The following is a 115,343-nucleotide window of genomic DNA, read 5'->3' on the forward strand; positions in this document are numbered from 1 at the left end:
ATCCTGATCGTCACGGCCACGACCAGTTCCGACTCCGTCCTGCCAAGCATCATGACCAAACTCGAGGCGATGGGCATTTCGCGTCAGGTCGTGGGACTGGTCGTGCCTGCGGGCTATTCGCTCAACCTCGATGCGCTCTCGATCTATCTCGGATTTGCCGTCGTCTTTCTTGCTGAAGTAACGCACACGCCACTCACCCTCACACAGATCCTCTCGATGCTGGCCACGGCGCTCATCACTTCGAAAGGGGCGCATGGCGTGCCGGGCATTGCCATCGTCGTACTGGCCGCCACCATGGCCGCTGCTCCCTCCATTCCGCTTTCAAGCCTTGTTCTTTTGATTGCCGTCGACTGGTTCAGCGGTATTGCACGCGCCGTCGGCAATCTGGCGGGGAATTGCGTTGCGCCTGTTGTTCTTGCAGCATGGCAGGGCGCACTCGACCGCGAACGGGCACGGAAGATGCTCGGCTCTCAATAACCGCTGAAAACGGATTTTCCATGAACGACGCTATACGCTATCCGGCCGCTCTGCTTGCCGAAGCCTGCCAGTCCAGGCTCGTTGCCGCAGATGCCTTGCCTGAAGACGCCGCCGAAACCGTGCGGGCCCTGATGCATGCGTCATGCCTCGGGACAGACAGCCACGGCGTGAGGCTGATCGGCTATTATGTCGACATGCTCAACAATGGCGGTGTGAACAAGCGCCCGCTGCGCCGCTTCGAACAGACAGCCCCGGCGACTGGGCGACTCGATGCCGATTATGGCCTTGCCCATGCCTCTTCCTATCGTGCCATGAACGAGGCCGTCGCTCTGGCCCGCCATGCCGGAATCGGTGCCGTGACCGTGCATCATTCCACCCATTACGGCGCAGGGGGCGCCTATGCGCTGGCAGCTGCCGAACAGGGTTTCGTCTCGCTCGTGCTCAGCAATTCAGACCCCGCCGTGTCTCTGGCAGGGGGGCGTGCGCCCTTTCATGGTACCAACCCCATTGCCATGGGCGCACCGGTGCGCAACCGCCAGCCATGGCTGCTCGACATGGCCACGTCATCCATCCCCTTCAACCGCGTAAAGCTGTATCGCAGCCTTGGCCTGCCCCTTCCGCCGGAAGTGGCTCTGAACGAGGAAGGCCACCCGACACTCGACGCCATGCAGGCACGGTTTCTGCAACCGCTTGGCGGCATGGCCTATGGCCATAAAGGGGCAGCGCTTGCGGGTATGGTGACGATTCTTTCTGCCATTCTGGCCGGAGCTGACCCTGACCCCGTCATGATCTCGACTGCCGAGGCGCAAAAAGGCCTGAAGCCACAAAATGTCGGTCACATCATGGTGGCCTTCGACCCGGCCCGCTTCATCGGCCAGGAGGCTTTTGAAGCGGAAATGGAGCGCTATCTCGATGTGCTTCGCAATTCTCCCCCGGCTGAAGCCGATGTGCCTGTCTGTGCACCCGGTGACAAGGAGTGGGAAGAAGCGAGCAGACGCGCGGAACTCGGTATTCCTGTCGATCCGGACACGGCGCAGTTTCTCGGCCTCTAGCCGCACCGCAACCGGCTCGCCCCCTGGCGAGCCGGACAAGGGGCAGAAAGCCATCTGCCTGACTGTGTCCGAAACGGACCTTCAAAGGACCGTAACTTCAGCACCGCCGGCCCAAAAAAGACCCGGATAGAGTTAATTCCTGTGATTCTAAACCACGCAATATTATTTTTTCTGTAAAAACGTTAATTGCTTAATTCGTTTGTATTATCTGTTTGCATAATCCTTTTTCCTTCGCACAATCTCCCGAATATAAATAATCAAAAAGAGAGAACCGGACGATGGCCCAAAAAGGTGTAATCCAGACCGACGATACCATCACCGTCACTGACGCTTACGATACTGTCTATGTGCAGGCGAGCTTTCTGCAGGCAGGTGGCACGCTCAATGTTGAAAATGCTTCTCACGTCCTGATCATCAACGATCTCGGGGCAAGCCCGGCCTATCTCACAGCTGGCCAGATCAACATTCAGGGCAATGCCTATGTCGAAAGCCAGGTCATCATGGCCAGCAACAGCGTCTCGGTGAATTTCTCGGGTGATTACAGCATTCTCCAATATGCGGCGGGTCAGTTCACCTCTGGCCTGACTGCTTACCCGACTGTTTCAGGCTTCAATGAGACATCGAAAATCATGATGTCGGATTTTCCGACTGGCACCTATCGCATCGGGCTTACCGGCGCGTCGGGCGGTAGCGCGGCAACCCGGCTGGAGTTCTATTCAAATGTCTCCCCCGGCGCATCCCTTTCGATTCCTTTTGGCACAACGATCACCTCCAATTATGCTACCGCCCCTCATGGGGAACCAAACGGCACGGCCTCTTTTGCGGTGACACAGTGCTTTCTGGCGGGCAGTCTGATCGAGACGGTTCTGGGCAGCGTCGCTGTCGAAGATCTGCGTATCGGTAGCCAGGTGCGCGTGTTCGGCGATCAGCAGGACACGTCTCGCATGGTGATCTGGACCGGCCGCAGAACCATTCTCTCTGCCGAAGAGGGCTATCCGGTACGGATCAAAAAAGACGCCTTTGCGCCGAATGAACCATCTGCCGATCTTCTGATCACGGGTGAGCATTGCCTGTGCATCGACAACGCCTTCGTGCCTGTACGCATGCTGGTGAACGGACAGTCGATTGTGCTCGATACACAGACACCGTCCTATGAGGTGTTTCATATCGAACTCGCCCGACATTCCATCATCAGGGCCAACAACCTTCTCTGCGAAAGCTATCTGGATACGGGCACTAAAGAGAATTTCACGAGCATTTCCGGATCAGACACCCTCGTGACCCTGCATATTCCGCAGGAGAAAACCTGGGGCAATGACAGCGCCCTCCCCCTGCGCACAGAGAGAGCGTTCGTTGAACCGGTTTATCGTGGTCTCTGCGACCGCGCGCAGGCTCTTGGTATAGCCGCCGAAATGCCTGTTGTCGCAGCGACAGGAGAAGCCGATATCCATCTGGTCACCGACAAGGGCGAAAAAATCTTCTCGGACCGGATCAGCGACACGCATCACATCTTCATTCTGCCGCCCGAAATATTCTTCGTCGATCTCGTCACGCGCACCGGCAAGCCTTCGGAAATGATCGGTCCGTTTGTCGATGATCGCCGCGCACTGGGCGTTCTGGTCGGCAAAGTGACGCATTTCTGCGCTACGGAAACCCACCAGTTGCGGGCGCATCTGACACAGGAGATGGCTTCTGGCTGGCATACGATTGAAAATGACCTGACACGCTGGACGGCCGGATCAGCCCGGATCGCGCTCGACGACGCCGATACCTCGGACAGCTCGACGCTCAGCATCGAGATCGTATCGACCAGTCTTTACCCGGCTGAATCGGACATGACTGCAGCAGACTGCCGCGCAGCAGCCTGACCTGTGCGCCCTGCCGGTAATGTTACCGGCAGGGCAAGCCTGCCCGCGGCTCAGAACCGCAATCCGGTCGGACAATGCTGCGAAAAAGAGGAAATGACCTCCGCTCGCAGCATCTATCAACGCAAACCGGCCTGACGCCGCCATTTCACGCCCGGAAGGGCACAGCGCAATACTCCGCCTTCAGGCCGAAGCGCGCTTTCCAGACCAATAATCGACACCGGTGCAGGACCCGATCTGAAAACAGGGGCTGTCATTCCCCGTGCCCCCCTGCTCATGCGCTTTTTGCCAAGGTTTACCCGCCTCCTGTAAAGCAGGGGCAGCAATCATGGCATCTCTATCGTATCGCATCGTCATAGTAACGCCTCCCGGATCTGATGAGAGAAATTCTCCTATCACCGAGAGGGTACCGTCATTATTTGTATATGAGATATTTTTATACAGCATATTCAATTTATAAATTGTTCTATCCCAAAAAATATATTGAACTTGATCAAATTCCATATCCGACAACCTAGTTACATAATGTTTCTTTTTTGTTTGTTGATCAAAGCACTTGCATATGATCGGATATTACGAAATCGTATCGTGTTGATAGCGTCCTGAAAGTCGAAGAAATGCCAAGAAAGCGGACCGTTTCCAGAAAAACCCTCGCCTTTGCACTCGTTTCATCAACCGCCCTGTTTCAGGGGTTCGGACTTCCGGCTTTCGGCGCAGACACGATTTCAACCTCCACAAAATCGCATAAACACCGCAATCATGCCGTAGCACCCGGTGCCGCACAAAAGCCGACGGCAGCGCAAGCAGCCCCTGCCACCTCGCTCCGGAAAAAGAAGGCGGCGCTGGCTGCAGCCGATGGTGGAAACGAAGCCATCATCGTGACCGGCACGCGCTCGTCCAACCGACGCGTTCGGGACAGCTCGTCTCCCATCACGCTTTACACACAGGCCCAGATGGAGCGCACTGGCGAGCTCAACCTCGCCAGTGTTCTGTCACGTCTCGATCCGTCCATCAGCGTCTCTGCACTGGGCAATGATACGGCGGCCCTGACCTCATCCGTTCGTATGCGCGGACTATCGGCCAATGAGGTTCTGGTGCTGGTTGACGGCAAGCGACGCAATATCACCGGCAACATGGCGGGTGGGACTACACCGGTCGATCTCAACATGATCCCGGCAGGGGCCATCGACCATATGGAAGTGCTGCGCGATGGCGCCGCTGCCATGTATGGGTCTGATGCCATCGCCGGTGTGGTGAACATCATCACCAAGAAAAGCGATCACGGCATCCATACCTATGCCCAGACAGGCGCCAACGCCTATAATGGCGACGGGTGGCAATATCTGATTGGCGCCGATGGCGGCCATAAATGGGGTCAGGACGGCTTCGTTCATATTTCGGGCCAGATTTACCACACCGATCATTTCGTGGCCGATAACAAGAGCACGCGTGATCATCGCTGGACTGCCAGTTCGACCTGGCCTGCCAATTCAAACAAGATCGAAAGTACGCCCGAAGAAACGCGTGAGAACCTCTCGATCGAATGGGGCAAGGATATTGTCGAGGGCCTGCGCACCTACGGGCTGGTCACCTATGCCCATCGTCACGCCGAAGCCTATGAGAATTATCGCCTCCCCGGGGCCTCGGCGCCGACCACGATCTATCCCTATGGTTTCTCACCACTGGAAACGATCGACGAAAACAACTTCCAGGCCAATCTTGGCCTGAAAGGCGATGATCTTTTCGGCTTCAGCTGGGATCTGAGCACGCTTTACGGGCAGGATGACGACGATATCGGCGTCAAGAACACCTATAATTCCAGCTATGCCAATGTGTATGGCTATTCCCCGACGACCACGCGCGCGGCGACCTACAGCATGGCCCAGTGGACGAGCAATTTCGACATGCGCCGCAATTTCAATGTCGGTATGGCCACCCCCATGACGTTTGCGATGGGCGCCGAACATCGTCTGGAAATGTACCATGTGGGCGCAGGCAATGACGCCTCCTATCTCTATGGCGGCACATCCGGCTATGCAGGCATCTCACCCGTCAGCGCGGGCGAATGGCAGCGTAATGTCTGGGCAGGTTATCTCGATGGCGATTTCCACCCGCTGAAGCACTGGGATCTCGATTTTGCAGGTCGCTTCGAACACTATACCGATGCCGGCAACACCGAGACCGGCAAAATCACCACGCGCTATGATTTCACACGTCGCATCGCCATCCGCGGCACGATCAGCACCGGTTTCCGTGCGCCGACACTGGCCGAGGAGCATTACAGCTCGCTCAGCGTTTCTCCGACAGGCGCTTCCGGCCTGCTCGGAGCCAACAGCACTGCGGCGCGCTCCATCGGGGCCTCATCACTCAAGCCCGAGCGGTCAACCAGTGCTGAAGGCGGCATCGTGCTGGAGCCGATCGACCGGTTCCACATCTCTGCCGATGTCTATCAGATCAACATCCGTGACCGTATCCTGGCCGCCTCAAGCATCGCAGGCACATCGGCTCTCGAAGCCATTCAGGCGGCCGGTGTCGATATCGCAACAGGCGGTAGCGTCTCCCTGAGCAATATCAAGGCCTATTACTACGCCAATGCAGCCAGCACCCGCACACAGGGTCTGGATATCCAGAGCGATTACCGCTTCCTGCTGCATCGCTACGGCTCGCTTGATCTCTCCCTGCTGCTCAACCTGAACCGCACGGTGGTGAGCCATCTCAACACCAATATCTTCGGTAATCCTTTTGCCAACGCCCAGACGCAGGCTTCGGCCCAGGGTGTGCCGCGCTCGAAGATCATCCTCAATGCGCATTGGGATTACGGCAAATGGGGGGTCAATATCCGCGAGACGCGCTTTGGCTCCTACAAGACCCTGCTTACCTATGAAGATCTCGCACCGTCTTCCATCCGCTATTCCACCACCACCTTCCTGCCCTTCGAAAACACGCCTGTCTGGACCACCGATCTCGAAGTGGCCTATCGCGTCAACAAGCACTGGCGTCTGGCGATCGGCTCGAACAACATCTTCAACCAGCGTCCCCGCATGGTGCCTGCTGTCGTGAATTATCTTGGGCCGAAGATCTACGATTCAGCCTCTCCGCTTTCCATGACCGGCGCCTATTATTTCGGTCGTGTCGATGCGAATTTCTAAGCCGCTTTGTCGGGCGGCGACAAAGCCCCTTCTCAAGGCCAGTGCTGCAACAGGGCTGGCCACCCTCCTTGTCGCGGCGGCGCCGCCCCCGGCCCAGACAGGGCCAGAGCAGGGGCCAAAACCCGCACATATCTTCGCGCCCATCGATTATCCGACCGCGATCAACCGCTATCGCTCCGCTGATGGAACGCCCGGCCCCGATTACTGGCACAACCGGGCCGATTACCGGATTGATGTCGCGCTTGATGCCCCTGCCCATCGCCTGACCGGGCAGGAGACCATCACCTACCGCAATAACAGCCCCAGCACCCTGAACGTGCTTTGGCTGCAGCTTGAACAGAATATCTATCGTGAGACCTCACGAGGCGCAGCCGCCATGCCAGCGCGCTTCAAGGCGCACGGCCACACCGAGGGAATGCAGATCGACCGTGTCGCGCTGCTTGACGCGCATGGAAAGGAAATTGCTGTCACGCCGCTGATTTCCGACACGCGGATGCAGATCGCCCTCCCCACTCCGCTTGCGCCTGCCAGCACCGTGAAATTCACCGTATCATGGCATTATGAAGTCCCCGGAACATGGGGTGGTCGTACGGCAGTCACCCCGTCGCGGAATGGGGATATTTTCGAAATTGCCCAGTTTTATCCGCGCATGGCCGTCTTTGACGATCTGCGTGGCTGGGACACGGCTCCCTATCTGGGTGGCGAATTCTATCTCGATTACGGCGATATCGATTATCGCGTCACGGTGCCATCGAATTTCCTCGTTGTCGGATCGGGAGCGCTCCTCAACGAGAAAGACGTTTTGACGGCGCAGGAGCGCCAGCATCTGGCGCAGGCACGCATGAGCGAAAAACGCGTCCTGATACGCAATCAGGCCGATATCGAAACTGCCTCCCATCTATCGGCGAAAGGCACCCGTAGCTGGCATTTTTTCATGCCCAATACGCGCGATGTGGCCTTTGTTGCCTCTGCTGCCCTGCTCTGGGATGCGGCGAAACTTGATCTGCCGCCTGTTGCCCCGGCCCCGGGGCTGAAACCCACACCACGACTGGCGATGTCGGTTTACCCCGTGGAGGGCATCGGCCCACAGGCCTGGGACCGATCGACAGAATATGTGAAGCACAGCATCGAGTATTTCTCGTCGAGCTGGTACCCCTATCCCTGGGCCACAGCGATCAATGTCGGCGGTCATGGCGCCGGAATGGAATATCCCGGCATCGTTTTTGACGGCATGCAGGACCGTGATGCCAAGCTCTTCTGGATCACCACCCATGAGCTGGGCCATGGGTGGTTCCCCATGATTGTCGGCAGCAATGAGCGCCGCCATGGCTTCATGGATGAAGGGTTCAACACCTTCATCGACTCCCTCGCCTCCCGACATTTCAACAAGGGAGAATTCGCCCCCAAGCAGGATGGCGAATATGCCCCCGACACGGGCAAGCCAGCAGATGACATCGTCAAAATCTTGAAAGACCCGGTCTATGACCCGCTCATGACCTCATCCACCATTCCGGGTCACGGCAATCGTCATGCCATGGCCTATTTCAAGGCTGCCTACGGTCTAGAATTGCTGCGCAGCCAGATCCTGGGGCCGGAACGCTTCGACCGCGCCTTTCGCCATTACATCGCCGTATGGGCCTACAAGCACCCGACCCCCTCGGATTTCTTCCGTCTGATGGAGAGCGATGCCGGTGAAGACCTCTCCTGGTTCTGGCGCGGCTGGTATTTTGAGAATCGCAGCCCCGATTATGCGCTCGATGCCATCGATTATACCGATAAGGACCCGAAAAGGGGCGTCTCGCTGACGATCAGCAACAAGGGGTGGCTGCCTTTGCCGGTCACACTTGCCGTCACCCGTGAGGATGGCAGCGTCGAACGCCTTATTATTCCGACAGAAGTCTGGAGCGGCGGCAATACCCATGTCGTGACGCTCAAAGGCGGCAGCCCCGTGCGGCGCGCCAGCCTCGACCCGGATCATGCCATTCCCGATATCGATCGCAGCAATGATGCGCTCAGCCCGGCGCCACCCCCCTCTTCACCCGCTTCTTCTCACTGATTTCAGGACCGTCTTATGTTTTTCCCTGCCTCAACGCCGGGCCGCTGGCGTCAGCTTCTGTCTGCCTCCGCCCTGTCCTGTGTCGTCACGCTCTCGGCCTTCGGCTCTGCCCAGGCAGCCCCGGGTGGCGACGCGCTCAATTTTGGTGGCGCCGCGACCAGCCGCCCCCCTATTCCCTCGACGCTGGGCGCGCATGGCATGGTGGTCTCGGCGCAGCATCTGGCGTCTGATGTCGGGGCAAAGATCCTGCATGACGGCGGGAATGCAGTCGATGCCGCTGTTGCCGTGGGCTATGCGCTGGCTGTGGTCTATCCGGCTGCAGGCAATATCGGTGGCGGTGGGTTCATGACCCTGCACACACCGGATGGCAAAGCCTTTTTCATCGATTTTCGCGAACATGCCCCGCTTGCCGCCACCGAGACGATGTATCAGGACAAGGACGGCAAGATCATCAAGGGGCTCTCGACCATCGGATGGAAATCCGTGGGCGTGCCCGGCACGGTGGCCGGGCTTGATCTCGCGCTGAAACGCTGGGGCCATCTGACACGGGCTCAGGTCATGGCACCCGCCATCGCTCTGGCCGGTGAAGGCTACACGCTCGAAGAGAACGATGTTCACCTGCTGAACACTTCAACCAAGGCCTTCATCAACGATCCCTACGCCTCGAAGATCTTTCTGCGCGCCGATCGCCAGCCCTTCACAATTGGCGAACGCTTCAAGCAGACCGACCTCGCCCGCTCGCTTCAGGCCATTGCCGACAAGGGGCCGGACGTTTTTTATCGTGGCTGGATTGCTGAAGAAACGGTGCGGGTCAGCAAGGCGAATGGTGGCCTGCTGACCATGGCCGATTTCGCCGCCTACAAGCCACGAATCATGGCGCCCATACGATGCAGCTATCGTGGCTATCAGATCGATACCGCCCCCCCGCCGAGTGGCGGCGGTGTGGCCTTGTGCGAAATGCTCAATATCCTGTCAGGCTACGACCTCAAATCCGAAGGGATCTACAGCGCGCGCTCGACGCATCAGGAAATCGAGGCGATGCGCCACACCTATTCGGACCGGCGCGATCTGGGCGACCCGGCTTTCGTCAAAAACCCTGTGGCTCATCTGATCGACCCGGCTTATGCCGCGAAAATCCGCGCCGCCATTCCAGCCGAAGATGCGGTGCCTTCTGCCAGCCTTGTGGCTGGCGACCCACAACCCGAAAAGCGCGAAACCACGCAATATTCGATCATGGATCACTCGGGTTATGCCGTCTCGGTCACCTATACGCTCAATGGCTGGTTCGGGGCGAAGGTCATGGCAGGCAGCGCCGGATATTTCCTGAATGACGAAATGGATGATTTCTCGTCCAAACCCGGTGAGCCGAACATGTTCGGCATTGTCGGCAGCAAGGCCAATGCGATTGCCCCCGGCAAGACGCCGCTCTCTTCCATGTCGCCCACCATTCTCTCCAGAAATGGCAAGGCCATCATGGCCATTGGCAGCCCGGGCGGCTCACGCATTCCCACCATTACCCTCGCGGCGATTCTGGGTGTGGTCGATTACGGCATGACCATTCAGGAAGCGGTCGACATGCCCCGCATTCACGAACAATGGCAGCCAGAAGCCGTCGAGATCGAACCCGGCGCCCTGTCGGAACCCGTCATCGCCACCCTGCGCGCTCATGGCTATACGATTGAGACGCATCAGCCATGGGGCTCAGCCGAGGGCGTTCTTGCAGGCGGTGCCAAACTCGGCGCGCATCCCGACGGGCAGTTCTACGGCGGTTATGATCGTCGTCATGCAGGCGGTGGCGCGACAGGAGAATAAACGGGACGCCCCTTCCCCTACCCAATTCAGGGTTTCCAAAGGGCGACCACCCTTTGGCGGGGGATGGGGCAGAGCCCCATGCCTGTCAGCGCGAGAGGCCGCGCCCTTTATCCCACAGGCGCAATCCGCGCAGCGCCAGATCGGCAATACCGGGCAGCAGACGAGGCTGCATGAGACCGGGGTCGAACGCCGTCATGCGGCGGGCGTTTTCGCGGTAGCAATCTTCGACAAAGCCGCGAAACGAAAAGCCGTCGAGAAAAAGATTAGTCTGGGTCACGGCAAAATCACGCCCGTCATTGGGCTCCTGCCCACGACGCACCATGCCCAGAAGGCGGCTGAGCGCACGCAGATAGAAATGCAGCGATTTGAATGACCGCCTCGCGCGGCCAAGCCCGCGACGCTTTTCACGCCAGGCCATGTAATTGATGAAGAAGACGATATGACGTGTCTCTTCGAACATCAGGATGTCGAAGATCTCGAACATCTTCTCGGGTAGGAACTGCGACTGACGCGCGCTCTTGAAGGCACCAAAGCCCAGAAAGGCGTCGAGACATTCGCCAAAGCCGAAATCGATGAAGGCTTTCTCCAGATCGGCCGGGAATTTCTCGATCGGCTGCTTCTGGGCATCAAGACCGTAACGCTCGATCATGACGCGGATCAGATCGGCATGACGCGCCTCTTCATAGCCCTGAAGCCTGACAGCCTCCTTGACTTCAGGGTCGATGATCTGGGGTGTGAAGGCATCGACAATGGCTCCGGCCCGGCGCTCGGTGTGATACACCTCCTGCCAGAACGGGACCGCACGGAGCCGGGACAATTCTTCTTCTGTCAGTTCGGGCCATGGCAGAGTTTCGGGGTCGAAAACCTGATGGGTGTCGATGAACTGCTGACAGAAATAATGCTTATGGGCTTCTGATCCCGGCTCGATCACACTCATGCAGGGGCGTGCTGCGCTTTATGCCCAAAGCGCGAACGCACGGCATCGGACGCCTTGCCCCACAGACGATAGGCAGCCAGCCCGGTCTTGACGAGTGTCGGCGTTGTGGTGGGACGCAGCAGACGGTGGTCGTACCCGGAGAAGCGACGGTCGTTTTCGTCGAGGCAGAGCTGCATCAGCTCGGGCACCTTGATGTCGATATCTGTCATGTCCTTGGCGCCGGTCACGGTGAAATTATTGTCCTGCGTGTGCTCGTTGCCCTCGGAATCGATCGAGCGGGCCAGATCCATGCGCTCATACGCAAGGAAAGCCCACACGCCGAGAACGCGCGCTTCGAAAACCGGGCGCTTCCACCAGGGCATGGTGGCGCGATGCCAGGCCAGCCAGTTGGCGAAGAGCAGGATATGACGGCATTCTTCCTGCATGACCGGCTCGAAGGTCTCGATAAGCTCCATCGGGAAGAGACCGGCGCGCTCGGCCAGAGCAAACAGGCCAAAAGCGAAGAAGCTGTCGACACATTCCGAAAACCCGGTGACCAGATAGGCCCATTCCGTGTCTTTCGGCTCGATATAGGGCGGCTCGGGCGCCATCGGGATGTTGTAGGCCTCGACCAGCTTGGAGAGCACCTCCTTGTGGCGGTTCTCCTCCCAGGCATTGCGACGCAGGGCGTCCTTCATGTCGGGGTCGTCTATCATGTCGGCATAGGCCGCCATGCGCAGACGGGCCTTGCCTTCGGTCTGCACCGCAATGTCCCAGATAGGCAGGGAGGTAATGCGATGCAGGGTCTCGGGGTCGAGCTTTGGCCATTCGATGACCGAAGGCTTGTAGGGGTTGAAGGTCTCCCTGAACATGTCGGCCACGGCACGCTTGTGTTCTTCGGTGCCCGGCTTGAGCGGGCCGGGAATGGCGCTGCTCCAGTGACGGGCTTCGAAATCGGCCTTGGCCAGGGTCTTGTCTGACGGCGCATCGGGAAGATGGCTGTAGAGATCTGCAAGACGAGACATGAGAGAGATTTCCTCTTCTTATTCCTTGATATCACTCATTTTCGAGATGACGCGCGAGACGAGCCCATAGGCAATGGCCTCTTCTGCGGACATCCAGTGATTGCGGTCGGTATCCTTGGCGATCTTCTCGTAGGACTGACCGGTCTCACGGGCGAAAAGACGATTGAGGCGCTCGCGCATCTTGATGATTTCGCGCGCTTCGATGTCGATATCGGTTGCGGGACCACGCACACCGCCCATCGGCTGATGGAGCAGGAAGCGCGTGTTGGGCAGGCACAGGCGGCGCTCGGGTCGGCCAGCAGCGAAGATAAGCGCGCCAGCAGACGCCACCCAGCCCGTGCCGATCATGTTCACGGGGGCAACGGAATCGACAAAGCGGATCATGTCATGAATGGTATCGCCACTCTCGACATGACCACCCGGTGAATTGACGTAGATATCGATCGGCTTGTCGGAAGCGCCAGCCAGGGCCAGCAGGCGGCCGGTGACGTCGCGGGCGACCTTGTCGTTGATGCCGCCGAAAATCAGCACCTTGCGCTGTTCGAAGAGTTTGCCTTCGATCTCGGCACCGGGCGGCTTCTCGGCCGCTTCCTTCTGCTCGGGCGCGTCGGGGGACTGCGGATCGGGCTCTTCATCGTCGAGACGCGGGGTGAGACGGGAAAGATCCTGGGGTGTCATACCACGCATGCTGGGGTTCCTATGTCGGTGGAGCCTGTTCATCCCTTATATGTTGCGCTCGATAGGCGCCCCTCACAAGAGCCCCCCCGATTTTTGCACCAAATCAAGCATCTCGCCAGAGAAGGCGGGAAGGGTTAGGGTGGCGCCAGCGCGGGAAAACCGGACAAGAAACGCAAGGGTCGATCAGAAGACATGCAGAAAACAGGCTGGCTGCGAACAGGCTTTGCCATGACGGGCATCATGACACTGGCCGCCTGTGGGCACAGAGACGCCGTCGATACGGTCGGCAACTGGTACAACCAGTATCAGGGTGGCGAGATTGCCAAGCAACGCCCGCCTGCGCCCGGAGCCCATGGTGACTATCCGCGTGTCGGCCTGACACCCAGAACGTCTGTCGATCTGCCCAGCGCGCAGGCCCGTCAGGCCCTGACTGCCCGCATGACGCTCCAGCGCAATCTGAGCCAGCATGTCGTCGTTGCCGACGGCCCGCTGACGATTGCCGCCCCGCCGCCGCCGCCGAAACCGCGCCCGGCCACGGATGAAAACGGCTCATCGATGAGCGTTACGGCCCCCGGTCAGACGCCACCCGCAACACCGACAACAACGGCCGCCGATACCTCGGCCAAACCCGCCGGTACGGACAAGCCCGCCCAGCCTGCTGCGGCCTCCAAAACCCCCGAGGCAAAGCCTGCCAAAGCTAGGACAGCAGATGAGGCGAAGCCTGCCCCAGAGGCAGCTCTGCCAGAGGTCACCCGCTTCGCGCCGCCGCCCATCAAACCGGGAGAGCTTCCCCAGATCGGCGATCTGCCCCCTGTTGCGCCCAGTTTTCCGGGTTTTGCCATCCCTCGCGATGCAGCACTGCCCGATATCGCCCCGCCCGCCTATGATCTGACAGAGCCTCATGGCACGCTGATCCGCTTCAACCAGGCATCGGACCAGATGGCGAGCGGACAGGATGGCGTGATCGGCAAGGCGTTGGGCGCGCGCGGCCCGCACGACATGATTTTCATCAAGGGCTTTGGTGAGATCACCTCCTTCCAGCCTGCCGAGCAGGTGCTCGGGATCAAGCTGGGCCTGCTGCGCGCGCGTGCTCTGGCACAGACCCTGATCCTGCGTGGTGTACCGGCGTCGGATATCCGCATCAGCGCTGGCGCGCTGGGACGCGGCGCGAGAATTGACCGCTCTCCTTACTGAGGAAGGTTCCTCCGGTTCTGGAATCGGGTTAGTGAAGATTGTCGGAGTCGCCCTGACTCCGGTAATTTTATTTCAACCCTGTGCCCCCGAGCCCAAAAAATGACCGAAGAGTTCCACCGCATCCGCCGCCTGCCGCCCTATGTCTTCGCCGAGGTGAACAAGGCCAAGGCCGCGGCCCGAGCGCATGGTGAGGACATCATCGATCTGGGCATGGGCAATCCCGACAGCCCGACACCGCCCCATATCGTCAAGAAGCTGGTTGAGACCGTGGCCGATCCGCGCAGCCATCGCTATTCGGTCAGCCGCGGCATTCCCGGCCTGCGCCGTGCGCTGGCAGGCTATTACGAGCGCCGCTTCGGTGTGGATCTGAACCCCGAGACCGAAGTCATCGCGACTCTTGGTTCCAAGGAAGGTCTGGCCAATCTGTCTTCGGCCATCACCAGCCCCGGCGATACGATTCTGGTGCCGAACCCGTCCTACCCGATCCACCAGTTCGGCTTCATCATCGCGGGTGCTTCCGTGCGCTCTATTCCGGCCACACCGGATGAAGACATGCTGCGTGCGCTCGAGCGCGCCGTGCGTCACTCCGTGCCCAAGCCGACTGCGCTGATCGTGAACTTCCCCTCCAACCCGACGGCGTTCACGGCCTCTCTCGATTTCTACAAGGAGCTGGTGGCTTTCGCCCGGCGCGAGCAGATCTGGATCCTGTCCGATCTCGCCTATTGCGAGATCTATTTCGGTGATGAGCCGCCGCCGTCGATCCTGCAGGTGCCGGGAGCGAAGGATATTGCTGTCGAGTTTACCTCGCTGTCGAAGACCTATTCGATGGCGGGCTGGCGCATGGGGTTTGCCGCGGGCAACCCGCATCTGATCCAGGCCCTGACGCGCATCAAATCCTATCTCGATTACGGCGCCTTTACCCCGATTCAGGTTGCCGCCGTGGCCGCGCTGAGCGGCCCTCAGGATTGCGTGGCCGAGATCCGCGACATGTACCGCGAGCGGCGCGACGTGCTGATCCGCGGGCTGCATGCCGCCGGATGGGATGTTCCCTCGCCGCAGGGGTCGATGTTCGCCTGGGCGCCCATCCCCGAGCGCTTTGCCGAGATGGGCAGCGTCGATTTCAGCAAGCTACTGCTGAAGGAAGCCGGGGTGGCCGTGGCGCCGGGCCTGGGCTTTGGCGAATATGGCGAAGGCTTCGTTCGTATCGGTCTTGTCGAGAACACGCAGCGCCTGCGTCAGGCAACGCGCGCCATCAAGACCTTTCTCAACAAACATGGTGTCAAACAGGCAGAGGCAGTTTCGTGAACGGTCAAACTCTTCATCTTGGTATCGCTGGTCTCGGCACGGTCGGGGCTGGCGTGGTGCGACTGCTGCGTGAAAATGCCGAGGCCATTACCGCCCGCGCCGGGCGGCGTATCGAAGTGGTCGCCGTTTCGGCGCGTGACCGCAATCGTGACCGCGGCGTCGATCTGTCGGGCCTGACCTGGCATGACAACGCCATCGACCTTGCTGCCGACCCGAAGGTCGATGTGGTGCTGGAACTCATCGGCGGCGCAGAGGGCTCTGCCCGCGCCCTTGTCGAAAAAGCCCTCAGCGCCGGCAAGCCGGTCGTCACGGCCAACAAGGCGCTGCTTGCCATCCATGGCGCGGCCCTTGCAACACTGGCAGGCGAGAACAACACGTCACTCCTGTTCGAAGCATCGGTTGCTGGCGGCATTCCTGCCATCAAACTGGTGCGTGAAGGTCTTGCTGCCGATCATCTGCTGCGTGTCGGCGGTATTCTGAACGGCACCTGCAACTACATCCTGACCGCCATGCGTGAGACAGGGCGCGACTTCGGCGATATCCTCGCCGAGGCACAGGCTCTGGGCTATGCCGAAGCCGACCCCACGACCGATGTCGATGGCTGGGATGCGGCGCACAAGCTGGCCATCCTGGCCGGTCTGGCCTTCGGTCGGCCCGTGCGCTTTGACAGCCTGCATGTCGAGGGCATTCGCAACATCGCCGCCTGCGACCAGGCTTTTGCGCGCGAAATGGGCTATCGCATCAAGCTTCTGGGCAGCGCGCGCAGTGATGACGCAGGCCAGATCGAGGCGTCGATGCGCCCCTGCATGGTGCCGCAATCGGCGCCGATCGCCAATGTCGACGGCGTGTTCAACGCTGTTCTGACAGAAGGCCGCTTCAGTGGCCCCATGCTGATCGAGGGGCGTGGCGCCGGCGCTGGCCCGACGGCCAGTGCGGTTGTGGCCGATGTGATCGACCTTGCCCGTGGCACGGCGCTGCCTGTCTGGGGCATGGCGCCCCAGCCCGAAATCGCCTGCGCACCGCGTGAAAGCCTGCGCGGGCAGTACTATCTGCGCCTGTTTGTGCAGGATCGTCCGGGTGTCGTTGCAGACATCACGGCAGCCCTTCGCGACTATGGGGTTTCGCTGCGCGCCCTGTCGCAGCACGCCGCGGAAGAGGCCAGCCAGCAATCATCCTCACAGACGGTTGTACCGCTTGCACTTGTCACACATGAAACCAGCGAAGCGGCCATGCTTTCCGTTCTGACGGCCCTGAAACCGCTTGAAACCGTCATCGGCACTCCACTGCTCATGAAAATCGAGACTGTGTGATGTGGCAAAGGCGGCACATCCCGGCATAACAGGGCGTGTCGCAATTCCGGCTCAGCTGGATAGAGTACAGATAGGATTTACCGGATGCCTTTCTCTCCTAAGTATAAAGTGACGGATCGCAACCTCGCGCTCGAACTCGTTCGCGTAACCGAGGCAGCAGCCATCTCGTCATCGGCCTGGACAGGCCGTGGGGAAAAGAACGAGGCTGACGGTGCGGCCGTTCAGGCCATGCGGGCAGCGTTCGACACAGTGGCGATCGAGGGGACGGTCGTCATCGGTGAAGGCGAGATGGATGAAGCGCCGATGCTCTATATCGGCGAAAAGGTAGGCGCTGGCGGGCCGAAGATGGATATCGCCGTCGACCCGCTTGAGGGCACCAATCTCTGCGCCAAGGATATGCCGAACGCCATGACCATGGTGGCGTTGGCTGAAAGTGGCAATTTCCTCCATGCTCCTGACATCTACATGCAGAAGCTGGTGGTCGGCCCCAACCTGCCGGACGATCTGATCGATATCGATGCCCCAATCGAGACCACGCTGCGTGACCTCGCCAAAGCCAAGGGCAAGGATATTTCCTCCATCACCATGTGCGCCCTCGATCGCGAGCGCCATGAGGAGCTGATTGCCCGCGCCCGTGAAGCTGGCGCCCGCGTCATGCTTCTGACCGATGGCGACGTTGCCGCCGCCATTGCCGCCTGTATGGATGAGAGCCGCGTAGATATCTATGCAGGTTCAGGCGGCGCGCCGGAAGGCGTTCTGGCCGCTGCTGCCGTGCGTTGCGTCGGTGGTCAGATGCAGGGCCGTCTCATGTTCGAGGACGAAAGCCAGGTCGAGCGCGCACGCTCGATGGACCCGGGCAACGACCCCACCCGCAAGCTTGGCCTGCATGACATGGCGCGTGGTGACGTGCTGTTCTCGGCCACGGGTGTGACCACCGGCACGTTGCTGCGTGGCGTACGTTTCTATGGCCCGACCATTGCCCGCACACATTCCATCGTCATGCGGTCGAAATCGGCCACAGTGCGCTTCATCGAAGGGCGTCATGATTTCTCCACCAAGACGTGGGCAGGTCACTGATCCCGAACTATAAGGGGGCGTATGTCTGACGCCCCCTCCCTCATCGCCTCACCAGAACCGGTTCTTTCGGTCCATTCCAGCGGTAGCGGAAGAGCATGGGTCTGGCGCGATGAGAGCCTCGCCACTGGCGATGGCCGACTGGCTCTGGCCATGGCGCAACGCGCCGCCATTCCCGAAATCCTGGCCCGTATCCTGCACAGCAGGGGCGTTGAAGCCGCCCGCGTTGCCGCATTTCTGGACCCTCGTCTGCGCGACTGGCTGCCAGACCCTTCCTGCCTGCGCGATATGGATGAGGCCTGTAACAGAATTGCCCAGGCCGTCAGAAATGGCGAGACGATCGGTGTTTTCGGTGATTACGACGTCGATGGCGCCTGCGGCACGACCATTCTGACCGAAACCCTGCGCGATCTTGGCTGCGCAGTGCATTTTCATATCCCCGACCGGCAGAAGGAAGGGTACGGCCCGAACGGGCCCGCGCTGGAAGGACTCCGCGAAAAGGGCGCTACGCTCCTGATCTGCGTCGATTGCGGCACGGCAGCAGTGTCTCTGCTCGACCGTCTGCGTGAGGGCGGCGATATTATCGTGCTGGATCACCACAAGCCGGATGGGGCTGTTCTGCCCGGCTGCATCGTGGTGAATCCCAACCGTCTCGACTGCGATTCAGGGCTTGGGCATCTCTGCGCCACGGCTGTCGCCTTTCTGACCCTCATCGCCACCTGCCGCAGTCTCAGACTTTCGGGCTGGTTCGACACGCATGAAGAACCCGCCTTGCTGCGCAAGCTCGATCTGGTTGCGCTGGCGACGATCTGCGACGTCATGCCGTTACGCGATCTGAACCGAGCTTTTGTCGCGCAGGGGCTGCGCGTCATGGGGCGCGGGGAAAGATTGGGTCTCGCCACGCTGGCCTCTGTCGCTGGTGTCAAGGAAACGGCAAGCGCCATGGCCTGCGGCTTCGGCATAGGGCCACGCATCAATGCCGGAGGGCGCATCGCCCAGGCCGAGTTAGGTGTGAAGCTTCTGCTGAGCGATGATGCCTTCGAAGCCCGCGCTCTAGCCGAGAAGCTGGATGAGATCAATCGCCAGCGCCAGACCGTCGAAGCCGATATCCTGACCGAAGCCTACCAGCAGGGCGACGCCCAGCTTGAGGCAGGCCATGCCGCCCTGTTTCTATATGGCGAGAACTGGCACCCGGGCGTTGTCGGCATTGTCGCCAGCCGGGTGCGTGAACGATGCAATCGCCCCGTTCTGGTGGGCGCCTTGCAGGATGGCCTGATCAAGGGATCAGCCCGTTCTGTTCCTGGCATCGATATCGGAGCCGCCATCATCGGCGCCTGTCAGTCAGAGTTGCTTCTGACCGGTGGTGGCCATGCCATGGCGGCAGGGTTCTCTCTTTCCGCAGAGAAGGCGCCGACATTTCATGCCTTTCTGGACGATTTTCTTGCCGAGGCGCGCGAACGGCCCCGTCATGACTCGCTCTGCATCGACGGCATTCTGAGCCTGCGCGGCGCCACAGCCGAGATCGCCACCCAGCTTGCCCGGCTCGGTCCTTTCGGGGCTGGTCATGAAGAGCCAGTCATTGCAATCAGCCGTGTTCGTGCGGTCAAGACAGAGCGCATCGGTCGCGACGGCAACACGCTGCGCGTGATTCTTCAGGGCGAGGACGGTGGCAGACTGCGCGGGCTCGTCTTCAGAGCTGCCGACAAGGCATTTGCTGCCTTGCTGGAAGACCGGTCCATGCCTGTTCTGCACGTGGCTGGGCAGCTGCGCTGCGAGCAATGGCAAGGTCAGGACATGCTGAGCTTTTTTATTTTGGACGCTGCCACGATTTAGGGTTGACCCCTCCCCCCCGCTGGGATAATCAGCCGCTCACGCCTCCAGTCCCGTTCGTCTAGAGGCCTAGGACACCGCCCTTTCACGGCGGTAACACGGGTTCGAATCCCGTACGGGACACCACGGCATTTACCGCAGTTATCTGCGGGATGCAGCCGGCTAGAAGCGAAATCCTGATTCACCAAAATGTTGATTTTGAGCCATTCCTGAGCCTGTCAGGAAATTATGGCTCTTAGGTATCAGGGGCTTCGCATGAGCGAATCAGAAAGATCAGGCATCGACCCGGCCACAGATAAACCGCTCCCAAAAGGGGTTTGATACCGCGGCGCGGGCCAGTATCAGGCCCACAAGATGGTCGATGGCAAACGCCTGAGAAAGACCTTCGCATCCTCAGCACTGTCTCGCCGCTGGCTCACTGGAAAACGTGCCAAGGTCGATCTACGCCACGAGACTACGTCGCGTCTGGCGCGCTATCTTGCGAACCCGCTCGATCTGATGCGGGTCACCGGGTACCGCGATCTTAAATCGCTCGACCGCTACTACCAGCCCGTCATGCAGGAACTTGCAGACAAGATCGAGGTGGCTGAACCAACGTCTGTCAGATAGACATCTTATCGTACCCCCCTCCCCTACTTCCAATAACCTGTTGATCCATCGGAGGCGGGTTGGATGTGAGGGAAACAGCGGTAAACGGGCTAGAAAAACCGCCGCGGACCTAACCCCAAGCGTAAAATCAACACCTTGACGGATATACTAGCTTCCCCACTGCTATGAGTCCTGAAACTTTGTTTCATTCCCCCATGGTTTTAAAAAATAAGCTTCGATATAGTTACAGGAATTTTCCCCAAGGTATTTTTTATAAATAGAATAACAATCTTTTCCAGAGATGGAATTATAAAATACCTCAAGAAGATGTGTAGCCATTATAGTGCTAATATGATCATCTTTGGATGATACACCCTCCTCTACCAAGAGGAATATTTCCTTTAGTTGCGCAATATCAATATTTTCGATGTTATCTCCGATAATTTTTCCAATCTCCATGAATGTCAGGTTCGGTATATACCTATACTTGATAATGTATTTTTCAATTGATTTCCCGAAAACGGGATATTTCTGAAATTCATCAAGATATTTTTTCATTTTTTTCTAGCGCATTTGAGTGGGCGCACAGTCCTTCCTCACGGAGATGCTCTACACTACGTCCCTCCAGCCAGATTACGAAGCTCCCGCCGCTCACATAGGACGCAACGGAAGGAGCGGATGAAGGGGGGCGGTCTTTCCACTTAGCGGCGCTTATGTTCGAAACATGGACGCTCTCACAAGTCCAACCGCGCGTTTCAGTCTTCCCGGGGCGTAGCCCGTCCGCGCTTGATCCCCGCGCGGTGGGATTTACCGTCCATCCGCCGGGCGCGCGCCGCGCGCCCCGGACGCGTGGGTACCCGGAACGCCTGACGATGGGCGGCTTCGCGGATCATTGTAACCAGACGTTCGATTGCGTCTTCGCGATTGCGTATCTGCGTGCGGAAGCGCCGGGCCGTTATGACGACCACGCCATCTCGCGTTGCCCGGCTACCGGCGATCTCCAGCAGCCGCACGCGCACCCGTTCTGGCAAAGACGCGGAACGCGCTGCATCGAATCGCAGCTGCGCTGCGGTTGCTACCTTGTTGACGTTCTGCCCGCCGGGCCCGGACGCCAGAATATAGCTGACCTCAAGCTCGCTGTCGGCAAGGGACAAGCCGGGGAGAATGGAAATTGCCATGACGCACCCCATAGCATATTGCACCACGAAATGCCCGCATCCCTGCTCCTGACGCCCGGTCAGTGAACCATGGGCAACTCTGCGAGGGCCGGTTTGGCGTAGACATAGCCTTGCTGCAGCGAGATGCCGATTTCAGAGAGAACGCTGGCTTCTTCCGGTGTCTCGACCCCTTCGCAGATCGGTGTAATGCCCAGACCATCAAGCATGGCCACCGTATGGCGCATCATGACCTGTTTGACGGGGGTCGTATCGATGTCACGGGAAAGGCCCATGTCGAGCTTCACGTAATCGGGCTGAAACCGGGCAAGAAGGTTGAGGCCAGCATATCCGGCTCCAAAATCATCGATTGCCGTCTTGAATCCCATTGAGTCATAGCTCTGCAGAATATGGAGCAGGTGTTCCGTATCGACAGCCTCGTTTTCGCAAAATTCGAAGAGGATGTTTGAGGTGGGGAAATTGACGCGTTCGGCTGCCTCAAGGGTCGCACCGATACAGGCGCTGGGTTCGTAGACAGCATTGGGCAGGAAATTGATCGACAGATAGGCGCCCTGCTCGGCAAGCCCCAGCTCTGCAGCCAGAGTGATCGCGGTAACACGGCATTTCTGATCGAAGGCATAGCGATTTTTGGGCGTGACCTGCGAGAGCACTTCCTGCGCTCCAGCCCCGTTAACACCACGAACGAGGGCCTCATAGGCGAAGACGCGACGGCTGGAAAGGTCCACGATAGGCTGGAAGGCCATCGTAATCGGCAGATCGAACCCGGCATCGTCGCTGCATCCTTTGCAGAGTTTACGCTTACCTCGAGACCAAAATGGCGCAATCATCGAGCAAAACCCCCCTGCATTCAGATTTGCGAGTTGCCGAACGCGGCAAAGGGTCACGGGTTCGTGAAACTCGCCACTCAAGACAAAAAAAGTGCCTCCCCAATAACTGATGTTTTTCCACAGAAAGCATCCACTATCGTGCGGTATTCATATTTAAAAATATAATTTAAATATATAAATAATATTGAAATTATTAAAATAGTCATTTTATCATCAACAATTTTTTTGATAGCAAAAAAAATAAGTTCCTTACGAATTCATTGTAGTCGTTTCTCTATCTAAATTGTAATATTTCGGTTTTCGAGACCGACCGCTCCACTCTAGACTTTCATGATATGCTCGCTGTGCGGAAATTCCTTAGCATCATGGGTGTTTATATCGCATAAGCGATTTTTACGGGCGTCTATCGTCCACCACATGTCCCGAGGCGGCTACGCCCGCGCCGCCCAGAAATAATCCTGTCTTCGCCGGGTCAGCCTCTGAGGCGTATTTCTCCAGTGCCTGAATCGGCGCTTTGCCCTAGCAGCATCGCCATCACTCTTATGCACCCTCATGCCTCGAAACACCCCAGCGCTGTCCGGAGCGCCTCTCAGTCCAGTACGTAAAAGGCGCAGGCAGCGACTGTGATGGTGACAGGCAGGGTGAAGATCCAGGCCAGGGCAATCTTGGTCAGCATACGCATATTGATGCCCGAACCTGCCGCGACCATCGTGCCCGCCACGCCAGAGGTGATGATATGGGTGGTCGAGACCGGCAGGCCCGTATAGCCCGCAGAGGCAATCAGCCCGGCACCGACCAGTTCAGAGGCCGCGCCCTGAGCCGGAGTAAGGTGGCGCTTGCCAATGCCCTCACCAAGCGTTTTGACGATGCGCCGGTAGCCAATCATGGTGCCAATTCCGAGGCACAACGCACTCAGGACACGGACCCAGTAAGGCGCATATTCGACATTAGGGCGCAGTTCCTTCGCAAGACGGCTGCTCGTCGCCTTCTCACTTCCTGAAGAAGCCGGGTTGGCACTGACATCTCTCAGCCCGGAGAGGATTTCATAAACATCGCCACGGATCTGCGCCGGGGTCGCAGGGCCTTCAACCTTGGAAAGACTGTCGATTGCCGCCAGAGCATCTGGCTTGAAACTGTAGCGGTCATATTGCTCGATCAGCGGGCGGGCCTGCTGGGCTATCTGCGCCAACTGAACGCGATCTACCGGATGATCAGGATTCATGGCGAAGCTGGCAGGCATCAGACCGATAATGGTCAGCATGATCAGACCGATGCTTTTCTGCCCGTCATTGCTGCCATGCGAAAAGCTGACCGACGTGCAGGTCAGAATCAGCAGTGCCCGCACGATGGGGTTGGGGCTCTCATCCGGCTTGGGGGGCGTAAACAACGCGGGCATTTTGATCGCAAAGCGAATGATCAGATAGAGCAGCCCCGCCAGAAAGAAGCCGAGCAATGGCGAGATCGCCAGAGCACGAAGCACTTTCCAGATCTGCCCCCAATCGACACTATGGCCCAGATCACGCGCATGAACGAAAGAATCCCCGATCGCAATCCCGATAAGCGCGCCGATCGTGCAATGCGACGACGAGTTGGGAATACCGAACCACCAGGTGCAGAGGTTCCACGCCAGAGCCGTACCGAACAGCGATACCAGCATCGGCACTGCCGGGTTGCCATTGGGCGGCGTCAGAACATCGGGGGGCAGCAGCTCCACCAGTGTATAGGCCACTGCAATCCCTCCAAGCAGCACGCCCAGCAGGTTCATCAGCCCGGACCAGATAACCGCCACACGTGGCTTCAGCGAATTGGTATAGATGACTGTGGCGACAGCATTGGCCGTATCATGAAAGCCATTGGCAAATTCAAAGACGCAAACCAGGACGAAGCAGATCGCCAGCATGACAAGCGAGCCGGTAGAGGAAGGGGCGAACTGAAGCATGTGTTTGACAGCCTTCGCGTAAAAACTTTCCTAATTTCCGGCATTTGTCCGCTCTCGCAAAGAGAAGCATGTTAAATTTCTTATAAACTTCATCTTTTCTGCAGTCAGAGACTATGACCAGACTCTGCTGCGGCGCAGCCACGCTTTGGGAAAGACGCCAAGGGGAGGCCCCTCGTTCGGAGAACGGGGCAAAAGCCGGCATCGCTCTGTCTTACGGCGATGCCGGGAAAGGTAGGGGCACTGCCCCACACCCGGCCGAAGGGCGATGCCCTTCGAAAATCAGTGTCATGAAAAAGAAGGGAAAAACCCTTCCGGTTGGCGGGGCAAAGCCCCGCGCGATGTCAGCGTCCGAGCTTGCGCAGTTTTTCGCCTGCCATGAGACGCTTCTCGATGACTTCCAGCGACATGCCCTTGGTCTCAGGGACGAAGAGGAAGGTCAGCAGGATGAACGAGGCGTTCAGACCTGCAAAAAGCCAGAACGTGCCTGACGTCCCGAAGGTGTTCATCAACGTCAGGAAGCTGGCACCCACCACCATGTTGGTAATCCAGTTGGTGAGCGTCGAGAGCGAGATACCAAGGTTACGACCCTGCATGGGCTGAATTTCGGAGCAAAGCACCCACATGAGCGGCCCGGCCGACATGGCGAAACCCGTGCAGAACAGCAGCAGCAGGAAGATGGCGATGAATTTCGACGTCTCGCCGGACATGTCTGTGTTGAGCAGCACAGCAAGCGCAGCCATACCCAGCGCCATGACCGAAAAGCCGATATAGAGGATGGGCTTGCGACCCCATTTATCGACAAGGCCAACCGCGATGAACGTCGCGAGCATGTTCACCAGACCGATAATGGCCGTGCACCACATCTGCGACGTGGCATCGAACCCGGCGCTGGAAAGGATCTTCGGCGCATAATACATGATGATGTTGATGCCGGCGAGCTGCTGCATGGCCTGCAGCATGATGCCGAGCGCGATCGAGCGACGGAAATTCGAATTGGTCTTGAGCAGTTCGAAGCCATGCTGCTTGATCTCGAGCTGTTCGCGGATGGCCTTGATTTCCTTGGCGGCTTCGAGCGGGTCTTCACGCAGCGACAGCAGCACTTCACGCGCTTCCTTGTGGCGCCCCTGCATGATCAGCCAGCGGGGGCTGTACGGCAGGAAAAGCACACCGATCAGGAACAGCGCAGCCGGAATGGCAGCCACGCCGAACATCCAGCGCCAGTCGCCTGAATAGGAGAAATAGGTGTTGGACAGAAAGGCGAGGAAGATACCGACCGTCACCATGAGCTGATAGGTCGACACCATGGCGCCGCGTGTCGCCTCACTGGCGATTTCCGACAGATAAAGCGGTGCCGTGAAGGCAGAAATACCGACAGCCAGACCCATGACCACACGGAAGGTGATCATGGAAGGAATGGACCAGCTGAGGGCGCAGCCGATCGAACCGATCACGAAAATCGAGGCACCAGCGATGAGCGACCGCTTGCGACCCAGCGCATGTGACATCCAGCCCGCAGCAAGTGCGCCAACAGCGGCACCGGCCATCATGGAGCTGACCACCCATTCCTGAGCGAAAGTCGAGGCATGATATTGTTTGGCGAAGAAATCGAGCGCGCCAGCAACAACGCCGATATCCAGACCGGACATCAGACCGGCAAGGGCTGCCAGTACGCCGATGACCAGGATCTTGAATTTTGTTGCATCGAAAACCGACGCCAGTACGCCTTCCGTATTTCCGGCATCTGAATCTATCGCCATGGGTTGGTCTTATCCTTTTCCGGCGGCACGCAGGGTGCCGACTTCGCGTCCATTCCAGTTTTTCATCACCTGATGCGACAATCCGGTCAGCACGGCGCGGTCTGAATCAGACCAGCCAGCCTCGTCGAAGCCGAGCAGAAGCGAGGCCAAAGCCACCTCTGCCGCCCGGTTCGCGCCATCATCGGTCTTGATCGCTATGCCCAGCCCGAGTTCGGGCAGAGACGCGACCATCACCCCTTCTGCACCCATCTTGCAGAAGATTCGGTTACCGAAATGCGCCATCAATGTCGTATCGAAACGCCCGCTCCCTGCCACCATGAAGGGCTCGGACGCGACAGCAGAACGCAGACGTGCGGCTGCCGACGCATGACCCGATGAAAAATTTCTTCCAGTACCAAAACGGGCAAAACCCGTGGCCAACGCCGAGAGGGGAATGGCGTAGGTCGGCATGGAGCAACCATCGAGACCGCGATTGGCCTCATTATGTGGGACAGATGTCGCCATCACAAGCGCATCGGTCACCTGACGCTGCGCCTCATGCCCGGGGTCGATATAACCGGCCGGGTCGAGGGACTGATCGATCGCCAGACAGATCAACCCTGCATGCTTGCCCGAGCAGTTGTTATGCAGGGCTGTCGGCGCGGCCCCCGAGGCGGCAAGGGCGTGGGCGGCCTTGTCATAAGTCGGCCAGTGGGCACCGCATTCCAGACAGGTGAGAGTTTTGCCTGCCTTGGCCAGCATGGCCGCAGCGGTTTCGGCATGGCGAGGCTCGCCGCCATGAGAAGCGCAGGCAAGCGCGAGTTCGGCATCGCTCAGACCCAGACGATCGGCAGCACCGGTCTCGACCAGAGGCAGGGCAAGAAGAGCCTTGACCGTCGAACGCGGAAAGACCGCCTTGTCGATGGCACCATGCGCCTGAACGACCCGGCCGGAATCGTCCATGACGGCAATTCGACCAAGATGCAGGGACTCGATGCGTCCGCCACGCGTGACTTCAGCGAGGGCGATATCGTCCATGACGGGATCCTTATGTGACGATCAGGGGTAGAAAGAACCGGCCTTAGCCGATCGGTATCTGTCGCGACAGCAGATAGCAGGCTGCGCCGAGACGTGCACTCATATCGGGGTCATCCTCGAGCCAGGGCGCGATATGGGCCTTACGCACGCGCAGCAGAATCGTCCCGGTCTCGGCAGGTTCTTCAGAGAAGGCGGCAAAAAGCGGCAGAAGCGCTGGCCGCTCGCAGAACATCAGAGGCTGACGCGCATCCAGAATCAGCCCCTCCTCCATCATCCTCAGCGCCTCTGCCTCAGGAAGCAGGCTGTAAAGCCACCCATCCTCCCGCTCCTTCTCCGAAAAAGCGCGTGTTGTGACGATGAGAAGTGGTGCTTCTTCCGGCAGCAGATGCGTGCGTCTGACAGGGGGAACATAATCGAACAGGTCAGGTTGCGCGCAGGGCGCCTCTTCCGGTCGCGCGACACGGGAGGCGCGCTCACGACGGGAATGAAGGGCACCGCCAGCAAGCGGCAAACCGTCAGCGCGGGCCATCGCCTGCCAATCCACCCCGAGAAATCAGCCCTGCTGACAAATGGCACAAAGCCCTTCGATCTCGACCGTCGACTGATGCGGCTTGAAGCCGATCTTCTTTGCCGCACTGGCAATGGCATGCGAAATTTCGCTGTCTTCCACCTCACTGACCGCACCGCAGCCACTGCAGATCAGAAACTGGGCGCGATGACCGCAGCCATGGCCATGATGGCATTCGAGACGATGCGCGCAACCAATGAAGGCGCTCATACGCTCGATGCGATGAATCAGCCCCTGGGCCAGAAGAAAATCAAGCGCGCGATAGACTGTCGGGGGGGCTGCGTTGCGTTGATACTGCCGCAGATGATCGAGAATATCATAGGCCCCGACGGGCTTGCTGCTATCGAGGATCAGGCCGAGCACAAGGCGTCTGGTATCCGTGAGACGACTGGCGCGCGTGGCACAGAACGCGGCGGCACGATCGAGAAGCGCAAGAATCTGGGGAGAGAACGGGTCCTGATCGGTCATGGCCGTGCTGCTGAGCATGAGGGATTTCCTTTTCCGGCTTGTCCTGACCAGAGTTCCGCCTCTATATCGCGTATCTCAGTCGTTATAATATAACTAAAGGCGACTTTTTTGCGCCAGACCCTGTTCCTGCTGATCTGCTTCCTGTCCCTGCTGGGCTCCGCACGCGCCGAGCCGGTAAGGGTTTTCTGTGCCGAGGCGCTGTGGTGCGATCTGGCCAAGGCTCTTGGGGGCGCTGCTGTCAGCACGACCAGCATTCTGACCTCCCCACGCATCGACCCGCATGATTTTCAGGTCACGCCCGATATGGCGCGCAAACTGGCCGATTCCAATATCGTGCTGATGATGGGCGGGCATTATGACGACTGGGTGCCGCCTCTTCTGGCGGCACAGCCCAGCACGTCACGCCATGTAATTTCCGTTGCCTCACTGGCGGGGCTTGGGCCCAATGACAACCCGCATCTCTTCGACGATCCCGAAGCGGTCAGACACATGGTCGAGGCGCTTTCGACTGAGCTGACCCGGCATCTGCCGGATGACGCGCCATCGATCAGGGCCCGTCAGAACGACCTGACAGCCATGATGACGTCTTTTGCCGATCGCCTGAAAAAGCTTCGCCCCCAGACAAAGGGTATGAAGATTGCCGTGGCCGAACCCGTAGGCGGACCATTGCTGCAGGCCCTCGGTATCGAGGTAATCGATCCGGAATTCGCTCTGGCGGCAATGAACCACGACGACCCGGCGCCACGCGATGTCGCCCGTCTGGAAGACGCGCTTCGCAAAAAGCAGGTCCGGATTCTGCTCATCAATCCGACCGTCAGAAGCCCCTCTCTGGCGCGTATAGAAGCGCTGGCGCGCGACTCACATGTGACCATTGTGAGCTTTGACGAATTTCCCGAGGCGGGACAGCCCTGGCAGGACTGGATGAAAGCCCGGCTGGACCGGCTGGTTGCGGCGCTCGGTGTTCATGGCTGATATCCCTTCCGCGATCCTGCTGGATCGGGTGACGCTGAGCCATGGTGCGCGTCTCCTTGTCGAAAAGGCCGATCTCGCCCTGAAACCGGGCAGCTTCACGGTGCTGGCGGGTGCCAACGGCCATGGCAAGACGACGCTGATGCGCGCCCTGCTGGGGCTGCATCCCGCCCGTGAGGGCAGGATTGCGGTTCTGGGCCGCGCGCCGCGCGCCGCGCGCCAGTTGATCGGTTATATGCCCCAGGAACGTCGGCTTCCCGCCCCGCAACTGACCGGGCGCGCCCTGATTGCTGCCTCGTGGCATGGGACGCGTTTCGGTCTGCCGGGCTGGGGGCGTGGCCTTGCGGACGATCTCAAGGCAGCCCTGTCGCTGACTGGTGCCGAAGCTCTGGCCGAACAACCGCTTAGCCAGCTTTCCGGCGGGGAGAGACAAAGGCTGTTTCTTGCCGAGGCACTGCTCGACAAACCCGCCCTGCTCGTACTCGACGAGCCGCTGAGCGGCATGGATCTCCACTGGCAGCAGAAAATCCTGACCATGCTTCAGGCCCGCTGCCGCGAGACAGGCATGGCCGTGCTGATGTCGTGCCATGGGCTCGATATCGTCAGACCCTTTGCCGACCATCTGCTGCAGATCTCTGAGCACAAACTGGAGCTGAGCGATGCTGCATTATGAGTTCATGCAGAATGCCTTTCTGGCCTCCGGTGTCGTCGCCATACTGAGCGGCCTCGTTGGCTGGTTTCTCGTTCTGCGTGGTCAGAGCTTTGCGGGTCATGCCCTTTCTCATATCGGCTTTGCCGGGGCGACGGGCGCCGTGCTGATCGGGTTGTCACCGCTCATGGGCATGGCGCTTTCAGCCGTGATCGCCGGATTGGTTCTGGGGTGGGAAGCCGAAGGCGATCTGCGCGCCAATGCCGCAACGGCCAATCATAGAGACAGCGTGATCGGCCTTGTTCTGGCTGCGAGTCTCGGGCTGGGGCTTCTGTTTCTGCAATGGCAGCACGCACCTGTCAGCAGCACGACAGCACTCCTGTTCGGCAACGTGCTGGGGGTGGATCACGCCACGCTGCGTCTGCTGTTTCTTCTCGCCGGGCTCTGTCTGGCAGGGCTGTGTTTTCTGGCGCGGCCTCTTCTTTTTGCCAGCCTCGACCCCGATCTTGCGGCGGCAAAAGGCGTCAGGCTGCGGTTTGTCGCGTGTGGCTTCATGAGCGTTGTGGCGCTGGCCACGGCCATCTGCTCGGAAACGACCGGCATATTGCTGGTGTTCAGCCTGCTTGTCGGTCCTGCGGCCTGCATGCTGAGGCTGGGTCTGGCCCCATGGGCAGGCCTTACCGGCTCAGCCCTTCTGGCGCTGGCCCTGTCATGGGGCGGGCTCGTTCTGTCATGGTATACGGATGCGCCGGTATCGTTCTGGATCAGCCTTGGCGCCGCACTCAGTTATATCGCCGTGAGATTTCTCGCGCCCGCAACGCGCTAGGCGTTTCTCCCGCAATGACGCCGTCAGGCGTCCTTCAGTCGATATGCCAATCGAGCAGCATGATGCCCACGATAAAGGCTGCCAGCACGATATGCATGATGATCAGTTCACGCAGATTGATCGTGGGCACATCGGGCTTAAGCTTGGACATCTTGGCCATGAACGGCTCCTTCTTCCTTTTTACCCGGCTGGTTTAAACCAATTAGCGGGTATCCGGTTATATCGTCATGAAAAATAATTCAGAGACGGTTCGCCCCGAAGCGACGCATCACGACGATCATCCGATCGAGGTTTCGCCCTATGCGAAATACATCCTGATTCTGGCCGCCGTTGTGGCAGCCATATGCGGCGGCCTTTACGGCTATGATACGGGCATCATCTCGGGCGCCCTGCTGCTGATCTCGGATGATTTCCATCTCAGCAGCACAATGCAGGAGATGGTGGCCTCCGCCATTCTGGCGGGTGCCATCATCGGGGCACTGGCGGCGGGATCGTTTTCTGAGAAATACGGGCGGCGCGCCTGCGTGACCCTGGTAAGCGGCGTATTCGTGCTGGGCGCCCTGGCCTGCGCCTTTGCGCCGGATGTGTGGCTGCTGATCGTCGCGCGCGTGTTCCTCGGGTTTGCGGTTGGCGGATCAACCCAGGTCGTGCCGATGTACATTTCCGAGCTGGCCCCGGCTGAAAAGCGCGGCACGCTGGTGACCATGTTCAACGTGGCCATCGGCCTCGGCATTCTTCTGGCCAATATCATCGGCTTCACCCAGCGCGAGGCCTGGGGCTGGCGCCCGATGGTCGGGCTGGCCGCCCTGCCTGCTGCCGTCGTGTTCGTCTCTATGTTCTTCATGCCCAAGAGCCCGCGCTGGACGGCAGAAAACGAAGGCATGAAACGCGCCATCATCGAACTGGGGCGCATCCGCACTTCCAAGAAGGTCATCCGCAAGGAAGTGCGCGAAATGCGCGAGAACGCGGAAGCAGCCGACCCCAGGAACCGTGGCTGGAAGGGGTTGTTCCGTCCATGGGTGCGCCCTGCTCTGGTGGCGGCGCTCGGCGTGGCCTTCTTCACGCAGTGCGGCGGTCTGGAGATGATGATCTATTACGCGCCGACCTTTCTGCGCGATGCGGGTTTCGGGGCCTCCTCCGCCCTGATGGCCTCGCTGGGTGTGGCCATCACCTACTGCATCATGACATTTATCGGCTGTCTGATCGTCGATCGCGTAGGGCGTCGCCGCCTCATGCTGATCATGGGTCCGGGTTCGATCGTCAGCCTGATCGGGCTTGGCATCGTCTTCGCCATGCATCCGGCACCGAACAGTGTCGGCTCCTATCTGGTGATCGTCTTCCTGCTGCTGTTCATGGCATTCAATTCGGGCGGTATCCAGGTCTGTGGCTGGCTGCTGGGTGCCGAGATGTTCCCGCTCTCCATGCGCGGTCAGGCCACCAGCCTGCACGCCGCAACGCTCTGGGGCTCGGACCTGCTCGTGACCGGCACGGCGCTGACACTGGTGCAGCTCATCACTCTGGGTGGCACCATGTGGTTCTATGCCGCGGTCAATCTGGCCTCGGTGTTGTTCATCTTCTTCTTCGTGCCCGAGACTGCTGGCGCCACGCTTGAAGATATCGAACTGGCCCTGCATGAGAAGCGCTTCCGCCCGACCCGTGGCCAGACACGCATCGTGTCAGAGGACGAACAGGAAGAAGCCGCCGCCTGAGGGTAATGATCTTTGCCTGATCAGGACATGATGAACGGGGTAGCTCCTACAGCAGGAGCCACCCCGTTTGCGGAACTGGCATTACGATCAGAAGATCGCTAAAAGCACCCTCATAGTGACTGGAGCCATCCAGACCGCAGCGTCCCGGCGCATGGGGCTTTCCGCATGCGGGACAGGCGAGAAGTAGGATCAAGATGAGCTGGCTGACCGAATACGTTCGACCGAAAATCCGTGGCCTTTTGCAGCGCGAGGTGCCCGACAACCTCTGGACCAGCTGTGAATCCTGCTCACAGATGATCCTCATCAAGGATCTGGAAAAGGCACAGCGCGTCTGCCCGCATTGCAACCATCACGGCAAGGTTAAGGCCACCGAACGCCTCGACTGGACGTTTGATGACGGCAAATACACCAGGATCGAACTGCCCAAGGTGCCGAGCGATCCGCTCGGCTTCCGCGACCAGAAGAAATATGCCGATCGTCTGAAAGACGCAAAGGCCAAGACCCATCTCGATGAGTCACTGGCTGTGGCGCATGGCAAGATCGGCGGCCACGATGCGGTCGTAGCCGTGATGGCCTATGAGTTCATGGCGGGCACCATGGGCACCGCACTGGGTGAAGCCTTTATCGCCGCCTGCCGTCTGGCTGTGCTGCAGAAGGCCGCTCTTGTGATCTACACGGCCTCTGGTGGCGCCCGTATGCAGGAGGGCGTTCTGTCGCTCATGCAGATGCCACGCACGACCATCGGCGTCGAGATGCTCAAGGATGCGGGCCTGCCCTATATCGTTGTTCTGACCAACCCGACGACTGGCGGTGTTTCTGCATCGTTCGCCATGCTGGGCGATGTCCAGATTGCCGAGCCGGAGGCGCTCATCGCCTTTACCGGCCCCCGCGTGATTCAGGACACGGTGCGCGAGAAGCTGCCCGAAGGCTTTCAGCGTTCGGAATATCTGCGTGACCACGGCATGGTCGACATGGTCGTGTCGCGTCATGACCTGCATGCGAAGCTTGGCAGCCTGATCGGCATGATGATGAACAAGCCTGCTGCTGCGGCGGTCGAAGCCGCCTGACAGAATGACTGCCCCCGCTCTGGCGACAGAGCGGGGTTTTTACTGCCTACCGGATGATTTCCATGACGACCAAAGCGCCCCCGGCCAAGCTCAGCGATGAATATGAGGGCCGGACCGGCGCCGTTCTGGCCCGGGTTCAGGCGCTTTATCCCAAGCTCATAGATCTCTCTCTCGATCGTCTTCATGCCCTGCTGGGCAAGCTGGGTAATCCTGAGCGCTCGCTGCCGCCGGTCATTCATGTGGCGGGCACCAATGGCAAGGGCAGCACCTGTGCCACGCTGCGTGCCATCGCCGAGACTGCCGGATGGTCGGTGCATGTCATGACCAGCCCGCATCTGGTCGATGTTACCGAACGCTTCCGTATCGCCGGAAAACTGGTGAGTGAAGACGCGCTTGTCGCTACACTCGAGGAAATCGAGCGCGTCAATGCGGGCGACCCCATCACCGTTTTTGAGGTCCTGACAGCAGCGGGGCTTCTGCTTTTCGCGCGAAACAGGGCCGATCTGGTCATTCTGGAAGTCGGTCTGGGCGGGCGTCTGGATGCCACCAATGTGGTGGCCCGCCCCGCCGCCTGTGTGATCACACCTGTCGATCTCGATCATCAGGCCTTTCTGGGCGAGACGCTGGCGCTCATCGCCGCCGAGAAGGCGGGCATCATCAAGCCGGGTGTGCCTGTGGTCTGTGCCGCCCAGCAGGAGGCGGCACGGCTTGTCATCGAGGCCAGGGCAACAGCCTGCGCCGCCCCGCTATGGCAGGTCGGACGCGAGATCGGTTTTACGCTCCATGAAGGGGGCGGGCTGTCCTATCACGATCCGCTGGGCGCCCTTTCCCTGCCAGCCCCCGGTCTGAAGGGGGTCCATCAGGCAGGCAATGCTGCCCTTGCCGTGGCGGCTCTGCGCGCCAGTGGTCTGCCTGTCCCTGAAACGGCGTGGGCCGGTATTGCCCAGACGCAATGGCCCGCCCGTTTGCAACGTCTGGAAGGCAGGCTTGCCGCACAACTGCCCGAGGGGTGGGAGCTATGGCTGGATGGCGGTCATAACCCCAATGCAGGTGAAGCTCTGGCTCCGACACTCGCAGCCTGGTCGGACCGCCCCCTGCATGTGATCGTAGGCATGAAGCAGAGCAAGGATGCCTCAGGCTTTCTCCGTCCGGTGCAGCGCCATGCCACGACGCTTCATGCTGTGAGCGAAGAAGGCCAGCACCTTGCCTTGCCCGTCGAGGATATCGTTGCGGCCTCTGGTGGCGTCGCTCTGCCCGGACCGACCATCAGCGCTATTCTCCCGCGTCTGCAGGGACCGCCCGCCCGGGTGCTGATCTGCGGCAGCCTCTATCTCGCAGGTGTGGTGTTGAAGCAGGATGGCTCCATCCCGCAATAGGACCCCCGCGCCTGAGCAGCCGACCGGTAGATCCTACGCTTTTTGCTAGAGAGGTCGCTCGCGACCCAGAGCCGGACGCCGGATATAGCGGCCCTTGCCGCGTTCGGCGCGAAGCGTACCCTCATCCCACACCACAACGCCCTGACTGATGGTTTTCACCGCCAGTCCTGTCAGGGTCATGCCCTCATAGAGCGTATAATCGACATTCTGATGCAGGGCGCCCGCCGTGATTGTACGGCTGGCTGACGGGTCCCAGAGCACAAGATCAGCATCGGCCCCTGGCGCAATACAGCCCTTTCTCGGGTAGAGATTGAAGATGCGCGCCGTATTGGTGGAGGTGATGGCCACGAATTCTTCAGCGCTCAGACGACCGCTGACCACGCCATGATGCCACAGAACGCTCATGCGTTCCTCGATGCCGGGCACGCCATTGGGTATCCTGGTGAAATCGTCGCGCCCGCGCATTTTCTGGTCCTGACAGAAGCAGCAATGATCGGTTGCTGTCGTCTGCAATTGTCCTGAGATCAAGCCGCCCCAAAGGGCCTTCTGATGGGCTTTGGGGCGAAAGGGAGGGCTCATGACATGGCGCGCCGCCTGAAGCCAGTCGCTGTCATGATACACACTCTCGTCAAAGACCAGATGCTGAGGCAGGACCTCACCATAAACCTTAAGCCCTTTAAGCCGTGCCGCCGCAATGGCCTGTGTCGCCTCTTCGGTCGAGACATGCACGATATAAAGCGGCGTGTCGTCGAGCTCGGCCAGGGTAATGGCCCGCTGCGCGGCCTCCCCTTCAATGGCTGCCGGTCGTGAGAGCGGGTGAGATGACGGGCCGGTCTCCCCTTTCGCCAGAAGCTGCGCCTGCAGAAACGCGATGGCATCGCCGTTTTCGGCATGAACAGTGCAGAGGGCGCCCAGCTCTCGTGCGCGTTGCATCGAGCGCAGAAAGACCGTGTCATCGATCATCAGCGCATTTTTATAGGCCATGAAATGCTTGAAGGAGTTCACCCCGCCTTCCCTGACGAGACGCCCCATATCGTCATGAACCTGCTCATCCCAATGCGTCACGGCGACATGAAAGCCATAATCCGAAGCAGCTTTTTCAGCCTTGCCCCGCCAGTCGCGCCAGGCGTCGAAAAGCGATTGCCCCTGATCGGGAATGACAAAATCGATGATGCTTGTCGTCCCACCCGCAAGACCTGCCGCCGTGCTGGTGAAGAAATCATCGCTTGCTGTAGTGCCCATGAAGGGCATTTCCATATGGGTGTGCGGATCGATACCGCCCGGCATGACCAGTAGCCCGCTGGCATCGATGACCGTACAGCCTGTCGGCGCTTCCAGATTGGCGCCTATCCGGGCAATCTGACCCGCATCGTCGCATAATATATCGGCATCGAAGCGCCGTTCTGCCGTAACGATGAGGCCGCCCTTGATCAGTAGCATGCGCTTGTTCCCGTCGCCAAAAAGCCCGAAACAGAATATCGTTGTATTATCGAAATCATAGAGCTAGCCTGACCAGATGGTCAATCTATTGCTCGATTTCTGTCGGGTTTATTGAGGCAGGGGCAAGGAAATGGCGCAGTCAGGGATAGTCTTTCCGTCAGGGCCGCTATCGAATGCCGATCTCGCTCCGGTTCAGGAGCGGCACTGGGCATGGCGCGATTATCTCTTTCTCTGGATGTCCAATGTCCATAGCGTTGCAGGCTATCTGACGCTCGGCAGCTTTTTCACCATGGGGCTGAATGTCGGTGCCGTATTGGCCGGGCTCGTTCTGGCCATTCTGCTGGTGCATCTCCTGTGCAATCTCGTGGCCGTGCCGAGCCAGAAAGGCGGTGTGCCCTTTCCCGTCATGATAAGGGCGGCTTTTGGCGTTTATGGCGCGATCATTCCGGCACTGGTACGTGGTGTGATTGCGGTCGGCTGGTATGGTATTCAGACCTGGCTTGCCTCAAACGCCATCGTTCTGTTCGTTCTGCATTTCTTTCCCTCCACGCTGTCTTATGCCGATCTGCACCGTCATGGGGCACTGGGTCTTTCGATGCTGGGCTGGGCGGCTTTCCTCTCTGTCTGGCTGCTGCAACTGGCAGTGTTCTGGCGCGGCATGGAGGCTATTCGTCACTTCATCGACTGGGCTGGCCCGGCCATTTATGGCGTCATTCTTGTTCTCGATGCGGCGCTTCTGATCCGGACCCATGGGCAGTGGCATTTCTCCGTTCTGCCTCAGGGCGGGTTATCGATATCTGCCACAGCAGGCGGCGCGCTGGCCGTGACCTCTCTTACCCTCGCCTATTTCTCACCCATCATTCTGAATTTCGGCGATTTTGCACGCTATGGCATCAGTATGGGTGACGTGCGTCGGGGTAATTTCTGGGGGCTGCCAATCAATTTCATGGCGTTTGTCCTGCTTGTGCTGACCACGATCATTCTGACGCAGCCTGCACTAGGCCGCCTTGTGCTCGACCCCGCTGAAACCATCGTTCTTTTCGACAGCCAGACCATTCTTCTTGTCGGCACGCTGACGCTTGTGGCCGCAACGATCGGCATCAATATCTCGGCCAATTTCGTCTCGGCTGCGTTCGATTTTTCGAATATCGCCCCGTCAGCCATCTCATGGCGTCAGGGCGGGATCATCGCATCGATCGGCGCCATCGTGCTGACACCGTGGAATTTCTACGCCCATCCCGAACTCATCCATCTGACGCTGGATATTCTGGGACTGTTTATCGCCCCTGTGACAAGCATCCTGCTTGTCGACTACTACATCGTGCAGAAAAGACAGCTTGATCTCGCGGCGCTTTACAGCACCGCTCACGACGACACCTACTGGTACAGCCGCGGCATGAACCCGAGGGCGCTGACAGCCCTTGGTCTGTCTGTCATCCTCGGTCTGCTGGTTGTCTTCCTGCCCGCACTCGCCGCGCTGCAGAACTTCTCATGGGCCATCGGTTTTGTTGCTGGCGGGATTGCTCATGCCCTTTTGTCGCACTTCAGCCCAGCTGCACGAAAAGCGGTCTGATGAGGGTCAGGAAAGTCTCGATTCCGGCTTCATAATCCGTGTCGAGCAGGCTCTCGCGATCAAGCAGGGCCTCGAACTGCACCTGCATATCGGCATAGGCCTGCGTACCTGACCAGAGCAGACACATGAAATGCGTCGGATCGATCACCCGCATCAGCCCTTTTGCCTGCCAGGCCAGAAAGATTTCGGCATGTCTCTCCACATGGGCGCGCAGGGTCTCTTTCAGAAAACCCTGAATCATCTGGCCGCCTGAAAGCAATTCCTGGGCAAAAAGACGCGACCCTTCCGGGCGCGTGCGCGAGAAGGCCATCTTGGCGCGTATATAGCCCTCCATCCCCTCCATCGGGTCGCGCTCTGGCGATAGCCATTCATCGGCATCTGCCAGCCATATATCGAGCAGACGCGCCAGAGTGGCCTGATAAAGGGCCTCCTTGGAGTGGAAATAATAGAGGATATTGGCTTTCGGGATGCCGCAGAGCCCGGCTATCTCCTCAACACGCGTGCCTTTCAGCCCTCGCGTGCCGAATGTCCATTCCGCCGCATTGAGGATCTGCGGCAAGGTGGCGCGTCGCGGCGCGCTGGGTTTTCTGCTTCTTGTCGGCTCGCAGAGATCTGTCACACCGTCGATCCTCTCATCAGAAAGCCCGGTCGGCCCTCAGCAACGCCCCCAGCAGCACATTGGCGCCTGCCTCGGCTTCGGCCTCCGTAATGCTTTCGGATTCGTTATGACTTAGCCCGTCGCGACAGGGAACGAAAATCATGGCCGTCGGGGCAACACGCGCCATATAGGCGGCATCATGGCCCGGACCTGAGACGATCTTCATCGACTCAAATCCGGCCTCGGCGGCAGCGTCACTGACCATGGCAACGCAGCGCGGATCGAAGGGAACGGCTGGCGCGTCCCAGATCGGCCGGATGGCGAGCGTCACCCCCATTGTCTCGGCAATCGCCTTGAACCGGGCCCTCAGCTCCTGCTCCATCAAGGCAACGATGCCGTCATCGGGATGACGCAGATCGACCGTAAAGAAGGTCTCGCTGGGAACGACATTGCTGCTGTTGGGCCTGTTTTCGATCAGTCCGACCGTACCCAGAGCCTGCGGCGCATGAGCGCGGGCGATATCCGAAACGGCACCGATCATGGTGGCGGCTGCCAGAAGGGCATCACTGCGCAGGGTCATGGGGGTAGAGCCGGCATGGGCATCCTTTCCGCCAATCGTCACCTCATACCAGCGCATGCCCTGCACACCCGTCACGGCACCAATGACACGGTTCTCCACCTCGAGAATCGGCCCCTGTTCGATATGCAGCTCGAAATATGCCGCGACCGGTGTGGCACGACAGGGTCTCTCCCCACGATAGCCAATGGCATCGAGAGCATCGCCAAACCGGATGCCAGCGCGGTCATGCTTGTCGAGCACCTCCTGCTCGGTAAAGGCGCCTGCATAGGCACCAGAGCACATCATGGGAGGCGAAAAGCGCGAGCCTTCCTCATTCGTCCAGTTGATCAGCTCGATCGGATGACGGGTGACATGACCCGACTCCTCAAGCGCGCGCAACACGGCGAGACCGCCCAGCACTCCGAGGATACCATCGAATTTTCCACCCGTAGGCTGGGTATCGAGATGGCTGCCCATGGTGAGCGGGGGCAAGGTCTCATCCTGGCCCCGGCGTCTGGCAAACATGTTCCCGAGTGTATCCACCGTCACGACACAGCCAAGCCGGGTGCAGGCAGCGGCAAACCAGTCGCGCACCTGACGGTCTTCTTCTGTCAGGGTCAGCCGCCTTATGCCGCCTTTCTCCGTGCCACCAAAACGGGCGGTTTCCATCAGATCGGCCCAGAGGGCGCTACCGTCGATGCGAATATTGCTCATGCTCTGCCTTTCGCTCTTTACGCTGTGAGACGATGCGTATTGGAGGGATGCTCGAGCCAGGTCATCTCGCTGTCGACGGGCTGGGGCACCATGGTGATGCAGTCATCCACCGGGCAGACATGGGCGCAGAGATTACAGCCGACGCATTCATCCTCGATCACGCTGTAATGGCGGCGATCGGGGCCGGTCTGTCTGGCGATGGCCTGATGAGACGTGTCTTCGCAGGCGATATGACACAACCCGCATCCGACACAGCTTTTCTGGTCGATATGTGCGAGCGTGCGAAAATTCATGTTGAGCTGATTCCACGGCACGAAACGCGACACGGCCCTGCCGCTCAGATCGGGCAAGGTGGCGTAGTCTTTCGTATCCATCCAGTTCGACAGGCCATCGATCATGTCTTCGACAATGCGAAAGCCGTAATGCATGGCTGCGGTGCAGACCTGCAGCGCGTGAGACCCCATGGCCATAAATTCGGCCGCATCGCGCCAGTTGCTGATCCCGCCCATACCTGAGATCGGTATGCCCGCCATTTCCGGGTCGCGCGCAATTTCGCCGATCATGCGCAGTGCAATCGGCTTGACCGCCGGACCGCAATACCCGCCATGCGTGCCCTTGCCGCCTACGACTGGCATGGGCGCCATGGCATCGAGATCGACCCCGATGACCGACTGAATGGTATTGATGAGAGAGACGGCATCGGCCCCGCCCCGGCGCGCAGCACGGGCAGGCATGAGGATATTGGTCACATTGGGTGTCAGCTTGACGATGACGGGCATACGCGTGTTCTGCTTGCACCAGCGCGTGACCATCTCGACATATTCCGGCACCTGACCGACCGCAGAGCCCATGTTGCGCTCGGACATGCCATGCGGGCAGCCGAAATTGAGCTCGATCCCGTCAGCCCCAGTCTCTTCGATCAGGGGCAGGATAGCCTTCCAGCGATGCTCTTCGCAGGGCACCATCAGACTGACGATCAGCGCGCGGTCAGGAAAATCGCGTTTGACGCGCTTGATCTCGGCAATATTGGTCGCCAGAGGCCGGTCCGAAATCAGCTCGATATTATTCAGCCCCATCAGACGGCGGCCTTCGAATGCGAGCGCGCCATAACGCGAACTGAGATTCACCACAGGCGGGTCTTCACCCAGCGTTTTCCAGACCACGCCGCCCCAGCCTGCCTCGAAGGCGCGGCGGACATTATATTCCTTGTCGGTCGGGGGCGCAGAGGCCAGCCAGAACGGGTTGGGAGATGTAATTCCGGCGAAATTCGTGCGCAGATCGGCCATGGTCAGTTTACTCTCATCCCGGCATTGCTGAAATCGGCATGAATGGCTTCGGCCGCCTCACGCCCGTCACGCACAGCGGCAACGGTCAGGTCATCACCTGCAGTGCAATCGCCCCCGGCATAGACATTATTCAGGCTTGTGCGGCCCTGCGCATCGACAACGATACGCCCGTTTTCGATCAGGATCTGATCCTGCGCGATCGGATCTGGCAAAAAGACCTGCCCGATGGCTTTCAGCACCATGTCGGCCTCAAGCGTGAAGGTCTCAGGCGTGCCTGCAGGCAGCCCATCAGGATCGGTCCGCCTGAAGGTCACTCCACGCAGGCCGCCATCTTCGGTCTCCAGCCGCAAGGGAGCCGCCCACAGACGAATGGTGACGCCATTGGTCTGTGCCCATTCGCGCTCGACAGGGGTGGCCGTCATGGTTGCTTCGCCCCGACGATAGACGAGCGTCACCTCCTCTGCCCCCAGTCGCCTGGCCTGCACGGCAGCATCAATGGCGGTATTGCCGCCGCCAATGACCACGACCCGCCGCCCGACAGCACTCTCCGCAAGCGGGTGAGAACGAAGATGCTCGATGAAAGCCACCGCGTCCTGCACACCGGCAATGGTTTCGTGCTCAAGACCCAGAGCCCTCACACCGCCAAGACCGATTGCCAGAAAGACAGCATCGAAATCCTGCCTCAGCGCGGCAAGGGTCAGGGTGTCACCAAGTATGGCGCCGCCCTGAAAGCTGATGCCACCGATTGCGAGCAGAAAATCGATTTCCTTGCGCGCAAAATCATCCGCCAGCTTATAGGCGGCGACACCATATTCATTGAGACCCCCCATTTTGTCGTGACGGTCGAAAATCGTGACATCATGCCCGTGGCGCGCCAGACGGTGGGCGCAGGCCAGACCGGCTGGCCCAGCACCAATAATGGCAACACGACGCCCGCTGGCCGTTGCCCGCGTGAAGGGGTGGGCTTCCTGCGCCATCTGCCAGTCTGTGGCATAGCGCTGCAAGGCACCGATACGGACAGCCTTGTGTGTTTCGATTGCGGTATGAACGCATTTCTGTTCGCACAGGATTTCCGTCGGGCACACCCGGGCGCAGGACCCGCCCAGAATATTGGACTGAAGAATGGTCCTGGCGGCACCGGCGATATTCTTGGAGGCAATGGCCTTGATGAAGCGCGGGATATCGATATCGGTCGGACAGGCTTCGATGCAGGGGGCATCATAACAATAAAAGCAGCGATCGGCTTCAAGCGCCGCCTGCTCTGCGGTCAGGCCGGGATGAGCATCGGCGAAATTCCGGCTTAGCGCGTCATCTGGCAGGCGACCGCAGGCAATATCAGGACACATGGGCAGCTCTCATCCACATCATTCCATATTCCAAACGTTACGGGCGTACTCGTCTTTGATGCAAGATAATTTTGACCAGATATTCAGGTTTGTGTGTGCTGGACCTTTTTCTCAAAAACCGGTCGAAAGAGAGACGGAAATCGCGAAAGTCGGCTGGATTGTATAAAGCGACGATGATCCGGCGATGCTCGTGCCGTAGATCCCCTGCACAGTTTTCGCATTCGGCGTGAACGCATAGACCGCGTTGCGATAAATAGAGCCGATCATGTTCTGCATATTGATCTGAAGCTGAGGGCTATGCAAAAATCCGGTCTGATGCAGGCGGTAGCCGAGCGTCACGTTGTTGTTGATATAAGCGGGCATTTTTTCGTCATTCATCAGCGTTGCATATTGCGCGCCGATATATTTCAGCCCGAGATTGGCAAAAAAGCTCCCATCATCCCAATCCAGCCCAAGAGCCGCCTGATATTTTGGCGCAGAAACGGCGTGTTTGCCGCTTGTCGGCAGGAGATCGCCATTGATCGGAATATTATTGTCGATACGCGCATCGAGAAATTCGAAACTCGCGTAAGGGCGCAGATGCTTCAGGATCGGGCGCGTGCCGATCTGCACATCCACACCGCGTGATGTCTGTCCTCCTGCATTCAGGGTCATGGGGGTCAGGGCACCGTTCACATAGCTGTTGAGCGCCAGCTGACGATTGGTGAAATTGTAATTGAAGAAGGAGATTTCGCCGACGATAAGGTCATCATGATAACGATATCCGAGTTCTTCCTCGATGGAGTATTCGGGTTTAACGCTTGAGGGCGCGCTCTGCAGGGCGCCCCCGGCAGGGCTGTAAAGCTCGAACAGCGTACTGTTATTGGTCGTGCGAAAATTTGTGACCCCAAGCACATAGAGTTCCGAGTGCTTGTCGATCTGGTAGCGTGCGCTGATCTGCGGCAGAGGCTCGAATACATTCTGCCCGCGCCGGGGCGTCGAGACGGGGACGTAGCTGTCGACCCCACGTGACACCATGGCCGCACGAAGCCCTGCTTTTACCTCGAGGCGATCGCGCAGCAGCGAAAGCCTGTCACCAAGATACAGCATATTGATCTGGGTAAAGGTATTATAATCTGAGGCGTACCATTTCTGCCCCGATGTCGTGCGGTAGATGAGCGGGCCATAATCGCCGTAGATATTCTCCGGCCCACCATCGACCGGATTGATGCGCGAGACAGGCGTTGCCTGATTCAGACGGGACCATTCATACCACCAACCGAAAGTCAGAGTATTCCGACCCTCTGTCCAGTCGAGCGATGCGTTGCTGCCACCGCGATGATAGCTGTAATAATTGGGCGTATAGACCAGTTGCGACGTCGTCCTGCTGAGACGGCCATCACCATTCAGATCAACATCGACCGGCGACGACCCTGAATAGGTGGCACCCTCGGTTGCCAGAGCGGCTCCACCGATCGATCCTGATCCCCACCAGAGATAAGGGGTATCGTGAAAACGCAGCCCATGCCCGAAATCAAGCTCGGTCGGGGCTGAAGCAACCAGATTCTGGAACGCATCGAGCGCATAGAGGTGATAGCCGAGCCCCGCCATGTAGGAACGCGACAGGTCATTACCCGCACCATATTGCGCAAACTCTGCGGCAGTAGGCCACCGACTGAACTGCAATGTATTATCGTTATAGCTCATGACGAGCGACGTGCGGCTATGGGCAGCAATATCCTTCACCAGCTTGAAGTCGATATGTTTGCGCATATTGGTGCCCGGCCCCCGCCAGTTATTGGCCCGGGTATAGGAAAAAGAAGCAAAAGCCCGCACGCCACTCTGCCCGATGTCACCTGTATCCGCGCGGATAAGACCACGTGCCAGATTATAGGTGCCGTAGGTCATGTTCACATAACCCTCGCGATGATGAGAGGGATCACGCAAGGTGGCGTAGGCGCTACCGGCAGCAGCAGAGATGGCCGGGGTCGAGAGATCGACCGAGCCAGGCATCAATGAAACCTGCTGCAGATTATCGCCATCAGAGGTCTGATTGGCATAAAAACCACCGGAACCGATATCGCTGACCGGGACGCCTTCATAGATCCAGCCGATCTGATCACCCGGCAGGCCGCGCAGATACATATTGCCGCCGACAATACCGTATGGATCCATCAACGCGACATAAGCCGAAGGCTCGAGCGCCAGCACCTGTACGGGGTTGGAAGTGGGCGATTGCTTGGCGATATAATCGCGTGTCACCGTCTGGATCGTGCCTGCACGGGTCTCGCGGCGTAACAGACCACCCCCCACCTGCTGACCGGTGACACCATTGGCCGTTTTATGACCTGGCGCTGACACCGTTATTTCTTCAGACTTATGTGGTTTACGCGCAGTACTCCGGTCAGGCTGGTGGGAACCACGCTCGTTTATAGCCAACGGAGTCGAATGCGCTGAGCAGATCGATATCGCAACGATTGTGGGCGAGAAAAAGAGGGCTGAGCGGCAAGAACGCATATCATCTCCGCGATATTTCGATTCCGTTACGAATTTAGCCTTTCATATCTTGCCTGAATGGACAAGAAATTTTTGTTACTCGCTTGGCTCCCTGCAAGCCGATCAGTTCAGCTCATGCATGAAGGTCCTATTATACTGCTGATGATGTAGTTTTAAGGCGCACTCCGCCGAGAGCATTCGTCTCTTTATTATCGCCAGATGAAGGACCGGGCGGAAGGGAGCGCGTCAACGGCGCACGGCCCTCAAGAATCCCCTCGGCATGCGCCATGCCCATCATCCTGCCGATTCTGCCTCCAGATAACTGTATCAAATCGATCTCACGCTGCCTCATCAGATTTTGTCCATGAGCACTCGACGCATTCACAATAGGAACGCCTTCAACCGGGATCGTCTTCTCGTCCACTGCGATACAGTCCCGCTCTGGTAGTCGGCGCTGCCTTAACCTTGACGAAGCTGGAAATCTTCAAGCTGAAGTTAGCTTTCGAGAGGATACGAAAGTTCCAGATCATTATTGGCTACATAGTGACTTCTGAAAGAAATTACTGGTTGTCGAGAAACGCGATTGGCGCGAGAAGGACCCAGGTGCATGGTATGCTCTCTATCCCGGCAGAGCGACGATGCGCGCCAAGAGGATGAAGACAGACCGATATGCGTTATCTTGTCACAGGCGGAGCTGGATTCGTCGGAAGCCACACAGTCCTGGCATTGCTCGATGCGGGTCATGAGGTTGTTGTTCTGGACAATCTGAGCACGGGTCACCGCCAGGCAATTCCTCAAGGCGTGGCGTTACATGAAGTCGATCTTCTGGACGCAGCCGCTACATCTGCTGTCGTTGCCCAGGGCCCATGGGATGGGGTCCTGCATTTCGCCGCTCTCTCTCTTGTAGGAGACAGCATGCGTGATCCATTCCACTATCTGCGACAGAACTATCTGACCGCTCTCAACCTCGTTCAGAGCTGTGTCGAACATCACGTCAGGAAAATCGTTTTCTCCTCGACCGCAGCCCTGTTCGGCGGTCCCGAGCGCTCGACCCCCATTCCCGAAACGGCCCCCACCCAGCCCGGGTCGCCCTATGGTGAGAGCAAGCTCATGATCGAGCGAGTGCTTTACTGGGCCGATGCCGTCTATGGTCTGAGAAGTGCCTGCCTGCGCTACTTCAATGCCGCCGGCGCAGACCCTCTCGGCCGGGCCGGAGAAGACCACCGACCCGAAACGCATCTGATTCCTTTGACAATCGATGCTGCCCTCGGCCGCCGTCCTGCACTAAAACTCTTCGGAACAGATTATCCGACACGTGATGGCTCGTGCATCCGGGATTATATCCATGTGACAGACCTTGCCGATGCGCATATACGTGCGCTCGGCCAGATCGACAGCCGGAGCGTCACCTACAATATCGGTAATGGGCAGGGCTATTCCAATCTCGAAGTGATCGAAAGCGTCGAGCGCGTGAGTGGCCGCAAGGTCCCGTGGGAAGCCGCACCGCGACGGGAGGGCGACCCTTCTTTGCTCGTGGCGGACTCCACGACCCTCCGCAACGAAACCGGCTGGGAGCCAAAATTCGAAACGCTTGACCGCATCGTAGAGACAGCCCTGCGTTGGCGAGAAATCCATCCTGACGGATATGGCTCCTGAGCATTCCCTTGCGCTGTTCTGAGACGTAAAGTGGGAGGCGGCTCTCCGATGGGGCGCCGCAAGACGGACAATCGAAAAATATACGTGATTGGAATCCTAGCCTTGGTGCGGCGAAGCCAAGGGGGATTCATGAACGACTATCCCGGTGAAATGCGACGAGCCGCGAGTAGCCTGCCCCCAAACGGTCTATCACCACCGAAAAATGGTCGAAAACCTGTAAGCGCATCTCAAGGCGCAGAAAGCAGTCGTCACACGATACGAAAAAACCGCCACATCCTTCATGACCGTCATCTGTATCGTTGCAACCGCCGCTTATCCCAAAACTTAAAAGGACCTAACATACGCCAAGAAATTTATCAAATTAGAAATCTTTATGCATGAGGTATGTAAAAACAAAATTTTTAAGTGTTTTTATAAATTTTTCTCCAAAATCCCTCACTAGTCATGTATTTTATATTATCTTTATAGTCATTTTTTACACTGCTATATTTCTGCCTGACAATTTTCTCCACCTTTGAGAAAGTTCTTTTTTCCTTTGCGAGTCGAACTGCATCACGACGAGCACAATACCCCTCCTGCGTAGGACCATAGTAATATAATATGTTATTATATCTGAAGGTCGCTCGGATATCGCCCGAAAAATTTTTCGGTAGAAATAGCCATGTGTCTTTCCTGAGGAAATTAGGCAACAGGGTCCCGTTAAGCGTCAAGCTACGCAAAAGACGACGTTTCCTGCTCTCGTGCCAATGTGGCTCTGTTCTCGCGAACGTCGGCGCAATGTCGGTCAAACGGATTTTTTGCATTTTTTCTTCTTGGATAAGAGCGGAAAATTCTTTGCGAATTGCCGAAGTATCCATATTCTCAAGCCAGAATGCATGGCCTTTCATAGCATCGAAGGCAGCCTTAGAGATAGCTTGCGCCGTCGCATAATTATACGAATAGATAGCTGCATTGAAAAATTGCCGTAAGAGCTTGATGCAATCTTCCACATTTGCATCCATATGCGTCATCTTCTGCACAAGATGATTACGCACATCCAGGTAAATTTGTAATGGACCACTCTTATAGCCGAAGTCATCACCATAACAGGCAATGCCATTTTGCGTGATGATGTCGAATTTGTTCATCATGCTGAACATGATATCATCGCCTCTCACGAAAAACGGGAAGGCGTAGTGCTGCACATCACGCAAGCAGAATGCAAAAAACCACCATCCGCCGAAATCCGGCTTCTGATCTACATATTCGCTCAGTAGCAAATGATGCACATGCCGCATGTCCAACCCGTGCTTGAGCGGCTGGCACATCCCGTCAAACCGCGCACCTTTCTCGAAGAGGAAATGGTGCGCGAGATCTCGCAGCAGCGCCCCTGCCACGGCCACCTTTTCCCCGACAACATAGCCGAGAAGCGCATGCGTTCTTAGAATGGATTCAAGTTCGCAGGATGCATCGTCATCCATGAACAAGCAATGGGTAAAAGATTTTTCGTCCTGCAGATGTAGAAGACCCCGCGTAAAACCACCTGATCCCCCAAGATTCTGATTTGGAAGCAACGTAGCACCTTCTACATCCTCCGAAGCGAGAGTTTGAGAGTTATCTACGATGACAAGAGAGATTTGATCTTTATAGGTCGGATTGGTCAGTAGCCCTTCTCGAATACGGCGGGCGGCAGAAATAACATATTTCTCTCGCTTGAAATGAGTGATGACGATGCCAAGGCAGACCTCCCTTTCAGGGGCTTTTGTTGTGCTGAAGCACCCTCCGGTCAGACATCCCTCAGTTATAGCCTCAAGTTCGACATAGATCATGCCATTCACGAGCGACGGCCAAGCTTCGATATTCAGGGTCGTCGTAGAACCTTCAATAAGACTGACCCGTTTTTCAATCAGCGATACTCTATCGCATTCAAGACGATGCAACCCAATTCGGACGACGAACGTTCCGCTGCCTGCAAGGGAAAATAGCAGATCAGGAATCTTGCAGTTATCTTGCCATGACTGGACCGTAAGGCCATTGTAAAAAGTATCAAACGAGCATTTTCCACCCGGGAAAAATACGGTTTTTTCTTCCGAAAGGACAGATATAACACTCTGATTCAGCAGGCGGACGTACATATCGTCATTGCCACCGAATTCAAGGCTAGGCATTATTAGGCGCTGCAATGGATACAGGGGCACAGATGAATATGTCTGTGTCGACGTATAGGTATTATTATTCACTTCCGTACCCTTAGGATGAGGCAAAACGCCGCAAGATGAAAACGACTATCTTTTTTGAAACAAAGTAGCTGCCCACGCAAGCACTGTCACACGCTAGTCGGTTAGTGCCGCAAGGATAAGTGATTTAATTTCAATATACTGTACTAATCTGACTTCCGCGGGAAGCTTGAGCGCCGGACGCATTGGGCCGGTAATGGCCCGCATCACTGTGCGCTCGCTGGAATGCCACCCAACCCTTCATTTCCACGCGGCGCCAGTGACCGAGCATATATCAATTTGATTGGGTCGTGTCGAAAAAAGACCTGATTCGGAGCCTTGGTGCGGCGAAGCCATGAGGCTTCCTTCCACTCTCGTGAAAATACCACACCATCAAACCCCGGGACTAAACACCTAGTGACGTCCTCTTCCTGATGGAATGACCGGCAGGATCCAGTTACCTGCAGATCTTGGCCGAAATTGTCACTATCAAAGTCCCGATCAGCCAGTATGGCTCTGGGGCAGGGAATGAGCACAGACCATGGCGTCGTTGATATTGTGCTGCCAGTCATCGCTCAGACATGTGTCTTCAAGGTTTATAGCATGGCATCCCACACCCCTTGTTTAGCTGGACGACGGGACCGAATAGACACAGAGTTGCACTTTGCTATAGCGCTCATGCCACTCCCGCCAGGGGCAGCCGGTTCGAAGAACAGGCTGCATGCCGTCAGGAACCTAGCAATTGTCTCCAATTAGACGAGCTCAGCCAGCCATTCCATGGTGTCATCATGCTCAGGTAGCGAGGTAAACAAGCAAGAAGTGAGATTGACCGTATTGACTGGTCTGACAGACGTGGGAGCCTGCTTATTGGAGTGGCTACAAACCGGCATTGAGCCCATTTCTCTTATAAGAGGAATGGGCATCTGGATCTGAGTGACCGTCTCTTTAAGCGAGCGGATCAATGCAGAACGTAGGAGCCGACGTGCCCGCGTCTTGCGCGGACAGAAACTGTTCAGCTGCATCCAGCGCTTCTGCAATCGTAATGTGCATATCGAGATAACGATACGTGCCCAAACGACCTACAAAAGTGACGCCCTGCTCTGCTTTGGCCAACTCAACATAACGCTGCAAGCGAGCCTTATCGTGAACAAGGCGGATTGGGTAATAAGGTGTATCGCTCTCTCCACACAAACGACTGTGCTCACGGAACAGAACTGTCTTCTCGTGGTTTTCCCAAGGCGTGAAATGCTTATGCTCGGCAACACGCGTCCAGGGCACGTTCTCATCGCAGTAGTTAATGACCGGATTGCCCTGATAGTCACCCTCAGCACGCACGGTTTCAAAGTCCAGCGTCCGATAGCTCAAGCGACCCTCAGTATGGTCAAACCAGGCATCGATCGGACCGCTATAAAAGACATGGGCGTAGTCAGCGGCCTGAGCCCGGGAAAAGCTAGTGGAAAGATGAACACGAATATTTTCGTGGTCGAGAATACGTTCTACAATATACGTATAGCCGTTCTCGGGAATTCCCTGATATTTGCTTCCATAGTAGTTGTCGTTATAGTCAAAACGTACAGGCAAACGCTTGAGAATACTGGCAGGCAATTCGGACGGCTCAAGCCCCCACTGTTTACGCGTGTAACCGCGGAAGAACGTTTCATAGATCTCACGACCGACAAAACGCAGGGCCTGATCCTCGAACGTACGCGGCTCCGTAATGCTCTGGTCGCCTTGTTCGGCGATGAAGTCACGGGCTTCCGCAGGTGAGAACTGCTTCTTGAAAAGCTGATTGATCGTCATCAGGTTGATCGGCATGGAGAAGACCTCTCCACGCGCATGCGCCTTGACCCGATTAATGAACGGCATGAAGCGATCAAACCGCTGCACATACTCCCAGACACGCTCGTTGCTGGTGTGAAAGATATGAGGACCATATACGTGGAGCATGATCCCACTCTCGACATCGCGCGCCGTGTAGCAGTTGCCTGCAACATGCTCACGAACATCGAAAACATCGACACTATATCCCCGGTCGGCCAATTCTCTTGCGATGACGCTACCCGAGAAACCAGCTCCAACAATCGCTATTTTCTTCATTATTCCTGACTCTTTAGTGCTCGTATGATGAAAAAGGAACGCTCTTTCGGGAGCGTATTCTATGCAATTTCTGGAAAATTCGGCGAGCAGACACGCTTTGTAATTGCCAGAGGCAGACCATCGGCGAAATTTCTCCCACCATTGAACCAGATCAGCTGGTCGTACCATCGCACCAGAAAAGGTCAGGAATGGCTTGCAAGCACTCGAACTGAAGCATGCTGTATCACTCCTCCCTTACCGTTGCAAACCTTCGGATAGTCACTCACGCCTAACTGACTTCGGGTTCTAAAAATCTTCCAGTCTGAATACTCCGATTGAGCAGAAAACCATTCTATGGTGGATCCCTCCTTCAAAATGGCCGACTCGTTTATTGAACATTATGCAATGATCCTAGATGATGGGCTTTAGAGCCCTTTTGGAAATTCAGCGTGAGGGGTTTTCAGGGCGTCTGGCGTGTGATTCACACTCAGGATGTGGACGCCAGAACAACGAGGCCGAATGGCCGACATCACCGGTAGGACGAAACGCTATCCATCTGATCTGACCGATGAAGAATGGGAGCGCATAGCGCCCCTGATGCCGCCTGCGAACCGGCGTGGCCGGAAACGGGTGACCGATTTTCGTGAGATCATCAATGCACTGCGCTATCTTGTCCGCTCGGGCTGCGGCTGGGAGATGCTGCCGGCTCACTTTGGTCCGTGGCAGACCGTCTATTGGTGGTTCCGCAGGCTGATGCGCCGTTTTCTGTTTCAGACGATCCATGATGTCTGCCTGATGCTGGATCGTGAAGCAGCGCGACGCGAAGCCAGCCCATCCGGTGGTGTCATTGACAGCCAGAGCATCAAGGCTCCTCATGCAAAGACCCGTGGCTATGACGCCGGCAAGAAGATCGTTGGTCGTAAGCGCCATATTGCGGTTGATACAGATGGCCGACTGCTTCTGGTCAGGCTGACCCCAGCCAATATTTCGGATAGTGCGGGTGCACAGATGATCCTGGGTGCTATCCGCAAACGCTGGCCGTGGGTGAAGCATCTGTTCGCAGATGGGGCCTATGACCGCTTGCAGTTGATAGACAAAGCCGCCTTTTTTAACTTCACGGTCGAGATCATCCAGCGCTCAGATACGGAAAAAGGATTTGAAATCCTGCCACGTCGATGGGTCGTTGAGCGGACATTCGGCTGGATGATCCGCTGGCGCCGACTGGTGAGGGATTACGAACAGCGTATCGACGTGGCAGAGGCCATGATCCACATCGCCATGGGAAGCCTAATGCTACGCCGAAACGCTCATCCGTGAATTTCCGAAAGGGCTCTTAGGAAAGATCAAATCAAGAAATAACGCAAGCTCATTATTTTTAATAATTTTCGTGATTTTATTTTATATATAAAATTACAACACAAACCTCAAAATAAAAAATAAGATTCCATGTTTTTTATCTACTCATTTCGGATATACCCACTACAAACTCATGCTTTCGTTCCGTATTTTGGAGAAAACCATCCCATACAGCGGTAAGCACCAACCTTCGTACATTGCGTATATTTCTGTTTTTCAGGTACAACCTAAAAATACCGAAAATAAGAAGCACCGAGAATGGAAAAAAAAGAATCCCGCACATTTTTCTATAAAAAATTATTCTGTTTCTAATAATATAGTACATCTTCCAATGACTATGCGAGAAATCTACCGTAGTGCTGCAGTCATGGTAAAATCGAATTCCTGGAACAAACTTTATTTTCCATCCGAGCGATCTTAATTTCCAAGTATACAGCGTATCATCGGCGTAAACGAACAGGTCTCTCTGCGGCAATCCCAAGCTGCCACGTACCAGTTCAGCGCGAACAAAAAAACCAACAAAGGATGCATAATCGACAGACAGCAGTTCATCTTTCTCATAGGCTGCTGAGTCTATTGCAAATGTTCTTTTCCTTTCTCTGATGAGGCGGATGATACTTCCTATTTTCTTGAACGGACTTAATCCAGGGCGGTTCATATCGCACACCGTATCGTCCGGAAAATAAACCGCTGCAGCAACACCCCCGGTCTCCGATGAAAGGACGAGAGACTGAAATTGACCGAGCGCTCCAGGCTGAGGCCAAGCGTCGTCATCGAAACAGACGATCCATTCACAATCTGTCTGACGGGCGGCATAATCCATGCCACGTGCGAACCCACCCGCGCCACCGAGATTGATAGTCTCATTCAGAATGTGGAGGCGTGGGTCTGTCTGGCTCGCCAACCAGCCTCTGGTACCATCGGGACTGGCATTATTGACGACAACCACAGAAGAAAAATTCTGTGCAAGTGTATGCTTTATAACCGTTTTGAGCATCGATAGCCGGTTATAGGTGACAATAACGGCCGTTACCTTGCAAGGGCCCTGTCCGGTTGAGGAGGCAGAATTGAGGGACATGTCGTGCCTCACAGAGCCCGCTTGACGCGCGAGGCGACACCAGACAACGGTCGGCGCAGCAGAGGGGGAAGGCAATGCCATCCGCGCGTCAATACACGACGAACCAGACTGTACTGAATAGGGCGCGGCTCATCCCCTGGGCCGAGGCTGCCATGGAAGATGGTTTCATACCAGAATGTCTTACGCAGGAAGAACCAGTAATAGAAACCTAACGCTGCGTTCTTGTTGTTCCAAGGCTTGGCCTCATATCCGGCATAATGCACGATTTTCGGATTTTGAAGGTCCTCAAGCACCTTGGCCCGCCAATCGGCACTCAAATGAGGGAAGATCTCGCCAATACTATTGACGCAGTTCCACGATGTATCCAGCATCTTGACCTTTCCAATCAGATATTTATTTAAAATATCCTGGTCCAGGAACCAATAGCATCGGCTACTCAGATCTTTAATAGCGACATCGGCAATGTCAGCATTTCTGAAGGCGTTCAAATCGAAGAGAATAATGCCCGCCTGAAAATAGGCGTCTCCTCCGGTTTGCAATCCCAGATAGTCACTAAGATAACGGCCCGCAGGAAGAGCGCCGGTTTCAGCGAGCGAACGAACACCTGCCTTTACGAAGTTCTTCATGATCAGATCAGGCGTGGCAGCGATCACAGCACCATTGAGCGGTGTGTCCCACAACTGGCACAGATCGGCCAGAACAATGGTATCGCAGTCAACATAAAGAGCCCGCGGATGATTGAGCAGTAGCTCTCCAAGCGAGAGTCGATAGAACGTCGCAAGGGAAAAATGCATATGCGTACTGACGTCGCGATACATATGCCGGCAATCCAGAAAGGTGAGACTGCCTTTCTCTTCGGGCAGCCCACTATGAAACTGCTGCCTGAGGAGATTACGCTTGAATGCCGGAATTCCCCCATCCAGCACGATCAACTCGAGAAAACGGTCGGGGCTGAAAGACGACTTTATAGACTCCAATAATGCGCCCAGATGCGGAACAAAATTTTCGTCCGCAGCCGTCACAATTGTCACGGCGGTGTCTGGCGGAGCAGGAAGGCTTCTAGGTAGCACGCTCTTCTGCCCTGTTCCCGTGTTCTCGAAAAAGCAACGCGCACGCTCAATCAAACCTGTGTGTGGACCGTGTGAGGAGGCGATGAAAATGTTGAATAGCCGCTCTCCCAGATAACCATAAATTCTGCGTGCCTGTGCTGAATAGTTGGTTAGATCGGCTCGCCGCTCGACCTCTGAGAGAATAGCGAAAAGCCATGTACAATAGCTGTCAAACAATTCACGACGGAATACGAAGACATTAGTGAAATATCCTTCATCTGACGCCATGACTGTATCGAATGCGGCCAGATCACCGGGATACAAATCGGCTATAACGGAACGTGTCAGATCAAGGTCATGGGCGAAATGATAGTCAGAATCGACGTAATGCTGGTGGAATGACGTGTATCCAACATTTCTTACCGACCATTTTTCCGGAAGGATAGCGCAGGCATCCGGATTGTTTTCTATCGTTTTACGAACTGTCTCTGCATTCAGCCCCATCGCCTGCAAAGACCCGGTCGTCATCTCAGGCAAAGCGATGCAACCGTAGCGGTCAGTTTTCAGACCCGTGCACGCAAAGTCCAGAAAACGCCGATAGTGCATGAAGCCGACCCAGGAGGCGTTGCGGTCATTTTTCCACGCCCAATACAGGGTTGTCAGCTCACAATACTCGCCGTTTTTCCGGGAGATATTGTCACCCGTATCGTCACCTGGCATGGGCAATGCCGTGTCAGCCAGAGCCCTACCCGCCTGAATTGGGCGAAAGACATCATCCTCAAACGTGAAGCCTGCGCTATGATGGCAGACATAAATGTGAACAGGACCAGAGCTGGCCTGACGTGTTGTCATTGGATGTTCTCTATGCAACTCACAGGTTGGGATTCACTCAAAGTTGAAGTACCCGGGGCTGCCGGAGAGTGATTTGTTCATCAATCGGGCTGCGATATCAAGTTTATCCTGATCTGTATAGAAGGTAGATGGAAGGATCGCGGAAGGTTTTTGAGCCTTTTTTCTGTCTTCCCGTGGAGACGGAGGCCTGTTGTGAGCTCTAAGCATCATAGATAATTAATCTCAGGCTGTGTCGCTTTTGTGACGAGACTATCAGGCAATTAATGCGATACTAGGGCCTTGCCCCGGCCTGCCCAGCGAAGAAACGTCGCGCTATCTGATACCGCGCTGAACATTTGATGTATGCCGCTTGAGAAAACATCATTCAGCCGAGACGAACAGGCACTCATCCCCATTCACGTCACCAGCCGGGAAACAATATCCCAGCATCAGACAAAGATTTTTCAGCTGATTCAGTTGCCTGAAAATGGTGCCGGGTGAGGGATTTGAACCCCCGACCTTCGGTTTACAAAACCTGTTCATATAGTCCGTAACGTACTGATGTATCTATATTAATTACCCCTTCCTATGGAAGATTATCCGGCTTTCTATCCGGGTGAGCGCCATGGTTGCATGATTAGCTCGTATGAGCGGATGGCGAAAGATCCCCAGATGTAGAATCTTCCGCATCGCCTTCGTTACTTGATAAAGCCGACCTCAAACTTTGCCTTGCCAGCAAGCGACTGCAGGCTGGTGTTTTCCGGGTAGGACTCCATGAGTGGAAAGAATACTGACCCGCCGATGATGCTGCGGCCGTCAGCGTCTTTGGGACGGAGGCCCCAGACATCTTGATATGTCATTGGCACAATCTGTCCGTTCACGGTCGTGTTGCCGATATACATCATGATATGGCCGGGGATGTGGATAAGTGTCGTGAACGGCTTACCGTTTTTTACGAGATAGTCGAGTCGCGCGTCCAGATCTGCTTTCGTTAGATCGACCATGCGGCTTGTCGCCTGGATCTGGGCCAGCGAGTTGCGCGGCATGAGGATGCCAAAGGGTATGAGCAGGCTACGCAGCTCCGCCGAGCAGTCGTTGTAGAAGTTATAATTGCCCCAACCATAGGGACGGTTGACGAGCGAGCGCACAAGCATGGCGAGATTGGCGCGATTCATCGCTAGCGGCATTGGCGCGAAGGCTTGATCCTGGTCTGCGTACCAGGCGATCTGCGCATGTCCCGTGGCATCGCTCACTGGGATAGCCACCTCGGTCACGCCGGATTTGGCACTCCTGAACGGCAGAATCGTACCGATGCGGGCCGTGAAATGAAAAACGTTATCGTCAAAGATCGAGACAGGCTGGCGGGTTGCTGCACCAAGATGCGCTGACGCCATTTTGACCCAGCTATTCACGAACGGCTCACGTGCCTGAGCGATATCCTCATAATGCACCCAGCCTGTGACATCCGGCGAGACAACATATCTCCAGCGATGATCGCGGCTGACGGTCAGTGTGTAGACCGGCGTGCCAGGCCGCACAGACGACATCTGAAGATTGTCGAACGGATAGCCCTCGCCTGCCTTGCGCGGGTCGTTATAGGCGGGGTCATCTGTCGGGAGCACCCGCACGAGGGTTTCCCGCAGAGCGATACCGCGATTGGCAGCGTGATAGCCGTTATCGATGTCTACCGCAGCGTTATCGCGCACGGCATTTTTCCAGGCGTCATCGTGAATTCTGAAGTTCTGCCCCCAGGACTGACGCGCCGCACCCAGATAAGCATTGATGCCCCAGTCGCGCGTGCTCTCCACGCCGGCTGCGAGCAGCTTGCCCACAAAGACAGGATTCCAAGGGGAATGACCGTCATCACCCATACCGAAATATTGTGATTTCAGCGCCGCGAAATAACGCTGCTGGGTTGCTGCGTCGATAATGGCCGCAGTCGGGTCTGCGCCAGCCAGGATCCATTGATCGACCGACTGCGAGTAGTTTGTGAGAGGGAAAACGGATTTGGTTGGGTCGATATAGTCAGGGTTCGACCTTGCTGCGTCTTGAGGCGCAGGAACCGTTCCGCTCTGACAGGCAGCGAGGACAAGAGGTACGATAAGACAGGACGAACGTAGTATTTTGGTGGGAATTCGATGTCTCAAGGACTTACCTCTTGTTCAAGGAGAATATAGTTCGACTATACACGAAAATAGGATAAGATGTAATTCGCGATATTCTATCCGGTGATGCCGACATTCCTTTCAGTAAGTGCACATCTACGGCGCACGCTCACGCCACGCTATGCAGCCGCTCAGGCATCAGCTTTTCCAGTCTGGCGAGGCCCTTCGCTGTAATACGCACCTGCTCTGTCACCTTTTCCGAGCCGTCGGGGCGGGTAACGGTGGTGATCTTGTGGTCCAGATCGCCATTGGAGGTGTGAGCCTGATAGCCCAGCCAGTGATCGGCGCCGGGGCGGCGGTAGATCCAGCCATTATGCGCCAGCCAGTCGAACAGGGCCTTGGGGCGCATATGCAGGTTCTTGGCGGCGGCGGTGATGCACAGACTGCCCTCGGCATTCACCAGCCGGTCATACACCTCCGCCTTGGGAAGGGTTTCTGCCAGGGCCGCTTTCTGCCGGGCCACTGTGGCCTGCAACACGGCCAGAGCCCGCGCAGCGAGGGCCTCGGGCGTTTCCTCCGGGGTGGCCGTCATGTAGCCGCCGGTCTTGCGTATGGCGGGCAGGACTTCCTCGAACACCCAGCGCTCGAAGCGTTCGGCCTCGGGGCGCTTGCTGCGGACGATCAGCCGCAGCACATCGGGCTCTGACAGAACGCGGACATCCTGTGTCCGTCCGAGCGCGTCGACGATGGGGTAGCGTTTCGCGACCCCACGGCAATGCTTGGCCAGCGCATCTGTCGCATTGGCATAGCCCAGCCGCTCGGCCACATCCCTGCCGACAAAGAACGGCTCGCCACCGATCGTAACCACACGGATTTCCCTGCCCTCGAAGCTGAGGGGGATAAGCATCTCATTCATACGGCATTCCTTTGTGCGAAGAAGGTGGCGTCCTGGATGAAACTGAAGAGGAGACGGATTTCCGGGCTGCGCTCGTCCACCTCAAACGCGTGGAAATAGGAGGGGAGATACAGCTGGATGAGGCATGCTTTGGCCCCAAGCCCCGTGGGCGTGACGGCCCGGATCTCGGCCAGGTCATCCAGCTGACTGTCGAACTCGCCCAGGAGAGCGAGGTATTCCTCATCAGTAGACTTGTGCGTTCGGTCATTCATGACCCGATGCGTTTCGATAGCGCGAGCGATATGCCCCAGTAGCGTGGCATCGGCCTCGCCTAGTGCCTGCGCGGCTGGAATGAAGGCGGCGATTGAGCCGACAAAAGGCAGAACGGCAAGTTGGGAGAGAACAGCACGTCGAGATGTGCTAGGAGAGGCATCAGCCTGTGGCATGGGGTGTCATCCCTGCTGGAGGTTAGGGCGATGGGAGAAGGTAGGACTTCTCCCATCGCCTGAAGGTTATATAACCAATATAACCTTGGCAGCAAGAGATTTACTAGGTTAGATAACCTTTATGGCTATTAACAAAGACAAAACGACTCAGAAGCTGATCTCAATGCCGAAGGAAATGGCAAATGCGATAGCTGAGTACCGTTTTGAAAACAGAATAAAATCAGAAGCGGAGGCCATCCGGAATCTGATATTATTGGGATTAAAATCCTTAGATTATGGAAAGTAATAATCTATATCATATCAACCTTTATTTTTTTCATTCGGTCAACCACTATTGATAAGTGTAATTTTAGCATATCAAGATGAATCACAGCGTTCTTGTTTATAGTTATAATACTAGCTATGGTATCGTTGCCACTATTAATTTCTTCTCTAATTCTGCTAAGATTATAATTCATATTTGTGATCGTCGATATCTCTTCTAAACATTTTTCAGTAAGATTTCCAACATAAATAAGATTACCGGTTATATCGTCTGCAACGCATGGTATTTCGTCCCAGTTATTATAGGAGATGATTTTAGTAAGATTGTTCATAAATGATGTTTGGTTTAGGATATTAAAGTCTATATACGATTTTCTATAATTCGAATCCTTAATTACTTCAATATATCTATCAACGTAATTAGATATCTTTCCAAATTCAACTATTGAATAATTTATTAATTCTTTTAATGTAAATAACTTATTCTTCTGCCTATTGCGTGACTTTCTTCGTTCGTTCCAGATGATGATCCATGTCGCAATTATAGAGAATGCACCACCAAGAAATGCAAGCACACCGGCAATAAGTGTGTAATCTCCAGCATATCGGCTAGCTTTGCCTTGAATTTCAGCTGCTCGGATAGTTGCTCTCGCCGCTGCACATGTGTCCGCACTTGTGGGAATATGCATATGCAACACATTATAACAATCTAAAATTAAGTTATCAGCCATCGATCTTATATGCCTCCCTGACAATGCACTAGGGCAGAATTATACTTATACTTTAACACGTAAATGATCGGATACGGCGCTTTTAGCCATTTAAGATCTGATGGAGGTAAGTCGAGTAGCGTCACAAGACCCTTTTAGGTTAATCGTTGTTCAGATTAACGGCGTGCCGAGAATTCATGCCGATACGATTGACCAAACAATAGATGGTCAGCCACTTAGAACCTTTCGCAGGCCTTGGCCAGAACCGTGCAATCACAGCGCAGAGTGAAATTAGAAACGTCCCTATCAGCGTCAGATCGGCCGCGATCTCGGCCGGAATGAACGGGAGTACGGACGCGTAAAGGCTTTGCCAGTCCAGTGTCATGGCAGTGTGTCCTCATATTCAATTGTGGGAAAGAAAAGAGACGGTCGATCAGACCGTGAACGGCACACCCGAAACAGGGCGGCCCTGATAAACAGAAAGCTCGATACGGCGACGACGCTGAAGGCCGGGCAGGGGCACCAGACGGCCATTCACCGTCGCCTTGTCCCACCGCAGAAGCTGCTGCCCCGCCGCCGCGTAAAGCCGCTCGTTGAGCAGCCGCAGCAATGTCGAACCCCGCACAGCAGCGCTCCCGACATTATACTGCCACGACAGCAAAGCCCCTTCCTGCCAGGGCAGAAGCGGCACGGTCACCATATCAGCCAGAACCCGCTGCAACCCGACCACTGTGCGCTCCAGCAAGGCCACGGCCTCGCCCTCGCTGATCGGCTCCGTCAGCCGCGTAACCGGCGACCCATCGGCCAGCGCACGACTGCCATAGCCGATTGTCCAATACCCCGCAGGGCAAAGATAGGGCGCAAGACGCAGCCCCTCGAAATCGTCCCGACGCAAAAGCGCCGTGGCGATGTTGAGCGCATCACTCATTACCGGAGTCTCCAGAACGAAAAAAGCCGCCCGGATTGGGGCGGCTTGGTGGTCGGATTTGGGCTAAAATCATCGTCGGCTGTCGCGGTCAGCCGAAAATATCTAGATCGATATTAGTGTGCCAGAGCGCGTTTATTCTACTGGTTCAGGCGCGCGCTGCGTTGGTGCGTTTGCGGCGCCCCCTTGAATTCTCGACCGAGCCGACGCGAAAGGCCCCGTTGGGCTTCTCTCAGGGGCGAAATGCTGCAAGCCAACAGGTTGATCCATCCCGACGTATACGGCCTCGATACCGCCACGGGCGTGATAGGTTTCATGCCAAAAACCCGCACCCGCCGTCATCTCTCGTATACGGCGCCACCAGTCGGCATGCGGTTCGCTGCGCGTAAAACGCTCGAGCGCGTCCATATCGCGCCAGTATTGACGAAAGCCGATATGCGTCAAACTGAACCTCAGGCCCTCGTCAGCGAGCAGACCATCTGGGCGATCACGAGCAATTTGCGCCAATCCCTGCCCGATCCGTCGCATCGCAAGCAGGCTGCGCATGCCCCGCATCCTAAAACCGAGCATGATCATCACGAGATCTGGGTAAGCAGAAAGGTCTACGGACTGGCGGTTGATTGCGGCTTGCATGATGCAGCTCCATGGAGTTTACAATGTAAGCGTATTGAGTTTGGTGTACATTGTAAACATGAATGATTCCGTTTCCAGCGATCTGCGGACACGCCTTGTCGCCGCAGCTTTGGCGTCTCTCGAGCGAGGAGAGGCAGTGGGGCTGCGCGCCGTAGCTCGCGAAGCTGGCGTGTCAGCTATGGCGCCCTACCGACATTTTCGAGACAAGGAGGCTCTTCTGGCCGCTGTAGCCCTGCATGGCTTCGAGACGCTTCGCGTAGTATTGCTGGCCGCAGATCAACAGCCGGATGCCCAAAAGGCCCTGCTCGCACAGGGCGAGGCCTATGTCGCTTTCGCCCGGAAACAGCCTCAGCTTTTCCGCCTGATGTTCGCCGGACATGATGGCGGGCCCCCACCTGTCGAAGACAATGCATATGGCGTCATGGTCCGACGGGTCCAGCAGGTCGCACCCGATAACCTGGAGGCCGCGACACTCGCCTGCTGGGCCGCTGTTCACGGCCTCGCCACGTTGGCTCTCGATGGTGGATTATCGCCTGCCGGATCATCCTGCGAGCGTGCGGCCATTATGCTGGTGATCAGAGGGTTGTGTAGGGATGGCGCTTCCGGGTGAGGAGGAACGGGAAGCGTAACGACCGACCGCTCCCGCCTTCAATTCGGATATGCGTTCTACGCAGAAGCTTTCCGTATAGCGGACACGATTTCGATTTATGTATATATGAATTGAACCTATTGAGGGCGATCTACAGCCTCTAACTATGCCCGTCTCTTACCGATAGCATTTCTTACTGATAAAATGGAGTTATCAACTATCCAACGCGGGCTAATAAAATCTGTCCATATACGGCACATCATATGCTCTCCGATTGTAAATCTTGCAGTTGGATCTTCAATAACCAAATCTGGAAAATGCATGTGGCACTCGATTTTATATTCGCTGGCTTCAACATTTAGTGTGACATGCTCAGAAGCTAGTGTTTCTTCAAATTTTTCCAAGTAAAGAATAGTAAAAATATGAATCTCACCTCGGACGAAAGCTTCAAAAGACGCTGGATCTGAAAATGTCAAAGGGTATGGATAATAGCAACCCCATAGCATATTGGTTTTTATTTCGTTCACATAAGTAATTAGAGATTTCGATAATAAATTTTTCTCTCCAAAAAGCTTCGCATAATCTACATTATCTTCTGATATTATAACTACCCTTAGACACTCATCAACCTCAAAACTCACGGAGCCTCGTTTGATTGCCTCTTTAACGGCATCTTGCAGCTCTCTATTATACAATTTGGGAGAAGTAGAACATTCCACCCTAATAGTAGAGCCAGAAACACCACGAAAGTTCTCTGCATGATCCGATTTCAAAAAATCAGATAGCGTTTGCAGTTTAAGCTTTTGTCGTTTATTACGACGATCTTTCGTCTTGGATGATTTGACCTCGATAGGAACGGGGTCACTATCCCCCAGCAGGCAAATATCACCGTAACGGAGAACATTTGTAATATCGCATAGAACTGCAGGAATGTTATGCGAGATTGCGTTTTCCAGGGCCATCATTTCGTTTTTATGACCATCTTTTCCTAAGATGAAGCCACCACTTTGTTTTATATTGTAGGTATTCGTATCGAAGTAGGTTTGCTTCAAAGAAAATCTGTCTACGTAGAGAAATGCTAAGCAATCCCCGAGGCACAAAAAATTATATCGCACATATTGCCAGTCTTTCGGATTATTTCCATGAATTTTCGCATCACGGATTTCATTTTCTGCTTCCTCAATAGAAGATATTATTTGTCTTTGAATTTTTAGGAGACGCGAAAAATTTTCTAAATCTTCGGAGAAATCATGAATTTCACGATGAAGCGCAAATAACTCCGGGTATAGGCGGTTCTCGCTAGGGGGGGAGAGGTTGTCAGACGCTGGAACAGGAGACGATGACATTGAATAAACTCGAGTTGAATCTCTGAATATCTTACTTGGATTTCTTCAGTCGCGTAAATATATGCACTTGGATAAAGGAAGAGAAAATTTGTAAATTCTGCTGCCTGTCCCCAGAAGCCAGCTTGGCTAGGCAAGGACAATATCAACTCTCTTTGCTTCCCACGCGGACAACTGCCGCGCATCTAATGCTCCATGCCACGTGGCCTCGTCATCAACGTAGACGCAACCAATGGCAGTCCTTTCATTCTCACGATTTAAAAGCAGACTTTCTGCTTCCCCTCCATTTCGGCCTAACAGACCGCCGCCGAATTGGCTCGACCAAGGGCCTCTCTCAGCAGTCCATTCTGCTCTCGCAATTCCTCGATCAGCTCGAGATTGACTTTCTCCCGTGCCTCCAGATTGTCAACGCGAGCATTCAGCCGGTCGATCTCTTCCTGCTGCGACGCGATGGTGGCCTTCGCGCTCGATGCGCCGAAGCCGATCAGCCAGCGGATGGTGAAAAGCAACCCGCCGATCACCGCAACCCACCAGGGCTGCGGGGTGAGGTTTTCAGGCATTGCCCACTCTCCCCAACGCTGCCCGGACATTGAGCAGGGCAAGCGCGCCATAGGCCGCAATCGCGGGCACAAGCGCGCTTGGGGTGATCAGTCCGAAAGCGATGAACGCCCAGGCCGTGAAAGCCGCGATCGCCGAGGCGCGACGCAGGGCGGGTTGATTGCAAACCGCCCCCACGATCTGCGCGCCGCCCGTCAGCCAGGCGAGCAGCGCATAGACAAGCGTTGGATCGTCGGCGCGGGGCAGAATGGCGAGAAGCTGCCCTATGCCCGGCCATGTCACATCCGTCTGCGGTAGTGAGAGAAGCAGGCAGGCCCACAGGGCGAGCGCGCTTCCGAGGCAGAATTCCTGCATACGCATGGCGTTGTCCTCCTGTTCGTTCAGACCGAAAGCCATGTCAGGGCGGCGTCGGAGAGAAGCGGGATGAAAGTGAAATTCGGACGGCTTCTGTCGAGCGTCGCGATCGTGATCACCGCCCTGACCGTTTCGCCCTGCGCGAGATTGACGGCCAGAGCGTTGACCGTGATCGGCATGGGGCCATTGCGGTCGACGCGGAGGCGCCTTTGCTCCGCCGTGTAGAGCGAGGACGAACCGTCCGAATTCAGGCGATACAGGCTGCAGATGATTTGCAGAAATCCCCAGTCGGTCTCTTTGACGTCGCCCCAGTTCTTGAGCTGGATTATTCCGGCAAATTCCGCTTTCAGCGTGGGGCCGCTGGCCCGGATATCCTGGCTGAAAAAATCCCGTCGCTGATCGTTCAGTTCAACAGCGGGAACCGATATGCGCCCCTGCGTGACGGGCGGAGTGATGGCCTCCACGGGAATGTCGGAATAGACATAGACCAGCCCCGTGAAATTGAGCCGGTCCTGCCGGTCGAACGTGTTGCCCAGCACCTGATCGCGCGAGATCGTGGCGGGCTGGCCATGCGTCAGGCGACCGATGCCCCATTCGGCCTGGGTGCCGTCATCGGCGAAATAATACACGTCACCATCGGCAAAGGCGCCGCTCCAGCCGCGTCGACCGGGTGGCGCCCCGCTCAGGGCAAAGGGGCCTGTGCCGGGGTTGTTGGACCGCTCGAGCACGAACGGGGCGAATTTCGGCATCAGAGACGCTCCTTGACGGTCATGGTCGTGGCCCGCCGATCGGCAGCGCCTGCCGGGCAGGTAATGTCACCCGGTGTCAGGCGCCCGAAGATCATCGCGCTGTTGCGATCGGGGGCGGAGAGATCGGGCACGAAAAGGATGTTTCGCCCCGTCGCAGCCGTGCTCTCGATGCGGCGGATCTTTGGCAGCTCGGCGATGCCCAGAGACTGGTGATCGATCGCGATTGCGCGCTGTCGATAGCGCAGGGTCGGATATTCCACCCCCGAGAGGCTGGTAGCCTCGTCGATGGTGGCCTGCCGGCTCTCATTGCCCTGCCAGCTCATATTGCGCTCGGGCTGCCAGAGCGGCCCGAGATAGGCGAGCGGGAAAGACAGGAAGCTGTCAGGATTGCCCTGATCGCTGATCGAGATATCGAGCTGCGTGATTGTCTGATCGTTCGGAAACACAACGAGGAACTGGCCCGAGACGGTTTGCGTCTGCTGCCCGCCCGAGGCGTAAACGACACCCGTCCCGTTGCGGGCAACGAGGGAATATCGCGCTCCCGCCGAGAGATTGGTGCGGTGAAATGAAAAGCCCCGGCACAGGATGGGCCGGGGCAGATGCGCGATGAGATAGGCTTCCTTTCCCGGCACGCGCCAGGCGGTCGAAGGCGCCCCCTGATCGTTTTGCAGATTGATCAGGGGCAGTTCAGCCACCTGCGCATTGCCCTCCAGCCGCGCCTCCATGAGCGCGTTCTCTGCGCCGAACGCGCAGGTCCAGGCCTCGGCCATGGCCGTTCCTTTCTGATATATTATCGTGGGATAACGACTATCTTTTCGGATTCACCCGAAATTTTCGAACAAGTATCTGTTCTATATTTTTTTGTGTTATTTTTTTTATTAAAAGTGTTCTCCACTCGTCCGGAGCAAGAGAGCGCTTTTATCTCTCGTACTGCCCGAGCGTCCGAATAGCCCGTCTTCGGTTTCGAATTGAATAATCGTAGCAGCGCGCTTCCTTCGCATAATCGTACGAGGGTTGCGCGCTGCTACGGATTAAACCAGATAACGATCAGCAATGATTTTGAATTTGCAGCCTTACAGAGTTCCCAAAACAAGATTTTCCGATTCAGGAAAAACTGGAATTTTCAGATAAGCACGTATTCTTCTGCTCTTCCTCTGAACTCAAATAGGGACCTCCTGCGATAATTTTTATCGCGAGAAGGCAGGGCTCGTCTGGCAATCGAGAAAGAGGCTCTTGTAAATCGAGAAATGCTCTTCCCATCGTCCATCGAGGTTGAGCATCACCTTCAAACTCACGCCAACCGGTCACCTCCTCGTCCTTCAGATGCTGATCTAGAAAAATAACGCCCGTACTCGTGTAAAGGCTGATCTCGCCTATGAGCACACCAAGCTGACGACGATCATCGACGAACGGTCCCAAAGTGTCGCATGGTCTGGCGACGCGGGATCGTATCCAGAGGCTCGCGATGCTACCGGGTATCATAAAGGTAGCTAGGCCATTACGAACCCGAATGGGAAAAATTTCCTGTCCTAAATCAGTCTCAAGAAAAATACCGGGATCCTTACTCAAGATATGAGTCTTGGGAGTCGGGAAATGATTCAAAGCGATCGCTCGCTCTAGTAAGCGATCATAGATAGGGCGCACGAAACCCTCATCAACCCGGAAGCAATGGGTACTGTCATTTTCGCTTTTTCCTTTTTTACTCCCGCTGAGATCCAGATGGCCGTTTTTTCTAAAGCCGTGTCGATTACCTGTATCTAGATAGCTCTCGGCTTTTGTACCATTTGCCCATATTATCGAATGATCAGCTGTCTCGATATGATAATATTCATATGAGCCTTTTATATTTTCATATGAAATCGTTGCGCCGTTGACGAGCATACGAGCTAAAACGAACGATCCATCTATAAAAAGACAATGATCAGCTGTGACGAGCAAGTCCTGGTAAGGCTCGTTCGGGGCAATGGCGTCTTTGGTTATTCTTATCGGATGATGGGTAATGTCACTCGGTTCACTATCGGCCGGGATAGCCGTTCCCTTACCAATCCAGGTAATAGGCTCAAGTTTTTTCTCCAAGTTGACTGGATCCCAAATTTCGACAAGACAGCCGACTTGCAGGTGTTCGACTGGAATGTCCCCGCTGTCTGTTCGGATTAGCGTACCTGGAAGATAGCATACCAAACCGTTCAAGTTCAGAGATCCCCCTTTGGGAATCGTGACTTGAGTTACAGCATTCGGATTCAGATTGAATGGGTTTCCTGGTATCTCATATGTAAATGTCCCTGCATTCGTTATTCCGAGTTCTACTGTAATTATAGTTTTATTTGCGCCTTGAACGTATATATATTTCACAAGCTTTTCTCTCGCGCTATCATTGTCGAGATAAAAAGTAACATTCGCTCCGGTCGGCGCATCGATTTTAAATCTGTAGCTGTTTCCCTGATACGCATTCTGAGGCAGGTAAGTCCATAGAACAATACTATCGCCAGAAGCCTTCACGCTATAGATGTGACTCGTATACCATGCCCCAACCGGCGCGTTCTTTGCATCTATGTAGAATACATCGTCATCGACATTATAGTTTGCTGATTTTCCATTCCAGTTTACGGTCATAACATTCACCCACGAAGTTTTAATATCGAACCCAAAAGCGTTTTAGATATCGCCCACTTCTGTGGTGGGTAATCACGGAACATATATAAATATATAATCGAACTAAATTCGAGAAATATTTAGATATACCGTAGTATGCAGAGTCTTGCGACTCCTCTATATCCAAGACCTTAGCGCGACATGAGTCGACGCGATCGGACGTTAAATAAGTTGATGATTTTGTTTTTTCCATATACTTGTAATCACGATTTTGTGATAGCTATATATTTGATGATTACTACTTATATATAATCACATTGTAGTTAGCAATCTGCAAACACCACAAACCTCTTAGGTATACAAGAATGCAGACCACGTTAGCCCTAATAAAATTGCACCACTTTAACAGGTTGTTTTTTTTATAAAAACAATATTCGTATCGTTAAGATAACAAAACTGCAGTGGTATTAAATCGGATGTTGCGTCGCTCGCCGCGTTATTCGCTCCCTGACACTGACCCTCATGGTAGAAGAGACCGCGAAAAGAGTGGTCCTTTGTCGTCATCACGGTCTCATGAGTATACTCGTGGATAAACGGCCACACATGGAAACGAGAGAGGCAGGGCGCCCTGATTTCAGCGCCCTAGACCAGAACGGTCAGGGTCACGCTCGCCTCGGCAGAGCGGATCTGCTCGCCAATCACGAGCCCGGTCACGCCCCCGCGCAGACCCGGCGCTGGCAGATCGAGCCGCAGCGCCTGGCCGAGATCGATGCCGCCCGCGACCGAGCGCGGCAGGGTCAGGCTCCACAGACGGCGCTCCGCCCCCCAGAGATCGCCATGGCTGTTGGCGGCGTTCTGGGCATCGCTTTCGTTGATGAGCGCGGTCGGGATCACCGGCAGATCGCCGGGCTGGCGATAGCGCAGCTTGATGGTGGGCAGATACCAGGCCGCCACACGGTCCTCCTGCAGCACATAACTCTGCCGATCGGCCGTGATACGCGGATGCAGCGCATTGCCGCCCTGCTGTACCGTCTGGTTATGCGCATAGCCGATGCGCCACCGGAAAGGCGGTGGCGACAGCCCGCTATCGAGCGCAATCCCCGACAGGGCCGTGACCTGGTCGGCCGTCAGCACCCGCGAGGGCGTGCCGCCGGGCATTTGCAGGCGCAGGGGCGTGAGCGTGCCCTCATGGCTGGGCACGAGCCGGATACCGAGCCCCGAGAGCCAGGTATTGACGATCTGGCGCCCCGTGACCGCCTGGCTACCGTCCCAGTACCAGCCCGCCTGGCGCGTATCCTCCCATGATCCTGCAAGCCATTGCGCGGGCATGGTCAGATCCTCGATCAGCATCTGGCGCAGGAGCGGCAGCAGAGTGCGCGGCGCTGCCCCCGAGGGGAAATCGCCCGTGGCATCGACCGTGATCCCATAGACGGGCTTTGTGCCGAGCCGGATGAACAACCCGCCCGAGCTGCTCTGCATCTGCCAGGTGCCCGGTGAGGGTGGTGACGCATAGAGATCGCTCACGGCTCCGCCATAGGCGATGCCACCGGCAAACCCGCCCTCGTAAAGCGCCGCCACAGAGCCCGGCCCGTCGCTGATCTGGTAAACGAGATTGACGGCATCGATCAGCACCGGCGTCAGATTGAGCGCCGTGCCACGCAGGCGCGGCATCGAGCGGCCCTTGACGTTGGCATCTCCGCCAACGCGCCCCGACCCGGCATAGGAGCCGACCGGCATGATGACCTCATCGAGCCAGCCGGAGACCTCACGCAGTGCAATCTGCACGGTGAGCCGGTCGGGTTGCCACGAACTGCCCAGCCCGGTGAATATGGGCACAAGCGCCGCGCTCGCCGGGTCGAGATCCATCTGACGCGCCGTATCGCGGGATTTGAAACCGGCCCGGATACGCACCGGCATCCGGTCGATCACGCGATCGCGGATGAGCGCATCGAAACGCCCATCGGGATTGGCGAGGGTGATGGCGCCCCAGCTTTCGCGCACCGAGGGCGAGGCTGGCGACAGATCGAGCCTGCGATCGATCGCAAAGGCATCGGCCAGCAAGGGCGGATAGGGCCGACCGGCCTCATCGACATACCCCGCATCGGACAGGCGCAGCGTGTCGATCGCGCTGCTGCGAAACGGCAGGAGCGTGATCGTGCCCGCCGCCGATGTGCCCAGACCACGGACGAATTCGACATCGAGCGGGCGCTCGGCATCGATCTCGACCGCATGGAACAGAACGCCGCTCATGCTGCCTTGCCCTGCGCCTGGTGGCGCTGCTCGGCAAGCTGCTTGTTCGCCGTCTCGAGCAGGCGTTGCAGCAATGTGGCCAGGGTCTGGTTATTGCTGGCAAGCATCGCCTTGAGCGCCGATTCAGTGATCACGTCCGGCTTGAGTGCGCCGACCGTGAGCAGCATCTGCTGGATACGCGTGTAGTCCGCCGCGTAATCCTGCCCTGAGCCGTTATAGCTCATGCTCTGCGTGAGCAGGGCCTCCGCCGCGCTGCGCATGGATTGCAGCGCCTCATAATCGCCTTGCCCGGCCTTGTTCGCGAGCGTGTTGAAATTATCGTTTGCGGCCCGGTACTGCGCTTCGGCCGAGAGAGGCGAATAGCTGGATGTGCTGAGCCCCTTCGCGAAATCGAGCAGGTTACTGACGACGGACGCCGCCGAATTCGAGGCCTGGTCGCGTTCCTGCTTCGCCGTTTCGACCGCCTTGTCGGCATATTGCTTCTGGATGGCCAGACGCTCTGCCGCGAGCGTCCGATCGAGATCCGTCGCCTGCTGCAGATAGGTCTTATTCCCGGCATAGGCGTCGCCCAGAAAGCCCTTCCAGGACTCGGCCAGCTGGCGCCTCTGCTGCGTGGCCGAGAGATCGAAATCCATCAGATCGGCGCCCTGCTGATTGCCCTGCGCCGCCAGGAGCCGGGCTTTCACCGACTGACCGCTTTCGGTCAGGCTGCGCATGTTCTGATCGTAACCCTCCCGATAAAGCGCGCTGAACTTGTTATTGAGCGCGTTGCCATCCAGCCCGTAGGAACCGGCCTGGCTGGCCGCGTCCGCATAGGTCTTTTTCAGCGCCTCCATCTGCTCGACCCAGCTTTGCTGCCCGTCGACCGTGGCCTTCATCAAGTTGGGCATGGTGTTGCTGACAAACTCGGTGATGGTCGCAACCTGCGATTGCAGATCGCTGGTCGCGAGCGTCTTACCGTTGAGCATATGATCGAGCGCCGTGCGCAGATCGCCCGTGGCCTCGGTGAAGCCCGAGACCGTCACCGTGCCATCAGAATTGAATTTCGAGACGGCAACACCCAGCGCATCCACCGTGTCGGCCATGCTTTTCAGCTGCGTCACCGCGCTCTGGAACGAGGCCACGCTATCAAAGCTCGCGGGCATCCCCTGCGAAAGCGCCTGGCTGAATGTCGGATTGTCATCGCTGCGCAACTTCACGCCGCCAAGCAGATCCTTGAGGCTCACGGAGCGCTGATCCGGGTCTTTGTTGTTCGGATCGTCGCGCACCGTGCCGAGATAGGCATTCTCGGCCTTGAGCCCAAGGCTGCTCATCATGGTGTTAAGCCTGGCCAGCTCGGTTTTTAGCTGAGCAGTGATGGTGTCGGTCTGCTTCTGGTTCCAGCTTTGCCCCATCTTGAACTCGTCGCCCTCGAGCAGCACCTGGTCGATCGTGTAGGGGTTTTTCTTGTGACCGAAGAGCCCGCCCAGAAGGCCACCGGCGCCGCCGCCGATCAGCCCGCCGAGCATCGTGCCGATACCGGGGATGAAAGAGCCCAGCCCTGCGCCAAGCGCGGCGCCAACACCCGAGCCGAGCAGCCCATAGGTGCCGCCGCCGATATTGCCGAGCGCCGATCCGAGGCCCATGCCGCCGCCAATGCCGCCGAGCGTATTGCCCACCGTAGCCGTGCCGAAGAGCTTCGTACCCATCGCGCTCGATAGCCAGCTGCTCGAGCTGGCAACGCCGCTTGTCGCCGTGCCAGCACCGGGAATGGACACGCTGCCCGCCTTGCCTGCGGCGCCACCGACCGATCCGCCCGACGCCAAGGCATCGGAGAGGCTCGAAAACGTGCTGCGGCTTCCACCATCCAGAGCGTTCATGGCCGGATTCATGAGGCCGAGCTTTGCGACGAGCCCCACTACCTGCGTCTGTAGCCCAGAGAGGATCGAACCGAAGCTCACAGCCCCTTTGCCACCCTGCACGAATGCCTGAGTCACGCTGCTAGTCATGGCGTTGAAAATCCCCTCCATGCTGCCGGTCAGGTCATCCATTGCCGATTTCTGATGCTGATAGGCATTGGTCGCGGTCTGGATGGCCGCCACGTTGTCGAGATAGGCCCGGTTTGTTTCCGAATTGACGTTGCCCCCCTCTTTCAGAATGCGGTTGCGCTCTTTGAGCACCGCAATCTGCACCGAGGTGGCATCGCTGTTTTGCCCGATCGCCGCCGTCTGGGCCTTGATGACTTCCAGATCCAGCGACTGACTGTAGAGCTTGCCCGCATTGGCCATATCGACCTGCGAGGCGGTTGCCGATTTCATGGCACCCGTCAGGATCTCGATCTGGCGGGCCTGCTCGGCCGTGCCGTCGATTGAGGTGGCGCGCACCTTCTCGGCGGCTTCCATCGCCTGTTGGTACTGCGTCAGCGAGCCTTTCGACGCTTTGTAGCCAGCGAGCAGATCCTGCTCGGCCTGCGTGCGCTCATTGATGGCTGCCACCGACTGGTTGAATTGCCCCGTCAGAATCGCCTGCTGTCTGGCCTCCGCTTCGGCCAGTTGGGCGGCTGTGGCGTGTTCCTGCCCCATGCGCCTGGCAGCTTCCTCGACCTGCTGATGCACTTGGACCATCGAGGCTTCCGCCGCCGAGTAGGTTCTGGCGCTTTCAGCCGCTAGACCCTGCTGATGAGCAAGCGCCTGTAACGGGTCACGCAACTCGCTGATCGCGCCACGCTGCCCGTTGATCTTGTCGGTCAGTACGCCGGTCTGGGCGGCATACTCGGCATCGGACACCTTGCCTGCGGTGTGCAGATCATTGAGCGCCTTCTGCGCCGTGGTCAGGGCCGTGATGGCCTCTTCACGCTCGCGGATCTGGGCGGCGATGCTGCCATCACTGCCGCGCAGCTGGTCATCGACCCTGAGTTGACGCGAGGCGGTCGCCTGGGCGCCAAAGACCTCGCCACCTGTGACCTTTTGCGCATAATCCGCCACGCTATCAGGCGCTTTGGCGATCTTGCCCGACAGATACTGATCGACGTTTCCCTCGCCCCAGTTGTAGGCCATGGCGACCAGCGCCTGATTGCCGTCATATTTCGCGTACAGCCGCGTGAGCAGCTGCACGCCCGCCGTAACATTGCCGGTCGTCGTGCGCAGATCATTGCCGTTGGCATTGCCCGGCATGACCTGCATCGCGCCCAGCGCACCCGCCGATGACTGCACCACGCGGCCCTGCGTGTCATACTGGCCCGTTGCGCTTTCAACCGGCTGGATGCGATGGGCGAGCGCGATCACATCGTTATTCGCGCCCAGGCTTGCACCCACGGTGTCGATGGTCTTGCCCACCCCGGCCACATCGGACGCAGCCACCTCGCGGCGCTGCATGTAGTCATGGACAGCAGGGATCTTGTCGAGTTGCGCAGACTCCCATGCGCGGATCTCTTTGGTCTTGTCCAGGAAGGCCTGCAGAATCTGTGTTGCCTTGAGGGCGGCGCCTGACACGCCTTCGCCAAGCCAGTTCACGAACTGCCCGAGAGGGGCGAAGCCCTCATGAAGCGATACGTTCACTTCATGCAGCGCCCGGTGGAGGGGCGTCACGCCCTGGTCTGCGGCATTGGCCGTGGCCTTGCCGACCTGCCCCATGAGCAGCCCCCAGGCGCCGATACGATCACCGCTGGTCTGCATATCGCGGATCTGCTGCACCAGCCCCTCATGGACGCCGAGCAGCCCTTTCTCGGCGAAATCCTCTGCGGCCTTGGCTGGATCTGCAAACGCCGCCGTCATTTCCTTTGCCGCGTCGGGCACATCCTTGCCCAGGACCGTTGCAAGATTGCGGGCGGTGGTGGCGAGCGCATCGAGATTGCCACCGCTGACCGAGGGCACAGCCGCAAAGGTCGAGGTGACCGAACGGCTGTCATTGAGAGACAGGCCACTCTTGCCCGCGATGCGCCTTGCCGCATCCTCTGCAGCGCCAGCCATGGCCGCATAATCGCTGCGAGTTGCACGCAGGGTCTGACCAAGGGCTGCGAGATGGCCCTCTTCGGTTTCGGCCGCGCTGCCCATTTTGTAGATGGCTACACCGGCCGCGACAGCGAGAGCCGCCAGACCCACCGGCCCCGTCAGTAATCCGCCCACGATTTGCGTGGCCTTGCCAAACCCGCCCATCACCGTGACCATATTGGGCACCTGATAGAATGCGGCTTTCATAGCGCCGCCACCGGCCAGCACCTGATCGGCGAATTTATGGGCCTCTCCAGCCAGAATGCCGATCTGGTAGCTCGACAGCTTTGCTGCCGTTGCACCTTCCGCTAGGGCGGCATTGTGGAGCTTGCTGGCACCCGTGGCCGCGTCGAATTTCTCTTTTTGTGCTGCCGCTGATTTGGCGATGCCGGCCAGCGACCCTGCATATTGCTCCTGTGTGATCTCACCGGCAGCAAGAGCCTTTTGCAAGGCTTCGACGTTGGCCGTGCGCTGCCGGATCTCGCTGCTGAGTTTGGTCTCGGCGCGCGTTGTCTCATCGAATTGCCGGGCCACCGACGCGCCGGAGCGCCCGAGGCGCGTTACTTTCGTGTCAGCCGCTTCCGCCGCATCGCCGAGCTTGAGCAACGAGGCCGCGTCGTCCTGTGCTTTCGCGAGATTGCTCGCAAAAGCGATGTATAGCTCGGAGATGGTGGTGGTCATCGCAAGGCTCCATGCGTGCGGCATCAGACCTTGCGTCTGGAACGCAAATACGCCCGAGTATTGCCGTGATCTGGTAGGAAAGTCCGCGCATGTCCCGAAGAGACAGAACATGCGCAACGAAAGAAGGAGCAGAACCATGTTTCGAAAACTGACGGGAGCAGCGATCGTGCTCACAGCGGTGACCGCTATCATGCCTGCGCAGGCAGCGACTGGTGATTCACTCTCGATCCCGTTGTCAGCTTCGACCGACATCCAGCGTCAGACCGTCGCTTACAGCTGCAAGGCAAAAAAGGGTGCGAGTTCAGCCAAGCTGCGCGCCGTCCTGCCCGAGAAAATCGTCAAGGTAAGCTATATCAATGCGGGCGATATCAGCCTTGCAGTGCTTCCGGTCGATGGGAAAACGCAGGTCTTCACCAACGTGATTGCGGCAAGCGGCGCCAAATATGTAGCGGCCGAATATGTCTGGTGGAGCAAGGGCAACGATGCCATGTTCTCGAGCGAGATGGATGCCAGCGCCATGCTTCAATGCCATGAGATCAAGGGCTGATCATTACCGTTCCGGCTTTCATGACCGAGGACTGATCTCGAGCGCCGGATAAGTCATGGTAGAGCCCGCCCGCGTTCTGCGCTCGCCCGAGGCGCCGCGCAGGATGTAGGGGGCAGATGGGGCGACACCGCCGCCCAGACGGATAAAAATCTTGCTGAAAACGAGCGTCGGAAAGCGCCGCATCAGGCTCTGGCGCACGCGCTCGAGTTGATTGCGCCTGATGCGCGGTTCCAGCGCCCCGGTTTCAATCTTGCGGGCGTAGGGCATCGGATTAACGATCAGGATCGTGGCACCGGCGGCCAGATCCTTGAGCGGCTGTTTCCACAGCTTGTCGTCGCAAAGCAGCAGCCAGGAATCGCGAAAGCGTCCGCTGCGCACGGGCGATGTCGAGCGGCACAAATCGAGGGCGACCTCTGCCGCTTCGCCCGTGAGATTGAAACGATAGAGAATGGCCCCGTCGAGCCGCACGCTGGATTCAGGCGCGTTGGCCTTGCCATCCACATAGCGCCGCCAGCTGGGCGGGGCCTCGCCGCGTGCGATGAGATCTTCACGCGCAGCGATCGCCCTGCGGGCCAATTCGGCGCGCAGGGCTTCAGGCGAGAGGTTCCGATCGACGAAAAGCCGAAGCGACCGGCTGAAGGTTGCAGCACGGGCCATGGTTTACCCCCTCATGAACTGGTCAATATCCTGGGTGATCCTGCGATTGCGATGCGCGATGAAAACGGCATCCATGGCGCGTATCTGGGCCTCGACCCATGGGCGGTCGTTTTCCGAAACGGCGTTGACCTCGCACCAATGCGCCAGGGCCTGCCAGCTGATGCCGCCCGGTCTGGATACACCACGGATCTTGCCCATGGCTGCGCCGAGCGTCTCGCCGATCCAGCAGCGATCGTGCTGCAGATCGTGCCAGCCGCGCCATGGACGATCGAGCCATGGCGGCAGCTCGGGCTTGCTGGCCAGCACGAATTCACGGTGCGCCGGAAGCTCGTCAGGCCCTGTGAACTGGCCGAATTCAAGCTCCCAGGCTAGCGCCTCGGTCAGTTTCCCACCGCGTCCCGATGGGCTTGCGCCTGCTCGTCACCGACACGCGACGCCGCCGAGATGGCGAGCGCGATCAGCATCGGATGCTCACCGCTTGCGAGCAGCTTGCGGAACGCGTCGACCGTGATCGCCGACCCGTCATCGTTCTGCAGGCCGTCCACATCGATCACGCAATGCTCGGCGATCGCCTGACCCTGCAAACGGTCATCCTCGCTCGGCGGCAGGGTTTCGGCTGTGTATCGCGTGGCACCTGGCTGCAGCGAGCGGTTGAGACGGCTGGCCGCTTCAGACTTGAGCGTAAAGAGGGCATCGCGGTAACGCGGTGTGAAGCCGCGTGTCGTGATGAGAAACGTGTTGCCGAGCGGGCCGACCTCGATCATTTCGCCCTCCTGCACACGGGCAGCATCACGGGAAAAGGCAGAGAGTTTTGCCATTGCGGTATCTTTCTTCTGTTTGTGTCGATGTGAAGCCTGCGTCCTCTGCAGAGCGCAGTGTGATGCAATCAGGCGGGGAAGATGCTGAGCGAGAAAGTGCCGCCACCCGGTTTCGGATTGCCCTCGATGTCGAAGGTCGCAACGATCGTGCTGTTCTTGGACGTGCCATTGACCTGCGGATTCTGCAGCGTCGATGAGAAGAACGTCAGGCCGTAGATATTGCCCTTGATATCCTTGAGCATTACCTGCACCGGCCCCTGCCAGTTGTCCTGAAACCGCTGGTATTCCGTGCTGTTGCGGAAAAAGAGCTGGATCTGGCCCGTTGCCGTGAGACTGCCGGGCCGCTGCCCCACGGCCGCCACGCTGCCGAGTGCGAAATCCTGACCGGCTCCGTCACGCGTGAGCGTGGCGGAGAACTGGCGCACCGGGGCGTCGACCTTCTTGCCGTCAATCCAGATCGCGCCCCATCCGTTGACGGGATCGAGCACGAAACTGTCGGTCGGGGCGAGCAGATCCGTCGCAGGCGAAGTAGTCAGTCTCTGCTCATCGCGAAAATCGAAATCGGCCGAGAAGGTGGCGAACTGGCCCTGGGCGATCGAAAGCTGGATCTGCTTGACGAAACCGCCCGTGCGCACGAGGACGTCATCGCCGAGCTGCTCGATGAGCGTGATGCTGTTGAAAATAGCCCCATTAGAAATCACACTTGTCGTAGCATTCGCCCCATCCACGATGGGGTCAGGCAAGATTGCAAATGCATCTAACGGGATCGCAATATAGTCTGCCGCGACCCCTCTCATATAGGGGATGATCTTGTTCAGCTTGCCGGATTCCGAGGCGAGACGGATAAATCCGGCTGAAGGAAGATCGCCCCAGAGGTAACTGCCAGACGTTGAGACTGCAACGCCTCTTTTTTCCCAGTCCGCCAAGCCAAAAGCAAGCGATACTCCTGCAGGAATATGTGCTGCCAGATCGACCGTATTGCCGGAACAGACACATGCGAACAGGGCATCATAGCTGCCAAAGGAGAGCGCGCCCGAAAGCGTGCCCCCCACGGTCTGTTGCGTTGTGACGGCTTGAGAGGCCTCCCAGTGCGGGTCGATTTCCTCGGGGCGCTGCCGATTGTTCTGACGCCGGAAATTCTCGCCGGTCAGGCGCAGGCGCTGATAGGCGATTTTCGGCGCGACGCCATAAGTCGCCTCGCGGGCATAGGCGAGCCTTGTGTCATTGGCCTGCACACCGGCCTGATAACCGGCAGTGGCTCCAGTGAAATTCATATCACGCTCCCTTCGCGGCAGAGCTGGTGCCCGAGCTGGACACCGAGCCCCCCGAGGTGACGGCACCACCCGAACTAACAGATCCGCCCGAACTGACGCTGCCGCCGGATGTCTGCGCCCCGGACGAGGACACGCTGCCGAGGTTTGACGGTGCGGGATTGGCTTCGACCGGCTTAGCGTCGGTCGCAGCCTCAAGCTGGGGCGTGAGCGCGACGCGGCGCCCATAAAAAAGCTGCAGCGCATAGGCCGTCATCGCCGCATCGCTGGTCTCGCTCACCAGGATCTGCTTTTCGGTGGCGAAAAGCCCCGCATCGTCGGCCTGCTCGATGAGCAGCTCATAAGCCTGGCCCTGTTCGGCGCCCACGGGCGCGACCGGGGCGGGCATCCCGCTCATGGCCCGATAAGGGGCGACAGCTACACGAAGCCCGGCCGCAACCGTCTTCGCGGTCCTGATCAGGGCGACTGAGGTGCCGGGCGCGTCGAGGGCAGCACCGGACAGCTCGAAAAGACCGCTGCCAGCAGCGGTCTCCGCAAGAGAGAAGAATTTCATCTTGTGCCTTTCAGGGGGAGGAGATGGCGGCGGTGGTCCGCCCGCGAGTGCGGGTCGTCGCCGCCATGTTGCGCGCATGAAAAAAGCCGCCCGTATGGGGCGGCTTTGCAAAGAACTGGTAGTCGATCCCGGCTGAGATCAGAGACGATGACGTCTCCCTTTTATGCCGGCGATCGATCTGGCCATCACATAGGCGACAGCACATCCCCCGAGGGCAGCCAGAATCGACGTGTAAGTCGTACTCTCAGCGACAAAAGAAAAGCGCGGTGGTGCATGGGCTATCATCAATGAGAATTGAGCAGCAAAGAGTGCAGCAATGAAGATGCGCGGACCAGCGTCCATCGTTTTTTCCTCCATAAGCTCATGTAAGTAGAAAGCTAGAGGGCCGCGTATATCATGACAAACTATTTCAGTCTGATTCGTGAATTATTCTGTCCTGATAGCGGTAGCGGATCATCAGGCTCATGCTGATCCAGTTGCCGGTGGTGTCGGGATCGGGCGGGTAGAGGCTTTGCCCGTCGTAATAGAGGCCCTCGGGCCAGGGCAGCGCGTCGGCCTGCTGCGCTCGAAACATCGCGCTCATGGCCTTGCAGTAGGTCAGGGCATCGGGCGTCGAGATCCTGCCCACGCGCATGGTGAGATGCAGTGCGATCTCGCCTTCCTCTTCCATGGCGTTTTCGCCCATCCCGAGCCGGTCTGATCGGCTGGCTTGGGCTTCCATGCGCCAATGGAGCGGCGGGCGATCCTCTGGCGGCTGCATCAGCACATCGATCAATTGGAGGCCCTGATCCTCCGCCACGAGCGAGGCGCGGGCATAGGCGTCATTCCAGACGGTATCGGACAGCATTTCAGGCGCCTCCCGAGGCGATCAGGGTCCAGCCGCAAAGCGTGCCCCGGTCGTAAACCGGGCTCGCATCGGTCAGGGTGTAGGTTTTCGGCCCGTCACGCAGCGTGTCGCCCTTGCGAGGCATGTAGCCGCTGCGCGTTGTCTCGTCGGCGGTGATCTGGACGATGAGCGGGGCCTTGCCAGCGCCCTCGGCCAGCTGCGCCGCCTGCGGAGGCGGGGCGTAGCCGGTGACGGTCAGACTCTCCGAGAGATTGGCCCGGCTCAGGACCATGGGGCGACCGGTCCGCAGGATCTGCCGCCTGCGTCGGCTTGCGCCCAAACTCATGACAGACCCGCCTGCGCATAGCGGGCAAGGATGGCTGCGGCATCTGGTGGCAGACCGCCCAGGCTTGAATCAGGCGTGGCCCAGCTGCTCGCCCCCACGCCTTGCTCGCTTTCCGAGCGCAGGAGCGGATCGCCGCGCTGCGCCGTGTAGAACAGGGCCCGAGCCGTCGAGAGCGTAGCTGCGCGGATATCGGCGGGCACGGTCGTGGCCAGAGCGTTACCCTGATCGTCTTTCATGCCCGGCACGATCCAGCCGCCCCGATAGGTCACGCGATAGCGCCCCGGCCACCACCAGGCACCCTGCAGGAGCGACGGGCAGAGCAGCCCGGACAATGCGCCGGATTCCCAGCCATCCGGCCCGGGATCGAGGACGAAACCGTCCTGCGTCACGTCGCAGATCGAGATCAGCGGCGTGACGGCCAGGGCGAGAGACAGGCGGCGCTCGCCGTCCCCGACGCGCAGGGTCTGGCGATACAGACCCGCCAGGACCGGGCGACCCAGCGTGGACTGAACGAGCGCCGTGGCCTGGGCCAGATACTCGCTCAGCGCCGGGTCGCTGATCTGAGCGGTAGGCTCGCCCGACAGCTGCTCGCGCAATGCGGCGAGCGAAGCCAGAGCGAGCCCCTGGGCGGGACTTTCGAGGATGGTGAGCGTCATGGCGAAGCCCCCGATCAGGCTTTCTTTGCCGCCGTGGCATCCGGCGGAAGGGTACCGGTGATGAAGGATTGCTGACGATAAACGACGAGGCCGGTACGTTCTTCGATACGAACGGTGACCATATTCTTCTCGAAGTCGTCACCCACCGTGGCAACCTCGACCGCGACGGATTGCCGGTCGAAAATCTGCGCACCGGTGGCAAAGGCACCCACCAGAAAATCGCCCTGTCGGATCGTGTTGCTGACGACAACCGGCAGACCCCACAGGGACCGCGCCGCAACGGATTGCGGGTCACTGAGGACATAGCGGCCGATGCCGTCCTTGACGGAGGTGATACGAAACCAGTCGATCTCGTGCAGGACGATGCCGGTTGCCGGGTAGAGCGACAGCGAAGCCTGCAGCATAGCCATCCGGATCGTATCGAGAGCGGCATCCGGGACCGCAAGACCGGCTGGCGCCGCAAAAGCTGTAGCCTGCTTCATGAGGCCAAGGATATTCGCCCCGGTCCCGTCGCCGTACATGAACTGGTATTCCTCGACCTGTTCGAGCCCTGCGACGCCCTGCGCATTGATGATCGAGACGAGTTCAGGAGCATCGTCGAGAGCCTGCTTCGAGGCCTTGAACAAATGGGCAATGACCGCGACATTCGCCCGGCTGAGCTCGAAACTCATATCCGAATACGGCTTGGCCGCGCCTTCAGCGACCGGCATGGCCTTATTGATGAAGCTTTTCTGCCGGACGAATTCAATAATGGGTGACGAAGTCGCTCCGGAAGGGATGAGACTACGCAAGGTGGGTTGCAGCAGGCGGATCATATCGATACCCGGCAGGCGCATCGCAGGAATGAGGGATGTTCCGGCAGACGTCGTCGCGCCCATGGTGGCAGGCCCTGTCGTCAGCGCCTTTCGCTCCATCTCGGTCCTGACCCGCCCCTGGAATGAAGATTTGAGGTCGCGTGCCGCATCGCTGGCCATGAACTCTTCGCCAAGCGACCGGGTAGCGTCCCTGGACGGTTCGTGGTGACGGGCGGCTTTCTGTTCCAGATCGGTCAGGCGAGACGAAAGCCCGTTCATCTCAGCCAGGGCCTTGTCGGCGCTGGCTCTGGTTTCTTCCGTGACCTTGCCGAGATTGCGTAGCTCGGTTGTCGAGGTCTCGGCAAAACGCCTTACCTCGTCGGTCGCAACCTTGAGATCTCGGGCGGCCTGTTCGTAATCGGACATGGGGGTAATCCTCACAAAAAAAGGCGCCTGAGGCGCCTTGCGTTGTCATTGTCAGTCAGGAATTCATGGCGATATCGGGCTTGAGGCCCGCAGCGGGTAAACAAAAAGTTCACTACACTAAACTAAAAGTATAGTGTGGATATAAATAAGTCATTTAAGGCGAATAAGCGTACACGACAATTTCATTTGTGAACCACAATGCATTGTATATTTGGAAAACCTCATGTAAAAATCATACAGGTCAGACATGTTTCGATATATACCTATTATGGCATTGGCTTCTGTATTTCTTACTGGTGCAGCATGTGCTGCCAGCGAGAATTCCGTTTACGTCTCGGCGCGTCTACTCGGCTCATTCGAGCATATCTCAGCGATGGATACGAGTTTGCGCCCCGGCGTGGGGCGCTACGTGAGCGGGCGAGAGACTGCCTCATATCCCGGCGGATCGTTTGCTGTAGGTGACAGGATCGGACAATTTTGGCGCGTAGAGGCCGAATACGTTCTGCCCAGGAGCACGGAATACACCAGTGGCTCCTCGATTTTTCCGACAAGTCTGAATCATTTCAAGAACAGGAAGCAGCGCGTCACGATCAATCTGTACCGGGATATCGCGGTGGCGAAATCAACCTCGATTTACGTGATGGCCGGCGTTGGCGCCGCGATTTCGAGCACATCCGGATGGCAAGGCAACCCGACGCGGACATTTGCGCCCAATAACAGCACAAGTGTCATGTATAATGTGGGAGCGGGCGTCACCCGCCATTTCGGAGAACATCACGCAATCGACTTGGGCTACAGATTTGTCGATCTCGGCAACGTCCATAGTGGGTTGAACGTATTTTCCAATGTGAGACAACTCCAGGACGAACAGCTCAAGGGGCACCTGTATCTGCACGAGATCATGCTCGGGTACCGGTTCACCCTTTGAAGCAGCCTAGGTTCTGACCCGAACACGTTATCGTGGTTTCAGCCCGTGTCCGGATAACGATACGGGCTGAGCGCCTCAAGCAGAGCGCGGCCTGCGTTACGCAATTCGGCCTCCGGTCCCGGATCGGGACGTGCCACCGGGTAGAACCGCCTGCGCATTTCGGTGACGCGGGCGAGTGCGTTGGACGGATCATCGACAAGGCTGACCTCGTGCAGATCGACGGCCCTGATCTGTCGGCGTGGGCCTTTCGGGTCGGTGCCGCGTATGGCCCCATCTTTTCGCACGGAGAACCCGATTGATAGGCCGCCGAGTGCGCCATCTTTCACCAGGCCGTAAAGCCTGCGCCCATAATCGGTATCCATGCCAGACAGTCGCCCGCGCAGATGCAGGCCGTGCGCGTCCTCGCTGGCGTCTTCCCACACGCCCACCGGCAGGCCGTCACCACCAAGAATGCCGTGCATGACGTGCATCGGGATGCTGCGCCCCTGCGCCTTGCGCTCGGCCAGGGTCTCGGCAAAGGCTCCGGGCAGGACGATATCGCCGTGTGCGTCTTGGTGGCCGAACACGCTGCCATAGCCCTCGAAGCTGCCTTCGGGCGCGTCGGGCGCAAACTTCCACTCGAACGGGGCGGCGAGATACTCACTCATTGTCATCTCCTGTCAGGTCTTTGCGGGGGCCTGGCGCTGGCTCGTTACCGGGCGGACCCTGGCCACCCGAGCCGAGCCCGGTGAGGTTGCGGGGCTTGCCGATATCGGTGAGCGGGATCATCTGCGCCTGCACCATCAGCATATCGCCGCCCGGCATGGGGGCGAGGTTGTCATTGGCGCGGGCCTCGTTGACGGTCATCCAGCCCGAGCGCAGCGCGGTCTGCATGTAGCTGGCACGCGCCGTGCTATCGCCGCGCAGGAGGGCATCAACGTTGAACCGGGCGAAGTATCGGTCGCGCTCGGCGGGCATGAGCAGGCAGCGCGCAACGGCCTGTTCGATGCGCTGCAGCCAGGGCATGAGGCCGTATTGCAGGAACCAGAGATTCATCTGCTCGAGCCCGGTGCCCCAGGCGGTGGATTTCTCCATCGACCCGATCATGACAGGCTGCACCCCGAACCACCGGCAAAGCGTGGCGACGCCCAGCTGACGGGTTTGCAGGAGTTGCAGATCCTCGGCCTTGAGCCCGATACTCTCGACCTTCCACCCGCCCTCGAGCAGGGGCGTCTTGCCCGCGTTCATCGCGCCCGAGTAATCGGCGAGGATTGCCTTCGCCTGTTCCTTTTGCGCTGCGCTCAGATAGGTCGGAGCGGAAATATAGGTCTGCGAGAGCAGGCCGTTGCGGAACATGCGCCCGGCCGTTTCCTCGGCGGCGAGCGCGGCCCCGATGGATTGCCGTCCCGCCGTGATCGGCGAAATGCCCATGAGCCCGTCAAAACAGAAGCCCTTGACGTGGAAGATGTCGCCCTCATCGAGCGCGAGTGTCCTGCCCTGATAGCTGTAGCGATAGACCACCGCCCCGGTGCTGGGATCGCGCTGCACGGTCATGCGGTCGGGGCGCAGCGGATTGAGCGCCAGGATCTGTCCGTCACCGCGCCGCATGATCTGCGCGAAGCCATTGCCCCAGGCGAGGCAGCACGCGGCCATGCACGACCAGAACTCGATGGGCGTCATATCGGCATTCGGCGCGCGGGCCAGCACCCGGTAAAGCGGGTGATCGCGGGCCAGGGACGATTGCCCGTCACCCTGCTGCTCATGCAGCTTGAGCGGCATGGCGCCGATGGTCTCGGACAGGAGCCGGATGCAGGCCCAGACCGTGTCGAGCTGCAGCGCGGTATCGACCGAGACGTTCTGGCCCGAAATGCTCGGCCCTCCCGCCATGAAGGCCCCTAGGCGCAGATCGGTGAGCGACACGCCCGTGACGGACTGGAACGCCGCGCTCGCGGCCTTGTAGGCCATGCCGCGCAGTCTCGTGGCGATGCTCATACGGCAATGATCCCGGTTGAGAGAAAGTCATCCATCCGGCCGCCACCGGGCGGCTCTGGGTTGCGGCTCATCAGCGTCACCGCATTGAGCAGCGCCATCAGCGGGTCGATCTTGAGATAGCCCGCCGCCTGTTTGGTGATGATGATGGCATTGCCCCTGGGCTCGACCTTCGCGTTCGAGACGGCCCAAGCCATGATGGGCCGCGCGCCATGGCAGAGCGTGCCATCCGCCAGCTTGCGCTCGGCGGTCTTGATGGCACCCGAGAGCGTCCAGCCCTGAGAGATGCCCACCACGCGCTCATGGGCGATGCCGATCTGGGCCAGCGCATCGACAATGGCGCCCACGCCCATCGGGTCGAGCCCCACGATCGCGAGCTTGTTGCTCCGGTCGATTGTACCGAGTACCGCCACCAGCTGCTCGATATCGGTGCCGGGCTCGGACGTGATGACCAGATCGCCCTGCGCCTCGAGGTCGCGCAGCTGGCTGGCCTCGCGCTTGCGAAGCGCCAGCACGCCCTCGAACACCCAGCTTTTCTGCCAGTGCAGCCACTGGCCCGTGATAGTGTCGCGGCCGAGAACTGCGAGCGACAGCAGATCGTCGAGCCCGCCACCGTCGATGCCCGCCACGATCACCTCGCAACGTTCGATCAGGGCCTCGAGGGTCAGCGTGTCATCGCCTGCGCCCTGCCAGTAATCGGCACCGACCCAGCGATCGGAGCGCAGGGCGAGGCCGATCTCGACATTGAGATGCTGCGAGGCCCAGCTGGCCAGCTCGCCCACGCCTTTCTCGCGTGCGTCGTCATATTCGCGCTTCAGGCGGTCCAGCGTGATCGACCGGCCCAGATTAGGCAGGACCATCGGCCAGTAGGCGGGATCTTCCCAGGGCGCGGCCTCGCCGGGCAGTTTCGAGGGTTGCTGGATATCGGGCGGCAATTCGTACAGCACCGGCAGAACCGGCTGGAAGCGTTTGCCGTCGCGTATCTCGCGGGCGCGGATCAGATCCTGCGCGAACACACCCCGGGGCGGACCGTCGCTCTGGGTGGTGATGATGGCGAGGAACGCCTCGGGCTGCGAGATCATGCCGCCGCGTATCTGGCGCATGACGCTGCCCGCATCGTTGCGCATGGCGATCACGTGCTGCTCATCCACCAGCACGCCTGCGGGCTTCACGCCAGTCATGACGTCCGGGCTGAACGCCTTGACCTGCAGCGTCGCCCCGGTCGCATGAAATCTTAGGCGTTTGAGATGCTGCTGCACCTGAAAGCACCGCATCAGCGTGCGGTCGTTCTGCACCATGCCGAGCGCCTGGCTGAAGGCGAGATCGGCGATTTCCTTGGTGGGCGCGACGATCAGGAATTCGGCGTTGGGGCGTTCATTCACGATCACGGCCGTCAGCATCAGCCCGGCGCCGTTTGTAGTCTTGCTGTTCTTTTTAGGCACCAGGAGGAACAGTTCCTGGATAGCGCGCGCACCTGTGTCGGGATCGAGCGCGCCGAACAGGGCAGAGAGGATCTCGCGGAACCAGTCGCCACAGGCTTGCGCCATGGCAGGCGTGCCGGGCACGTCAGGAATGCGCAGCCGGTCGAAGCAGCGCACGGCCCGCGCCGCGAGAGCGGGATTGATAGGCTCCAGATCCGGCAGGAGGGACCGGGCAGCACGCAAACGCGCCTCCCAATCCTTCCGACTCAGATCCAGCATGTCAGTTCCTTCTGTTCATCGGGGGCAGATCGTCGCCCCAGCCGCTATCGAGGCCGGGTAGGGCAGGTTGATCGTCGCGCGGGGCGGCGAGCCGGGCATGGGCATAAGGGAGCGCGGCCTTGGCGGCATCGGCGCGGATGGCGGCAGCCAGGCCGCGATTGCGGTAGATATGCGTGAGGAAGACCAGCGGCGAGCAGGATGCCAGATCCTGCGGGCTCATGCCGCTCAGGGCATCGAGGCCGGGCGCAAGCGCGGAGGGATCGACCACGAGCGGGCCGTTCCAGTCCACCTGCTTCTTGTTCCGGCTACCCTTTTTGCGTCCGGCGCCAGGACGCGCGCCACCGTGAGCCATTTCTGCTCCCTTTCCTTGATAACTTGATTTCCTTGATAGACCGGAAAATCTGCCGCTGAGCCTTGCGCGGTTGCGGGGGTAGGATCCGGCCGGACTTTCGACCTGCCCCCTCGGGGTCAGCAGGTCGGGGTTTAGCGGGTGCCAAGGCAAAAGCCTGGTCTTTGAGCGAAACGCTTTATTCAAAATCTACTTCTTCGTTTGCAATCGATTGCGCGTCTCTTCCGTTCTGTTGGTAATGCACCGCAACCAATTGGCACCATGATTAGCTTTGCTCTTTCTCAGCCGATCCAACAATGAACGGAACGAACGAACACATGGCCTCTCGTCTCATTTCTGAACGTCATCCCTGGGTAAAGTATCTCGCACTCATCAGCATGGGGGTTGCGATCTATGCCGGGGCAATCTGGATCTCGTTCTCACTCATCGTCGCTTTGGCATGGGGAGCGGTCATCGCCATTGCTGTGCGACCGATACAGCGCAAACTCGGACAGTTTATCGGTGCGAAGATGGCGGCTATCAGCCTTATCGGGCTGACATGTGTGCTCTTCACGATCATGGCTGGCATAGCGGGTTATGGCGCGGTGACCGAAATCGGATCGCTTTCGGAAAAAGCTCACCATCTCATCGCTCCTCACCAAACATCGGCACCAGCAAACAGTCCTGAAGCTGCTACGCAAGACCATGCCGCGTCGCCACGAAGCGACGAGAGTGCGGAAAAGCCCGAGCCGTCAGATCATAGTGGGGAAGAAGCAGGCTCAGGTGACAGTGCAACGCCAGCCCTGCCGCCTGCCGTCTCCGCTAGAATCGACAAGGTCAAAAGCGTTCTTCCAGCGAGCATCGCGAACAAGATCGATCCGCAGCAGATCATGAAGATGGCCAAGGCCCAAGCCAAGTCGGTCTCCAAGATCGCGGGGCTCGCAGCTTTCAAAATTCTCAAAAGTATCCCGCATCTCCTGGAAGCCTTTTTCATTGCCATGCTGACCGCAGCATGCTGCCTTCTTTCCTACGGGCGGGTCACTTCATCTCTTCGCAGGGTCAGCGTCGAACTCACCCAGCGTGACGATATTCTTCTGCACATCGTTCGCAGCATTCGTGGTGCCGTCAACGGACTGGTTCTCGTCGGTATCGGCGAAGCGCTCGTCTGCTCGCCTTTGATCTTCATTGCCGATGCCAGCCACGCAGTTATCCTGACGATCCTTCTGGCCATTGCTGCGTCGATCCCGTTCTGCGGCTATCCGGCGGCAATTCTCGTAGGCGGTATCGTCGCGGCTTCAGGGTCGATGAACATGGGCATTGCCGTTGCAGGCTGGGGGCTCTTCGTTCTGTTCTGCGGTGAGCATTTCGCCCGTCCGAAGTTCATCTCCGACGAGACCCGCCTGCCGTTCCTGCACACGATGATTGCCATCCTGGGGGGCCTGCACATGCTCGGCCTTATAGGCCTCTTCATCGGTCCAGCCATTGTGGCTGCCGCTCACATGCTGTGGTGCGAGCTCGATGGTTCTCGCCGAGGCCAGAAGAGCTCAAAACAAACTGCCTGACGCTCATCTCAGACCGTTTCGCGGCAACGGATCGCCCGAACGCGGGCGGTCTTGGTGCTGTGGCAGGAGCCGCAGAGCAGCCGGACATTACCCGGATCAAGCGGTGCGCCGCCGTCTTTCAGTTCATGGATATGATCGCCGAAGATACGGCAGCCGGTACGGCCGCAGGCCTCGCAGCTTCGCCCACGCTGGACGAGAAGGCGGGACATCAAGCTGCGCCATTCGGATGAGAGATAGAGGACGTTTGTCTGCTTCGGCAGCGCCTTTGCAATGCCGATTTTGACGCTACGCACCGCTGGCAGGACGCATTGCAATCTGCGGACTGCCATGGATCGTCACTCCAGAAATCAGGCACAAAAAAAGACGCCTGCCCGAATGGGTAAGCGTCTCGCGATCATGGGTCTCAAATATCTGCAAATTGGGGAATCCGGGTAGCACGAAATGCTTCCGGTCTGATTTTTTTTGCGATGCCAGCACAGGCGCGCTGGTGCCAGGCCTGTGCAGTCTTGTGATCGGTCCCGAGTTTCACCCCGATCTTCCGCCATTCCCACCTGTGTTGGCCCGAAATCGGATGCCGGATCATGCGCATATGCACGACCATCTTTTGCTGCCGGTCCTCGATCAGCGGTATCCAGGTCAGCACGACATCCAGTCGGTCGATCTGTTCGGCGGTCGGCCTGGGAAGGAACTCGTCACTCTCACGGTCCCAGCCGAGATCTTCCAGATCACGCAGATAGTCCGGCCATGTGCTTCTCGCACCGGCTGGGCGCAAACCAGTGGCGGGAAGGGCCGCAAGCGTGAGGGCCGCTTCGTCCAGCCATTCGCCTACCTGCTCCGGCAGGCTGCGCTCAGGGTCGAAATGCACGGACATCCTGCTCATGCAGCCAGCCTTGCACGTTCGAGGTAGTCGGCACGGTTCGGAATCGGCTCATTGACTGCACTCGCAATGCCGGACGCCACACGCTCGCGCCATGCATCCATGTCCCGTTTCCAGGCGCGCTCGGCTTCGATCTCGGCCTCGTTCAGTGGCGCTTCGGGCACGTCGCGATTTGCAATGGCGGTGCCGATCGCCTTACCGAAATAGCCCAGATGGCTGATCGAAGCGCCCTTGCCGCGCTGCCGCTCGGACACGGATTCCACCACGCCTAGGATCAGCCGTTCGGTTTCCTCGGCGCTCAATCCGTCATGCAGGGCATCGGCCACCCATTGGCGCACGATGCGGTAATTGCCCATGTCACGCGCCGGGTCGAACCCGGCCGCTTCGAACGCCATAGGGCCGATGCGCTGATAAGCCGTGTCGATCTGCGCGTCACTCACCTGCGCCCCAAGCTTAGCTTTATCTTCAGAGCTTATATTACAAGCTAAGCTAAGCTTATCGCGCGCGTAGGATGCTTGGGTTTTGTGCTGGGTTTCGCGAAACACGGTTTTTCCTCCTGAGATCGGCATCATGGCGGTGCGTTGGCGCGGGTCGTGCTGCGGCATGGGATTGGCGTTTTTCGGCGGTCTTCCGCCCTTTTTGCCGTTCAGTCGTGACGCAATGGCGCGTCGTGTCGGCTGGAGCGTTTCAGGCAGACCGACCAGCCCGCTTGCCGCGTCGTAGGTTATCAGCCGGGTTTTTGCGTAGGTTTCCATGTAGGTTTCGAGCTGGGTTTCCGTCACATGAAACCGGAAGCGCGCGAGCGTCGCGAGGTCGGGCGCACCGTCCTTGCCGGCATGCAGGATGCCGTCAGCACCGTATTCCAGAATGGCCGCAATCAGACGCATCCACACCACCACCGCCTCGGCGGCCAGCATGAACAGGCGCAGGTCACTGGCGACCATGGCGAGCGCCCGTCTTTCGATCGAAGATTTGGTCATCTCAGTACGCTTTCAGACGATACCCGTCCGCGACGGGCTCGATAATGTCTCGATTGACCAGATGCGACACGGCGCCGAGCACCTCAGCCGGGTCCGCCGCCAGCAGGCGCGCAAGGTCAGGCACAGTCAGCGCCTGGCCGCGTACAGGCGCGCGCAATTCGGTGACGACATCGGCGATGTCGGCCAGATGCAGCCACATGCCGCGTGCGGCGAGCGGCAGCACAGACCAGCGCGGGTCGGCCATGATGGCGCGGGCGTGGATGCCGTAGCGGCGGCGCGAGACAGGGCGAGGCGAAGCGGGGCGCGTCATGCTGCACCGCCTTGGCGAACCCAGGCCGGGCTGCGCGGGTCTTCGCACTCATCGCGAAACCAGGTGCTGTCATCATCAAAGCGCATACGTACCGATCCGGTCCCGCCATGGCGGTTCTTGCGGATCAGGATCTGCGCCTTGCCGACCGACTCCTGCAGGCGGAACTGGAATTCAGAGCAGCGATTGGCAAACTGCTCGTCCGTCTCCCTGTCGCGCTTCTGAAGCCCGTCGCCGCTGGCCTCTTTTCTGAGATAGTAGTGATCGCGATACAGGAAGGCGACGAGATCGGCGTCCTGCTCCAGCCCGCCACTATCGCGCAGATCGGCTTCGGTTGGGCGCTTGTCCTCGCGCTTCTCCACCTCGCGGTTGAGCTGGGCGAGCGCGATGATGGGAATACCGAGTTCCTTGGCGAGGGATTTGAGCCCGGCGCTGATCTCGGTCATTTCCTCATAGCGCCCGCGACGGCGCGCGGCATCGCTGCCATGCATGAGCCCTACATAATCGAGCACGATAAGGCCCAGCCCGCGCTTGCTGCGCTTCATGCGGCGCGCGCGCGAACGCAGCCCGGCCACGGTCAGCCCGGAGCGCACATCCAGCTCGAGCGGCACGGCCTCGGCGGCTTTTTCTCCCGCCTGGAGATCCTGCCACTGCCACCCCTCGAGCGGGACACGCATCCCCGTTTCGACGTCTTCGGGGATATCGTATCGCCGCCCTGCAAAGACCGAAAGCGTTGAGAGTCCAGCATAGGCGGCCCCGGCACGTGCGCCGATCTGACGCGCCGCCATCTCGCCCGACCAGAACAGCACGCGCTCACCACTTGCGCCGACACGCATGGCCACACCCAGGGCAAAAGCCGTCTTGCCCATGGCCGGGCGGGCGCCGATCACATATAGCCCTTCGCCCAATAGGCCGCCGGTCATCCGGTCCATGGCGGGATAGCCCCATGAAAGCCCGGCCAATGCCGAGCCCCGCAGCAGATTCTCCTGCCCGCAGGCAATGGCCTCGCGGATCGCCTCGGAGATCGTCACGTTCGGCAGGCTCTCGCGCATATTTTGGGCGATATCCAGCAGCCCGGCTTCCATCTGCTCGACGAGATCCTCGCCCGTCTGGCCACCAGGGGTGAGGCAAAGCTGGGCGACATCGATGCAATGGCTACGCAGCTGGCGGCGCGTCCAGGCGTCGAAGATGGCGCGCCCATAATCACCGGCATTGAGAATGCCGACCGTCGCCATCATGATCGTACCCAGATACTCCGCCACGTCCCGGCCCATGAGCACTTCAGATGCGCCAATCCGGTTACGGATCAGGATCACGTTTGGATCGACACCCGCCATGTGCATGCGAAGGGCCGCAGCATAGATCACGCCATTGAGCGGCTCGTAAAAATGCTCAGGGCGCAGATATTCCTCAACCATAGGTAGGGCGCGACGGCCATTGGTCAGGATGGCCCCCAGTAGCGCCGCCTCAGCCTGCATGTTTTCGGGCTCATTGACCGAGGCCAGATGCCCGAGCGGTTGAACGTCACCCATGACGTATCTCCATGATCTGTCGGCTCTGGGGGCGTGGGGCGGTCAAACCCAGGGACTTAAGCATCCCACGCGTGCTGCGCTCGGAAATGCCAAGGCGCGTGGCAATGAGCCGTGCTGGAAAGCCTTTGCGGTGATAGCCCTGCACGGCTGGTGCAAGACGGGTGCGATCGAGCGCGGGACGAGCCATCAGCTTTCCCCCCTATGTGTTTCGCAACGGCGAATGAATGGCGAGCCAACCGAGAAGGCTTTGCCGCAATAAAGGCACTTGCGATGCCACACGCCCGACACCTGTGCCGTGCTGGCCGAGGGTTTGACAGGCGGCACATCGCTTTCAGCCAGGCCACGATCGGCCCCGAAACGAGCGAGCACGGTGCGCACATGACGCCGCGGGATTTCATTCCAGGACTTCACGCTGTCAGGCGCGACCTTGAGCGCCTCACTCAGGATTTTCTTTCCGCCATGCTGGGCGCGTATCTTGCGTACGATATCGCGCGCCTGGCGGCATTCGGCCGATGTCACAACAGGCGACATTGCCCGGATCGCCCGCTCCAGCCTGCCGCTCTCATAGGCCCGCAGGAAAGGACGCACATGGTTCGACGGCACATGATGCCATTTAACCACCGTGTCAGGCTGGCGACCGATCAGCCCGGCGAGGGCAACCCGTGCCACGCGGGTTCGGCACAGCCTGTTGAAAATGGCATTGGCCTGAGCCTGCTCGCCCGAGGTGGCCGATTTGCCGCGCAAACCGAGGCCACGGGCGGAGGCAAGAGCGCCGCTCATGACACACCCCGCAGCGCTGCAACGGGTTCTTCCATCGCCTTCTCGGTGGCGCGCAGATTATGCAGGGCATGCCCTACGGCGCGATGCAGGCTTGAAAGCGTGGCCCGCATGGCCGTGACTTCATGCGTCTCGACAACACCATCCGCAAGCACGCGAAGCGTCGTGGCGATGGTCTCATTGAAGCTGTGCGATACCTTCTCGATATCAATAGCGAGATCGCCCTCACCCACCTTGAGCGGGGTGAGGATATACCCCTCAGCCAGCGCCATGGCGGCCAGAACGATCGGCTCCTGCGCACAGCGATCCATCTCGAGCGCGACATCGACCGGCACGACCGATTGCGAATGGCGGTTTTGGTAGTCTGAAAGCTGCGACCGCCCGACGCGGACGAAGCTCGCCGCTGCATCGACACCGCCCACAGCGCGAATGACAGCCTGCGTGGCCGTCTTGATGGCATGCGTGGTCATGGCTGGGCCCTCGATCCGACGGAACCCGGCGAGGAGTAAGGCGACCTTGCCCGGACACCCTTCGGATGACGGCGCGGCATGCAGCCAATAGCCTGCAGAGCATGATGGATTCTCATGCTGCATTCCTTTGTGCGACAGAATTGAAGAGATCAGGCCGGAGTGTCTCGGGTGGAATGCCAGCCTCACGCGACACGGCGTGAAGGTGTCGTTTCGGCACTCTTTCCCATTGCGAAACTGCCGCATGAGAAATTTTGCAGGCCGCTGCGATTTGCTTAACAGCGCCTTTGCGACTGAGAATGTCCGAAAGGATAGGATCACGCATGGCAATACATTACCGGCGGTAAGTGTGGCAAGCAAGACAATTAAGGTGGGAACTCGTCAGGAATCTGCCATCAAATTGGATATGAGCAGTGCGAAATCCAAGAAGAATCCCCCGACACCAGCCGCAATAGCGATGGGACTCAGGATAAGAACACAACGCGAACATTTAGGCTTTACCCAAGCTCAACTTGGCGGCATGATCGGCGTTACGGAAAACGCGATCGCCCAATACGAAACTGGGCGTTCTTCGCCTAGGAGGGAGCGCGTTCCAGCGCTTTTAGAAGCTTTGGGCAGATCGATTGGCTGGCTCTTAACCGGAGACGAGCCCGAAGAAGAAGTGAAAGCTCAGACCGAAAAGGAACGTGAGATTCTTATACAGGCTCGCGACCTGCCTCCAGAGCAGCAGGATATCCTCCTTAAGATGATCTCCGCCCTCAAAAATTAATCTTACCGCCGGTAAGAAAATCCTTGCCCGTCACTGTTACCGCCGGTAATAGTTTCATCGTTCGTTCACGATGGAGCGTAAGCCGATGTCAGCATCGCCGGTTCAGACCGTTTTTCTCCCCGACAGACCAACCACACCACCGCTCACCGGGCGCGATACCATCAAGGCCAGGCGGGCCATGGCATCCTACATGGAGAGCCTAGCCGAACAGGCAGGCTTTGCCGGGCGCACAGAGGCAGAGCACCTGTGGCAGAACGCAGCAGCCAATAAGCGCCACGAGGCCGAGCAGATGGAACGCGCCGCCCAAGGGCGCAGCATCATTCCTGACGCCCCCAATGCCAATCCTGTTCTTGCCCTACTGGCCCGTCACGGGCGTCTGGGACGGTCATGATCAAAATGCTCTGGAGCGCGATCGCGCGAAATCCGATCACGGCATGCCTGATCCTGTTTCTCCTGCATCAGATCATGAGTTCTGCCCGTATCTGGCTGCGCTGCCGCGATCTGGAGACACAACTTCGGACGCTCGATGCCCTGAAGACTTCCGACTTTGATGAGGACTCATGACCCACATACGCAAGACGGCGGCAGAGGTGGCGAACGAACTGCGCGTGTCGCCGCGCCTCATTCAGAAGCTTTGCGCCACGGGCGCTCTACGCGCCGCCAAGATCGGTTCTGTCTGGCGCATAACGACGTCAGCGATTGACGACTATCTCGATCAGGAGGCCAGCAGGCCGTCGTGTCCAGCAATCTCTACCAGGCCGCAAACGGCACCTATTACGCTCGGATCCAGATCAAAGGGCGCGACATCCGCCGATCGCTACGCACGACTGATCGGCGTACAGCCCGGCAGCGGCTCAAAGAGCTGCTCGAAAAGGCGGAAGACCAACGCGCCGGCATAAAGCCTCCTGAGGTCAAGAACTGGGAAGACGCCGTGGTGCGGTGGGAGGAGCTGCAATTTGCCGATCTGCGCCCCAGCACCCAGACGCGATACCGCACGAGCCTGCGGCAGCTCCACCCCTATTTCGCGGGGCGGAATATCAGCCTGATTACCTCCCGCGACGTGCATGAGTTCGTGGCGGCAAGACGACGCACCAAGACCTCTGGTGCCACCATACGCCGTGACCTGATGGTGATGGGGCGCATCATGCGCGTGGCGCGTCGCGCTGGCTGGATTACCGCCAATCCGGTGCCGGACGAGATGGAGGAGATCAAGGAGCGCCGCGAACCCATTCGGCCCGTGGCCTTGCGCGCCCTAGCGCGCCTGACGCGCCGCGCCCCACCCGGCATGCGCGACATGATCCGCTTTCTGGCCCGGACCGGCTGTCGTCAGGAAGAGGCCGCTTCGCTCACATGGGAGCAGCTGGACCTTAAAGCCCCCTGCCCCACCGTGACCTTTGCCAGAACGAAGACGAGATCGCCCCGCGTGGTCAGACTCTCGCCCAGGCAGGCCAGAGAGCTGCAACGCAGCCGCCCGGAAAACGCGATCGGCTATGTGTTCCGCAACCCGTCAGGGCAGCGCTACACCAATGTCCCTGGCCGTTTCCGCGTGCTTCTGGCCAGCGCCATACCGGACAAAGCCCGCCACTTCCGCTGCCACGACCTGAGACACACCTACGCCATCCGCGCCCTGCAACAAGGCGCCTCGATCTATGATGTGTCCCAACAACTCGGCCACAGCTCGGTCAAAACCACCGAGATCTATGCGGCGTGGTTGTCACGGCGGATTAGATAGGCCTTTAGGCTCAAGACCCGTTTCTTCCGAAGAACTATTGCGGGCCGCTCGTCGATAGTCGGCGCATGTTGAGCGGAACTATCTGCCTGCACTGCAATAGGCTGCGCTTGCTGGAAGTATCGCGAAAATATGGTCTGCCCAGACGCTCGATAATCGATGAAGGCGGTGGAGTGGTGCTGGGTTTGTTGCCCGCATGATGAATAGCTTGGCCGCTGGCAAATCAGACGATCAAACACCTAAAACCGCCAATTAGGGGGTGATAGACTTTGTTGCAAATAACTCCTCCAATTCAATCGGTACGCTTTAATTTATAGCAAATAATTAAGTGGGGAATCGAGCGACAATAACTATCGATATTGAAAAATTACGAAATTTCATTTTTGATCGTGACAATGATTGTCGACGGTGTTAGAGGATCACTCGCAGAGACCACGTTCCTGCCTCTTCTAGAGCTTCAAGTCCGGGACGGCCCGGCGCGAATACTTTATGGGAGGTCTAAACTGTGGATCAATTCAATCTTAATTGCTGTCGTATCGTCTGGTGTGCTCGCGCTTTATCCTGCGCGCGCGCCACGAACGCCTCTCGTCTGCAAACACACCCTGCTGTGGCGTAATTGCCAATTTCCCTGAATCATTCTGAATAGGATACAAAACTAGAGAATACGCTAGTTTTCCTCCGATGTCGCGACAGAATGTATTTTTGTTGAAATAAAGAAAATAAACCAAATACTCATCCAGAAATGATGTTTGCATTATCATTTATAATCCCATGATAAATATCTTGGAATTACATATGTTGGCGCTTCTTCCATAAATCTATTCATATGGATGGGTATTTTAGTCAAGGATCAAGCTAAAATGTCAACAACATCCGTGATGTCGGGGCAAACAGTTTCAAACATCACCGTCTCAACATCTGGGGCGTACGTTGTCGCGAGTGGAGGCGTGGTTGATAGCGCGACCATTACTAGTGGCGGTAATCTGCTCGGCCAGGACGGTGCTATCTTCCGGGGGGCAATTACCGTTGAAGGCATCGTTTCCGGTGGCTTGCTGACTGGACCAAAGACGGTCGAGACACTAGCCAGCACGGGCGAGATCCATAATCAGGTCATTGGAAGCGGGGCAGTTCTCACTGCAACCGGGTATCTCAGCAGCGTGCACATCAGCGGGGGGACGCTGACGTTTGACGGGTCCACTAACGGGTCCACCAGACAGAGCCTCTTTGATTTTTCTACCGGGGCTGGGGGTACACTAAACCTGATTAATACCCCTTACAATGTATCCAACCTCGCTGGACAGGCCCTATCCGGGCGGACGATCAATGTCGGCAATAATAGTATCCTGAGTAACTGTGTTGCCGGACAGGGCGGCATCATCACCATTCTCAGTGGCGGCTCTGCAGTGAACACAACGCTGGATGGGGGGACCATCAATATGTTCACCCCGATCGGGAGCGCAAACACGACCTTCACAAACCGTGGTGGGACAATCAACTTACGGTCCGGCTACACCGACACCGGCTCAGAGAAGTGGGTTATTTCGAACAACGTATCACTGAACGTCCAGAGCGCAGCGCTGATAACAAGCCCCACTGTCAAGGCAGGAGGTAAACTCAGTATCGCGCCCGGCGGCACTCTGAGCGGCGTGACGAACGTGAGCGGCACACTCGCTGGCGGTACACTTGGCTCAGGTGCAAGTGCGGTGATCGTCTCTGGAGGTGCGGCGTCCAACCTGGTTATCTCATCAGGCGGGATACAGCTGGTCAATCCTGGTGGCGTCACCTCCGGTAGCACTGCGGTCTCTGGCGGAACGCTATTGCTTGATGTTGAGGGCACCGCCACCGACACCCTCATCCTGGCTGGCGGCGTTCTGCATGACAGTGCGGGTAGCGGCTTCCTGAAAGGCGTCACGACTATCAGCGGCACGCTCATAGGCGGCAGACTCGGCGCGGGCGCGAGCGCCGTAATCGCCTCCGGAGGTGCGGCTACTCGCTCGGTTATTTCCTCCGGCGGAATACAGCTGATCAGATCGGGCGGTATCGCCTCCCTTGATGAAGCCCGTTCAGGCGGAACCATATCGCTCGAGAGCGGTGGCACCGTCGCCGACGCCACAATCTCATTGGGTGGTGTTCTGCGGAATGAGGGCGGCGGCGGCATCCTGAACGGCGTGACGAATGTAGCCGGCACACTTGCAGGCGGCACACTCGGCTCGGGTGCGAGTGCGGTGATCGTCTCTGGAGGTGCGGCGTCCAACCTGGTTATCTCATCAGGCGGGATACAGCTGATCAATCCAGGTGGCGTCGCCTCTGGAAGCACTGCGGTCTCTGGCGGAACACTGTCGCTTGATGTTGAGGGCACCGCTACCGACACCATCATCATGGCTGGCGGCGTTCTGCTGAACACTTATGGCTACGGCCGTCTGACAGGCGTCACGACTATCAGCGGCACACTCATAGGCGGCGTTATCGGTGCGGGCGCGAGCGCCGTAATCGCCTCCGGAGGTGCAGCGTCTAACCAGGTTATCTCATCCGGCGGAATACTGCTCATCAGATCGGGCGGCATCGCCTCCAACGACAAAGCCCGTTCCGGCGGAAACATATCGCTCGAAAGTGGTGGCATCATCGTCGACGCCACAATCTCATTGGGCGGTGTTCTGCGGAATGAGGGCGGCGGAGGCATCCTGAGCGGTATCACAAACGTGAGCGGCACACTTGCAGGCGGCACACTCGGCTCGGGTGCGAGTGCGGTGATCGTCTCTGGAGGTGCGGCGTCCAACCTGGTTATCTCATCAGGCGGGATACAGCTGGTCAATCCTGGTGGCGTCACCTCCGGAAGCACTGCGGTCTCTGGCGGAACACTGTCGCTTGATGTTGAGGGCACCGCTACCGACACCATCATCATGGCTGGCGGCGTTCTGCTGAACACTTATGGCTACGGCCGTCTGACAGGCGTCACGACTATCAGCGGCACACTCATAGGCGGCGTCGTCGGCGCGGGCGCGAGCGCCGTAATCGCCTCCGGAGGTGCGGCTACTCGCTCGGTTATTTCTTCCGGCGGAATACAGCTGATCAGGTCAGGCGGCGTCCTATCTGACGGAACTGTCCGGAACGGCGGAAGTGCAGTAATCGACCCGGGAGCAACGCTAAACGGACTATTGACGCTTGAAATGGGGGCTGATGCCACGATCGATGTTAAAGCAGGCGGCACGATCAACCTCGCCAAAAACGACTATACCAAGTTGACCTTTACTGGCACGACCAGCCCGACGACCGTAGTGTCGGGGTTCAACGGCATCGATGCCGGCAGGTCTGACCGGATCGTACTGAGAGACATTCAGCGCAAAGATATTGTCGACGTCTCCTACCCGGATGCAGATCATGTTACGTTGCATCTGCGCAATGGCAACGCGTTCACCATGAATATCCCCAATGTAAAAATGTGGGGCTATACTCTCTCGTCCGGTTCGGATGGCTCCACGGCGTTCGAGGTCTGCTTCCTGCAGGGAACACTGATCGAAACACCGGAAGGACCACGCGCAGTCGAAACACTCGAGATCGGTGATGAGATCATCGTCATGCGCAATGGCGTCCGGGAAACCGATACAATCTCATGGGTCGGCGGCGCGAAGTGCACATTGCGACCCGACCAGATAGAGGATCGAACCAACTATCCTGTGCGCGTCCTCAAAAACGCCCTTGCCGAGGGCGTGCCGTTCAAGGACATGCTCATCACGCCTGAGCACTGCTTGTATCTGGACGGATGCTTCGTGCCAGTGCGCATGCTCGTCAACGACCGCTCGATCTATCACGACACAACGCTTGCCTCGTTCGATTATTACCATGTCGAAACACGGGGTCATTCCATCATCGTGGCGAATGGCGCTCTTACGGAAAGTTATCTCGATACCGGCAATCGTCGTACGTTCACGCAGCACGGTACACTTGTCTCGATACCGATAAGCCGCCAATCGACCTGGGCAGATGCTGCCGCGCCGCTGAATGTGGCCCGCGATTTTGTTGAGCCGATCCATCGCGGCATCGAGAGCCGCGCCGAGCAGACAGGTCATGACCTGCAGCATGTCGCAACGCCCCTCACCAGCGATGCGAAAATCTGCCTCGTTACGGAGGCGGGTGCCGTAATCTCGAAACTGCGCGAGACCAATGGCCATCTCGTGTTCATGATCCCGCCGAATATCGAAACGGTATATCTCGTGTCCAATGCCAGCCGTCCCTGCGACACCATCGGTCCATTCGTCGATGACCGTCGCCAGCTTGGTGTCCTCGTCGGTAGCATCTTCCTGTATGAGAGTGGTCAGACCTATCTGCTCAAGAGCCACCTCGAGAAATCGGCTCTTTATGGCTGGAACAATCTGGAAGACGGGAATGTCCGCTGGACGAACGGCAATGCGATCATCCCGCTCGGCGCCAGAGAGGAAAATACTCCCGCCCTTCTGGCCATGCAGGTCATCGAGGCAGGCCCGTATGTCGTTGCTCAAAAGGAGCGCAATCAGGAGCATACCAAAGCTGTGTCGTGATTAAGTGCGGGCCTTAATCCGTATTGGGAATCTCCGGCGCACCGGTTCGGATCGAAGCCTCCCACAACGCTTTGACGCAGAACTCGGCTTCCATCGTTTTCGATGGGAGCCACCAGATAGAGAAATCCCTCCCGCACTGGGATATCGATGATGTCGGAACGCCGGACTCAATCAGGCTGGTCGATCACCACATCCGGTTGCAAGCACAGATGTTTTCGACGTGACGGATGCGGCACGATCGAGTGAGGCTTATGATAGATCGCCTGCATTTCCGCGATCGCTATGGTCCGACGGACGCGCTTGCCCCGGATATCCTGACCGGGCCTTCAGAGAGTTTCTATAGTGCCGTGCCAGGTCATAACAGCAAGACCGCGCAACGGTCCTGGATGGCTGGAACAAGCAACATCGCGTATCCGGCTTTTTATCCGACATGCCATGCGCTGTGCTCTATTCGTTCGCACAATGCGCTTTTCCAGAATGCTTGATTTATAAGGATTTCTGGTGCCGGGTGAGGGATTTGAACCCCCGACCTTCGGTTTACAAAACCGCTGCACTACCACTGTGCTAACCCGGCGAAAGGCGTGAATGCACCGCTTTTCGCCGGTTATCGCGGATTCGTCAAGGTGTTTCCCAGGTGAAGCGCCCAGGCGCCGTCAATCCTGCCTCTATCCGCAAACCGGCGTAGTGGCAGGGATATGATCACCCATGCTGTCTCCAGGATCTTGCTGCTGCCACAAGGCCATCAAGCCAGTCCTGATGGCCATTGAGCATTGGGTTGGGATGGGTCGTGGCGAGTTGCCTTGCAGGGGCACCATTCTGGGTTTCCTGCGTCAGGATGCGCAGGCGATTCTGCGGCATGGCTTCAACAAGCCAGGCATGATGCACATCAAGCCGCGTGGGAGTCCCTCTTTCACCAGCCCAACCATGCCATGCCAGACGTCCAGCAAGACCCGGCACAGGCGGAACATACTCTGTGATCTGTGCCTCAACGGGAAACCCAAACGTCGTAAACCGGAACCTGTCACCCAATGAAAACCCTGGCCCAGCCCCCTTATCAAACGACGGATCAGCCGCATTACCGTAGTAACCCGGCCATTCGGCCGGGTGGCAAAGCAGGTGCCACACTGCGGCGATTGGTAGATCGTGAATGATGACTTCGTTCGAGACAAAATTATCGGACAGTCCGGGCAGATAGCCCGCTGGCCAGATGATGGCATTCATCATGATGGATCGCTCCGGCTGGAAAAGGACTTTCCTGCCTCTAAAATGATATCATGAAAAATCATGTTTTCTGATTTTTGCTATCATTATTCATGATGGATCACTCTCCTATCTTCCGTCGAAAGCATAGTCATGACCCGCCTCGACAAGCTCGATCTCACCCAGCTCCGCGCTCTCGACAGCCTCATTGCCACAGGAAGCGTCACTCGAACGGCCGAGGCTCTGGGGGTAACGCAGCCTGCTGTCAGCAATATGCTCGCCCGCCTGCGTGACGCCTTCGATGACCCTCTTTTCATTCGCCAGTCACGAGGCCTGGTCTGCACCCCACGCGCTCGCGCACTCCAAAAGCCGCTGCGGTCTGTTCTGGATGGGCTCGGCGCGCTCTATGCACCACCGGATTTCGATCCGGCCAAGGCGACCCTTACCCTCTCACTGGCAGCCACGGATTATGCTGCAGCGACCATGGTCACACCATTCATGAAGCGCCTGCAGGACACAGCCCCCGGCATTCGTCTGGCCCTGCACGGCCTCGATACGGCCTCGCTTCGCAACAGGCTGGAAGATGGGTCGCTCGATATGGCCCTCGTGACGCCCGAAGAAAGCCCTGCCTCGCTGCACAGCCAATGGCTTTTCCGGGAAACCTGGCTATGCGTCACACGACCCGGCCATCCCGTTCTGACAGAAACGGACAGTCTCGATGCTTTCTGCGCGGCGTCCCATGTCGTGGTATCGCCAGATGGCGGAGGCTTCGAGGCGCAGACCGATCGTCAGCTCCATCTTCTGGGAAGGAAACGTCACGTGGCCGTCTCTGTGCCGGGGTTTCTGATGGTTCCCGAGCTTCTGAAGACAACCGACCTGCTTGCCGTATTGCCCGCCCGGCTAGTAGCGGATCGGTCCGATCTGGCCGTCTTTGCGCCCCCGCTCGATCTGCCCGGTTTTGACAAATACCTCGTCTGGGCCGATCGCGCCGATCTCGACCCGACACAGACTGCCCTGAGGGCCATGCTGATCGATACCGTCTCTGGCGCGCAGGCATAAAAAAAGCCCGGCTCGAAAGCCGGGCTTCGTCTCGGATCAGACCGAGTAGTACATTTCGAACTCAGCCGGGTGCGGCGTGTGTTCGAACTTGTAGACTTCTTTCCACTTCAGCTCGATGTAGCTCTCGATCTGGTCCTTGGTGAAGACATCGCCTTCGAGCAGGAACGAGAAATCGGCTTCGAGGGCTTGAAGGGCTTCACGGAGCGAACCGCAGACCGTCGGGATCTGGGCCAGCTCATCCTTCGGCAGTTCGTACAGATCCTTGTCCATGGCTTCGCCCGGGTGGATCTTGTTGCGGATGCCGTCGAGACCAGCCATCAGCATGGCGGCGAAAGCAAGGTAGGGGTTGGCGGTCGGATCCGGGAAACGGACTTCGATACGCTTTGCCTTCGGGCCGACCGAATACGGGATACGACACGAAGCCGAACGGTTGGCTGCCGAGTAAGCGAGCAGAACGGGGGCTTCAAAGCCCGGGATCAGACGCTTGTAGGAGTTGGTCGACGGGTTGGTGAAGGCGTTCAGCGCCTTGGCATGCTTGATGATGCCGCCGATGTAGAACAGCGCATCTTCAGACAGGCCAGCATACTGGTCACCGGCGAAAAGCGGCTTGCCATCACGCCAGATCGACTGATGCACATGCATGCCCGAGCCGTTATCGCCAGCGATGGGCTTCGGCATGAAGGTAGCCGTCTTGCCATAGGAGTGAGCGACATTGTGCACGCAGTACTTGTAGATCTGCATGAAGTCGGCCGACTGGACCAGCGTGGCAAACTTGGTGCCCAGCTCGTGCTGCGACTGCGCCACTTCGTGGTGATGCTTTTCGATCGGCAGGCCCATTTCGCCCATCGTCGAAAGCATTTCAGCGCGCAGGTCGCCTTCACTGTCGACCGGAGCAACCGGGAAGTAGCCGCCCTTGACCACCGGACGATGGCCCATATTGCCTTCCGGATAGTCCTTCATCGAGGCGTCAGGGCCTTCGATGCTGTCGAGCTGGTACGTGCCGTAATTCGGGCCCGTGCCGAACTTCACGTTGTCGAAAATGAAGAACTCGGCTTCCGGACCGAAGAAGGCGGTGTCGCCCAGGCCCGTGGTCTTCAGATAGGCTTCGGCAGCCTTGGCGGTCGCGCGCGGGTCACGGGCATAATAGTTGCCGGTGCGGGGCTCGACGATATCGCAGATCAGGATCAGCTGCGGCTTGGCCGAGAACGGGTCCATGACGGCCGTAGTCGGGTCGGGCAGGAGCACCATGTCGGATTCGTTGATGGCCTTCCAGCCGGCAATCGACGAACCATCGAACATGAAGCCTTCAACGAAGGTGTCTTCTTCGATCGTGGTGTGCCACTGCGTCGTATGGTGCCACTTGCCCTTCGGGTCGGTGAAGCGCAGGTCGACCAGTTCGACCGAGTGTTCCTGCATCAGCTCGAAGACGCGCTTTACAGCGGCGCTATCTGGCTTGCCGGGCTTGGCATTCGCTGCATTCGTGGAAGACGCAGCCTTGGAAGCCGCGGCTGGAGCTTTTTTCGCCATTTGTCAAATACCTGTATCTGCCTCAAGGGGCCGCACTGATCGGCTGCAAAACGATTAGGACAGGATTCGCGAACTGTCGAGTATTCCAAAGGCTTTTTGCGACGCACCACGCATGAAAAACAGCAATCTTCTCCCCCCGGTAAGGCCCTCAAACACCTTTCGGAATCAAAACGACGCATGACAGACCAACAGAAAAAGCATATCGGATCGCGTCACTCCCTCATTTCCGATTTTTCCGATCACCCACGCGACTGTGATGCGCATGGACGGCCCGTAACGCCATCGCGACCGGAATCCGTCCCTCCAATCCAAGGGCGCCGCCGGCAATACACGCTCACGACCTCCGGATTCAGAACCCCTGCCTTCAGCACCTACATGTCAGGGCGTTTTACAGGCGGGATTATGCCGGTATCATGCCCTATTCCTTTGCAGCCCCAGCCCCTTTGCAGTGCAGGATCGCCATGAAAACTCCCAACGCGTTTCTCGGCTCCTTGCCGACCACCATTTTCACGACGATGTCCCAGCTTGCCATGGCTCATGGTGCCATCAATCTGGGGCAGGGCTTTCCCGATACCGAAGGCCCGGCAGAGCTGATCGATGCTGCGGCAGAGGCGCTGAAGGACGGGCGCAACCAGTATGCGCCCCTTACCGGCCTGCCCGAGCTGCGCGAGGCAGTCGCCCGCGCCAACGGGCGCGATTACGGCCTCGATATCGACCCAGCGACAGAGGTGATCGTTACCTCAGGCGCGACGGAAGCTCTGGCGGTCAGTCTGATGGCGCTCATAGAGCCGGGCGATGAGGTGGTGCTCATCGAGCCGCTTTATGACACCTATCTTCCCGTACTACGCCTGCTCGGTGCCGTACCGCGCTGCGTACGGGTGGAAGCCCCGGACTGGCACCTGCCGGAAGACGCCCTGCGCGCCGCTTTTTCAGCCAAGACCAAGCTGATCCTGCTGAATTCGCCCATGAACCCGAGCGGCAAGGTGTTCAGCCCGCAGGAGCTCGATCTGATCGCCTCGCTCGTGCTGGAGCATGATTGCTATGCGCTCTGCGACGAGGTTTACGAACACCTTACTTTCGGCGTGAAGCACATCCCCCTCATGACGCGGCCGGGTATGAGAGAGCGGGCGATACGCATTGGCAGCGCAGGGAAGAGCTTTTCGGTCACCGGCTGGAAGATCGGCTACATCACCGCCTGCCCGACTCTGACCGCCGTCATCGCCAAGGCGCATCAGATTATTGCCTTCTCGAGCGCACCCAATCTGCAGCGCGCTGTGGCAAAGGGGCTGGATCTCGGAGAGTCGTTCTTCACCACGCTTTCAGACAGCCTGCGCGCACGGCGCGATCTGTTTGCCGAGGGTCTGCACGCGCTCGGCTTTCCGACCCTGCCCGCCGATGGCAGCTATTTTGTGGTCGCCGATATCAGCGCCCATGCCAATGGCCGAGATGATGTCGCTTTCTGCCGCGATCTGGTCGTCGAGTCCGGTGTTGCCGCCATCCCGGTCTCGGCATTCTACGACCCGCAGGGCGCCGAACCCCCGCGCCATCTCATTCGCTTTGCGTTCTGCAAGACCGAAGCCGTTCTGACCGAAGCGCTCGACCGTCTCGGTCGCCATTTCAGCCCTCAGGAGGGCTGAAACGCCGTCATCTTCTTGGTCGACACGCGCTGATCAAGGGGGGCCGCCTGTGGTGACTGCAGCCCCCCTGATGCCGTCTTTTCAGCTGCCTGCTTTGCTGACCCGTTCCCGTCGGTCGGCGTCCTGTCGGATGCGCCATCGGCAGAGGCAGACTTGCCCGGTTCGCCCCCTGTTTCAACATCACCGGCTGGTTTGGCTGGTGCATCGGGAGATATCTGCGGCCCGACGGCGCTGTATGGGTCGCTCGGGGGAAGAACATCGATAGGCGTCTGATTGGCCAGCGGATTGTGCCTGAGGATCTGGGCTGTATCGGCAGGATAACGCCGCATCAGCCCCAGCAGCGTACCATTGGTCCAGCCGAAGCCAATCTGCATGGGGTATTCGCCACCGCCCTTGCCACCCGTGGCGCTGACGCCCGGTGATTCGACATCATATTTTTCCAGCAACACGCCCGATTTCTCGTAGGTGCCAATCACGCGAGCCATCCAGCGTCTGGCAATCGTCTCGCCCAGATCGCTTGCCCCGTAATTGTTGAGGCCCTTGATGGCCATCCACTGCTCCGGCGCCCAGCCATTGGGGGCATCCCATTGCTGGCCGCTTTCATGGTCGGTTGCCATGATGCCACCGGGCTTGAGCAGCTTCGCCTGAATGGTATCAGCCACCGCCATCGCCTGTGCCTGGGTCGCCAGCCGCAGGAACAGAGGCATGGCCGTTGCAGCAGAGAGCACGTCGGTGGTTTGCCCCTTGCGCCAGTCATAATCGTAGAACGCGTTTTTCTCGTCATTCCAGAAAATGCGTCTCACGACCGCGGTGCGCTCGTCTGCACGCTGCCCGTAGAGTCTTGCCAGCTTGCGCTGTCCTGTCAGGGCATAGCCATGTTCGAGTGTCTGCTCGAGATGGGCTATCAGGCAATTCACCTCGATCGGCGCCAGATCCGTAGTGTGAATGGTTGCCAGTGTGTGCCCGTCTGCCAGCCAGCGCGATGAGAAATCCCACCCGGTTTCAGACCCCGCACGCAGATCGCGATAGACATCCGAAGGGGCACGCGTTCCCGCGCGCGCGGCGGTCGCGACATCCTCGGGATAGCTCTCATCCCTCGGGGTATCGAGATCATCCCAGTGTCGCAGAAGCAGCGTGCCGTCAGATAGACGCACCAGATGACGATAGGCCTGCCCCGGCTTGAGCGCGTCGGCACCATCCATCCAGTAATCATATTCCTTCTGCAGTTCGGGCAGGAAGGTTCGATAGGCACCCTGACCGTCATGCTGGGCAAGAAGATCGACCATGAGCGAGAAGAAGGGCGGTTCGGACCGGCTGAGATAATAGGTGCGCGTCCCGTTAGGGATATGGCCATAGCGGTCGATCAGCGACGCCATATCCTTCACCATGCCACGCAGCAGATCCCATTGCCCGGTCTCGTAAAGACCGATCATGGTGAAATAGGTGTCCCAGTAATAGAGCTCCGAGAAGCGCCCTCCCGGCACGACATAGGCATAGGGCAGAGGCAGCAGAGACGAATACGACATCGGCTTGTCAGGCTGACGGGTCAGGACGCCCCACATCCCCTGGATATAGTCATAGATATTTTCGTCTGCCTTGCGCCGATAGGACACATCGCGACGCAGAGGCGGGGAGAAATGCTGGGCGTAGAAAGCCTTGATGCTGAACCCCGGATGCTGTCGCTGGGCCTCCCAGTCCTGAAGCAGCTTCGACGGTGCCTCATCGGGGCGTGAATCAGCAATCGTCTTGAAATCGGGCGCCAGATGCGCCCCGCCAATGGCCGCAAAGAGACCGCCCATCGCGATGGATGGCGAGCGCAAATCCTGCGGCACCGAAGGAACATGAAGAGACTGCGCTGCCTCGCTCGCCACGGTCTCCCGCGACGCCGAGGGTGCGCCGGTCGATCCTGTCGGGGATGGCGCGGCTGCAGGAGAAGTTTCGGGCGGAGTGGAAGCCGCCGGAGGGGCTGCGGGCGTACTCTGCCCGGATTCCGCCCCCTGTTCGGATGCCAGCGCCATGCCATGCCCGGCTGCAGCGCCGGTTATCACCAGCGAAACGCCCAGAAGCAGGACATGAGAGAAAGAAAGACGGTGTCTCGTCATGCGGTCTCCTTGAAATCCGGCCCGATACGCGCGGGCTTTCTTTCTCTGAGCACGGGTTTGAGGCAGCATCCTGTCATAGATGTGACTCGAGCCCCGTGAGGTTTTGTGGCGCTCTCCTCCCCCTCGACGCCAGAAACGCCAGAAAAAGGGACTCCCGGATGAACAGGACAGCTGTGCAGAGGTTGCAAAACAGTACTCGCGCCGTCTTTTTTCTGGTCGGAGTCGTGTCGGCGCTCTGGTCCTGCCTCGTGCCTGTCGTAAAGCGGCATGCCGCCCTGAATGATGGTGCGCTCGGCCTGCTGCTGCTCTGCCTTGGTATCGGGTCGATCATCGGCATGCCTCTGGCAGGGCAATGGGTCGGCCGCTGGGGCTGTCGTATTGTCGCGACAGGCGGACTGGCCCTCGCCGGTACGCTGCTCATGCCTCTCGCCCTGCTGCATGACGTGCCGCTTCTGGCTGCGTCCGTCTTTGGCCTTGGCATGGGGCTGGGGGCTGTCGAGACCGCCATGAACATTCAGGCCATCGATGTTGAAAAACTGAGCGGCAGGCCGATGCTCTCGGGATTTCACGCCTTTTTCAGCATTGGCGGTGCAATTGGTGCGGCGGGGCCACAGATTCTGACTCTGGTGCAGGCGCAGCCCTGGGTGAGCGTGCTGATTGGCGAGCTGGGAATAATCGGTCTGTTCGGTGCCGCCTGGCGCGGCTTGCTGAACCATGCGGAACCCGGCGGCGGGGCGGGTTTCGGCCTGCCTCGGGGCATCGTCTGGCTGCTAGGCCTGCTGACATGCATCGCCTTTCTGGCTGAAGGCGCCGTGCTCGATTGGGGCGGGGTCTATCTCTCGGGTGAACGCGTCGGCTTTGGTATCGCCCCGGGATGGGGATACGCCGTTTTTGCTACGGCCATGACCTTCGGGCGCCTGACAGGCGACCATGTGGTGGCGAAAGCCGGGCCAGCCCTTATCATGGCAGGGGGCAGCCTCTGTGCCGCTCTTGGCTTCGCCCTGGTGGTGTATGGCCCCAATGCGCCCCTTCTGCTTGGCGGGTTTGTTCTGATCGGGCTGGGCTGTGCCAATATCGTCCCTGTTCTTTATGCCGCCACTGGCAGACAGTCGGTCATGAAGGTCAATGCTGCCGTCGCTGCCATCACCACAATGGGCTATGCGGGCATTCTGGCCGGGCCTGCCCTCGTGGGCGCCGTGGCTCATGTCAGCAGCCTCTCTGTCGCCTTCCTGCTGCTTGCCGCTCTGCTGGTCTTTATCGCGCTGAATGCGCGTCTTGCCCGCTGAATCCCGTATTTTTCCGTCTCCGTGCGGCTTTCCCCTCGCATTCATCGGCAGGACGCGCCATGTGTCTGGGTTCAAGAAGGAGCTTTTCGTACCCATGCCGATATACGCCGAAGATGCGCCCCTCTCCGCCCTCGCCGTCACGGATCGCCTGTTTTTCGAGCGTGCCGACAGCACGCTGACGCGCGACGAGGCGGAAAAGATCGTCACGAAATCACTCGACGGCATCGAGGATGGCGAGCTTTTTCTCGAATATCGGGAGAGCGAATCCATCGTGCTGGATGATGGCGTCATCCGGTCGGCAAGCTTCGATACGTCCTCCGGTTTTGGCCTGCGTTCTGTCATCGGCCCCGAGACCGGCTTTGCCCATTCCGACGAGATCAGCAAAAGCGCCCTCGAGCGTGCAGCCGGTGCCGTCTCCGTTGTGCGACAGGGGCGCAGTGGCACGCTGTCGGCGCCTCCGCACGCGACCAATCGCCGCCTTTACGCACCGGAAAGCCCGCTGAGCGATACCGACTTTGCTGCACGCGCCGCCGTTCTGGGCGAGATCGATGCCTATGCCCGCGGGATCGGCCCTGAAGTGGTTCAGGTCTCGGCCAGTATCGCCACTGAGTGGCAGGCCGTACAGATCATGCGCGATTCAGGTTTCCGCACCGCCGATCTGCGCCCGCTTGTGCGTCTGAACGTCTCGGTCGTGCTCGAGCGTGACGGGCGTCGCGAGAGCGGCAGCCGGGGCATGGGCGGGCGCTATATGCTGTCGCGTCTTCTGGGCCGTGAAACCTGGCAGGAAGCCGTCGATGAGGCGGTGCGCCGCGCCAGGGTCAGTCTGGAAGCCAGCCCGGCGCCGGCTGGAGAAATGGATGTGGTGCTGGGCCCGGGCTGGCCGGGCATCCTGCTGCATGAGGCCGTCGGTCACGGGCTTGAGGGCGATTTCAACCGCAAGGGGACGTCCAGTTTCAGCGACATGGTCGGCAAGCGTGTCGCCGCCCCCGGTGTCACCGTAGTCGATGACGGAACACTGGCAGAGGGGCGCGGCTCACTGACCATCGATGATGAGGGCACGCCCTCAGGCCGAACCGTCATGATCGAGGATGGTATCCTTCGCGGCTTCATCCAGGACCGGCTCAATGCCCGCCTTATGGGCGTGGCACCCACCGGCAATGGTCGCCGCCAGTCCTACGCGCATGTTCCCCTGCCGCGCATGACCAACACGCTGATGCTCGGCGGAGAGGCCACGACAGAGGAAATGATCCGCTCGACGAAGCGCGGCCTTTATGCAGTCGATTTCGGTGGCGGGCAGGTCGACATCACCTCCGGCAAATTCGTTTTTGCCATGTCGGAAGCCTATCTGATCGAAGACGGGAAGGTGACGCGCCCGGTCAAGGGGGCCACGCTCATCGGCAATGGCTTCGATGCCATGAACAAGATCTCGATGATCGGTCAGGACGTGGCGCTCGACCCTGGTATCGGCACCTGCGGCAAGGCCGGTCAGGGCGTGCCTGTCGGTGTGGGCCAGCCGACTCTGAAGCTGGCGGGCCTCACGATCGGCGGCACAGCCTGATCCTTCATCAGGCACCTTTCCCCCCCGGTCAGCGTGCTGACCGGGGCACTACAGGATAGGAAAAAACCTGTCTCCCCATGCCGAGACAGGCTTAGCGGGCGCGTCTGGCCCCAAGCGCCATACCTGCCACCATAGCGGCATAGACCAGCCCCATTTCCTTTTTTGAAAATACCAGCTCCCAGCCAGGGGTGAACCGCTTGGGCGTTGCCTTGTAATCGGCAAGAGCCGCCACTGGCCCCAGGGCAAGGGTCACAAGCACCGCCCTGATACGACCGGGCTTTCTGCCCAGTGCCAGATCGTAGAACACGGACCAGAACAGCAGGGCAGCGATATTCGTCGCGATGCCGGTCCCGCTATGTTTCAGATCAAAATCCCGGATATCAGCGGCCTCAGGCCCGACAAGCCAATGGGCTGTGCAATTGACCCCCTGAGCCGCACTGAACCCGCGTTTGCGCGCGAGTGCCAGGAGGGCTGCATTGCAGGTGAGAGAGCCGATCAGGGTCGAAGCAAAAAGGCGCGTGCGCATTAGGAAAATCCTTGAAGTGTCAGATGGGGTGTCAGCAGGCCCTATGAGCTGTTTCAGTAGAGAATGAGGCAGATTGCGCCACCGATGATGCCCATCGTCCAGAAGATGGAGATGACGATGCGATGGCGTATGGCGCGCAGCGCCAGGAGGCGCATCAACGGGTCGAGCGCCGCCTCCTCGCTGCTGGTGTTGTCACGCCTCTGCGTGTCGGATCGCACCGCAAGACGGTCTTCCGCACGGACCTGAACCGCAGCGCACCAGTCCTGTCGCAATGTATCGAGTTCAGCACGGCGATAGAAAATCTTGCCACGCAGTTTCAGCTTTGACGGGCCACAGCGGAAAAAATCCAGTGCGCGGAAAAGCCCTGGCGCCAGCCCGAGATGGGCGGCTGCCTGTGCCGGGTCGAGCAGGGCCTGCACCGGAAGCAGGGTGACCGTACTGCTGCCGCTCTGCCCTTCACCTGATTGACCCATCTGCCCCGCCTCGTTTCGTCCGGCCTCGCTTTCCCGTGAACGACGCCACGGCTCAAGGGTTCAGTGCATGACTCGATGACACGTGAAAACCCTGCCTCCATATGGGGAGACGGAAGATGCCAGCCCTTCCTCCCCCTTTTATCACGGCCCCGCCATCGCCATATTCAAAGGCTGTCACGATAAGGGAGGATATGCTCATGGCGACCGGCTGGGCTCCCGATGGAGCCGTTCAGGACCAGATCGACGATACGATTGCCGATGCCGTCAATCGCGCGCGCCACGCCATGCCAAAAGGCGAGAGCGCCGAGGAATGCATCGAATGTGACGAGCCCATCCCCCTGGCGCGACGACAGGCTGTGCCAGGCGTGAAACTATGCGTTGCCTGCCAGGGCGCGCGTGACAGCCGCCCCGTCTTTACCGGTATCAATCGTCGAGGCAGCAAGGACAGCCAGCTTCGATGAAAGCCGCATGCCGGGTCGGCGCTCTTGTCGCGACCCTGAGCGCATTCTGGATGCACGACGCTCTGGCGCAGTCGACCCCCGATTGTATCGATGGCGCGGTTTCCATACCGCTTCTGGGCGGGAAGGGAGACTCACCCATCCTGCCCGCTACGCTGGGCGGGAAGGAAATCGCCCTCTATTTCTCGAGCGGTTTCGATGTTCTCTATGTGGGAGATATGGAAGGGTTCGACATCGACGATACCCGTCGGACACATATCATCCTGACCAACCGGGAACATAGCGAGAGCCGCCCTGTCATCAAGGCCGGAACGCTCACGCTTGGCGGGCTCGATCTGCAAACCCCGGACATGATCCAGCTCATTGACTACCCGATGCAGCATATCGGCACGCGCCCTCTGATCGGTACGATCGGCAGCACTTTCTTCAACCGTCTCGCCTTGCTGCTCGACATGCCTCACGGCGTTTTCGGCCTCATCCGCTTCCGTCAGGATGCTGCCTGCAGCAATGCACAGGCAGGTTTTATCGGTACTGGCGCGCAGGCCCTGCCTCTTACGGGCAATGACACCATAATGGGTCTGATCGAGGGCAAGGAACGTGAGCTGTCACTCGATTCAGATGTTCCAGTCACCACCCTGCCAGAACGCTGGCTGAACAGACCTGCCCCCGGGGATTCTGCCGATGACGCGCAGCACCCGACCGTTGCGCTCTTTGGCGATCTCCACTCCAGACTTCGTGGAACAAAGCTCGGGACATTCCGTATTGGTCAGGAATCCCTCGATAATATGCCTGTCTTTACCCAGCGCGATCTGGGCGTTGGGCTGCTGGGGGTTGATTTCTTCCAGTCGCACATCGTGTTGTTCGATTATCCGAACCACCGCGTCTTTCTGCTGCCTGCCCGTTCGCAGGTGACCCGTCCTGGACTGAACCTGCATTTCGATCGCTTCCGCGAAGGGCAGACCAGCGTGAAGGAAAAGCGCTGAGATCGCGCTGTCTGGCAGCGCGATCCCATCGAAAACCCCCAGTCAGAGCACGGGGGTCAACAGGGGCTTGCCCTGGAAGAAGGCCGCGAGATTATCGAAAACGAGCCGCCCCATGGCCTGACGGGTCTCGACAGTCGAGGTCGCGCGATGAGACTGCAGAACCACGTTGTCGAGACCATAGAATGCCTCGGGCACGTGAGGCTCATTGGCAAACACATCGAGCCCGGCGCCTCGTATCGTGTTGTCGCGCAAGGCCTCGATCAGCGCCTCTTCGTCAACGACCGAGCCACGCGCCACATTGATCAGAAAGCCCTTCGGGCCCAACGCCTCAAGAATGCTGCGATCGACCATATGAAAGGACCGTGCGCCCCCTGACACGCAGAGCACCAGCACATCGGCCCAATCGGCCAGCACACGTAATTCCGGATAGAACGGATATTGAGGCGTATCGGTCTGCTGACGTGAGCTGAAATAGGCAATCGCCATATCGAAAGACGCCGCACGTTTGGCCACAGCTTTGCCGATATGGCCAAACCCCGCAATGCCGAGCTTCTTACCCTTGATCGTCCATGAGTTGACGACGGGTTCATGCCCCCATTTCCCGGCACGCACAAAACGGTCATTGCAGGAAATGCCGCGCACCACATCGAGCATCAGCCCGATGGCCATGTCGGCCACGTCATCGCTCAGCACGCCCTGAGCTGTCGCAAGACGAATACCCCGGCGCCCGCACTCATCGAGATCGATCTTGTCGATACCGACCCCATTGACGGAGATGACCTTGAGATTGGGCAGGCGGTCTATGATGGCCCGAGGCAGACCGCTGCCACCGCCTGTCGTTACCCCCTCAATCCGCTCTGCCAGAGGCCCCAGCGCCTCGATCGAGATAAACTGATGCAGGCGAAAAGGCGTGCCGAGCTGCTCGTTGAAGCTCTCAGGCATGGGGTCGATCATGAGGATATCGGTCTTGCTGGCCATGACTCGTCCATCTTGCGGATTACAGAGCTTTCGACCCTAGGAAGAACGCCGCCGGGACGCTCATCACCTTGCCGTTATACCCTTGTGACGAAGCGCCCCGTATCCTTCAGATCGTACCAGGTTCAGAGCCGAAACGGCGCCCCCAGCCGTGCCTCGACAGGAAACAGCCCCTCGAAAGAAACGCAGATTTCGGCCGGGTCATCGAGGAACAGCGTGCCCATGGTCGAGCCTGTGGTCACGACATCGCCTGCACGCAGCGGGCGACCGCGCTCAATGGCATGATTGGCCAGCCAGGTAAGCAGACGCAATGGATCGCCAGCCTTGTTGCCCCCCTGCTGGTCGTATCGCTTTTCGCCATTGACCAGCATGGTCATGGGCAGGGTGGTCGGGGAGAAATCACGCCATGAAGTCACGCCACGCCCGACAACCAGCACGCCATGGCTGCCCTGATCGGCCAGATGCGACAGGTTATGCTGCGAATTCGGGGTTACGAAGCGCGTATCGAGCAACTCGATCGCGCCATGGATGGCCCCGATCGCGTCGGCCACCTCTTCCTTCGTCCAGGGCTCTGCCCGCGCTGGCAGATCGCTCCTGAACGAATAGGCGATCTCGGCCTCGACACCGTGGAAGCGACAGAAGGATGGCGAAAGATCCTGCCCGCTTTCGAAGACCGTGGCCCGATGCAGCGGCGCGCAGGAAGGCAGGGCGGTGGGCGTAGCCGCACCCACTTTCCACCCGACGATCTCACCCTTGCCGGATTCACTCAGCGCGAGAGCCACGACATCCTGCACGGCATAGGCGGCTTTTGGATTGATGGGCACAATGGTCTCGGGAACAGTCTGCAGCGGCTTGTTGGTACGTCGGGCTTCAAGCAACATTGAGGCCAGAAGGGCATCGGGGGCTGTCTCGGTTGCCGTCTGGAGGGAGGTCTGGGAGAGAGAAGCGTTCATGGTGTCGGTCATTTCCGGATGAATGAGCGTCAGCAAAAAAATCTCGATCGAGGCGCATCGCGCTCAGTACCAGCAGGCAAGAGCAGAATCGCTTCGATCAGTCGCAGGAAACATGACACGCTGGTAAGAATTTGGCCATCTTTCCTTTTGCCTGTCAGTACGACCCGAAAAGATTGCCTGTCTCTGATTTTACGGGCTGGTCGAGTTGCAATGCCTGGAAAAATCGCAGATCGAAACTGCGAAACACAACGTGGTTTGCAGCCGCAATCAGGTTCGCCACCAAAAGGCTTCCCCACATCAGATATGAGCCGGGCGCAGTAAAGGTGGCCGTCTTCTGCAGGAGAACTATTACCAGAGCGAAGGGAATCGCCAGGACACCGCCCCAGAAGATGTAGCTCCAGACATGCCCTTTCATCGCCTCGTAACTTCGACGGATTTGAAAACCCGCATTTCCGCTTTCCCAGGCGAGGTAGCTCATGGCGAAACACCGTACGGCCAGCCATATCCAGAACAGGCACAGCGCACATAGGAGGCTTATTCCTGCTGCTTTCGTCGTGAAGGCCGCGCTTCCACTCAGATAATCGTTGGCCCCAGACGCTGCCAGAAGGGTCAACCCGGCAGGGAACGCCTGAATAACCGCATTGACACCCAGGGACTGCAACCCGCCCCTATCCAGCCGCCACAAGGCAATACCTCGCCATGGCGTGAGCCATGCACGGGTAACGGTCAGCGTCAGAAACCACATCGCAATCATGTCGAGACTGCTCAGGACGTGCAGGGTTGGATGACGCAGGGCACCATCAATCAGCCCCCCGGCGGATGACCCTGTCTGCCTGACTGCCTCAATCAGACAGTCTCCTGCCATCAGAACACCGATGAGGATCATGACGTCTGCGCGCTTCAGAAACCGTAACTCGAAGCTCTGCTGCATCAACTGACCAGCTTGCCAGAACGACAGTTTCCTCATTCCTCACTCTCCTGCTGCCCCGCCATCCGTGAGCGCGTGTCACGCGCGCACGATATCTAATGGGAAAGCCGGGAAGGAAATCACTCTGTGTAGAGCCCCTGAGACATTCTTCGCCTGCGCGATGCCTATGCGGGTGGCAGGATCATAGGGCGCAGACGGGGTTTACGGGCCTTGTTCACCAGCGTGTCGAGCGCAGAGAGAAAGCGGGAGCGGTCGGCTTTGCCGAATGAGGCGCCACCCGGCGTCATCATGCCTGCCGAGCGCAGATCGGTCATGAGATTGCGCATGGCAAGCGCCATACCGATGGCATCGCC

At 58.4% G+C, this 115,343-nt stretch carries 103 protein-coding genes, 2 tRNA genes and 2 pseudogenes (2 of these 107 only partly in view); 39 read left to right on the plus strand and 68 right to left on the minus strand.

Annotated features, from left to right (window positions below):
• The 3 genes from AAID99_RS11130 to AAID99_RS11140 form a co-directional block, all read left to right on the plus strand.
• Positions 1–477, plus strand: partial view of a cation:dicarboxylate symporter family transporter gene (locus AAID99_RS11130; protein ID WP_188425478.1) — the 3' portion only. The gene continues 807 nt to the left of window position 1, outside the view; 477 of the gene's 1,284 nt are visible here — the last part of the coding sequence; the start codon falls outside the window, past its left edge; it ends in the stop codon at positions 475–477.
• 20 nt (positions 478–497) lie between these two features.
• Positions 498–1,529 carry an Ldh family oxidoreductase gene (locus tag AAID99_RS11135; protein ID WP_188425477.1) on the plus strand — a complete coding sequence of 344 codons (1,032 nt, stop codon included), beginning with the start codon at positions 498–500 and terminating at the stop codon, positions 1,527–1,529.
• A gap of 278 nt (positions 1,530–1,807) precedes the next feature.
• Positions 1,808–3,397, plus strand: a complete 1,590-nt coding sequence (locus AAID99_RS11140) for a Hint domain-containing protein (protein WP_498493877.1) — start codon at positions 1,808–1,810, stop codon at positions 3,395–3,397.
• A gap of 180 nt (positions 3,398–3,577) precedes the next feature.
• On the opposite strand, the gene AAID99_RS11145 is transcribed toward AAID99_RS11140, so the two are convergent.
• Positions 3,578–3,898: a hypothetical protein gene (locus AAID99_RS11145; protein WP_498493878.1), complete on the minus strand. Its 321-nt coding sequence runs from the start codon at positions 3,896–3,898 to the stop codon at positions 3,578–3,580.
• Positions 3,899–4,011: 113 nt separating this feature from the next.
• Between AAID99_RS11145 and AAID99_RS11150 the strand changes: the two genes are divergently transcribed.
• Genes AAID99_RS11150 through ggt form a run of 3 tightly spaced genes read left to right on the plus strand, consistent with a single transcriptional unit; the run spans position 4,012 to position 10,411 of the window.
• A complete protein-coding gene (locus tag AAID99_RS11150) occupies positions 4,012–6,543 on the plus strand; it encodes a TonB-dependent receptor plug domain-containing protein (RefSeq protein ID WP_498493880.1) in 2,532 nt (843 codons plus the stop codon).
• Positions 6,530–8,599 carry a M1 family metallopeptidase gene (locus AAID99_RS11155; protein ID WP_498493882.1) on the plus strand — a complete coding sequence of 690 codons (2,070 nt, stop codon included), beginning with the start codon at positions 6,530–6,532 and terminating at the stop codon, positions 8,597–8,599. Before AAID99_RS11150 ends, AAID99_RS11155 begins: the two co-directional genes overlap by 14 nt.
• A gap of 15 nt (positions 8,600–8,614) precedes the next feature.
• Positions 8,615–10,411, plus strand: coding sequence for a gamma-glutamyltransferase (gene ggt / locus AAID99_RS11160; RefSeq protein ID WP_498493884.1), 1,797 nt, complete (start codon positions 8,615–8,617; stop codon positions 10,409–10,411).
• Between the two features lie 85 nt (positions 10,412–10,496).
• Here ggt and AAID99_RS11165 read toward each other — a convergent pair whose 3' ends face one another.
• From AAID99_RS11165 to AAID99_RS11175, 3 genes are read right to left on the minus strand one after another with little or no spacing between them, the layout of a single operon-like run.
• Positions 10,497–11,348: a hypothetical protein gene (locus AAID99_RS11165; RefSeq protein ID WP_188425471.1), complete on the minus strand. Its 852-nt coding sequence runs from the start codon at positions 11,346–11,348 to the stop codon at positions 10,497–10,499.
• Positions 11,345–12,352 (minus strand): ferritin family protein, encoded by a 1,008-nt coding sequence (locus AAID99_RS11170; RefSeq protein ID WP_188425470.1) that lies wholly within the window; start codon positions 12,350–12,352, stop codon positions 11,345–11,347. Before AAID99_RS11170 ends, AAID99_RS11165 begins: the two co-directional genes overlap by 4 nt.
• An 18-nt stretch (positions 12,353–12,370) precedes the next feature.
• Positions 12,371–13,039 carry an ATP-dependent Clp protease proteolytic subunit gene (locus tag AAID99_RS11175; protein WP_188425469.1) on the minus strand — a complete coding sequence of 223 codons (669 nt, stop codon included), beginning with the start codon at positions 13,037–13,039 and terminating at the stop codon, positions 12,371–12,373.
• A 183-nt stretch (positions 13,040–13,222) separates the two neighbouring features.
• Between AAID99_RS11175 and AAID99_RS11180 the strand changes: the two genes are divergently transcribed.
• The 7 genes and pseudogenes from AAID99_RS11180 to AAID99_RS11210 form a co-directional block, all read left to right on the plus strand.
• Positions 13,223–14,224 (plus strand): hypothetical protein, encoded by a 1,002-nt coding sequence (locus tag AAID99_RS11180; RefSeq protein ID WP_498493885.1) that lies wholly within the window; start codon positions 13,223–13,225, stop codon positions 14,222–14,224.
• A 99-nt stretch (positions 14,225–14,323) separates the two neighbouring features.
• Complete coding sequence (locus AAID99_RS11185) at positions 14,324–15,529, plus strand: LL-diaminopimelate aminotransferase (RefSeq protein ID WP_062163717.1); 1,206 nt, start codon at positions 14,324–14,326, stop codon at positions 15,527–15,529.
• Positions 15,526–16,839, plus strand: coding sequence for a homoserine dehydrogenase (locus AAID99_RS11190; protein ID WP_498493886.1), 1,314 nt, complete (start codon positions 15,526–15,528; stop codon positions 16,837–16,839). Before AAID99_RS11185 ends, AAID99_RS11190 begins: the two co-directional genes overlap by 4 nt.
• Positions 16,840–16,923: 84 nt before the next feature.
• Positions 16,924–17,916 carry a class II fructose-bisphosphatase gene (gene glpX, locus AAID99_RS11195; RefSeq protein ID WP_188425466.1) on the plus strand — a complete coding sequence of 331 codons (993 nt, stop codon included), beginning with the start codon at positions 16,924–16,926 and terminating at the stop codon, positions 17,914–17,916.
• 21 nt (positions 17,917–17,937) lie between these two features.
• Complete coding sequence (recJ, locus tag AAID99_RS11200) at positions 17,938–19,746, plus strand: single-stranded-DNA-specific exonuclease RecJ (RefSeq protein WP_188425465.1); 1,809 nt, start codon at positions 17,938–17,940, stop codon at positions 19,744–19,746.
• Positions 19,747–19,793: 47 nt separating this feature from the next.
• Positions 19,794–19,869 (plus strand) — tRNA-Glu (locus AAID99_RS11205).
• A gap of 312 nt (positions 19,870–20,181) precedes the next feature.
• Positions 20,182–20,352: pseudogene (locus AAID99_RS11210) on the plus strand (site-specific integrase); the annotation flags it as partial.
• A gap of 162 nt (positions 20,353–20,514) precedes the next feature.
• On the opposite strand, the gene AAID99_RS11215 reads toward AAID99_RS11210, so the two are convergent.
• The 8 genes from AAID99_RS11215 to AAID99_RS11250 form a co-directional block, all read right to left on the minus strand.
• Positions 20,515–20,889: a hypothetical protein gene (locus tag AAID99_RS11215; RefSeq protein WP_498493887.1), complete on the minus strand. Its 375-nt coding sequence runs from the start codon at positions 20,887–20,889 to the stop codon at positions 20,515–20,517.
• A 197-nt stretch (positions 20,890–21,086) separates the two neighbouring features.
• The gene (arfB, locus tag AAID99_RS11220; protein WP_188425463.1) at positions 21,087–21,509 is read right to left on the minus strand and encodes an alternative ribosome rescue aminoacyl-tRNA hydrolase ArfB; all 423 of its coding nucleotides are present in this window, start codon (positions 21,507–21,509) and stop codon (positions 21,087–21,089) included.
• Between the two features lie 59 nt (positions 21,510–21,568).
• A complete protein-coding gene (locus tag AAID99_RS11225) occupies positions 21,569–22,333 on the minus strand; it encodes an EAL domain-containing protein (protein WP_188425462.1) in 765 nt (254 codons plus the stop codon).
• A gap of 589 nt (positions 22,334–22,922) precedes the next feature.
• A complete protein-coding gene (locus tag AAID99_RS11230; RefSeq protein WP_188425461.1) occupies positions 22,923–24,272 on the minus strand; it encodes an inorganic phosphate transporter in 1,350 nt (449 codons plus the stop codon).
• A gap of 341 nt (positions 24,273–24,613) precedes the next feature.
• Positions 24,614–26,029, minus strand: coding sequence for a sugar porter family MFS transporter (locus tag AAID99_RS11235; protein ID WP_188425460.1), 1,416 nt, complete (start codon positions 26,027–26,029; stop codon positions 24,614–24,616).
• 9 nt (positions 26,030–26,038) lie between these two features.
• Positions 26,039–27,046, minus strand: a complete 1,008-nt coding sequence (locus AAID99_RS11240) for an asparaginase (RefSeq protein WP_188425459.1) — start codon at positions 27,044–27,046, stop codon at positions 26,039–26,041.
• 43 nt (positions 27,047–27,089) lie between these two features.
• A complete protein-coding gene (locus tag AAID99_RS11245; protein ID WP_188425458.1) occupies positions 27,090–27,575 on the minus strand; it encodes a hypothetical protein in 486 nt (161 codons plus the stop codon).
• A 24-nt stretch (positions 27,576–27,599) separates the two neighbouring features.
• The gene (locus AAID99_RS11250) at positions 27,600–28,100 is read right to left on the minus strand and encodes a Fur family transcriptional regulator (protein WP_188425457.1); all 501 of its coding nucleotides are present in this window, start codon (positions 28,098–28,100) and stop codon (positions 27,600–27,602) included.
• A 90-nt stretch (positions 28,101–28,190) separates the two neighbouring features.
• Between AAID99_RS11250 and AAID99_RS11255 the strand changes: the two genes are divergently transcribed.
• The 3 genes from AAID99_RS11255 to AAID99_RS11265 are packed head-to-tail and all read left to right on the plus strand — an operon-like array spanning position 28,191 to position 30,526.
• A complete protein-coding gene (locus AAID99_RS11255) occupies positions 28,191–29,054 on the plus strand; it encodes a metal ABC transporter solute-binding protein, Zn/Mn family (protein ID WP_498493889.1) in 864 nt (287 codons plus the stop codon).
• Complete coding sequence (locus tag AAID99_RS11260) at positions 29,047–29,724, plus strand: metal ABC transporter ATP-binding protein (protein ID WP_188425455.1); 678 nt, start codon at positions 29,047–29,049, stop codon at positions 29,722–29,724. The genes AAID99_RS11255 and AAID99_RS11260 overlap by 8 nt, the downstream gene beginning before the upstream one ends.
• A complete protein-coding gene (locus tag AAID99_RS11265) occupies positions 29,711–30,526 on the plus strand; it encodes a metal ABC transporter permease (protein ID WP_188425454.1) in 816 nt (271 codons plus the stop codon). Before AAID99_RS11260 ends, AAID99_RS11265 begins: the two co-directional genes overlap by 14 nt.
• A gap of 34 nt (positions 30,527–30,560) precedes the next feature.
• Here the strand turns inward: AAID99_RS11265 and AAID99_RS11270 are convergent, their stop codons facing one another.
• Positions 30,561–30,686, minus strand: coding sequence for a hypothetical protein (locus tag AAID99_RS11270; protein WP_264784144.1), 126 nt, complete (start codon positions 30,684–30,686; stop codon positions 30,561–30,563).
• Positions 30,687–30,753: 67 nt separating this feature from the next.
• On the opposite strand from AAID99_RS11270, the gene AAID99_RS11275 reads away from it, so the two are divergent.
• The 3 genes from AAID99_RS11275 to AAID99_RS11285 all read left to right on the plus strand — a co-directional run bounded on the left by AAID99_RS11275 (position 30,754) and on the right by AAID99_RS11285 (position 34,678).
• Positions 30,754–32,235 carry a sugar porter family MFS transporter gene (locus AAID99_RS11275; RefSeq protein WP_188425453.1) on the plus strand — a complete coding sequence of 494 codons (1,482 nt, stop codon included), beginning with the start codon at positions 30,754–30,756 and terminating at the stop codon, positions 32,233–32,235.
• A gap of 194 nt (positions 32,236–32,429) precedes the next feature.
• Positions 32,430–33,302 (plus strand): acetyl-CoA carboxylase, carboxyltransferase subunit beta, encoded by an 873-nt coding sequence (gene accD, locus AAID99_RS11280; protein ID WP_188425452.1) that lies wholly within the window; start codon positions 32,430–32,432, stop codon positions 33,300–33,302.
• A 62-nt stretch (positions 33,303–33,364) separates the two neighbouring features.
• On the plus strand, positions 33,365–34,678 hold the full coding sequence (locus AAID99_RS11285; RefSeq protein ID WP_188425451.1) for a bifunctional folylpolyglutamate synthase/dihydrofolate synthase: 1,314 nt from the start codon (positions 33,365–33,367) through the stop codon (positions 34,676–34,678).
• Between the two features lie 45 nt (positions 34,679–34,723).
• Here the strand turns inward: AAID99_RS11285 and hydA are convergent, their stop codons facing one another.
• The gene (gene hydA / locus AAID99_RS11290) at positions 34,724–36,118 is read right to left on the minus strand and encodes a dihydropyrimidinase (RefSeq protein WP_498493891.1); all 1,395 of its coding nucleotides are present in this window, start codon (positions 36,116–36,118) and stop codon (positions 34,724–34,726) included.
• A 130-nt stretch (positions 36,119–36,248) separates the two neighbouring features.
• On the opposite strand from hydA, the gene AAID99_RS11295 reads away from it, so the two are divergent.
• Entirely contained in the window at positions 36,249–37,691 is a 1,443-nt protein-coding gene (locus AAID99_RS11295; protein ID WP_498493892.1) for an NCS1 family nucleobase:cation symporter-1, read from the plus strand.
• Here AAID99_RS11295 and AAID99_RS11300 read toward each other — a convergent pair.
• The 5 genes from AAID99_RS11300 to AAID99_RS11320 form a co-directional block, all read right to left on the minus strand.
• A complete protein-coding gene (locus AAID99_RS11300) occupies positions 37,663–38,310 on the minus strand; it encodes a TetR family transcriptional regulator C-terminal domain-containing protein (protein WP_188425448.1) in 648 nt (215 codons plus the stop codon). The genes AAID99_RS11295 and AAID99_RS11300 overlap by 29 nt on opposite strands.
• 16 nt (positions 38,311–38,326) lie before the next feature.
• Complete coding sequence (locus tag AAID99_RS11305) at positions 38,327–39,562, minus strand: M20 family metallo-hydrolase (RefSeq protein WP_188425447.1); 1,236 nt, start codon at positions 39,560–39,562, stop codon at positions 38,327–38,329.
• Positions 39,563–39,579: 17 nt separating this feature from the next.
• Entirely contained in the window at positions 39,580–40,848 is a 1,269-nt protein-coding gene (gene preA / locus AAID99_RS11310) for an NAD-dependent dihydropyrimidine dehydrogenase subunit PreA (RefSeq protein WP_498493893.1), read from the minus strand.
• Between the two features lie 2 nt (positions 40,849–40,850).
• Positions 40,851–42,194: an NAD(P)-dependent oxidoreductase gene (locus AAID99_RS11315; RefSeq protein WP_498493894.1), complete on the minus strand. Its 1,344-nt coding sequence runs from the start codon at positions 42,192–42,194 to the stop codon at positions 40,851–40,853.
• A gap of 111 nt (positions 42,195–42,305) precedes the next feature.
• Entirely contained in the window at positions 42,306–44,534 is a 2,229-nt protein-coding gene (locus AAID99_RS11320) for a TonB-dependent receptor (RefSeq protein WP_498493895.1), read from the minus strand.
• 804 nt (positions 44,535–45,338) lie between these two features.
• Between AAID99_RS11320 and galE the strand changes: the two genes are divergently transcribed.
• Positions 45,339–46,325, plus strand: coding sequence for a UDP-glucose 4-epimerase GalE (gene galE / locus AAID99_RS11325; RefSeq protein ID WP_498493896.1), 987 nt, complete (start codon positions 45,339–45,341; stop codon positions 46,323–46,325).
• Positions 46,326–46,726: 401 nt separating this feature from the next.
• Here galE and AAID99_RS11330 read toward each other — a convergent pair whose 3' ends face one another.
• Positions 46,727–48,472, minus strand: coding sequence for a glycosyltransferase family 2 protein (locus tag AAID99_RS11330; protein WP_498493897.1), 1,746 nt, complete (start codon positions 48,470–48,472; stop codon positions 46,727–46,729).
• Positions 48,473–49,465: 993 nt separating this feature from the next.
• Complete coding sequence (gene glf / locus AAID99_RS11335) at positions 49,466–50,617, minus strand: UDP-galactopyranose mutase (protein WP_188425440.1); 1,152 nt, start codon at positions 50,615–50,617, stop codon at positions 49,466–49,468.
• A 471-nt stretch (positions 50,618–51,088) separates the two neighbouring features.
• On the opposite strand from glf, the gene AAID99_RS11340 reads away from it, so the two are divergent.
• A complete protein-coding gene (locus AAID99_RS11340) occupies positions 51,089–51,913 on the plus strand; it encodes an IS5 family transposase (protein ID WP_264784332.1) in 825 nt (274 codons plus the stop codon).
• Positions 51,914–52,049: 136 nt separating this feature from the next.
• Here the strand turns inward: AAID99_RS11340 and AAID99_RS11345 are convergent, their stop codons facing one another.
• The 8 genes from AAID99_RS11345 to AAID99_RS11380 all read right to left on the minus strand — a co-directional run bounded on the left by AAID99_RS11345 (position 52,050) and on the right by AAID99_RS11380 (position 60,888).
• Entirely contained in the window at positions 52,050–53,030 is a 981-nt protein-coding gene (locus AAID99_RS11345) for a glycosyltransferase (protein ID WP_498493898.1), read from the minus strand.
• An 8-nt stretch (positions 53,031–53,038) separates the two neighbouring features.
• Positions 53,039–54,931 carry a DUF4422 domain-containing protein gene (locus AAID99_RS11350; RefSeq protein ID WP_498493899.1) on the minus strand — a complete coding sequence of 631 codons (1,893 nt, stop codon included), beginning with the start codon at positions 54,929–54,931 and terminating at the stop codon, positions 53,039–53,041.
• A gap of 677 nt (positions 54,932–55,608) precedes the next feature.
• Complete coding sequence (locus AAID99_RS11355; protein ID WP_498493901.1) at positions 55,609–57,057, minus strand: SH3 domain-containing protein; 1,449 nt, start codon at positions 57,055–57,057, stop codon at positions 55,609–55,611.
• A gap of 127 nt (positions 57,058–57,184) precedes the next feature.
• Positions 57,185–57,931, minus strand: coding sequence for a phage antirepressor KilAC domain-containing protein (locus tag AAID99_RS11360; RefSeq protein WP_498493902.1), 747 nt, complete (start codon positions 57,929–57,931; stop codon positions 57,185–57,187).
• Positions 57,928–58,356 (minus strand): hypothetical protein, encoded by a 429-nt coding sequence (locus AAID99_RS11365; protein WP_498493904.1) that lies wholly within the window; start codon positions 58,354–58,356, stop codon positions 57,928–57,930. Before AAID99_RS11365 ends, AAID99_RS11360 begins: the two co-directional genes overlap by 4 nt.
• 290 nt (positions 58,357–58,646) lie before the next feature.
• Positions 58,647–59,351, minus strand: a complete 705-nt coding sequence (locus AAID99_RS11370; protein ID WP_498493905.1) for a hypothetical protein — start codon at positions 59,349–59,351, stop codon at positions 58,647–58,649.
• Between the two features lie 412 nt (positions 59,352–59,763).
• Complete coding sequence (locus AAID99_RS11375; protein ID WP_498493907.1) at positions 59,764–60,258, minus strand: lysozyme; 495 nt, start codon at positions 60,256–60,258, stop codon at positions 59,764–59,766.
• Between the two features lie 132 nt (positions 60,259–60,390).
• Positions 60,391–60,888 (minus strand): phenylacetaldoxime dehydratase family protein, encoded by a 498-nt coding sequence (locus tag AAID99_RS11380; RefSeq protein WP_498493909.1) that lies wholly within the window; start codon positions 60,886–60,888, stop codon positions 60,391–60,393.
• 58 nt (positions 60,889–60,946) lie between these two features.
• Here AAID99_RS11380 and AAID99_RS11385 point away from each other — a divergent pair, with 58 nt between their 5' ends.
• Entirely contained in the window at positions 60,947–61,498 is a 552-nt protein-coding gene (locus AAID99_RS11385) for a TetR/AcrR family transcriptional regulator (protein WP_498493910.1), read from the plus strand.
• A gap of 143 nt (positions 61,499–61,641) precedes the next feature.
• On the opposite strand, the gene AAID99_RS11390 is transcribed toward AAID99_RS11385, so the two are convergent.
• The 8 genes from AAID99_RS11390 to AAID99_RS11425 form a co-directional block, all read right to left on the minus strand.
• Complete coding sequence (locus AAID99_RS11390) at positions 61,642–62,823, minus strand: hypothetical protein (RefSeq protein WP_498493911.1); 1,182 nt, start codon at positions 62,821–62,823, stop codon at positions 61,642–61,644.
• A gap of 290 nt (positions 62,824–63,113) precedes the next feature.
• Complete coding sequence (locus AAID99_RS11395; RefSeq protein WP_498493913.1) at positions 63,114–63,380, minus strand: hypothetical protein; 267 nt, start codon at positions 63,378–63,380, stop codon at positions 63,114–63,116.
• Positions 63,373–63,738 (minus strand): hypothetical protein, encoded by a 366-nt coding sequence (locus tag AAID99_RS11400; RefSeq protein ID WP_498493914.1) that lies wholly within the window; start codon positions 63,736–63,738, stop codon positions 63,373–63,375. Before AAID99_RS11400 ends, AAID99_RS11395 begins: the two co-directional genes overlap by 8 nt.
• 20 nt (positions 63,739–63,758) lie before the next feature.
• Positions 63,759–64,481 (minus strand): hypothetical protein, encoded by a 723-nt coding sequence (locus AAID99_RS11405; protein WP_498493916.1) that lies wholly within the window; start codon positions 64,479–64,481, stop codon positions 63,759–63,761.
• Positions 64,481–65,251, minus strand: a complete 771-nt coding sequence (locus AAID99_RS11410; protein ID WP_498493917.1) for a hypothetical protein — start codon at positions 65,249–65,251, stop codon at positions 64,481–64,483. Before AAID99_RS11410 ends, AAID99_RS11405 begins: the two co-directional genes overlap by 1 nt.
• Positions 65,252–65,585: 334 nt before the next feature.
• Positions 65,586–67,094, minus strand: coding sequence for a Hint domain-containing protein (locus tag AAID99_RS11415; protein WP_498493918.1), 1,509 nt, complete (start codon positions 67,092–67,094; stop codon positions 65,586–65,588).
• Between the two features lie 621 nt (positions 67,095–67,715).
• Entirely contained in the window at positions 67,716–69,323 is a 1,608-nt protein-coding gene (locus AAID99_RS11420) for a hypothetical protein (RefSeq protein ID WP_498493919.1), read from the minus strand.
• The gene (locus tag AAID99_RS11425) at positions 69,320–73,972 is read right to left on the minus strand and encodes a lytic transglycosylase domain-containing protein (RefSeq protein ID WP_498493921.1); all 4,653 of its coding nucleotides are present in this window, start codon (positions 73,970–73,972) and stop codon (positions 69,320–69,322) included. The genes AAID99_RS11420 and AAID99_RS11425 overlap by 4 nt, the downstream gene beginning before the upstream one ends.
• A 136-nt stretch (positions 73,973–74,108) precedes the next feature.
• On the opposite strand from AAID99_RS11425, the gene AAID99_RS11430 reads away from it, so the two are divergent.
• On the plus strand, positions 74,109–74,519 hold the full coding sequence (locus AAID99_RS11430) for an MliC family protein (protein ID WP_498493922.1): 411 nt from the start codon (positions 74,109–74,111) through the stop codon (positions 74,517–74,519).
• Between the two features lie 18 nt (positions 74,520–74,537).
• On the opposite strand, the gene AAID99_RS11435 is transcribed toward AAID99_RS11430, so the two are convergent.
• The 9 genes from AAID99_RS11435 to AAID99_RS11475 all read right to left on the minus strand — a co-directional run bounded on the left by AAID99_RS11435 (position 74,538) and on the right by AAID99_RS11475 (position 80,866).
• Positions 74,538–75,176: a hypothetical protein gene (locus AAID99_RS11435; protein WP_498493923.1), complete on the minus strand. Its 639-nt coding sequence runs from the start codon at positions 75,174–75,176 to the stop codon at positions 74,538–74,540.
• A gap of 3 nt (positions 75,177–75,179) precedes the next feature.
• The gene (locus AAID99_RS11440) at positions 75,180–75,482 is read right to left on the minus strand and encodes a hypothetical protein (protein ID WP_498493924.1); all 303 of its coding nucleotides are present in this window, start codon (positions 75,480–75,482) and stop codon (positions 75,180–75,182) included.
• Between the two features lie 74 nt (positions 75,483–75,556).
• Positions 75,557–75,994: a phage-derived protein YdaY family protein gene (locus AAID99_RS11445; protein ID WP_498493925.1), complete on the minus strand. Its 438-nt coding sequence runs from the start codon at positions 75,992–75,994 to the stop codon at positions 75,557–75,559.
• A 68-nt stretch (positions 75,995–76,062) separates the two neighbouring features.
• A complete protein-coding gene (locus AAID99_RS11450; protein WP_498493926.1) occupies positions 76,063–77,268 on the minus strand; it encodes a phage tail tube protein in 1,206 nt (401 codons plus the stop codon).
• 1 nt (position 77,269) lies between these two features.
• Positions 77,270–77,818, minus strand: a complete 549-nt coding sequence (locus AAID99_RS11455) for a hypothetical protein (RefSeq protein ID WP_332349901.1) — start codon at positions 77,816–77,818, stop codon at positions 77,270–77,272.
• 409 nt (positions 77,819–78,227) lie between these two features.
• Positions 78,228–78,665 carry a hypothetical protein gene (locus AAID99_RS11460; protein WP_498493927.1) on the minus strand — a complete coding sequence of 146 codons (438 nt, stop codon included), beginning with the start codon at positions 78,663–78,665 and terminating at the stop codon, positions 78,228–78,230.
• Between the two features lies 1 nt (position 78,666).
• Positions 78,667–78,990: a hypothetical protein gene (locus AAID99_RS11465; RefSeq protein WP_498493929.1), complete on the minus strand. Its 324-nt coding sequence runs from the start codon at positions 78,988–78,990 to the stop codon at positions 78,667–78,669.
• Positions 78,987–79,646 (minus strand): hypothetical protein, encoded by a 660-nt coding sequence (locus tag AAID99_RS11470; protein WP_498493930.1) that lies wholly within the window; start codon positions 79,644–79,646, stop codon positions 78,987–78,989. The genes AAID99_RS11465 and AAID99_RS11470 overlap by 4 nt, the downstream gene beginning before the upstream one ends.
• 14 nt (positions 79,647–79,660) lie before the next feature.
• Positions 79,661–80,866, minus strand: a complete 1,206-nt coding sequence (locus AAID99_RS11475) for a phage major capsid protein (RefSeq protein WP_498493931.1) — start codon at positions 80,864–80,866, stop codon at positions 79,661–79,663.
• Positions 80,867–81,134: 268 nt separating this feature from the next.
• Here AAID99_RS11475 and AAID99_RS11480 point away from each other — a divergent pair, with 268 nt between their 5' ends.
• Complete coding sequence (locus AAID99_RS11480; protein ID WP_498493933.1) at positions 81,135–81,794, plus strand: outer membrane protein; 660 nt, start codon at positions 81,135–81,137, stop codon at positions 81,792–81,794.
• Between the two features lie 38 nt (positions 81,795–81,832).
• Here AAID99_RS11480 and AAID99_RS11485 read toward each other — a convergent pair whose 3' ends face one another.
• Genes AAID99_RS11485 through AAID99_RS11500 form a run of 4 tightly spaced genes read right to left on the minus strand, consistent with a single transcriptional unit; the run spans position 81,833 to position 85,814 of the window.
• Positions 81,833–82,441, minus strand: coding sequence for an HK97 family phage prohead protease (locus AAID99_RS11485; protein WP_498493935.1), 609 nt, complete (start codon positions 82,439–82,441; stop codon positions 81,833–81,835).
• A complete protein-coding gene (locus tag AAID99_RS11490) occupies positions 82,434–83,765 on the minus strand; it encodes a phage portal protein (RefSeq protein WP_498493937.1) in 1,332 nt (443 codons plus the stop codon). Before AAID99_RS11490 ends, AAID99_RS11485 begins: the two co-directional genes overlap by 8 nt.
• A complete protein-coding gene (locus AAID99_RS11495; protein WP_498493939.1) occupies positions 83,762–85,462 on the minus strand; it encodes a terminase large subunit in 1,701 nt (566 codons plus the stop codon). The genes AAID99_RS11490 and AAID99_RS11495 overlap by 4 nt, the downstream gene beginning before the upstream one ends.
• 1 nt (position 85,463) lies before the next feature.
• Positions 85,464–85,814, minus strand: coding sequence for a hypothetical protein (locus AAID99_RS11500; protein ID WP_498493940.1), 351 nt, complete (start codon positions 85,812–85,814; stop codon positions 85,464–85,466).
• Between the two features lie 314 nt (positions 85,815–86,128).
• On the opposite strand from AAID99_RS11500, the gene AAID99_RS11505 reads away from it, so the two are divergent.
• Positions 86,129–87,352 carry an AI-2E family transporter gene (locus tag AAID99_RS11505; RefSeq protein ID WP_498493941.1) on the plus strand — a complete coding sequence of 408 codons (1,224 nt, stop codon included), beginning with the start codon at positions 86,129–86,131 and terminating at the stop codon, positions 87,350–87,352.
• 8 nt (positions 87,353–87,360) lie between these two features.
• Here AAID99_RS11505 and AAID99_RS11510 read toward each other — a convergent pair whose 3' ends face one another.
• The 8 genes from AAID99_RS11510 to AAID99_RS11545 all read right to left on the minus strand — a co-directional run bounded on the left by AAID99_RS11510 (position 87,361) and on the right by AAID99_RS11545 (position 92,295).
• Positions 87,361–87,681, minus strand: coding sequence for an HNH endonuclease signature motif containing protein (locus AAID99_RS11510; protein WP_498493943.1), 321 nt, complete (start codon positions 87,679–87,681; stop codon positions 87,361–87,363).
• Between the two features lie 74 nt (positions 87,682–87,755).
• Positions 87,756–88,232 (minus strand): DUF6362 family protein, encoded by a 477-nt coding sequence (locus AAID99_RS11515; protein ID WP_498493944.1) that lies wholly within the window; start codon positions 88,230–88,232, stop codon positions 87,756–87,758.
• Positions 88,229–89,209 carry a hypothetical protein gene (locus AAID99_RS11520; RefSeq protein WP_498493946.1) on the minus strand — a complete coding sequence of 327 codons (981 nt, stop codon included), beginning with the start codon at positions 89,207–89,209 and terminating at the stop codon, positions 88,229–88,231. Before AAID99_RS11520 ends, AAID99_RS11515 begins: the two co-directional genes overlap by 4 nt.
• Before the next feature lies 1 nt (position 89,210).
• Positions 89,211–89,519 (minus strand): hypothetical protein, encoded by a 309-nt coding sequence (locus AAID99_RS11525; RefSeq protein WP_498493947.1) that lies wholly within the window; start codon positions 89,517–89,519, stop codon positions 89,211–89,213.
• Positions 89,516–91,048, minus strand: coding sequence for a replicative DNA helicase (locus tag AAID99_RS11530; RefSeq protein ID WP_498493948.1), 1,533 nt, complete (start codon positions 91,046–91,048; stop codon positions 89,516–89,518). The genes AAID99_RS11525 and AAID99_RS11530 overlap by 4 nt, the downstream gene beginning before the upstream one ends.
• Positions 91,041–91,235 carry a hypothetical protein gene (locus AAID99_RS11535; protein WP_498493949.1) on the minus strand — a complete coding sequence of 65 codons (195 nt, stop codon included), beginning with the start codon at positions 91,233–91,235 and terminating at the stop codon, positions 91,041–91,043. The genes AAID99_RS11530 and AAID99_RS11535 overlap by 8 nt, the downstream gene beginning before the upstream one ends.
• Positions 91,235–91,828: a hypothetical protein gene (locus tag AAID99_RS11540; RefSeq protein WP_498493951.1), complete on the minus strand. Its 594-nt coding sequence runs from the start codon at positions 91,826–91,828 to the stop codon at positions 91,235–91,237. The genes AAID99_RS11535 and AAID99_RS11540 overlap by 1 nt, the downstream gene beginning before the upstream one ends.
• Positions 91,825–92,295 carry a hypothetical protein gene (locus tag AAID99_RS11545; RefSeq protein ID WP_498493953.1) on the minus strand — a complete coding sequence of 157 codons (471 nt, stop codon included), beginning with the start codon at positions 92,293–92,295 and terminating at the stop codon, positions 91,825–91,827. Before AAID99_RS11545 ends, AAID99_RS11540 begins: the two co-directional genes overlap by 4 nt.
• A gap of 241 nt (positions 92,296–92,536) precedes the next feature.
• Here AAID99_RS11545 and AAID99_RS11550 point away from each other — a divergent pair, with 241 nt between their 5' ends.
• The 7 genes and pseudogenes from AAID99_RS11550 to AAID99_RS11580 all read left to right on the plus strand — a co-directional run bounded on the left by AAID99_RS11550 (position 92,537) and on the right by AAID99_RS11580 (position 99,810).
• The gene (locus tag AAID99_RS11550; RefSeq protein WP_498493955.1) at positions 92,537–93,061 is read left to right on the plus strand and encodes a helix-turn-helix domain-containing protein; all 525 of its coding nucleotides are present in this window, start codon (positions 92,537–92,539) and stop codon (positions 93,059–93,061) included.
• 85 nt (positions 93,062–93,146) lie between these two features.
• A complete protein-coding gene (locus AAID99_RS11555) occupies positions 93,147–93,452 on the plus strand; it encodes a hypothetical protein (RefSeq protein WP_498493956.1) in 306 nt (101 codons plus the stop codon).
• Complete coding sequence (locus AAID99_RS11560; RefSeq protein WP_498493957.1) at positions 93,449–93,625, plus strand: hypothetical protein; 177 nt, start codon at positions 93,449–93,451, stop codon at positions 93,623–93,625. The genes AAID99_RS11555 and AAID99_RS11560 overlap by 4 nt, the downstream gene beginning before the upstream one ends.
• Positions 93,622–93,768 (plus strand): annotated as a pseudogene (locus AAID99_RS11565) (helix-turn-helix domain-containing protein); the annotation flags it as partial. The gene AAID99_RS11560 and the pseudogene AAID99_RS11565, both read left to right, overlap by 4 nt.
• A gap of 29 nt (positions 93,769–93,797) precedes the next feature.
• A complete protein-coding gene (locus AAID99_RS11570) occupies positions 93,798–94,793 on the plus strand; it encodes a tyrosine-type recombinase/integrase (protein WP_498493958.1) in 996 nt (331 codons plus the stop codon).
• 944 nt (positions 94,794–95,737) lie between these two features.
• A complete protein-coding gene (locus tag AAID99_RS11575; RefSeq protein ID WP_498493959.1) occupies positions 95,738–99,325 on the plus strand; it encodes a Hint domain-containing protein in 3,588 nt (1,195 codons plus the stop codon).
• 251 nt (positions 99,326–99,576) lie between these two features.
• Positions 99,577–99,810, plus strand: coding sequence for a hypothetical protein (locus tag AAID99_RS11580; protein WP_498493961.1), 234 nt, complete (start codon positions 99,577–99,579; stop codon positions 99,808–99,810).
• Positions 99,811–99,824: 14 nt separating this feature from the next.
• Here the strand turns inward: AAID99_RS11580 and AAID99_RS11585 are convergent.
• Together AAID99_RS11585 and AAID99_RS11590 are read right to left on the minus strand one after the other, a co-directional pair.
• A tRNA-Thr gene (locus AAID99_RS11585) sits at positions 99,825–99,899 on the minus strand.
• 125 nt (positions 99,900–100,024) lie between these two features.
• Positions 100,025–100,549: an SRPBCC domain-containing protein gene (locus tag AAID99_RS11590; RefSeq protein WP_229719867.1), complete on the minus strand. Its 525-nt coding sequence runs from the start codon at positions 100,547–100,549 to the stop codon at positions 100,025–100,027.
• A gap of 129 nt (positions 100,550–100,678) precedes the next feature.
• Between AAID99_RS11590 and AAID99_RS11595 the strand changes: the two genes are divergently transcribed.
• Positions 100,679–101,584 carry a LysR family transcriptional regulator gene (locus tag AAID99_RS11595; RefSeq protein WP_188427115.1) on the plus strand — a complete coding sequence of 302 codons (906 nt, stop codon included), beginning with the start codon at positions 100,679–100,681 and terminating at the stop codon, positions 101,582–101,584.
• 36 nt (positions 101,585–101,620) lie between these two features.
• Here the strand turns inward: AAID99_RS11595 and glnA are convergent, their stop codons facing one another.
• Entirely contained in the window at positions 101,621–103,003 is a 1,383-nt protein-coding gene (glnA, locus tag AAID99_RS11600; RefSeq protein ID WP_264784131.1) for a type I glutamate--ammonia ligase, read from the minus strand.
• Between the two features lie 569 nt (positions 103,004–103,572).
• On the opposite strand from glnA, the gene AAID99_RS11605 reads away from it, so the two are divergent.
• Entirely contained in the window at positions 103,573–104,748 is a 1,176-nt protein-coding gene (locus AAID99_RS11605) for an aminotransferase (protein ID WP_188427117.1), read from the plus strand.
• On the opposite strand, the gene treF is transcribed toward AAID99_RS11605, so the two are convergent.
• Positions 104,736–106,766, minus strand: coding sequence for an alpha,alpha-trehalase TreF (gene treF / locus AAID99_RS11610; RefSeq protein WP_498494299.1), 2,031 nt, complete (start codon positions 106,764–106,766; stop codon positions 104,736–104,738). The genes AAID99_RS11605 and treF overlap by 13 nt on opposite strands.
• A gap of 266 nt (positions 106,767–107,032) precedes the next feature.
• On the opposite strand from treF, the gene AAID99_RS11615 reads away from it, so the two are divergent.
• On the plus strand, positions 107,033–108,136 hold the full coding sequence (locus AAID99_RS11615; protein ID WP_229719869.1) for an MFS transporter: 1,104 nt from the start codon (positions 107,033–107,035) through the stop codon (positions 108,134–108,136).
• 94 nt (positions 108,137–108,230) lie between these two features.
• Positions 108,231–109,694, plus strand: a complete 1,464-nt coding sequence (tldD, locus tag AAID99_RS11620; RefSeq protein ID WP_188427119.1) for a metalloprotease TldD — start codon at positions 108,231–108,233, stop codon at positions 109,692–109,694.
• A gap of 91 nt (positions 109,695–109,785) precedes the next feature.
• On the opposite strand, the gene AAID99_RS11625 is transcribed toward tldD, so the two are convergent.
• Positions 109,786–110,220, minus strand: coding sequence for a hypothetical protein (locus AAID99_RS11625; protein WP_188427120.1), 435 nt, complete (start codon positions 110,218–110,220; stop codon positions 109,786–109,788).
• Between the two features lie 53 nt (positions 110,221–110,273).
• Positions 110,274–110,693, minus strand: a complete 420-nt coding sequence (locus AAID99_RS11630; RefSeq protein WP_188427121.1) for a hypothetical protein — start codon at positions 110,691–110,693, stop codon at positions 110,274–110,276.
• 197 nt (positions 110,694–110,890) lie between these two features.
• On the opposite strand from AAID99_RS11630, the gene AAID99_RS11635 reads away from it, so the two are divergent.
• Together AAID99_RS11635 and AAID99_RS11640 are read left to right on the plus strand one after the other, a co-directional pair.
• A complete protein-coding gene (locus tag AAID99_RS11635; protein WP_188427122.1) occupies positions 110,891–111,154 on the plus strand; it encodes a DksA/TraR family C4-type zinc finger protein in 264 nt (87 codons plus the stop codon).
• Complete coding sequence (locus AAID99_RS11640; RefSeq protein WP_188427123.1) at positions 111,151–112,134, plus strand: hypothetical protein; 984 nt, start codon at positions 111,151–111,153, stop codon at positions 112,132–112,134. Before AAID99_RS11635 ends, AAID99_RS11640 begins: the two co-directional genes overlap by 4 nt.
• A 42-nt stretch (positions 112,135–112,176) precedes the next feature.
• Here AAID99_RS11640 and AAID99_RS11645 read toward each other — a convergent pair whose 3' ends face one another.
• The 4 genes from AAID99_RS11645 to AAID99_RS11660 form a co-directional block, all read right to left on the minus strand.
• Positions 112,177–113,112 (minus strand): 2-hydroxyacid dehydrogenase, encoded by a 936-nt coding sequence (locus tag AAID99_RS11645; RefSeq protein WP_498493963.1) that lies wholly within the window; start codon positions 113,110–113,112, stop codon positions 112,177–112,179.
• A 122-nt stretch (positions 113,113–113,234) separates the two neighbouring features.
• Complete coding sequence (locus AAID99_RS11650) at positions 113,235–114,062, minus strand: 2-keto-4-pentenoate hydratase (RefSeq protein WP_332363906.1); 828 nt, start codon at positions 114,060–114,062, stop codon at positions 113,235–113,237.
• 154 nt (positions 114,063–114,216) lie between these two features.
• A complete protein-coding gene (locus tag AAID99_RS11655; RefSeq protein WP_188427126.1) occupies positions 114,217–115,029 on the minus strand; it encodes a hypothetical protein in 813 nt (270 codons plus the stop codon).
• 125 nt (positions 115,030–115,154) lie between these two features.
• Positions 115,155–115,343, minus strand: the 3' portion of a protein-coding gene (locus AAID99_RS11660) for a YaiI/YqxD family protein (RefSeq protein ID WP_188427127.1). Its footprint extends 291 nt past the window's final position; 189 of the gene's 480 nt are visible here — the last part of the coding sequence; the start codon falls outside the window, past its right edge — the gene reads right to left on this strand; it ends in the stop codon at positions 115,155–115,157.

This window comes from Asaia sp. Ae19-3 (genome assembly GCF_059801175.1).

What these genes read in the sequence shown, in the direction of transcription:
- AAID99_RS11135 (WP_188425477.1), top strand. Translation starts at nt 498, where the DNA reads ATGAACGACGCTATACGCTATCCGGCCGCTCTGCTTGCCGAAGCCTGC.
- AAID99_RS11140 (WP_498493877.1), top strand. Translation starts at nt 1,808, where the DNA reads ATGGCCCAAAAAGGTGTAATCCAGACCGACGATACCATCACCGTCACT.
- AAID99_RS11145 (WP_498493878.1), bottom strand. Translation starts at nt 3,898, where the DNA reads ATGGAATTTGATCAAGTTCAATATATTTTTTGGGATAGAACAATTTAT.
- AAID99_RS11150 (WP_498493880.1), top strand. Translation starts at nt 4,012, where the DNA reads ATGCCAAGAAAGCGGACCGTTTCCAGAAAAACCCTCGCCTTTGCACTC.
- AAID99_RS11155 (WP_498493882.1), top strand. Translation starts at nt 6,530, where the DNA reads ATGCGAATTTCTAAGCCGCTTTGTCGGGCGGCGACAAAGCCCCTTCTC.
- ggt (WP_498493884.1), top strand. Translation starts at nt 8,615, where the DNA reads ATGTTTTTCCCTGCCTCAACGCCGGGCCGCTGGCGTCAGCTTCTGTCT.
- AAID99_RS11165 (WP_188425471.1), bottom strand. Translation starts at nt 11,348, where the DNA reads ATGAGTGTGATCGAGCCGGGATCAGAAGCCCATAAGCATTATTTCTGT.
- AAID99_RS11170 (WP_188425470.1), bottom strand. Translation starts at nt 12,352, where the DNA reads ATGTCTCGTCTTGCAGATCTCTACAGCCATCTTCCCGATGCGCCGTCA.
- AAID99_RS11175 (WP_188425469.1), bottom strand. Translation starts at nt 13,039, where the DNA reads ATGCGTGGTATGACACCCCAGGATCTTTCCCGTCTCACCCCGCGTCTC.
- AAID99_RS11180 (WP_498493885.1), top strand. Translation starts at nt 13,223, where the DNA reads ATGCAGAAAACAGGCTGGCTGCGAACAGGCTTTGCCATGACGGGCATC.
- AAID99_RS11185 (WP_062163717.1), top strand. Translation starts at nt 14,324, where the DNA reads ATGACCGAAGAGTTCCACCGCATCCGCCGCCTGCCGCCCTATGTCTTC.
- glpX (WP_188425466.1), top strand. Translation starts at nt 16,924, where the DNA reads ATGCCTTTCTCTCCTAAGTATAAAGTGACGGATCGCAACCTCGCGCTC.
- recJ (WP_188425465.1), top strand. Translation starts at nt 17,938, where the DNA reads ATGTCTGACGCCCCCTCCCTCATCGCCTCACCAGAACCGGTTCTTTCG.
- AAID99_RS11215 (WP_498493887.1), bottom strand. Translation starts at nt 20,889, where the DNA reads ATGAAAAAATATCTTGATGAATTTCAGAAATATCCCGTTTTCGGGAAA.
- arfB (WP_188425463.1), bottom strand. Translation starts at nt 21,509, where the DNA reads ATGGCAATTTCCATTCTCCCCGGCTTGTCCCTTGCCGACAGCGAGCTT.
- AAID99_RS11225 (WP_188425462.1), bottom strand. Translation starts at nt 22,333, where the DNA reads ATGATTGCGCCATTTTGGTCTCGAGGTAAGCGTAAACTCTGCAAAGGA.
- AAID99_RS11230 (WP_188425461.1), bottom strand. Translation starts at nt 24,272, where the DNA reads ATGCTTCAGTTCGCCCCTTCCTCTACCGGCTCGCTTGTCATGCTGGCG.
- AAID99_RS11235 (WP_188425460.1), bottom strand. Translation starts at nt 26,029, where the DNA reads ATGGCGATAGATTCAGATGCCGGAAATACGGAAGGCGTACTGGCGTCG.
- AAID99_RS11240 (WP_188425459.1), bottom strand. Translation starts at nt 27,046, where the DNA reads ATGGACGATATCGCCCTCGCTGAAGTCACGCGTGGCGGACGCATCGAG.
- AAID99_RS11245 (WP_188425458.1), bottom strand. Translation starts at nt 27,575, where the DNA reads ATGGCCCGCGCTGACGGTTTGCCGCTTGCTGGCGGTGCCCTTCATTCC.
- AAID99_RS11250 (WP_188425457.1), bottom strand. Translation starts at nt 28,100, where the DNA reads ATGCTCAGCAGCACGGCCATGACCGATCAGGACCCGTTCTCTCCCCAG.
- AAID99_RS11260 (WP_188425455.1), top strand. Translation starts at nt 29,047, where the DNA reads ATGGCTGATATCCCTTCCGCGATCCTGCTGGATCGGGTGACGCTGAGC.
- AAID99_RS11265 (WP_188425454.1), top strand. Translation starts at nt 29,711, where the DNA reads ATGCTGCATTATGAGTTCATGCAGAATGCCTTTCTGGCCTCCGGTGTC.
- AAID99_RS11270 (WP_264784144.1), bottom strand. Translation starts at nt 30,686, where the DNA reads ATGGCCAAGATGTCCAAGCTTAAGCCCGATGTGCCCACGATCAATCTG.
- AAID99_RS11275 (WP_188425453.1), top strand. Translation starts at nt 30,754, where the DNA reads ATGAAAAATAATTCAGAGACGGTTCGCCCCGAAGCGACGCATCACGAC.
- accD (WP_188425452.1), top strand. Translation starts at nt 32,430, where the DNA reads ATGAGCTGGCTGACCGAATACGTTCGACCGAAAATCCGTGGCCTTTTG.
- AAID99_RS11285 (WP_188425451.1), top strand. Translation starts at nt 33,365, where the DNA reads ATGACGACCAAAGCGCCCCCGGCCAAGCTCAGCGATGAATATGAGGGC.
- hydA (WP_498493891.1), bottom strand. Translation starts at nt 36,118, where the DNA reads ATGCTACTGATCAAGGGCGGCCTCATCGTTACGGCAGAACGGCGCTTC.
- AAID99_RS11295 (WP_498493892.1), top strand. Translation starts at nt 36,249, where the DNA reads ATGGCGCAGTCAGGGATAGTCTTTCCGTCAGGGCCGCTATCGAATGCC.
- AAID99_RS11305 (WP_188425447.1), bottom strand. Translation starts at nt 39,562, where the DNA reads ATGAGCAATATTCGCATCGACGGTAGCGCCCTCTGGGCCGATCTGATG.
- preA (WP_498493893.1), bottom strand. Translation starts at nt 40,848, where the DNA reads ATGGCCGATCTGCGCACGAATTTCGCCGGAATTACATCTCCCAACCCG.
- AAID99_RS11315 (WP_498493894.1), bottom strand. Translation starts at nt 42,194, where the DNA reads ATGTGTCCTGATATTGCCTGCGGTCGCCTGCCAGATGACGCGCTAAGC.
- galE (WP_498493896.1), top strand. Translation starts at nt 45,339, where the DNA reads ATGCGTTATCTTGTCACAGGCGGAGCTGGATTCGTCGGAAGCCACACA.
- AAID99_RS11330 (WP_498493897.1), bottom strand. Translation starts at nt 48,472, where the DNA reads ATGCCTAGCCTTGAATTCGGTGGCAATGACGATATGTACGTCCGCCTG.
- glf (WP_188425440.1), bottom strand. Translation starts at nt 50,617, where the DNA reads ATGAAGAAAATAGCGATTGTTGGAGCTGGTTTCTCGGGTAGCGTCATC.
- AAID99_RS11340 (WP_264784332.1), top strand. Translation starts at nt 51,089, where the DNA reads ATGTGGACGCCAGAACAACGAGGCCGAATGGCCGACATCACCGGTAGG.
- AAID99_RS11345 (WP_498493898.1), bottom strand. Translation starts at nt 53,030, where the DNA reads ATGTCCCTCAATTCTGCCTCCTCAACCGGACAGGGCCCTTGCAAGGTA.
- AAID99_RS11350 (WP_498493899.1), bottom strand. Translation starts at nt 54,931, where the DNA reads ATGACAACACGTCAGGCCAGCTCTGGTCCTGTTCACATTTATGTCTGC.
- AAID99_RS11360 (WP_498493902.1), bottom strand. Translation starts at nt 57,931, where the DNA reads ATGAATGAGATGCTTATCCCCCTCAGCTTCGAGGGCAGGGAAATCCGT.
- AAID99_RS11365 (WP_498493904.1), bottom strand. Translation starts at nt 58,356, where the DNA reads ATGCCACAGGCTGATGCCTCTCCTAGCACATCTCGACGTGCTGTTCTC.
- AAID99_RS11370 (WP_498493905.1), bottom strand. Translation starts at nt 59,351, where the DNA reads ATGGCTGATAACTTAATTTTAGATTGTTATAATGTGTTGCATATGCAT.
- AAID99_RS11375 (WP_498493907.1), bottom strand. Translation starts at nt 60,258, where the DNA reads ATGAGTGATGCGCTCAACATCGCCACGGCGCTTTTGCGTCGGGACGAT.
- AAID99_RS11380 (WP_498493909.1), bottom strand. Translation starts at nt 60,888, where the DNA reads ATGCAAGCCGCAATCAACCGCCAGTCCGTAGACCTTTCTGCTTACCCA.
- AAID99_RS11385 (WP_498493910.1), top strand. Translation starts at nt 60,947, where the DNA reads ATGAATGATTCCGTTTCCAGCGATCTGCGGACACGCCTTGTCGCCGCA.
- AAID99_RS11390 (WP_498493911.1), bottom strand. Translation starts at nt 62,823, where the DNA reads ATGTCATCGTCTCCTGTTCCAGCGTCTGACAACCTCTCCCCCCCTAGC.
- AAID99_RS11395 (WP_498493913.1), bottom strand. Translation starts at nt 63,380, where the DNA reads ATGCCTGAAAACCTCACCCCGCAGCCCTGGTGGGTTGCGGTGATCGGC.
- AAID99_RS11400 (WP_498493914.1), bottom strand. Translation starts at nt 63,738, where the DNA reads ATGCGTATGCAGGAATTCTGCCTCGGAAGCGCGCTCGCCCTGTGGGCC.
- AAID99_RS11405 (WP_498493916.1), bottom strand. Translation starts at nt 64,481, where the DNA reads ATGCCGAAATTCGCCCCGTTCGTGCTCGAGCGGTCCAACAACCCCGGC.
- AAID99_RS11410 (WP_498493917.1), bottom strand. Translation starts at nt 65,251, where the DNA reads ATGGCCGAGGCCTGGACCTGCGCGTTCGGCGCAGAGAACGCGCTCATG.
- AAID99_RS11415 (WP_498493918.1), bottom strand. Translation starts at nt 67,094, where the DNA reads ATGACCGTAAACTGGAATGGAAAATCAGCAAACTATAATGTCGATGAC.
- AAID99_RS11420 (WP_498493919.1), bottom strand. Translation starts at nt 69,323, where the DNA reads ATGAGCGGCGTTCTGTTCCATGCGGTCGAGATCGATGCCGAGCGCCCG.
- AAID99_RS11425 (WP_498493921.1), bottom strand. Translation starts at nt 73,972, where the DNA reads ATGACCACCACCATCTCCGAGCTATACATCGCTTTTGCGAGCAATCTC.
- AAID99_RS11430 (WP_498493922.1), top strand. Translation starts at nt 74,109, where the DNA reads ATGTTTCGAAAACTGACGGGAGCAGCGATCGTGCTCACAGCGGTGACC.
- AAID99_RS11435 (WP_498493923.1), bottom strand. Translation starts at nt 75,176, where the DNA reads ATGGCCCGTGCTGCAACCTTCAGCCGGTCGCTTCGGCTTTTCGTCGAT.
- AAID99_RS11445 (WP_498493925.1), bottom strand. Translation starts at nt 75,994, where the DNA reads ATGGCAAAACTCTCTGCCTTTTCCCGTGATGCTGCCCGTGTGCAGGAG.
- AAID99_RS11450 (WP_498493926.1), bottom strand. Translation starts at nt 77,268, where the DNA reads ATGAATTTCACTGGAGCCACTGCCGGTTATCAGGCCGGTGTGCAGGCC.
- AAID99_RS11455 (WP_332349901.1), bottom strand. Translation starts at nt 77,818, where the DNA reads ATGAAATTCTTCTCTCTTGCGGAGACCGCTGCTGGCAGCGGTCTTTTC.
- AAID99_RS11460 (WP_498493927.1), bottom strand. Translation starts at nt 78,665, where the DNA reads ATGCTGTCCGATACCGTCTGGAATGACGCCTATGCCCGCGCCTCGCTC.
- AAID99_RS11465 (WP_498493929.1), bottom strand. Translation starts at nt 78,990, where the DNA reads ATGAGTTTGGGCGCAAGCCGACGCAGGCGGCAGATCCTGCGGACCGGT.
- AAID99_RS11470 (WP_498493930.1), bottom strand. Translation starts at nt 79,646, where the DNA reads ATGACGCTCACCATCCTCGAAAGTCCCGCCCAGGGGCTCGCTCTGGCT.
- AAID99_RS11475 (WP_498493931.1), bottom strand. Translation starts at nt 80,866, where the DNA reads ATGTCCGATTACGAACAGGCCGCCCGAGATCTCAAGGTTGCGACCGAC.
- AAID99_RS11480 (WP_498493933.1), top strand. Translation starts at nt 81,135, where the DNA reads ATGGCATTGGCTTCTGTATTTCTTACTGGTGCAGCATGTGCTGCCAGC.
- AAID99_RS11485 (WP_498493935.1), bottom strand. Translation starts at nt 82,441, where the DNA reads ATGAGTGAGTATCTCGCCGCCCCGTTCGAGTGGAAGTTTGCGCCCGAC.
- AAID99_RS11490 (WP_498493937.1), bottom strand. Translation starts at nt 83,765, where the DNA reads ATGAGCATCGCCACGAGACTGCGCGGCATGGCCTACAAGGCCGCGAGC.
- AAID99_RS11495 (WP_498493939.1), bottom strand. Translation starts at nt 85,462, where the DNA reads ATGCTGGATCTGAGTCGGAAGGATTGGGAGGCGCGTTTGCGTGCTGCC.
- AAID99_RS11500 (WP_498493940.1), bottom strand. Translation starts at nt 85,814, where the DNA reads ATGGCTCACGGTGGCGCGCGTCCTGGCGCCGGACGCAAAAAGGGTAGC.
- AAID99_RS11505 (WP_498493941.1), top strand. Translation starts at nt 86,129, where the DNA reads ATGGCCTCTCGTCTCATTTCTGAACGTCATCCCTGGGTAAAGTATCTC.
- AAID99_RS11510 (WP_498493943.1), bottom strand. Translation starts at nt 87,681, where the DNA reads ATGGCAGTCCGCAGATTGCAATGCGTCCTGCCAGCGGTGCGTAGCGTC.
- AAID99_RS11515 (WP_498493944.1), bottom strand. Translation starts at nt 88,232, where the DNA reads ATGAGCAGGATGTCCGTGCATTTCGACCCTGAGCGCAGCCTGCCGGAG.
- AAID99_RS11520 (WP_498493946.1), bottom strand. Translation starts at nt 89,209, where the DNA reads ATGACCAAATCTTCGATCGAAAGACGGGCGCTCGCCATGGTCGCCAGT.
- AAID99_RS11525 (WP_498493947.1), bottom strand. Translation starts at nt 89,519, where the DNA reads ATGACGCGCCCCGCTTCGCCTCGCCCTGTCTCGCGCCGCCGCTACGGC.
- AAID99_RS11530 (WP_498493948.1), bottom strand. Translation starts at nt 91,048, where the DNA reads ATGGGTGACGTTCAACCGCTCGGGCATCTGGCCTCGGTCAATGAGCCC.
- AAID99_RS11535 (WP_498493949.1), bottom strand. Translation starts at nt 91,235, where the DNA reads ATGGCTCGTCCCGCGCTCGATCGCACCCGTCTTGCACCAGCCGTGCAG.
- AAID99_RS11540 (WP_498493951.1), bottom strand. Translation starts at nt 91,828, where the DNA reads ATGAGCGGCGCTCTTGCCTCCGCCCGTGGCCTCGGTTTGCGCGGCAAA.
- AAID99_RS11545 (WP_498493953.1), bottom strand. Translation starts at nt 92,295, where the DNA reads ATGACCACGCATGCCATCAAGACGGCCACGCAGGCTGTCATTCGCGCT.
- AAID99_RS11550 (WP_498493955.1), top strand. Translation starts at nt 92,537, where the DNA reads ATGAGAAATTTTGCAGGCCGCTGCGATTTGCTTAACAGCGCCTTTGCG.
- AAID99_RS11555 (WP_498493956.1), top strand. Translation starts at nt 93,147, where the DNA reads ATGTCAGCATCGCCGGTTCAGACCGTTTTTCTCCCCGACAGACCAACC.
- AAID99_RS11560 (WP_498493957.1), top strand. Translation starts at nt 93,449, where the DNA reads ATGATCAAAATGCTCTGGAGCGCGATCGCGCGAAATCCGATCACGGCA.
- AAID99_RS11580 (WP_498493961.1), top strand. Translation starts at nt 99,577, where the DNA reads ATGATAGATCGCCTGCATTTCCGCGATCGCTATGGTCCGACGGACGCG.
- AAID99_RS11590 (WP_229719867.1), bottom strand. Translation starts at nt 100,549, where the DNA reads ATGATGAATGCCATCATCTGGCCAGCGGGCTATCTGCCCGGACTGTCC.
- AAID99_RS11595 (WP_188427115.1), top strand. Translation starts at nt 100,679, where the DNA reads ATGACCCGCCTCGACAAGCTCGATCTCACCCAGCTCCGCGCTCTCGAC.
- AAID99_RS11605 (WP_188427117.1), top strand. Translation starts at nt 103,573, where the DNA reads ATGAAAACTCCCAACGCGTTTCTCGGCTCCTTGCCGACCACCATTTTC.
- treF (WP_498494299.1), bottom strand. Translation starts at nt 106,766, where the DNA reads ATGGCGCTGGCATCCGAACAGGGGGCGGAATCCGGGCAGAGTACGCCC.
- tldD (WP_188427119.1), top strand. Translation starts at nt 108,231, where the DNA reads ATGCCGATATACGCCGAAGATGCGCCCCTCTCCGCCCTCGCCGTCACG.
- AAID99_RS11625 (WP_188427120.1), bottom strand. Translation starts at nt 110,220, where the DNA reads ATGCGCACGCGCCTTTTTGCTTCGACCCTGATCGGCTCTCTCACCTGC.
- AAID99_RS11630 (WP_188427121.1), bottom strand. Translation starts at nt 110,693, where the DNA reads ATGGGTCAATCAGGTGAAGGGCAGAGCGGCAGCAGTACGGTCACCCTG.
- AAID99_RS11635 (WP_188427122.1), top strand. Translation starts at nt 110,891, where the DNA reads ATGGCGACCGGCTGGGCTCCCGATGGAGCCGTTCAGGACCAGATCGAC.
- AAID99_RS11640 (WP_188427123.1), top strand. Translation starts at nt 111,151, where the DNA reads ATGAAAGCCGCATGCCGGGTCGGCGCTCTTGTCGCGACCCTGAGCGCA.
- AAID99_RS11645 (WP_498493963.1), bottom strand. Translation starts at nt 113,112, where the DNA reads ATGGCCAGCAAGACCGATATCCTCATGATCGACCCCATGCCTGAGAGC.
- AAID99_RS11650 (WP_332363906.1), bottom strand. Translation starts at nt 114,062, where the DNA reads ATGAACGCTTCTCTCTCCCAGACCTCCCTCCAGACGGCAACCGAGACA.
- AAID99_RS11655 (WP_188427126.1), bottom strand. Translation starts at nt 115,029, where the DNA reads ATGAGGAAACTGTCGTTCTGGCAAGCTGGTCAGTTGATGCAGCAGAGC.